The organism is Variovorax sp. Soil_C_19 (assembly GCF_057657255.1).
The window spans coordinates 111,232-223,347 of sequence record NZ_JBDGIV010000008.1 but is presented as its reverse complement, the minus strand read 5'-3'; the positions used below and the strand labels follow the sequence as shown (position 1 = coordinate 223,347).

Sequence of the window (112,116 nt, the reverse complement as noted above, 5' to 3'; positions counted from 1 at the left end):
TTGAACGTGGCGCAGACGGCCGGCGGCCAGTTCGGCGCGGGCCTGTACCGGCTCATCAACTACACCGGCACGCTGACTGACAACGGCCTGGACGTCGGCACGGCGCCGACCGACGCGAGCAACCTGCAGGTGCAGACCTCGGTGGCGCAGCAGGTCAACCTGGTCAACTCCGACGGCGTGGCGCTCAACCTCTGGGACGGCAACGACAGCGCGAACATCAACGACGGCAAGATCGCCGGCGGCGCAGGCACCTGGCGCGCGGGCAGCCCGGGCGACAACTGGACCGACGCGGCCGGCACGATGAACGGCACCTGGAAGCAGGACGGCTTCGCGATCTTCACGGGCACGGCCGGCACCGTCACGGTCGACAACAAGGGTGCGGGCGGCGCGGTGCGCATCGGCGGCGCGCAGTTCGCGGTCGACGGCTACAGCATCGTCGGCGACGCATTGACCATCAGCGCACCGGCGACGGTTGTGCGCGTGGGTGACGGCACAGCCGCGAGCGCGGGCATGACCGCGACCATCGGCGCGTCGATCGGCGGCACGGGTGGCCTCGTGAAGGAAGACGGCGGCACGCTGATGCTGAGCGGCGCGAACTCGTACACGGGCGGCACCACCGTCAACGGAGGCACGCTGCAGATTTCGGCGGACAACAACCTGGGCGCGGCCGGCACTGCACTGGCGCTCAATGGCAGCACGCTGCGCGTGGCCGCGGGTGCCTCGACGGTGGCCTCGGCGCGTGCCATCACGCTGGGCGCGGGCGGCGGCACCTTCGAGATGGCCAGTGGCGATTTCGAGTCGAACGGTTCCATCGGTGGTGCCGGCGGCCTCACCGTGCGCGGCGCGGGCGGCACCGTGTCGCTGAACGCCGCCAACACCCACGCCGGCGGCACGCTGCTGCAGGACGGCGGTGCGGTCGTCGCCAGCGTGGACGGCGCCTTCGGCAGCGGCGACGTGCGCCTTGAAACCACCGATACGCAGTTGGCGTTCACCGGTTCGGCCAGCGCCGGCAGCACCCGCTTCACGGTGGGGCGCGCCAGCAGCACCGACAGCCGCAACCTCATCGGGTTCGCGCAAACCGCCTCGGCCGGTGCAGCCCGCATCGACCTGCATGGCCAGGGCTTCACGAGCGGCAACTTCAACGGGGCCCTGTTCGGCGAAGCGAGCACGGCCGGCAACGCGACCATCGACAACCGGGGCGCGGTCGTCGCCTTCAGCGACGCGGCCAGCGCGGGCAATGCAAGCATCACCGTGGGTGCGGACAGCCTGTTGGCCTTCGCGTCCAAGGCCTCCGCAGGCACGGCCAAGGTCGCCAACCAGGCCGGCGGCCTGGTGTACTTCGCGGGCACCGCGTCCGCGGGCAGCGCGTCGATCACCAACGCCGCGGGCGGCACGCTCGACGTGTCGGGCATCACTGCACCGGCGGGCCTCGCGATCGGCTCGCTTGCGGGCGGCGGCGCGGTGGTGCTCGGTGCCACGCGGCTGACGCTCGGCGCCACCAACGCGAACGACGCGATCTCCGGCACCATCTCCGACAAGGGCAGCCTGTTCCCGCAGCCCGGCACCGGTACCGGCGGCGCCATCGTCAAGGTGGGCAGCGGCACGCTGACGCTCACGGGTGCCAACAGCTACACTGGCGGCACCACGGTGGCGGCCGGCACGCTGAGCGTGAACAACGCGAGCGGCAGTGCCACCGGCACGGGCGCCGTGCAGGTGCAAAGCGGCGCGACGCTGACCGGCAGCGGCACCATCACCGGTGCGGTCACGGTCGGCAAGGGCGGCATCCTGGCCGCGGGCAACAGCCCCGGCACGCTGACGCTCGGCGCGCTCTCGCTCGCCGGCGGGTCCACGCTGAACTATGAGCTTGGCCAGGCCGGCACCGTCGGCGGCACGCTGAACGACCTGGTCAACGTCAACGGCAACCTGCAGCTCGACGGCACGCTCAACGTCACGGAGTCGGCCGGCGGCAGCTTCGGGCCGGGGCTGTACCGCCTCATCGGCTACACCGGCACGCTGACCGACAACGGCCTGGACATCGGCACCGCGCCGAGCGCGCCGGGCGACCTGCAGGTGCAGACCTCGGTGGCGCAACAGGTCAACCTGGTGAACCGCGCGGGCCTGTCGCTCAACTTCTGGGATGGCGGCGACGCCAGCAAGTACAACGACGGCCAGGTGGCCGGCGGCAGCGGCACCTGGCGTGCCGGCAACCCGCAGCCTTCGCTCGACGGCTGGACCGACATGGACGGCAAGCTCAACGCGAACTGGGCACAGGACCAGTTCGCCGTCTTCGGCGGCGCGGCCGGCACGGTCACGGTGGATAACGGCGGCGGCGCGGTGCGCATCGCGGGCGCGCAGTTCGCGACCGGCGGCTACGTGGTGCAGGGCGATGCCGTCGAGCTGGGCAATGCGAGCACCGTGGTGCGCGTGGGCGACGGCACGGCCGCGGGCGCGACCATGACGGCGACCATCGGCGCCGCGCTCACCGGAACCGGCGGCCTCGCGAAGGAAGACGCGGGCACGCTGGTGCTCGGCGGCGCCAACAGCTACAGCGGCGGCACGCGCGTCAGCGGTGGCGTGCTGCAGATCGCCGCCGACGCGAACCTCGGCGCCGCAGCCGGCGCGCTCTCGCTCGACGGCGGCACGCTGCGCGTGACCGGCGACACCAGCAGCGCGCGCGCCGTCACGCTCGGCAAGGCGGGCGGCGCATTCGATGTCGATGCGGCCCGCACGGCGGCGCTGACCGGCGCACTCACCGGCACCGGCGCCCTGCGCAAGGCCGGCGCCGGCACCTTGCAGCTGAGCGGCGCCAACGGCTACACGGGCGGTACCGACGTGGCCGCAGGCTCGCTCGAAGCGCTGGCGAGCGGCGCGCTGGGCACCGGACCGGTGTCGGTGGCCGGCAAGGCATCGCTGGCGTTCGGCAACACGGCCGATGCGGGCAAGCTGACCATCACCGCCAACAGCGGTGCCGTGGTGGCGTTCCGCGATGCGTCGAGCGGCGGCAATGCCACCGTGGTGAACAAGGCGGGCGCACAGCTGCGCATCGATGGCCTCAGCGCCGCGGGCACGAGCATCGGCTCGCTCGAAGGCGCGGGCCAGGTGCTGCTCGGCGCCAAGGCACTCACGCTCGGCGGCCTCGGCGGCAACGCCACGCTGTCGGGCGCCATCAGCGGCACGGGCGGCTCGATCGTGAAGGTGGGCGCGGGCACGCTCACGCTCGCGGGTGCCAGCAGCTATACCGGCGGCACCACCGTCAGCGCCGGCACGCTGAGCGTGAACAACAAGAGCGGCAGCGCGACCGGCAGCGGCGCGGTGCGGGTGCAAGGCGGCGCGACGCTGGCCGGCAGCGGCACCATCGCCGGTGCGGTCACCGTCGCCAAGGGCGGCATCCTGGCCGCGGGCAACAGCCCCGGTACGCTGACGCTCGGCGCGCTCACGCTCGCTGCGGGCGCCACGCTCAACTACGAGCTCGGCCAGGCCGGCGTGCCCGGCGGCGCGCTCAACGACCTGATCAACGTAGGCGGCAACGTGCAGCTCGACGGCACGCTCAACATCGCGCAGTCGGCGGGCGGCACCTTCGGGCCCGGGCTCTATCGCCTGGTCAGTTACGGCGGCACGCTGACCGACAACGGCCTGGACATCGGCACCGCGCCGGCCGGCACCAAGGCGGCCGACCTGCAGGTGCAGACCTCGGTGGCCCAGCAGGTCAACCTGGTGAACCGCGCGGGCCTGTCGCTCAACTTCTGGGATGGCGGCGACGCCAGCAAGTACAACGACGGTCAGGTGGCCGGCGGCAGTGGCACCTGGCGTGCGGGCACCCCGACGCCATCGATGGACGGATGGACCGATGCCGATGGCAAGCTCAACGGCAACTGGGCGCAGAACCAGTTCGCGGTGTTCGGTGGCAAGGCCGGCACAGTGACGGTGGACGGCAGCGGCGGTGCGGTGCGCATCGCGGGCGCGCAGTTTGCGGTCGACGGCTACGAGGTGCAGGGCGACGGCATCCGCATGGACGGTGCCAACACCGTGCTGCGCGTGGGCGACGGCACAGCCGCGGGCGCGGACATGACCGCCACGCTGAACGTGGCGCTCTCGGGCACCGGGGGCCTGTCGAAGGAAGACGCAGGCCGGCTGATCCTGGGCGGCGCCAACACCTACAGCGGCGGCACCACCGTCAAGGGCGGCGTGCTGCAAGGCAGCGCCGCGAGCCTGCGCGGCAGCATCGTCAACAACGCCGAGGTCGCTTTCGACCAGGACAAGACCGCCGGCACCTATGCCGGAACGATGAGCGGCACCGGCAAGCTGCGCAAGATCGGCGCCAGCACGCTGACGCTCGCAGGCGCCAACAGCTACAGCGGCGGCACGCTGGTCGATGCGGGCACGCTCGCCACCGACACCAGCGGTGCGCTCGGCACGGGCGCGGTGGGCATCGCTTCGGGCGCGGTGCTGCAGTTCGGCGGCAAGGCCGACGCAGGCACGCTCGCGATTTCGAACGAGGGCACCCTGGCGCTGCAGGACAGCGCAATGGCCGCGGACGCGAGCGTGAGCAACGCGGCCGGCGGCCAGGTGCGCATCGACCTGGCGGCCACCGGGACGAGCATCGGCTCGCTCGGCGGCGCGGGCGACGTCGTGCTCGGCGCGAAAATGCTCACCACCGGCGCGCTCGGCGGCGACAACACGATCTCGGGCGCGATCAGCGGCGCGGGTGGCTCGCTCGTGAAGGTTGGCGCGGGCACGTTGACCTTGTCGGGCAGCGCGACCTACAGCGGCGAAACGCGCGTGGCCGCGGGCACGCTCGCGGCCGGCGCAGCCAATGCCTTCAGCGCCGCCTCGAGCGCGGTGGTGGCCAGCGGCGCGACGCTCGACCTCGCGGGCCACAGCCAGCAGATGGCGGGCCTTGCCAATGCCGGCACGGTCTCGCTGGTCGGCAGCGTACCGGGCACCACGCTCACACTCACCGGCCCTTACGTCGGCAACAACGGCGTGCTGCGCCTCGGCGCCAAGCTCGACAACCCGGGCATCGCCGACCGGCTGGTGCTCGACGGCGCCGCAGCCACCGCGAGCGGCCAAACGACCGTGGAGGTCACCAACCTGGGCGGCCTGGGCGCGCGCACCAGCGGCGCGGGAATCGAGGTGGTGAGTGCGCTCAATGGCGCCACCACCACGGCGCAGACCAGCAAGGACGCCTTCGCGCTCGCGGGTGGCCGCGTCGACGCGGGCGCGTTCGAGTACCGCCTCTACGCCGGCGACAACAGCGGTGGCGGCGAGAACTGGTACCTGCGCACCGAGGCCGAGCCGGGCGCCGGCCTGCCGACCTACCGCGCCGAGGCGTCGCTGTTCGGCGCGCTGCCGAGCCAGCTGCGCCAGAGCGATCTCGGCATGCTGGCCAACCTGCACCAGCGCATCGGTGACGACGACGTGCGCGGCAGCCCGGGCGCGTCATCCAGCGCGGCAAGCGGCCATCGCCGCGCCTGGGGACGCCTGATCTCCACCGACATGGACATCCGCCAGGGCGGCACCGTGTCGCCGCACAGCGAAGGCCGCGTCACCGGCCTGCAGGCGGGCACCGACCTGCTGGCTACGCCCGACTGGCGCGCCGGCATCTACGTCGGCCAGCTCGAAGGCGACACCCAGGTGCGCGGCTTTGCGAGCGGGCTGCTCAACACGGCCGCCGGACGCAACGACCTGCGCAGCCAGTACCTCGGCCTCTACGGCACCTATGCCGGTGAAAGCGGCTTCTATGCCGACGTGGTGCTGCAGGCCGGCCGCCACCGCTACACGGTGCAGCCGCTGGCGGGCGCGGGCGCATCGGGCAAGGGCAACAGCCTGCTGGCCTCGATCGAGGTGGGCAAGGCATTTGCGCTCGGCGCGAGCGGTTGGTCGATCGAGCCGCAGCTGCAGCTGATCCATGGGCGCCAGCGGCTGGACGACGTGTCGATCGCGGGCGCGGTCGTGCAGCAGGATGCCGACAGCGGCTGGACCGGCCGCGCAGGCGTGCGGGTCAAGGGCAGCTTCGCCACCGGCGCTGGCACCTTGCAACCCTACGGCCGCTTGAACGTGTACCGCAGCGCCAAGGGCAACGACGTTGCGCGCTTCGTGAACCCTGCGGCGATCACGCCGGTCGGTGCGCCCATCGGCGGCACCAGCACCGAGCTGGCCGCGGGCTTCACCCTGGCGGTGAGCCAGCGCACCAGCCTCTACGGCGAGCTCGGCAAGCTCTGGGCCTCGGGTGGGTCGGCGCGCGTGGGCAGCTCGGTCAATGCGGCTGCGGGGGTGCGCGTGAAGTGGTGAGCGTGGGCGTTCACGGCGAGCGCATCGCGCTCAGGACTCCGCCGTGAAGCCGATCTCCTTGGTCAGCGTGCGCCATTCCTTCGTGTCGGCCTCCAGCATCGACGCCAGCACCTGCGGCGTGGAATGGGCGACGTCCACGCCCGACTGCTGGAGAAACGCCGCCAGCGCGGGGTCGGACAGCGCGGCGTGCACCTGGGCCTGCGCACGGCGCTGGGTCTCGGCGCTTGCCCTGGCCGGCAGGTAGACGCCATACCATTCGCGCGCCGTCATGGCGACGCCCTGCTCGCGGAACGTCGCCACGCCGGGCGCGAAGCTCGAACGCGATTCGCCTGACACGGCGATGAGGCGCAGCTTCCCGGCCTGCACCTGGGGCAGGTAGTTGCCGACGGGCCCGGCGGCGGAGGCGATCTGCCCGGCGACCACGTCGTTGATGGCGGCGGCGGTGCCCTTGTAGGGGACCGGCTTCAGGTCGAGGCCGGTCTGCTGGTTGACCACCGCCACGACGAGGTGCGGCATGGAGCCCAGGCCCGGTGTGCCCGTGTTCGCCTTGTCGGGATTCGCCTTGACCCAGGCCACGAAGTCCTTGAGGCTCGTGACGCTCGCAGGGACGAGCGGGCCCACGGCGAGCGCGTGGTTCGTGTGGCAGACCAGGGACACCGGCATCAGGTCCTTCGCCGGGTCGTAGGGCAGCTTCTTGAACGTGAAGGGATACATCGCCAGCGCCGACGAGTGCGTCAGCAGCAGCACGCTCCCATCGGCCGGCGAGTCCTTGACCTGCGTGATGGCGATCTGGCCGGACGCGCCGGGCCTGTTCTCCACCAGCATGGCCGGCGCGTAGCCGCCGCGCATCTTGTCGGCGAGCCGCCGGGCCATGACATCGGTGAGGCCGCCGGGCGTGAATCCCACGAAGATGCGCGCGGTCTCGGGCTGCTGCCCGAAGGCGGGAAGGATGGGCGCCGTAGCGAGGGCCGCGGCCACGAAGTCTCTTCTGTTCAACATGTCGGTGTCTCCAAAATGGTCAGTTCACGCGCACCCGGATCTCGCCCAGCCCGTCGATGCGGCCGGTCATGAGATCCCCCTTCGCCACCGCGCCGACCCCCTCGGGGGTGCCCGAGAAGATCAGATCGCCGGGCTGCAGTTCGAACAGGCGCGACAGCGCCGCCACGATCTCGTCCACGCTCCAGATCAGCTGGGCCAGGTCGGCCTGCTGTCGCGGCTCGCCGTTGACTTCGAGCGCGATCGCGCCGGTGGTCAGCACGCCTGTCGCATCGATCGGATGGATCGGTCCCATCGGCGCAGAGGCGTCGAAGGCCTTGCCCGTTTCCCAGGGCTGCCCCGCGCGCGCGGCCGCCTGCTGCAGGTCGCGCCGGGTCATGTCGAGGCCGACGGCGTAGCCGAAGATATGGCCGGCCGCCCTTTCCTTGGGGATGTCGCGGCCGGCCTTGCCGATCGCGACCACGAGTTCGATCTCGTGGTGGCAGTTGGCGGTCTCGCTCGGGTAGGCGAAGGACGCCTCGCTGTCCGCAACGGCCTCGACGACCGCGTCGGCCGGCTTGCAGAAGAAGATGGGCGGCGAGCGCGACGGGTCGTGGCCCATCTCGCGCACGTGGGCCTCGTAGTTGCGTCCGATGCAATAGACGCGGCGGACCGGGAAACGCGCGGCGCTCCCCGCGATGGCGACGGAGACGACGGGTGGGGGCTCGAAGGCGAATAAGGGTTTCTGCACGGGCTCACTCCACGGAGATGTTGCGTTCCTTGACCAGGCGCGCCCACTTGTCGCGTTCCTCGCTGATCAGCGTGCGCATCTGTTGCGGGGTGCTCGTCGTGATCGCGGCGCCGCGCCCGCGCATCACCTTGGCCACCTCCTCGGATTGCACGGCCTTGACCAGCTCCGCATGCAGCCGCTCGGCCACCGCCGGTGGCACGCCGGCGGGAGCGATGAAGCCGAACCAGATGTTGTCTTCGAATCCCGGGATCGTCCTGGCGATCGGCGGGATCTCGGGCGCCTGCGCCGAAGGCTTGCCGCTGGTGACGCCGATGGCGCGCAGTTTGCCGGACTGGATGAAGGGCAGTGCGACCGGCAGGTTCTCGAACGCCATCTGGATGTTCCCTGCCATCAGGTCCTGCATCGCGGGGCCACTGCCGCGGTAGGGCACGTGCGTGATCTCCAGCTTCTCGGCGCGCGCCAGCAACTCGCCGTTGAGGTGGGCGCTCGAACCGGTGCCCATCGAGCCATACGACACCTTGCCGCCTTGCTGCTTCATGTAGGCGACGAGTTCCGCCATGTTCTTCGCGGGCACGGATGGATTGACCACCAGGACGTTCGGCAGCGTGATCGCGAGCGTCAGCGGCACCACATCCTTCAAGGTGTCGACCTTCATGTCCTTGTAGAGCGCCGGATTCACGGTCATCACGCTCGCGGGAACCATGCCGATCACGCTGCCGTCGGGCTTGGCGTTCGCAATCTGCTGCAGGCCGAGCACCCCGTTGGCGCCGGGCTTGTTCTCGACGATGACTGTCGTGCCCATGTTCTGCGCAAGCACCTTGCCCGTGAGCCGAGCCAGGGTGTCGGACAGGCCGCCCGGCGGATAGGGCACGACGATGGTGACCTGCGACGGTTGTGCCAGGGCGGGCATCAGTGCGGACAGGCCAGCGTAGGCGAGCGCGGCGAGCGCCGCGCGGAGGAACGATCTCATGGGTGTCTCCTGTTGTGATGTACGAAAAGTGGGTCGGCTTCAGGCCGTGCCGGCGCGCTCGGCGATCGCGGCTTGCACGGCAGGCCGGAAGAGCTCGCGCTCTGAAATCATCAAGCTGCGCTCCCAGGGCCAGCGCGTGATGGCCGGTTGCGGCGTGCGGTCGACCGCCTGGCCGCCGAGGAAGATCGCCGCGAAGCGGGCGTTGTCCTGCAGGATGCGGATGTCGGCCAGCGGGTCGCCGTCGACGACGAGCAGGTCGGCAAACTTGCCCGGCGCCAGCGTGCCGACGTTCTCGGCATCGATGGTCACCGCTGCGTTCTTCGTGGCGCAGGTGATCGCCTCGAGCGGGCTCATGCCCAGCAGCGTCACGAACAGCTCGAGCTCGCGCGCGTGCCACTCGCCATAGGGCGTGACGGCGAAACCGGTGTCGGTGCCAGTCATCATCGTCACGCCGTTCTTCCACGCATAGCCGAGGTTGACCACCGCCTTGTCGAGATCGCGCCTGAAGCGGTCGATGCGCGACTGCGAGCAGCCGGCGAGGTGGCCCCAATCGGCCACGTTGGCGGTGAAGGTGAGCGCGGGGCAGCACGGGATGCCGCTGGCCGCAAGCCGGTCGGCCTGCGAGCGGTCCATGAAGTCGGCGTGCATGATCCAGTCGATCCTGGCCTCGATGCAGTCCATCACCGATTCGCCGCTGCGCGCATGGGCCGTCACCCGCTTATTCAGGCGATGCGCCTCCTCGACGATGACCTTGAGCTCATCGGCGCGGAATGCGGGCACGCTGCCGCCGCCGGGCGTGAGCAGCGCAGACTCGCCGCTCGCGGCAATCTTGATGAAGTCGACGCCGTTCTTGGCCTGGTCGCGCACCTCGTTGACCATCTGGCTGGCGCCTTCGGTGAGCGCGCCCACACCAGAGCGCGGCGATCCCACCCACGACGGAAAGTAGTCCGTGAGCGCCGCATGGGTCGACAGGTAGCGCGCTGCCGCCGTGATGCGCGGCCCGGGGAAGAGGCCGCCCTTGATGGCGTCTCGCACTGCAACGGCCACATACCAGCTGCCACCGGGGTCGCTGAACGAGGTGACGCCCGCTTGCAGCACCGTTTTGGCGTGGAACGCGGCGCGGATCGCGCGGTATTCGGCCGAGCCGAACAGGTCCTGCTCCTCGATGCCGCGCGCCACGCCGTAGCTGATGTGGCAATGCGCGTCGATCATCCCCGGCATCACGGTCTTGCCGGTGGCGTCCCAGGCGATCTCCGCGCCATGGGGCAGGGGCCTGGCGGGACCCTCGCCCTTGGCGATCTCGCCCACGCGGTCGCCGTCGATCTCCAGCCAATGCAGCGGCTCGGGCTTGTCGCCCGTCCCGTCGATGAGGGTGCCTCCGACGATGTAGCGCTTCATCGGCTCAGCTCCAGGCAACGCCGTCGGCCTTGGAGGCTCCGGGCCTGCCTTCCATGAAATCCACGAGGGCCTGGTTGAACTCGTCGGCGCGCTCGTAGTAGGCCGTGTGCGCCGCGCGTGCGAATCGCACCAGGCGGCTGCGCGGCACCAGTTGGCGCACCTTCTCACCCACCGAAGGCGTCACTGTCTTGTCTTCGTCGCCCCACGCGAGCAGCACCGGGAAGCTCGCCGCGGCCAAGGCCTCGCCGACCACTTCGTCGTCGAGGTCCGATTCGATGTAGGAGCCCAGCGCCTCGAACGACGCCTTGGCGCCCGGGGAGTTGTTGATGCGCCATTCCTCTTCGAGCATTTCCGGCGTGACGAGCGCGGGATCGAAGATCACGCGCTGCATCTTCCCGGCAACGCCTTCGCGCGTCTGGTTGTTGGCGCCTGCCTTGATGCGCCCGCGCGCCTCGTCACCGATGGGCACGAGGCCCATGCTACCGACCAGGGCGATGCCGTCGACGCGGGTCGGGTTCTCGCACGCATAGGAGGCCACGACATGGCCGCCGAGCGAGGTTCCCACGATGGTGGATTTCTGGATGCCCATCGCGTCGAGAAACGCCCCGAGCGCTTCGCGGTAGGCGGGCACCGAGCATGCGACCCCGGCCCCCTTCGACGCAAAGCCGTGGCCCGGCAGATCGATCGCGTAGACGTGGTAGCCCCGCTGCGCGAGCGCGTCGATGTTGCGCGACCAGCGCTCGGCGCGCCCGCCCGTGCCGTGCACCAGGACCACGGTCCTGTCGCCCGAACCGGCTTCGAGGACACGGGTGGTTGCCGCACCTGCGGGGAATGGATAAGCGATCATCGAAACTCCTGATTCATTGAGTGAATAAGCTATTCATCAATGGTAGGAGCTGCGTTCTACCTCCGCACTAGGAGCTTCACGGACGCGCTGTGAATAGGCGCTATTCAGCCGCTTCGGAGCCGTTCTGCAACCGGGCGAAGTTGCGCCGCGATCGCGGCCACGGCCTCACCCGCCTCGGCCCGGACGGCAGCAACCTTGAACACTGCCGACGCCGAGGTGATGTTCAGCGCATAGGGAGACACCTGCTCCGCAGTGCCCAGCGGAACCGACACGGTGCTCATTCCGGGCACGAACACATCGATGTTGGTGACGAAGCCGTCCTTGCCGTAGTCGGCCAGTGCCGCGAGCGCCTGCTTCTCGTGCTTCTTGAAGAGCGCGGGATGCGCCTCCTTGCATTCCGCCAGCGCCGCCTTGCGGTCCTCGCGCCCCAGCCCCGCCAGGTAGGCCCAGCCCGTGCCGCTCGAGATGATGGGGACTTCGGAGCCCACGCGCAGGTTCACGCTGAGGAACGAGTGCGGTGCCTCGCAGCGCTGCAGGTAGAGCATGTTCGCGCCCTCGCGCGTGGACAGGCTCGCCGCCCCCTCGAACCGCGACGCCACGTCGATGAGCAGCGGCCGCGCGAGCTCGGCTAGTTCGAGCGTGTCCAGGGCCGAATAGCCGAGGGTCAGGATGGACAGCCCCGGTCGGAAGCGGGCGCCGTCGGAATCGGCGACGAGGTAGCCGCCGTGCTCGAGTGTCTTGCACAGGCGCCAGACCGTGGGCTGTGGAAGGCCCGTCATGCGTGCGAGTTCGCTGCTGCCCAGCCGCTCGCGGCCATGGTCGAAGCATCGCAGGACTGCGAGCCCGCGCAGCAAGCCCTCCACGAGTGGCTGGCCTGTGGGCTTGGCGGATGACTTCTTGGCTGTTGGCATGGCGCGACCTTCCTCTCGAATCGGAAACACCGCATAATATCACATAAATGAATAGATAATTCACTATATGAATAACAAAAGCGAGACGATGAAGGCTTGGACCGTGGGCACCCCCACACCGGAACTGCGCGAAATCCCACGGCCCGTTGCCCTGGCGAACCAGATCCTCGTGCGCGTCAGTCATGCAGCGATCAACAGGGCGGATCTCCATGTGGCGGCGGGCCATGTCCACGGCAGGAGCGGTGGCGTGGGCTCGACCATCGGCATCGAATGGGCGGGCGAGATCGTGGAGATCGGCCCCGGCGTTCCACCTGGCTTCGCACCCGGCCAATTGGTGATGTGTTCGGGGGTCGGCGGCTACGCAGAGTACGCGGTGACGGATTGGGGCCGCGTCTATCCGCTGCCGCTGGGCATCGATGCGGCTTCGGCTGCGGCGCTTCCGATCGCGCTGCAAACCGCCCACGAGGCGCTGACGGCCAGCGGCAGGTTCACGCGCGGCGAGACGGTTCTCGTCCATGGCGCGAGCAGCGGCGTGGGGCTCATGGCGATGCAGATTGCACGCAGGCTCGACGCTTCGGCGGTTGTCGCCACATCCACGACGCCCTCGCGGCAAGCAAGGCTGCGCGAGTTTGGCGCCACCCACGTGGTCGACGGACGTGCGACCGACTGGGCCGACGAGGTGCTGGCGGCCACGGGAGGCGAGGGTGCCCATCTCGTTGTCGACTTCATCGCCGGGCCAGGCATCAACGAGACCCTGCGGGCCACGCGCATCCTCGGGCGCATCGTGAACGTCGGACGCATGGGCGGGTTCAGCGGGACGTTCGACTTCGACCTGCATTCGCTGCGCCGGATCAGCTACGTGGGAGCGACCTTTCGAACCCGCAGCCCGGAAGAGGTGCGGGAGATCGCGGGCCGCATGCGTGCCGACCTCTGGGACGCGCTGTCCCGAGGCGACCTGCGGTTGCCGGTCGCCGCCCGTTATCCCTTCGAAGAGGCACGCGCCGCGCTCGACTTCGTCGCGGCGAACGCCCATTTCGGCAAGGTCGTCCTCGACCTCTGACGCCCCAGGATCAACCTAGGAGACATGAAGATGCCATCGCTCAACGCCTCGGCCGCCCTGAAGCGGTTCCGAATCCTCGACCTGTCGCGCGTTCGCGCGGGCCCCACCTGCGCGCGCATGCTCGCGGACTTCGGCGCGGACGTCATCCGCATCGAGCCGCCGCCGGGGGTCGACCCCAACGACGCGATGTTCGCGGCCAAGCGCAAGGGCGGCGACTTCCAGAACCTCAACCGCAACAAGCGCGGCCTCGCGCTGAACCTGAAGAAGCCCGAGGGCGTCGACGTGCTGCACCGGCTCGTCAAGGATGCCGACGTGGTGCTGGAGAATTGGCGCCCCGACGTCAAGGCCCGCCTCGGCCTCGACTACGAAACCCTGCGGCGGATCAACCCGCGGGTCATCCTGGCAAGCATCTCGGGCTATGGCCAGGACGGCCCCTACGCCTGGCGGCCGGGCTTCGACCAGGTCATCCAGGGCATGGGCGGCCTGATGTCGGTCACCGGCTTCAAGGAGAGCGGTCCGGTGCGCGCCGGCATCGCCGTTTCGGACTCCGCGACCGGCCTGTACACCGCGATCGGCATCATGGTGGCGCTGCTCGAGCGTGAGCAGTCGGGCGAGGGCCAGTGGGTCCATGCGTCGCTTCTGCATTCGCAGATCGCCATGATGGACTTCCAGGCCGCTCGCTATCTCGTGGACGGCGACGTGCCGGCCCAAGAAGGCAACGACCATCCGACGTCTGCGCCCATGGGCATGTTCGAGGCCGCTGACGGTGCACTGAACATCGGGGTTTCGGGCGAAGGCCAGTGGAAGGCCTTCTGCAAGGCGATCGAGCGCCTCGACTGGCTGGACCATCCCGAATTCAGGCTCAACGCCGATCGCGTGCGCAATCGGCGCGAGATCAATGCCACGGTGCAAAGCCTCTTCCAGACGAAGCCCGTGGCGCACTGGGTGCAGGCGCTCAATGCCGCCGGTATCCCGGCCGGCCCCGTGTACACGGTGCCCCAAATGTTCGACGACGAACAGGTGCACCACCTGAAAGTCGTCGGCGAAATCCCGACGGAGTCGGGCGCGCCGCTGCGCATGATCACGCAGCCGATCGTGCTCGAGCGGACACCGGCGGCGCTGGCGTCGCCGGCGCCATCGGTGGGCGAGCACAGTGACGAGGTGCTGCGCGAGGCGGGCTATGGCGACGCCGAGATCGCCTCGCTGCGCGAGAAGGCGGTGATCTGATGGCCGAGGGAAGAATCATCACGGTGCGCCGCGGCGCCATCGGCGAGTTGCGCATCGACAACCCCGGCAAGTTCAACGCCATGTCGCTCGGCATGTGGCATGAGCTGGCGGCGCGCACGAGGGAGTTCGCCGAAGAGGGCGACATCCGGGTGGTCCTGCTGCGAGGCGAAGGGGAGCGGGCCTTCGTCTCGGGCGCCGACATCACGGAGTTCGACACGAAGCGAAGCGCCGCATCGGGCAGCGGCGACTACGACGCGGCGGTGGAGGACGCCCAGCTTGCATTGATGGCATGCCCGCATCCCGTCGTGGCGAGCATCCGGGGGGTGTGCATGGGCGGCGGTCTTGGCCTTGCAATGGCCTGCGACCTGCGCTACGGCGCCCTGGACGCGCGCTTTCGCATGCCGGCAGCGAGGCTGGGCCTGGGCTATTCCTTTCGCGGCGTCGAGCACATGGTGCACGGGCTTGGCGCGCCACGCGTGGCGGAGCTGTTCTTCACTGCGCGCACCTTCGATGGCGCCGAGGCGCTGCGCATTGGCCTGCTGCAGGCTGCCTTCGGGCCGGACGAACTCGACGCGAGCATCGAGGAGGTCCTGTCGCAGATCGCGGCCAACGCGCCGCTGACGACCCGCCTGGCCAAGCGCTCCATCGCGCTGGCGCGGCGCCTCGCGCCCGAAGCCGACAACGCGGAGATCGAGCGCTTGCGCGCGGCGTGCGTTGCGAGCGAAGACTACGCCGAAGGGCGCCGGGCGTTCGCGCAGAAGCGCACGCCGCAGTTCACGGGACAGTGACGATGGAACAGGAAGCCATGCTCGCGCGCGCGCAAGTGGACGTCATCGCCGCCGACGCGGCGCGCTTTCCCAAGGACCTCATGGACGCGATCGGGTTCGACCGCGTCATCGCGCTCCACCCGGAAGGGCGCGCACGCGTGTGCTTCGAGGGGCCGGCGCGGCTCGCGCATTCGGGCGGGGAGGTGATCCAGGGCGGCATCCTCGGCGCCTGGCTCGATCACGCGATGGCATGGGCGGCGTGCGCGCGGGAAGAGGGCGCGGCGATCGCCACCCTCGAGATGAAGGTCAGCTACCTCGGTCGCGTGCAGCCCGGCCCGTGCGTGGCCGACGTGCGCGTGGTGCGCTGGGGTCGGCGGGTGGTGTTCCTCGAAGGGATCCTGGAGCAACCGGAAGGGACGGTCGTCGCGACCGCCTCTTCGACGGCGATGCGGCTGGGCGGCTGATCGGCGGATTGCTGGCCAGCCACTCAGTCCATGATCTTCGCGACAAGTGGGGTCCGCTCATCAAGGCTGCCGGCGTGAAGCTGGAGTGAGACTTCATCGCCGGGGGCCTTCGAGACACCCCTGAGCCTGTCTACCGCTTCCGCGAGCGAGAAGAGGCGGCAGGCGTCTTGGAGGGCAACCGGGAAAGGGCTGCGGCACGGCAGACATCCAGAATCTCGTCGGCGAGGGGCGAGTCGTCGGGACAGGCCCGCGACAGCACGATCGCACCGATCGCCTGCGCAATGACGTCGATCTGCCTGGCGCGCACGTCGCTTTGCCGACCGCCTGCCTCCGGCGCGTCGAACGGGTTGCCCAGAGTGGCCAGCAGGCCTTCCAGGCCGATCGCGAAAGCCGCCTTGACCGACTCCGGCTGGCGCGCGGCATCGCCGCACAGCGCGGCCATCGTGCAACCTTCGCCAGGGGCGTCGCGGTGCTCGCGCGACACATAGTGCGTGACGAATTCCCTCGCGTCGACGCCCTCGGCCCTGGTGGCCGTCTGCGCGAAACCACAGTTCGCCGCTTCCGCCATCAGCTCGGTCTTGGACCCGAAGTGCTTGTAGAACCCGCCGTGGGTGAAGCCTGCCGCCGCCATCAGGTCCGCGATGCCCACCCCGTCGTAGCCACGCTCGCGAAACAGCGTCGAGGCCGTCTCGACGATGTGCGCCCGGTTTGCTTGCGCCTGCGCTTTGGTGACCTTCATGTCCAGATCTCTTGAGGTATGTCGTGCGTGAAGTCAGAAATATACATTGATGTCACTCATCATCAAAGTTCTTGACTTCAAAGATGATGATCGACATCATTATGAAAAACGGCGATTCACCTTCTAACCAAGAGAAAGCACATGACCTCCCATTCCACCGTTCTCATCACCGGCGCCTCGACCGGCATCGGCACCATCTATGCCGAGCGCTTCGCACGCCGCGGCCACGACCTTGTGCTGGTTGCCCGCGACAAGGCGCGCCTCGAAGCGCTCGCCGCGCGCCTGCGCGACGAAGCCGGTGTGGCCGTCGACATCCTTTCGGCCGATCTGACCGAGCCCGGCGACCTGGCCGCGGTCGAGGCCCGTCTGCGCGAGGACGCCAGGATCGACACGCTGATCAACAACGCCGGGGCCGCGCTGTCCGGGCAGTTCATCGACCAATCGACAGACGATGTCGCCCGCCTGGTCGCGCTCAACACCACGGCACTGGTCAGGCTCGCGAGTGCCGTCGCCCCGCGCCTGGCGCGGGCCGGCCATGGCGCGATCGTCAACATCGGGTCGGTGGTTGGCCTGGCGCCCGAGTTCGGCATGTCGGTCTACGGTGCGACCAAGGCGTTCGTGCTGTTCCTGTCCCAGGGACTGAGCCTGGAGCTCTCGCCCAAGGGCGTCTATGTGCAGGCGGTGCTGCCTGCCGGCACCCGTACCGAGATTTGGGATCGTGCCGGCATCGATGCCAGTGCGATGCCTGACCTGATGGAAGTGAATGAACTCGTGGATGCCGCGCTGGTCGGCTTCGACCGCCGCGAACCCGTGACCATTCCGCCACTGCACGATGGCGCACGGTTCGAGGCGCTGAACGCGGCACGCCAGGCCCTGATCGCGGACATCCGGCAGGCGCAGGTGGCAGAGCGCTATCGAAGCGCCGCCTGAACGGCAACGCGCCGGAACGCACGAGCGACACGCTGATGAACAGTCCCCAATGAAAGCGCTTCGATCGGTATGGAAAGAAGGAACCCGAGGTGCGGGACGATGATGATCTGGTCCGCATCCACGCGGCGAGCGTCAATGCCCTTGACACGAAGATCAAGCGAGGCGAGTTCAAGCTGATTCTTCCCACCGCCTTCCCCTTGTTCCGGGGAACGACGTGGCCGGCACGGTCGTTCGGATGGGTGTTCGCGTTCGCGGCTTGACGCGAAATGTCGGGACGTCGAGCCGGCCGTTCGATACCGACGCGAAATTCACGCTGGCTCGGTGGTCAGGCCGGAAGCGGCGCAACCGATCACACATTGAATTTGTAAACCTTCTTGTTCATCGGTGGCCTTGGACCGATACTGTACATCCATACAGTCATTGGAGTCCTTTTTGGCCATTTCCCTGTCATGGGCCGATGGCGATGAACCGTCGTTGGCCCCTGCAAGTCCACCGCCCTCAGTGCAGCCGCGGCGCGCGCGCGTCGTGCTACCGCACGCGATCGAATCCGCCGTCTGGCGCGGCGACGCGCTCGGCTCGCCGGTCACCTCGACCGTGCGCACAGGCTTCGACGGCCTCGACGCCGAGCTGCCCGGCGGCGGCTGGCCCTGCGGCTCGCTGACCGAAGTGCTGCAAGTGCAGCCCTCGGTGCTCGAGTGGCGGCTGCTCGCGCCCGCCATGCGCACGCTGGTGGCCGAGGGCCGGCAGATCGTCGTCATCGGCCCACCGAAGGCCCCGCATTTGCCGGGCCTGCACCACCTCGGCCTGGACGAGCGCCACCTGGTCTGGATCGCGGCGGACAAGCCGGTCGAGCGCCTCTGGGCGACCGAGCAGCTCATCAAGGCCAATGCCGCGGGCATGCTCGTCAGCTGGCTGCCGCAGGCCCGCCAGGAGCAGATCCGGCGACTGCAGGTCTGTGCCCAGGGCTGCGACAGTCCCGTCGTGCTGTGCCGGCCGGCCGCGGCCGAGCACGAGGCCTCGGCCGCGCCGCTGCGGCTGCAGGCGCGCTTCGGCATCGACTGGGAGCTGCGCATCCATCTGCTCAAGCGCAAGGGCCCGCCGCACGAGGGCGAGTTGCGGCTTCCCTCGGTGCCCGGCGGTCTCGAGGCGATCCTGACGCCACGCCTTCGCCACCCGAGCCGCCTCGTCGCGGCCCGCCAATCGCGGGAGCTTTCCCATGCTGTGGGCAGCCCTTCTTCCCGACAACCTGCCGGACGGCCCGCAACCGCGCACTGAAGCGCTCGATGGGCTTGCGACGTGGTGCCTGCAGTTCACCCCGCGCGTTGCGGTCCTCGAAGCGCTTCTGACATGCCCGGCGGTCGTCATGGAAGTCGAACAGAGCCTGCGCCTCTTCGGCGGCAAGCGCCGGCTGGTCGAACGCGTGCGCGAGGAAGCGCCCGACCTCGGCGTGCGGCAGCTGGGCTGGGCGCCCACGGGCCTGGCCGCGCTCGCGCTGGCGCGGGCCGGGCTGTCGAACGGTTTCGCGAAGCCGCTCGCAACGCTGCTCGATGCGCTGCCGCTCGAGACCCTGACCGCCGTCGCGGCCCACCACGCGACGCTGGCCCGGCTCGGATGCCGCACGCTCGGCCAGGTCCGCGCCTTGCCGCGCGGCGGTCTCTCGCGTCGCTTCGATGCGCAGCTGCTCACCGCGCTCGACCAGGCCTACGGGCTGCGCCCGGAGATCTATCCCTGGGCGCAGCTGCCCGAAAGCTTCCATGCCCGGCTCGAACTGATGGCCCGCGTCGAGCATGCGCCCGCGATGCTGTTCGGCGCGCGCCGCCTGATGCTGCAGATGGCCGGCTGGCTCATGGCGCGGCGATCCGGCGTGACCGCATTCACCCTGCGCTGGTGCCACGACGCGATGCGCGCCAGGAGCGCCGGCGACGGCGGCGAGCTCACCGTGCGCACGGCCCAGGCCACGCGCGACCCCGACCACCTGATGCGGCTGCTGGCCGAGCACCTGGGCAAGGTCGAGCTGCTTGCGCCCGTGGGCGACCTCGAGTTGCTGGCCACGGAAGTGCTGTCGCTCGAGGAGAAGAGCCTGTCGATGCTGCCCGAGGCGCGGCAGTCGGGCGAGAGCCTGGCGCTGGTGCTCGAGCGCATCGCGGCGCGGCTCGGCCCCGACCGCGTGCTGCGCCCCGTCGTCCTCGAAGACCACCGCCTGGAATGGATGTGCCGCTGGCGGCCCGCGCCCGAGCCCGCGCCGCGCGCCAGATGCCGCAGCGTCGACGTGCCGCAGCCGACCTTCGTCCTGCCGAAGCCGCTGCGCCTCGCGACGCGCGACAGCCGGCCGGTCTACCAGGGCGTGCTGCAACTGCTCGCGGGGCCGCACCGTGTCGAGGGCGGATGGTGGGACCGCACCACGGTGGCTTGCGATGCCGATGCCGATGGCGGTGCGCAGGAGACCACGCGGCATGCCGCGCGGGACTACTGGGTGGCCGTGAGCGAGCATGCCGGCGTGCTTTGGATCTTCCAAATGCGTCTCGCGCAGGACGAGACCGCGTGGTTCCTGCACGGCACCTTCGCCTGATCGGCTCGCGATGAAACTGCCCGACTACGCCGAGCTGCGGTGCGTGAGCAATTTCAGCTTCTTGCGCGGCGCGAGCCAGCCCCACGAACTGGTCGAGCGCGCGAAGCAACTGGGCTACACCGCGCTCGCCATCACCGACGAGTGCAGCCTGGCGGGCGTCGTGCGCGCGCATGTGGCCGCGAAGGACCACGGCCTCAAGCTGTTGATCGGCAGCCAGTTCCTTGTCGAGCCTGACGAGCAGGGCGACCCGGAGGCCGCGCCGTTCACGCTCACCGTGCTGGCCTGCCATCTCGAGGGCTACGGCAACCTGTCGGCGTTCATCACCAAGCTGCGCCGCAGCTCGGAGAAGGGCTGCTACCGGCTGACGCGCGCGCAGCTTCGCGGCGACGAACTCGCCGGCTGCCTGGTGCTCGCTTCGCCCCGGCGCATGGCCACGACGGCGCAGCTTGGCAGGCTCGCGCGCTGGCTGCAGCGGGAATTCCCCGGGCGCTGCTGGTTCGCGGTGGAGAAACTGCGCCTGCTCGACGACGAGATGTGGCTGCATCGCCTGGGCGAGATCAGCGCGGCCACGCAGATTCCGCTGGTGGCCGCGGGCGACGTGCATTTCCATGTGCGCTCGCGCAAACCGCTGCAGGACGTGATGACCGCCACGCGCCTGGGCAAGCCGCTCACCGAGTGCGGGCTCGAACTGCAGCCCAATGCCGAGCGGCATCTGCGCACGCGGCTGCGGCTTGCGCAGACCTATGCGCCCGAGCTGCTCGCCGAGACGCTCGAGGTGGCCGCGCGCTGCAGCTTCAGCCTCGACGAACTGCGCTACCAGTACCCCGACGAGGTGGTGCCCGCGGGCGAGACGCCGGCGGGCTACCTGCGCCGCATCACCTACGAAGGGGCGGGGCGCCGCTGGCCGGACGGCATTCCGGCCAAGGTCCAGACGCAGATCGAGTACGAACTCGCGCTCATTGCCGAGCTGAAGTACGAGCACTACTTCCTCACCGTGGCGGACATCGTGATGTTCGCGCGCTCGCAGCACATCCTCTGCCAGGGCCGCGGCAGCGCCGCCAACAGCGTGGTCTGCTACTGCACGGGCGTGACCGAGGTCGACCCCGGCCGCATGAGCGTGTTGTTCGAGCGCTTCATCTCGAAGGAGCGCAACGAGCCGCCCGACATCGACATCGACTTCGAGCACGAGCGGCGCGAGGAGGTGCTGCAGTACCTTTATGCCAAGTACGGCCGCGAGCGCGCCGCGATCACCGGCGTGGTGATCAGCTACCGGCCGAAGAGCGCGATCCGCGACGTGGGCAAGGCGCTCGGCATGCCGCTGGAGACGGTGGATGCGATCGCCAAGGGGCACCAGTGGTGGGACGGCGGTGCGGTGCGGCCCGAGCGGCTGCAGGAGGTGGGCCTGTCGGTCGATTCGCTCCAGGTGCAGCAACTGCTGCAGCTGACCGGGCAATTGATCGGCTCTCCGCGCCACCTGAGCCAGCACACGGGCGGCTTCGTGCTGACCAAGGGGCCGCTGTGCCGCATGGTGCCGATCGAGAACGCCTCGATGCCCGAGCGCACCGTGATCGAATGGGACAAGGACGACCTCGACGCGCTCGGCCTGCTCAAGGTCGACTGCCTCGGGCTCGGCATGCTGACCGCGATGCGCAAGGCGCTCGACTTCATCGGGCTGCGCAAGGGCTGCGTGTTCGGCATGCAGGACATTCCCGCGGAGGACAGCGCGACCTACGACATGATCTGCAAGGCCGACACCGTCGGCGTGTTCCAGATCGAGAGCCGCGCGCAGATGAGCATGCTGCCGCGGCTCAAGCCCCGCTGCTTCTACGACCTGGTGATCGAGGTCGCGATCGTGCGGCCCGGGCCGATCCAGGGCGGCATGGTGCACCCGTACCTCAACCGGCGACAGGGCAGGGAGCCGGTGGTCTACCCGAGCGAGGCCTTGAAGGAGGCCCTCGGCCGCACGCTGGGCGTGCCGGTGTTCCAGGAGCAGGTGATGCAGATCTCGATCCTGGCCGCGGGCTTCACGCCGGGCGAGGCCGACGGGTTGCGGCGCGCGATGGCCGCCTGGAAGCGCAAGGGCGGCCTCCAGCACTACCACGCGAAGATCGTCGACGGCATGACCGCGCGCGGCTACGACGAGGGCTTTGCCCGGGCCATCTTCGAGCAGATCAAGGGCTTCAGCGAGTACGGGTTTCCGGAAAGCCATGCCGCCTCGTTCGCGCTGCTGGTCTATGCGAGCTGCTGGATCAAGTGCCATCACCCGGCGGAGTTCCTCGCGGCCATGTTGAACTCGCAGCCGCTCGGCTTCTATTCGCCCTCGCAGCTCGTTCAGGATGCACGGCGCCATGGTGTCGACGTGCGGCCCGTCGACGTGATGTACAGCGGCGTCGACTGCACGCTCGAAGACCTGGCGCACACGCCGGCCGTGCGGCTCGGGCTGCGCATGGTCGGCGGGCTCGCGTCGGCCTCGGCCGCGCGCATTGCCCGGGCCCGCGCGCAGCAGGTGTTCGACAGCGCGGAAGACCTGGCGCTGCGCGCGCGGCTAGAGCTGCACGAGATGAAGCTGCTGGCCGCCGCCGATGCGCTCGCGAGCCTGTCGGGCCACCGACGCCAGCAGGTCTGGGATGCGGCGGGGCTGCGCGCCGCGCCGGCGCTGCTGCGCGAGGCGCCGGTCGACGAGGATTTTCTTGAACTCGACGCCGCGCCCGAGGGCGAGGAGATCGTGTTCGACTACGCCTCGACCGGCCTGACGCTGCGCCGGCATCCGCTCGCCTTGCTGCGCGAACGCCTCGCGCGGCGCGGGCTGATGACCGCGCGGGAGCTCGACGCGATGGAGAACGGCGAGCAGGTGAGCCACTGCGGCATCGTCACCTTGCGCCAGCAGCCCGAGACCGCGAAGGGCACGATCTTCGTGTCGCTCGAAGACGAGACCGGCGTGGTCCAGGCGATCGTCTGGAAGAGCCTGCGCGACGCGCAGCGCCAGGAACTGCTGGGCGCGCGGCTGCTCGCGGTGCACGGCACCTGGCAGCGCGAGGGCGCGGTGAAGAACCTGGTCGCGTCGCGGCTGGAAGACCTCACGCCCTTGCTCGGGCGTCTGGCAGGGGCGACGGTGAGCCGGGATTTTCGGTAGGGCGCTGCCCGACGGATTCGCATCTGCCAGAGCTGCTTACGCCTGGTCGCAGCGGATCGTGCGGGCCAGACTTTCGGAAGGGCGGCCGATGCCGCGCCCGCCGGGGCATCGGCAAGCGCAGCGGGGGCAGTGGCGAGCAGGCTCCAGCCCGCCAGTTCACGCTATCCTCGCTTGGTATTTCACAAGAATTCCAACGATATATGCATAAAGATCTGCACTTCACGCCTGAACCCACCCTGGTCGAAAAAGCGCGCAGGGAGTTGGAAACGCGGTTCGTCACGCTCATTCTGCCTCCGGGCTCCGTCTGGACCGAGGGTTCCCTCAGCGAACTGCTCGACATCGGCCGCACTCCGGTTCGCGAGGCGGTCGTGAGCATGGCCATCGACGGTCTCGTAACCGTGATCCGGCGCGCGGGGATCGTGGTGAGCGAAATCTCTGTCGAGGACCAAATGGCGGTGCTGGACGCGCGCCGGGTGTTGGAGAAACTGGTGTCGATTCGTGCGGCAGTTCGATGCACCGACGACGAGCGCAGACAACTGCTCGAAATGGCAGACGGCATACAGCGCGCTGGAGAGTCGCAGCAGGCCGAGGCGTACCTTCAGTTTCACTTCCAAATCAAGCGGTTCGTTGCGCAGTGCGCGCGAAACAAATTTGCAGCTCGCGCTCTCCGCCCGCTCCACACGCTGTCGCAGCGGTTCTATTTTGCGCACCATCGTGCTTTCAACAACCTTCCTGTGGTGGGTCCAGCACATGCCGAACTCACGCGTGCCATTGTCGCCGGTGACGAATCAAAAGTAGCCCAGCACTGCGACAACGTCAGTGACATCGCCGAGCAGTTCACCAGGAATTTGCTCGGGAGCAGCCACGGCATCAGAGGCTAGCGTAAACCCTATAGTTTTTTTTTGCCCTCCTTAATATATTACTAACACTAGTTCAGATATACCAGCCTTTGACCGGCTTCCATGCCCAACCAGGAGACAACAATGACCAACTTTCATCGACGCCGGGTTCTGCAGGCGGTTGCCGCGTCGTCAACAGCACTGATTGCCGGGATGCCCGCCATCGTCTTCGGACAGAAGCCGACCAAGTGGCGGGTTCAGACCCTCTGGAGCGCGGGCGAAGACACTTTCAAGTACTTCGAGGAATTCGCCGAGAAGGTGAAGGTCAATACGGGCGGCCGGCTCGAGATCCAGACCTTTGCGGCCGGCGCTGTGGTGGGCGCCTTCGAAACCCTGGATGCAGTCAGCCAGAACGTACTGCAGGGCCAGTCGACGTACCCTGGCTATTGGGCGGGCAAGGAGCCGGCGTTGGCCGTCATCGGCGACTTCGCCTTCGGATACCGCTCGCCGGAGCAGCAGAACCGCTGGCTGTACGAGAAGGGCGGCATCGAGATGCTGCGCAAGGCCTACCAGCGCTTCAACGCTTACACCGTGGGCGCGACCTGGTGGGGCGTCGAGTCCCTCACGTCGAAGAAGCCCATCCGGCGTCCCGAGGATTTCAAGGGTATCAAGCACCGTGGCGCCCAGGGCATTGCTGCGGAAACCATCGCCAAGATGGGCGCGTCCATCGTCGTCCTGCCCGGCGGTGAGGCCTACTCCGCCATCGAGAAAGGCATTGTCGACAGCGTCGACTGGTCCACGATCTCGGTCAATGCCAAGGTCGGGTTCTTCGAGGTCGCCAAGTACGCGACTTTCCCCGGCTTCCACTCGATGCCCATCCAGGATTTCACAGTCAATGCCAGTGCCTGGAAAAGCCTGCCCGACGATGTCAAACAGATCCTGGAGCGTACCTGGCGCGAGTTCTCGACCACCCAGGTGAGCCGCATTGCCGAGAACGACAAACGCGTCGCGGCCGAAGTGCAGAAAAAGGGTGTCGAACTGGTGGTGTGGTCGGATGCCGACATCGCTCGTGCGCGCCAGGTCGCCCAAGGCGTGGTTGATGAATGGGCCGCGAAGGGGCCGCTCGCCAAACAGGCGGCGGAATCCCAGCGCGCCTTTCTGCGTGAACTGAAGCTGCTGGCCTGACGCGCATGAACCACTACGTCCGATTCGTGGGACATGTGAACGAGTGGGTCGGCCGGATTGCCGGCCTGCTCATCGTGGCAGTCGTCCTGATCATCCTTAAGGAAGTCATCGGCCGGGGCGTGTTCAATGCACCATCCCTGTGGGCCGACGAATCCATGACCTACCTCGCCGGCATGGCCTATGCGCTAGGCGGTGGCTTCACGCTGCTGCATCGCAAGCATGTGATCGTCGATCTGGTGTACCAGCCCATCGCGGACCGTGGCGGCCGTTTGAAAAAGTACGTCGACGTCATCGCGTTCGGCCTGTTCTCGATCTACTGCCTGACGCTGATCTATTTCGGCGCGGAACTGGCCTTGGCGTCGATCCGCGAGCACGAGGGAAGCGGCACGCTTTGGAATCCGGCGCTGTGGCCCGTGAAGCTCGCCATTCCGATCGCCGGCGTCCTGCTGCTGCTGCAAGGCTTCGCCAATTTGCTGGTCGATCTCGGCCTTGCCCCCAATCCCGCTGCAAGAGACATTCATGGCCGTTGATACCTTGACCCTTCTCCTGCTTCTGGCGCTCGTTTCGGCGCTGGTGGTCGGTGTGCCCATCGCATTCGCAACCGGCGCCGTCGCTGTGGTGTTCGGCGTCTGGTTGTTCGACGTGAACACGTTGAATCTGATCGTCAGCCGCGTCTTCACACTCATGGGGAACCAGATCCTGGTCTCCGTGCCGCTCTTCATCCTGATGGCGATGGTGCTCGAAAAAGCCGGCATCGCAGAAGACATCTTCAAGGCCGCGTACGTGTGGTCCGGGCGCATCCGTGGAGGCCTTGCCGTCGCTGTGATCATTTCGTGTGCGCTGATGGCGGCGATGGTCGGCGTGATCGGTGCAGAGATCGTGACGATGGGTGTCGTGGCGCTGCCGGCCATGCTCAAGCGCGGGTACGGAAAGTCGCTCGCGCTGGGCTCCATCTGCGCCGGCGGTGGACTTGCCACGCTGATTCCTCCCAGCGTGGTCCTGATCATGTATGCATTGACGACCGGCACTTCCATCGGACAGCTCTACATGGCGGGCATCCTGCCCGGCCTCATGCTGGCAGGGCTCTACATCATCTATGTGGTCACGATCTCTTATCTGAAACCCGAGATCGCACCCGCTGCGCCGCCAGAGGAAATCAACATTCCCCTGTCGGAGAAAATCGGCTATCTCAAGAAGCTGATCCTGCCGGGCGCCGTAGCTTTCGGGGTTCTTGGTTCCCTGTACATGGGCGTTGCCACGCCGACCGAAGCGGCAGGCATCGGTGTCGCCGGCGCGGTGGTGGCAGCCGCAGTGAATCGGCGCCTGAGCTGGGCCGGCATGTCCAGCGCCGTGGTGGAGACCACCAAGGTCACCTGCATGCTGTACTGGTTGTTCTTCGGTGCTTCCGCGCTGATCGGCATCTACACCATTGCCGGCGGCACCCAGTACCTCAAGGACCTGATTGCCGGGCTGCCCATTGGCAAGTGGGGCATCCTGCTGGTCGTCAACCTGGTGTGGGTCGTCCTCGGCTGCATCATCGACTGGATCGGCATCCTGCTGTTGACCGCGCCGATCTTCGTGCCTGTGCTGGTCGCTCTCGGCTTCGATCCAATCTGGATCGGTGTGTTGTTCTGCATGAACATGCAGATCTCCTACATCTCTCCGCCATTCGGACCCGCGGCCTTCTACCTCAAGGGCGCCGCGCCGCCCGGCATCACGATGGGCGACATCTTCCGCTCCGTCTGGCCCTTCATCGGCATCCAGGTGTTGGCCGTCCTGATGCTGGTTGCCTTCCCGGAAATCGCGCTGTGGCTGCCGCGCACCATGCTCGACAACTGAAGGAGTTGCTCATGACGAGTCAATCGCGATTGCTGGACAGCCGTCCGGTAGAGATGGTCACGACCGATGTGCTGGTGGTAGGCGGCGGCGCGGCCGGCTTGGCAGCGGCTTGCACGGCGGCGCGGCAAGGGCTGAAAGTGACGCTGCTCGAACGCTACGGCTTCTGCGGTGGCGCGGCAGTGGCCGGCCTGTCGGGCACCATCTGCGGTCTGTACCTCGCACGCCCCGACGCTGCGGGCAAGCCGGAAAAGATCGTCTTCGGCTTCGTCGACGAATTCATCACCGCCATGAACGGCAGAGGCGGACTGACTGGGCCAGTGCGTTACGGCGACACCTATACGCTGGTGCACGAGCCATTGGCGTGGCGGGAAACCGGCGATGAACTGCTGCAGCGCCATGGTGTTCAGGTGATCTATCACGCAACCGTGATCGGCGTGCACATGGAGGGGGGTGAGCGCGTGGAAGGCGTAAGAGCCTTCACCAAACAGGGCGCCATCGACATCCGTGCACAGGTCACCATCGATGCCAGTGGCGACGCCGACATATTTGCAATGGCTGGCTTGCCGACGAATGTGGGCGCGAACGGAAAAGTACAGAACCCCACCATGATCTTCCGGATGGGAAACGTGGACGTGGAGCGCTTCCTGGCAACCTACGGCAGCGACGCGATCATGCCCGAGGCCGTGTCCAAGGCGATTCTGGCGGCAAACGCCGCGGGCACCTACGAACTGCCTCGCACCAAGGCCTTCCTGTTCCCGACGCCGCGCGAGAACGAACTGCTTTGCAACTGCACGCGCGTCATCGGCCGCGACGGACGTGAACTCAACCCGTTGGTGGCGGCCGACCTCACCGAAGCCGAAGTCGAGGGCCGCCGGCAGGCACGCCAGTACTGGGCGTTCTTCCGGGCGAACCTGGCCGGCTGCGAAAGCGCCACGCTCAACGACACCGGCGTGCAGGTCGGCGTGCGCCAGACCCGCCAGATCGCGGGCATCGACACCCTGCAGAACCAGGACGTGGAAACCGGACGCAAGCGATCCGACGCCATTGCCCGTTCAGCCTGGCCGATCGAATTGCACAGCGGGAGCAAGCCACGGCTTTCGTGGCTGTACGAGGACCACTACGACATTCCGCTGGGCTGCTTCATTCCGCGCCAGGGCGAATCCCTGCTGGCGACGGGCCGCTGCCTCAGCGCACAACACGAAGCCATGGCGTCCGCGCGCGTGACTGCGCAATGTTTCAGCTACGGACACGCAATGGGCCATGCCGCAGCCCTCAGCGTTAAGGAAAAAGTTTCGGTGCGCAGCCTGCGCGCCTCCGATGTCAGAACACTCTTAAACAAGGATGGAGCCCAACTCGATGCATGACGAAGAACTCAACCTGGATGTGCGCGGCCGCGTTGCCGTGCTGACGATCGCTCGCCCCGCGCGGCGCAATGCGCTGGGCGATGCGCTGGTGGCGCGCCTGCGCGAATCGATGACCCAGCTCGATGGCAGGGAGGACGTGGGCGCCATCGTTCTGACGGGCGGAGCGCCTGGCTTCTGCGCCGGCAGCGACCTCAAGGAACTCGGCGCCATGTCGTTGGACGACATGTGTGCCCACGAAGCCCGCACCGCGCTCTTCTGCCGCGAGATCGCCATGCTGCGCAAACCCGTCGTTGCCGCCGTGGAGGGCTTCGCACTGGGCGGCGGCTTTGTGCTGGCGGCTAGTTGCGACGTGGTGGTCACGGCGCGCTCCACCCGCTGGAATCTCCCGGAGGTCGAGATCGGATGGATCCCGCCATGGGGCCTCGAATCGGTGATCAGTCGCGTCGGCCGCACGCGGGCCCGGCAACTGGTCTGGGGCGGCACACCGTTCCACGGCGACGAGGCGATGCGCCTCGGGCTGGCCGATCACCTCACCGAAGACGGCGCGGCCCTGGACCGTGCGATCGAGGTCGCTGCCTCCTATGCCCGCCTTCCGCAAGAAGCCGTTGCCGCCACGAAGCTGTACTTCGCCTCGCACGGCGCCCCCGATGGTGAAGGCGGCGATCTGCTCGCGTCGCACTTCTTCAAGGACAACTGCCGCCATGCCACTGCGCAGGCGACCCTCAGGAAATTCGGAGTGAAAGTATGAGCAAGATCTGCTCGGTGGAAGAAGCCGTTGCGGTCGTCAAAAGCGGCGATGCGGTGGCCAGCGTGGGTGTGATCGGATGGATCACGCCGGATGCGCTGCTCAAGGGCCTGGCGGACCGTTTCAAGGCATCGGCCGAACCGCGCGATGTGACCTTCTATTTTCCCTGCGGCACCGGCGATGCGATGGCCATCCGAGGCATGGACCATGTGGCGATCGAAGGCCTCATGAAGCGCATCGTGTCCGGCTCCTACGTCAACCCGGTCGATCCCGTGACCGGCAAGCGCCCCGAGCTGATGCGCTTGATCCGGGAAAACCGCATCGAAGCCTACAGCTGGCCCATAGGCGCCAGCATGCACTGGCTGCGCGAAGTCGCGCGGCGCAGTCCGGGCTACCTCACGAAGATCGGCCTCGACACCTATGCCGATCCGCGCCAGACCGGCGGCAAATTCACCACGCTCGCCGAAGACGACCTGATCAAACGCGTTGAATTCGAGGGCGAGGACTACCTGTTCTACCCGAGCTGGCCGCTCGATGTGGGCTTCATCAGGGCTTCGACGGCCGACGAATTCGGCAACCTGTCATTCGAGGACGAACCCATTCATTCCGCAGCGCTTCAGATCGCACTGGCGGTCAAGGCATGCGGCGGCACCGTCATCGCTCAGGTCCGCCGGATCGTGGAGCGAGGCAGCCGCCCTGCGACCATGGTCAAGATCCCCGGCGTGCTGGTCGACAAGGTGGTGGTGGACGAGCATCAGATGATGACCACTCAGGTGCCGTATGAAGAAAGCTATTTGGGCGGTGTGCCCTGGGATGGCCAGACGGATGACCGTCTGCCTCTCGGCACGGACAAGATCATTGCGCGGCGCGCGGCGCTCGAAGTGCGGCCAGGCGTGACCTCCATCTTTGGTTTCGGTGCTTCGTCCGACGTGCCCACCGTCCTGCTGGAAGACGGCCATTTCAAGGAAGGCGGGTACCGCGACTACCAATTCACAACAGAACATGGCCCGTTCGGCGGCTTGGTGATGAGTGGCTGGCAGTTCTCGGCCAACAAATACCCCGAGGCGTTGCTGGACGGTGTCAGCCAGTTCGATTTCATCGATGGCGGCGGATGCCCATTCGCGGCCCTGGCCTTTGCCCAGTTCGACGAGGCGGGCAACGTGAATGTCTCGCGCTTCGGCGTCGCCAATCCGGGCGCCGGCGGCTTCATCGACATTGCCTATAACGCGCGGGAGCTGCTGTTCACCGGCACGTTCACCACGGGCGGCCTCGAGGTCGAGTTCAAGGATGGCAAGCTGGTCATCCTCAAGGAAGGCAAGGTCAGGAAGTTCGTGAAGGCCGCAGACCACATCACCTACCCCGTGCGGCGCAACGTGGCCGAGCGCGGCCAACAGGCCAAGATCATCACCGAGCGCGCGGTCTTCGAAGTCCACCCCGACGCGCTGGTGCTGACGGAAATCGCACCCGGGATCGATCTGCAGACCCAAGTGCTCGACATGTTGGACGGAGTGACGGTGCGCCTTGCGGCCGACCTGCGCGAAATGGACGCAGCGCTCTTCCGCTGAACCCGCTCCCGCACCGACCCGTGCTGCCAGAGGCATCTTGATCTTGAGGTGCGTTTCGCGCCATTAATCAAATCCTAATCTACACAAAAAGTTATTAACCGGCGGTGTTCAGCATCGAGTCCTGCCAGCAAAGACATGTCGTCCGAGCTCGCATCGAACTGGAGTCACCGTGCCGAACCGCCACATCGAAACTTACGTGCCTTGCACCGCGCCGCGATCCGCGCATGAGTTGCAGGGTCGCCACCGCTGCGGCAAGACGCCGGCGTGAGAGCCTCTGCGATCTTCGCGGGGGGGCCGAGAGCCATGGCGGGGGCGGCCATCGTTGCAGGCGTCCTGGTCGCGGGCGGCTGCACGACGCAGCCGGACTACCGGCCTCCGGCGTTTTCTGCGCCGACAGCATGGTCGGCAGCGGTGCCTCTTCCCGATGCGGCGGCTGCATTCCCCGGTAATCGTTGGTGGACGCTCCTCAACGACAGCGCCATCAACGAACTGGCTGACCATGCAATGGCCGACAGCCCGTCGGTGGCGCAGGCCGTGGCGCGTGTCGATGAGGCGCGTGCAAGTCTCGGCAGCGACGCGGCGCAGCGCCTGCCAGCGATCTCGCTGAACGGCACGGCGACGCGGGCTCGCAGCCTCGGCACAAGCGGAGACACCTCGGCCACCTCGCTCGAGACCACCGCCTCTGCAGGACTCGGCTTGAGCTGGGAGATCGATCTCTTTGGCCGGGTCCGAAAGTCGGTCGAGGCGGCAAAGCATCGGCTGGATGCCCGTACGGCTGACGCGGAGGCCGCGCGGCTGAGCCTTGCGGCGCAGATCGCCAACTCGGTGCTGGCACTGCGCGCCTGCGACTTCTCGCGCGCCGTTGTGCGCGAGGACATCCGTTCGCGCGAATCGGTCCTTGCGCTGACGCTTCGACGACTGGCGACAGGTTTTGTCGCGCCCGTCGACGTGGCTCGCGCGCAAAGCGGTCTCGCCGCTGTGCGGACCAGCCTGGCGCTTCGCAATGAATCGTGTGCGCGCATCGTCAATGGTCTGTCGGCACTCACCGGTCGCGATGCTGCGCAGGTTCGCAGCGCGGTCCCGTCCGCCGGCACGGCCGCGGTGATGCCGAAGGCGCCGCCCGTTGCGCTGGCCCTGCCCGCGACGGTGCTCGCCGCGCATCCTGCCGTCGTTGCGGCCGAACGTGAAGTGGCTGCGAGCTGGGAGCAGATCGCGGTCGCGCGGGCAGAACGACTGCCGCGAATCGACCTTGCGGCGGCGATCAGCGGGCAGTGGCTTCGCGCGGGTGGCAGCACGCTCGACTTCACGACCTGGGCACTGACGCCGGCGTTGTCGGCGCCTGTCTTCGACGGAGGTGCCGGCGCCGCGCAGGTCGAAGGTGCACAGGCAAGGCATCGGGCCGCGGCAGCCACGCTGCGTGCGGTGTTGCGCACGACGAGCCAGGAGGTGGAGAACGCCTTGGCCGCCGTCGCGTCCTCCCGCGAACGCATCGCCAGCACGCGTGAATCGACCGATGCTGCAAGGCGCACGCTGGCCGCCACCGAAGCGCAATGGCGCGCGGGCGCCGTGAGCCTGTTCGAACTCGAAGACGCGCGGCGGCAGGAATCCGCTGCGCAGGACAGCGCCATCGCGGCGGCGCATGACGCCGCCCAGGCCTGGGTCGCGCTGGTGCGCGCGGCCGGGCCCACTGCCATCACCACCGAAAGCAACGCCTATGTTCTACCCCGTCTATCAGCACGCTGAGCCCCTCGCAGGGATGTTGCCTTCGTTGGCGCGTTGGCGATCGCTGCGCGTGCCGTTGCTGGTCGCCGCAGCCGTCGTTGCCACCGGCGCCGTGCTCGTCGCGGCACTGCCCCGGGCCGCGGCGACCACGCCGCCGCCCGGGGTGCCGCCTGCGTTGACGGTCACCGTTGCGGCGGCACGGCAGGTCACCTGGCCTGCCGTGCTCGATGCCACGGGCACGATCGTGCCCTGGCAGGAAGCGATCGTCGGATCGCAGGCGGCAGGCTTGCGCCTGACCGAGGTCAACGTGAACGTCGGCGATCCGGTCAAGCGCGGCCAGGTGCTGGCGCGGTACGACGACACCGGCCTGCGCGCCGAGGTCGCCCAGTTGCGCGCCGCGACCGTGCAAGCGCGTGCCACGGCGGCCCAGGCCAACGCCAATGAGCAACGCGCCCTCGCGCTGCGCGGCAGTGGGGGAATCAGCGACCAGGAGGTCCAGCAGTACGTCACCCAGGCCGAAACTGCGCGCGCGCAGGTCGAGATTGCGCAGGCCCAGCTGGAAGCGAAACAGGTCCAGTTGCGCCATGCCAATGTTGTCGCGCCCGACGACGGTGTGATCAGCGCGCGCAGTGCCTCGCTGGGGGCGGTGGGAGCAAGCAGCCAGGAGTTGTTTCGCCTGATCCGCCAGCAGCGGCTGGAATGGCGCGGCGAAGTCACTGCCATGCAGCTGCTGGACATCGTGGAAGGCCAGCGCGTCGAACTCAGCCTGCCCGACGGCGGCAGCGCAACGGGGCGTGTTCGCCAGACCGCGCCCGCACTCGACGAGCGTTCGCGCATGGGGATGGTGTATGCGGACATCACGCGCCCGGGAAGTACGCGTGCCGGCATGTATGCCGCCGGCCGCATCGTGCTCGCGCAGCGGCCTGCCATGGTCGTGCCCGCAGCCAGTGTGGTGATTCGCGATGGCCGCAGCTACGTCTTCAAGGTCCAGGAAGAGCGCGGTGCTGCGCACGTGGCCGCGCAGGCCGTTACCGTCGGCCGGCGCCAGGGCGGCGAGGTCGAGATCATGGAAGCGCTGCGCGAGGGTGAGCGCGTGGTGGCCCAGGGCGCCGGGCTCCTGAACGATGGCGACGTGGTTCGCATCGCACGGCCGGCGGCCAGCGCACCGCTGGTCTCTGCCGACCTTCCGGCGCGAGGATGAGCATGAACTTCGCCACCTGGTCGCTTCGCAATCCTATTCCTGCGATCCTGATGTTCGTGCTGTTGTCGCTGGCGGGCCTGCGCGGGTTCGAGCAGCTGTCGATCCAGGCGCTGCCGGACATGGAGTTGCCCGCAGTGAGCATCGTCCTGGCGCAACCCGGCGCGGCCCCGGCCCAGCTTGAGGTCGAGGTCGCGCGCAAGGTCGAGAACTCGCTGGCCGCTGTCGGCCTGCTCAAGCACACACGCACCTCGATCACCGAGGGCCAGGTCGAGATCCGCGCCGAGTTCGCGCTCGAGAAGCGCCTGTCGGACGCGCTCCTCGACACGAAAGATGCCGTCGACCGGATCCGATCGGATCTGCCTGTCGATCTGCTGCAGCCGGCCGTCAGCGCGGTGACCGTCGGCGGCGGTCCGATCCTCACCTACGCCATCGCCTCGACGCGCATGACCGACGAAGCGCTCTCATGGTTCGTCGACGATACGGTCAGCAAGGCCTTGCTGGCGGTGCCCGGCGTGGGCCGGGTCGACCGGCAGGGCGGCGTGCAGCGCGAGGTGCGCGTCGAAGTCGATCCGGTCCGGCTTGCCGCCCACGGCGTGACGGCCGTCGATGTCTCGCGCGGGCTTCGCAGTACGCAGATGGACGCGTCCGGAGGGCGTACCCAGCTGGGCCTTGCCGAACAGTCGGTGCGCACGGTCGCAACGGTCAAGCAAGCGGGAGAGCTGGCCGCGCTGCCGCTCACCCTGGCCGACGGCCGCGAGCTGCGCCTCGACCAGGTGGCCACTGTCCACGACGCCTCCGCGCAGCGGACGCAGGGCGCATTGCTGAACGGCCAGCCGGTGGTCGGCTTCAGCGTCTACCGGGCCAAGGGCTTCGACGAGACCCGCATCGCCGACGGCGTCGCCAAGGCGATCGCGAAGCTGGAGGCGAACGATCCGAAGCTGCGCGTAACACCCGTGTCGGGCTCGGTCGACTACACCCGCGAGCAGTACCGCGGCTCGATGCAGATGCTGTACGAGGGCGCGATCCTGGCCGTGCTGGTCGTCTGGTGGTTCCTGCGCGACTGGCGCGCGACGCTGGTGGCGGCAGCGGCACTGCCGCTGTCGATCCTGCCGGCCTTTGCAGCCATGGCGTGGCTCGGCTATTCCCTCAACATGCTGACGCTGCTTGCGCTGGCGGTCGTCGTGGGCATTCTGGTGGACGACGCGATCGTCGAAATCGAGAACATCGAACGCCATCGCCGGATGGGCAAGCCGGTGCAGTTGGCGACCGTCGACGCGGTCAACGAGATCGCCCTGGCCGTGATCGCGACCACGATGACCTTGGTGGTCGTGTTCGTGCCGACAGCGCTGATGAGCGGCATACCGGGGCTCTTGTTCAGGCAGTTCGGCTGGACGGTGGTGATCGCGGTGCTGTCGTCGCTGCTGGTGGCGCGGCTGCTCACACCGATGATGGCGGCCTGGCTGCTCAAGGACCGGCCGCATGAAGCCGAATCCGGGAAGGACGGCGCACTGATGCGCGGCTATCTTGCCGCCGTGCGCTGGTGCCTGGCCCATCGCAAGACGACGCTGGGGGCAGCCACTGCTTTTTTCCTGGGCGCGCTTGCACTGGTGCCACTGATTCCGAGCGGCCTGATCCCGCCATCGGACCGGGGCTTCATCTCGGTCAACCTCGAGCTTGCGCCCGGCAGCTCGCTGGCGGAGACGCTCGCCGCGTCGGAGCGAGCCCGTCTCGCACTCGTTCAGATCCCGGGCGTACGCGGCGTGTTCACGGCCGCGGGCGTCGCGCCTCCGGGCGGCGACGCGCCGGCCTCCGACGTGCGAAGGAGCACGCTGACCCTGGTGCTGGCGCCGCGCGACGAGCGGCCCGGCCAGATGGAGGTCGAGAAAAAGGTGCGTCAGGCGCTGGCGGGCGTTCCGGGTGCGCGGTTCGCCGTTGCCGGCGAAGGCCCCGGGGAGAAGCTGTCGCTGATCCTGGCAAGCGACAACGCGGAGGCGCTCAAGTCCAGCGCGCAGGCATTCGAACGTGAGCTTCGCGGTTTGAGCGGCCTCACGGGCATTGCATCGACCGCCAGCTTGGAGCGCCCGGAGATCGTCGTGCGCCCCGACCTGCAGCGCGCCGCCGAGCTCGGCGTGAGCACCACGGTGATCGGGGAGACGGTCCGCATCGCCACCAGCGGCGATTTCGACGCCCAGCTGGCCAAGCTCAACCTCGACCAGCGGCAGGTCGGCATCCGGGTAAGCGTTGCGGATGCGGCGCGCCAGGATCTTGCGGTGCTGTCGAACCTGCGCGTGCCGGCGCGAACCGGCCTTGTGCCGCTCGGCAGCGTTGCCACGCTCTCGCTGGAAAGCGGTCCGGCGCAGATCGATCGATTCGACCGCCAACGGTATGTCACGGTCAGTGCAGATCTGGGCGGCATGCCGATGGGGCCCGCGCTGGCCGCGGCACGCGCGCTGCCGGCAGCGCTGGAGATGCCTTCCGGCGTGGCGATGATCGAGACCGGCGATGCCGAGCTTGCGTCGGAGCTCGCCTCGGGCTTCGGCATGGCGATCCTCGTCGGCGTGCTTTGCATGTTCTGCGTGTTGGTGCTGCTCTTCAAGGACTTCTTGCAGCCAGTGACCATCCTCTCGGCCATACCGCTGTCGTTGGGCGGTGCCTTCATCACTCTGGTGCTTGCGCGCAGCGAGTTCAACGTGCCGTCGATGATCGGCCTCGTGATGCTCATGGGCATCGTGGCGAAGAACTCGATCCTGCTCGTCGAGTACGCGGTGGTCGGCATTCGCGACCGCGGCCTGTCGATGTTCGATGCACTGGTCGATGCCTGCCACAAGCGGGCACGCCCGATCATCATGACGACCTTCGCGATGATCGCGGGCATGCTGCCGATCGCGCTCGGGCTTGGTCCTGACGCGAGCTTCCGCCAGCCCATGGCGATCTCCGTGATCGGCGGCCTCGTCACATCCACCTTGCTGAGCCTGTTGGTGGTGCCGGTGGTCTTCACCTATGCGGAGGGTGTCGAGCAGGCGTTCAAACGCCGCTTCGCCCGCCAGTCGCCCGTGCCCGCATCCGTTCCTGCATCGCAGGCCGCGCCATGACCCGCCGCATCGCTGCAATTGCCGCACTTCTCTCCGGGCTGCTCCTGGTCGGCTGTGCCGTCCCCCAGCGGCCCGATCCCATGGAGGCGATGAACCGTCGGGTCTTCGCCTTCAACGATGCGCTGGACGAGGCGGTGCTTGCGCCGGTGGCGCGCGGCTATGCCAGGGTCGTGCCCGCACCGGTTCGCCACAGCGTGGGCAATGTCTTCGCCAATCCGCTGGACGTGGGTTCCGCCATCAACCTGTTCCTGCAGGGCCGCCCGATCGACGGGTTGTCGGACCTGGCCCGCTTCGGAGTCAACACCACCGTCGGCGTGTTCGGCATCTTCGATCCCGCAACACCTTGGGGCATGCCGCGCCACGGTGAGGACTTCGGCCAGACGCTCGGCAGGTGGGGCGTGGGTCCGGGCGCCTACGTGGTCTGGCCACTGCTCGGGCCTTCGGTGCTGCGCGATTCGCTGGCCATGCCGGTGGACTACGTCACCTCGCCGAGGTTCGAGCTCGCGGCCATGCCATTGCAGATCACCCAGGCGCGGTCGTCGCTGCTGTCGGCGTCCTCGATGCTCGACGCGGTCGCGCTCGACCGCTACCTCTTCGTGCGTGATTTCTACCTGCAACGCCGCCAGAGCCTTGTGCACGACGGCAATCCGCCGGCTTCCACATCGACGGATGCCGATGCCGGCTCCTTTTTTTCTTCCAACCCTCAGGTACCCACAGATGAATGAATTCCATCCTCGACTCGACGCCGGCGCCCGCGCCTTGCTGATGGCCGCGCTCGCACTGGGCGGGCTCGCTGCGCCCGCCGCGTGGGCTGAAGAGCCCACCGGAAACCGGGAGGGCACCTCTCAATGGGGCCTGGGCATCGGCCTCGGCTTCGAGCGCAGCCCCTACCGCGAGTTCGACGACAAGGCGCGCGTGTTACCGCTGATCCTGTATGAGAACAGGTACGTCAGCATCCAGGGCCCCAGCCTGGACGTGAAACTGCCGTCGGCAGGTCCGGTGGCGTTCCGGCTGCGTGCCCGCTATGCCGGCGATGGTTACGAAGCCGAAGACTCGCCCTATCTCACCGGCATGGACGAGCGCAAGGCCGGCGTCTGGCTCGGCGGCGCCGCAGCCTGGCGCAGCGACGCTGCCGACCTGTCGGCCGAACTCCTGGCGGATGGATCGGGTCACAGCAACGGTACGAAGTTCAAGCTGCAGCTGGAGCGCCGTTTTGCATCCGGTGCATTCGGCCTCACGCCGCGTGTCTCGGCGCAGTGGCTCGACAAGAAGTACGTCGGCTACTACTACGGCGTGCGTGCGTCCGAGGCTCGGGTCGACCGCGTGCGCTACGACGGCCGCTCGACCGTGAATCTCGAACTGGGCTTGCGCCTCGACTACGCGATCGCGCCGAAGCAGAACCTGTTTGTCGACTTCAGCGCAACGCGTCTCGGCAGTGGCATCAAGGAGAGTCCGCTGGTCGAACGCTCGAGCTCGACCGCGGTGCGGATCGGCTACGCCTATCGGTTTTGACGATCCGGCGGACCCGCCACCAAGCTAGGCGGGTTCTGCGGCGGGAAAGAGGATCCGGATGCCTAAGCCGCGTCCCTCCAGGCCTTCCGAGGTCCGGATCCTCGCGTGGTGAAGCTGGGCGATGCCCGCTACCAGCGACATGCCGATGCCGCTGCCGCGCGCATCGGCGCCGGCAGCCCGGTAGAAGCGGCGGAAGATGGCCTCGCGCTCGGCCTCCGGCACGCCGGGGCCATCGTCCGCGACCTCGAGATAGACGAACGGTCCGCCGGGGCTGGCGTCATGTCCGCAACTGATCCTGATGCGCGCATCCGCGGGCGTGTGGCGCAGCGCGTTGTCCACCAGGTTGCGCAGCAGGATGCCGATCTCGTCGACATTGCATTGGATGGGGGCGGCTTCGATGGCAAGGGTGATGGAGCGCGACTGCTTCTGTGCGTACACCTCGAACTCGCGCATGATGTGAAGGATCAGTTCGCTGAGGTCGGCGTTCGTGTGTTCCGGCGCGTTTGCACCGGCATTGAGCCGGGCGAGATCAAGCAATTGCTCCGACAGCCGGACGGTGCGCTCCACGACGACGACGAGCTTCGCCAAGGCGGCGTCCTTCTCGGCGGTCGTCTGCGCATGCATGGCGACCTGCGCCTGGGCCTGGAGCGCGGAAAGCGGTGTGCGCAGTTCGTGCGCCGCGTCGGCGATGAAACGGCGCTCGCCTTCCACCGCCCCGCTCAGTTGCGCGAGCACATGGTTGAACGACGCGACCAGAGGCTGGAGTTCGGACGGCAGCGCCTGTCCCGACAGCGGCGTGAGATCGAAGCTTCGCCGGCCGCGCAGCGCTGCCCCCACGGCCTCCACCGGCCTGAGGGAGCGGTGCACCGCGAACCACATCAGCCCGCCGACCAGCATCAGCAGGAGCGTGTTGAGTGCCAGCGCGACGAGTGCCCTTTTCTGCATCTCGCCGGCGACCAGGCTGTGCACGTTGCCCACCTGGACGTAGACGCGTCCGGTGCTGTCGGAGACGGAATACACGCGCCAGTGCACACCATCGATCACGCTGGTCGCAGGCCCTTCGGCGAAGTCCGGCCGCAGCGCCGTGGCCGGCGAGCCGGGCGTGCTTGCCACCATGCGGCTGCGGTCCAACCAGACCTGGAACACCAGTTGTGCGCTGTCGGGCGAGGCAGCGTGGCGAAGCTTCAGGCTCTCGCCGCTTGCCTGCAGCTCCTTGCCCGCGGGAAGCGACAGCAGGAAGCGCGTGGCGATGGACTCCAACTTGTCGTCCCAGACGCTGTTCTGGCTGTGCGTGAAATACAGCACCAGCGCCGCGAGCGCGATCGTCCAGCAGAGCACCACGGTCGCCAGGACGGTCAGCATCCGGGACCGCAGCGATCTCATGCTTGTGGCTGTCCGATCACGTACCCGTGGCCATGCACCGTGCGGATGACATCGTCCCCGAGCTTCCTGCGCAGCTGGTGGATGAAGACGGCGATGGTGTTGCTCTCGATGGTGCTGCTTGTCCCGTAGACCACATCCTGCAACTGGTTGCGCGTGACCACGTGGCCCGGGCGCGCAAGCAGGGCCAGAAGGGTGCGGTATTCATGCGCGCTCAGCGGTACCTCGGTGCCGCCGCGTGTCACCACGCGCTTGCTGCGGTCGATCGTCACGTCCCCATGCGTGACCACCGGGACCACCCGGCCCTCGCTGCGGCGGATGACGGCTCTCACCCGCGCCCAGAGCTCATCGAACTGGAACGGCTTGACCAGATAGTCGTCGGCCCCTGCATCCAGCCCCTGGATGCGCTCACTGAGCTGGCCCCGGGCGGTCAGCATGAGCACCGGTGTCGGATCGTAGCGGCTTCGAAGCGCGCGCAACACCGTCAGTCCGGAGTCACCCGGCAGGCCGATGTCGAGCAGGATGGCCGAGTAGTTGTGGTCCACGAGAGCCAGGCGCGCACCCGAGGCATCTCCGACGTGATCGATGCTCCAAGCGATCTGGCTCGCGCCTTCGCATACCGCCTCTGCGAGCATTCGGTCGTCTTCGACGAGAAGGAGGTGCATGGTGGTGACATTCGGTGGATCGCGCCGAAACGGATCATGACACCACCCGATTAAATTCTCGTTAAGCGGAAAAGCAGGGCAGAAGCCAGAATTTCGGGTCCATGCCTTGGCGACATCACAAGCGGTGCGCGGTTGCGCCTTGCCAGCCGCATCACTGCAGGACGATGTTCATCTTCCTTGCCATGTCATTGAAGGCGCGCACATCGGCATCCGAGCGTTGCTCGAATTCCTTCGCGGTCTGGAAGTGCGGCACCAATCCCAGTGCAGCGATGCGCTTTTGCGTGCCCTTGTCGCCGATGACCTTCGCCAGATCCGCCTGGAGCTTCGCGACCACATGTTCCGGCGTTGCGCGCGGAACGATCACGCCGTAGTAGGGGCTGACCGCCAGGCCAGGCAGCGATTCGTTCAGCGTCGGATGCTGTTCCCATCCTTCGAACCGGTTCTCGCCGAGCATGGCCAGCACCTTCATCTTGCCGGCGTTGATGTGCTGCGCCAGGCCGACCAGCGGGTCGACCAGCACATCCAGGCGTCCACCGAGCAGCTCGGACTGGGCTGTCCCGTTGCTGTTGAAGCCCACCTTGAGCATGGAGAAACCGCCGCGGCGCATCAGGATCTCCATGCCCATATAGGTCGCGCCGAGACCGGCGATGCCGTAGTTCACCGTGTTCGGATTGGCCTTGGCGTAGGCGACCAGTTCCTTGACGTTGTTGAACGGGGCATCGGGGCGCGCGACCAATGCCATCTGCACTTCCACCAGATTGGCGACGCCGCGCCAGTCCTCGCGCTTGTACGGCGTCTTGTAGAAGATCGGGTTGACGGCCAGGTTCGCACCGGCCATGCCGAGCGTGTAGCCGTCGGGCTTGGACTTGGTCACGAAGTCGGTACCGACCACCGTGGCGGCACCGGGTTTGTAGTCGATGAGCACAGGCTGGCTCCAGAGGTCCTGGAGCCGCTCCGCCACGATGCGGTAGAGCGCGTCCGCGCCTCCCGGGCCGAACGGCATGACGATCTTGACGGGCTGGCTGGGATAGGCGTCGGCTGCGGCCGACGCGAAGGCAGCGCCAAACGCGGTCGAGGCCATCCACTGGAGGGCGGTACGCCGGCTGAAAGAGTGGGGCATTCGGAAACTCCGGGTTGGGTCAGGCCGTGCCGCGTGCGAGGACGTGCTGGCGGTCGAGATTGGCTTGAAATTCTTCTTGCGGAAGGCCGGTCCCGGGCGCCGTCGCGCGCAGGCGGTAGTAGTCGTGGTACGGACGGTAGGCATCATGGAGGCGCCGCAGTTCGTCCACCGCCGCCGGGTGGAAATCCACCCGGAGGTCGAGCTCGGGATAGTCCTCCCGGTCGACCACGACGATGGCAGCCGATCGTTCCGGCAGACGTCCGCTCCGGCCGGCCTGACCTCCGGCATCCCGTGCGGCCTCGATCGCTGCGAGCAGACGGTCCTCGAGGGCATCGTCCGTTCGCCGGGTGAATGCTTCGCACATGGCGTCCAGCACGCGCTGGTCGGCCAGCACGTTGCCGAAGGCCGCGAAGTCCTCGCCGATGAAGTGGCCGGCCCAGCCGCGGGCCTGTGTGCCCGTGAACACGGCCGGGCGACCGCTGCGGCCCATCACGCATGTCTGGCGGTATTCGGCGTGCGGATCGTCGGCCTGCAGGATCTGCAGCACATGGGCCGCCGAGAACCCCGCACCGAGCAGGCGCAATGCGGTGGACTGATTGGCCTGGCGCGGGAACGCCTGTGTGATGGCGATGCCGACGTTGGCCTGCATGCCGCGGCAAAGCTGCCCCGCGACGAGCGAGTAAGTGGCGATGGCCATGCCCAGCTTCCCGCTGGTCGGGCATCTGGCGGCAATGGTGTAGGTCATGAGGTCGGAGTCCTTGGTTGGGGGCTGGGCCCGGTTGGAGCGGCAAGTCTCCTGCGACGGGCACAGCGACACAATTTGCAAGTTTGGGTGGCTGCCTTCGCTGCCGAACAAGGCTCCTGAACGGTGCGTATATTGCGTCGGTCATCACCCTGGATTGACCCGCCATGCAGTTTGATTTCTCGGATCTCCTCTTGTTCGTGCGCGTCGTGGAAGCCGGCAGCATCACCCATGGCGCTGCAAGAGCGCATCGGTCGCTGGCCGCGGCCAGCGTGCAGATCAAGGAGATGGAGCGCGTCATCGGTTCGCCGCTGCTGGTGCGTGACCGCCTCGGGGTCACGCCCACCGACGCAGGGCGTGCACTGCTGCAGCACAGCTACCGCCTGCTCGATGGCATGCAGCAGCTCAAGGACGAGATGGCCGCGTACGCGGAGCGCACCAGTGGCTACGTCAAGGTCTATTCCAACTCCGCGTCGCTGCTGGAATTCCTGGGCCGGCCGCTCGCCCGTTTCCTGGTGCAGAACCCGGCTGTGGACGTGAACATCGAGGAAGTCGCCAATCACCTGATCCCGGACGCGGTGCGGGAAGGCAAGGCCGACTTCGGCATCGTGGCGCAGTCCGTCGACATGAAGTCGCTGGAGTCCGTTCCCTACCGCAGCGACCGCTACGTGGTCGTTGGGCCGGTGCAGGGAGCGCTTGCGGATGGAACGGAGGTGGACTTCGTCGACCTGCTTGATTTTGATTTTGTCGGGCTGGGTCGCGGAACGGCGATCCAGGTCATGCTCGAAGACGTGGCGCATCGACAGGGCAGGAAGTTCAGGCACCGTGCGCAGCTGCGCGGCTTTGACATGGCATGCCATCTCGCAGCGCAGGGCGCCGGCATCGCACTGATCCCGGAAACGACGGCACGGTCGATGCGGGGGATTGCCGACTTCAACGTCGTCCGGTTGCGCGACGAATGGGCGCAACTGGACATGGTGATCTGCAAGCCGCCCGACGCCGACTTGTCCGTGCATGCACGCGCCCTGATCCGGTTCCTGCGGGACTGGAACGAACAGGAAAGCGCCTAGATCTCTGCTCGGCACGCGAAGCAGGCTGCCGCGTCTTGCGATGCGGCAGGGGAAGGTTGCCGTCGATGGAGAAAAAAGCGAAATTCCCGTATATTCGTAAATCCGTTCCAAATACCAGCGACTACTCGTGAGGTCCGACCGAAATTCCTGATATGAGAGAAAGTGGCAATCCATGTCCAGCCTGAGCAAGATGCTGGAAGTGCTGCGGCTGATCACGCCGTCGAGCCCCACCGTCGACGCGGCGCGGGTTTGCGTGGTGCTGGACTGTGGTCCGTCGACCGCCTACCGGTACATCCGCGAACTCACCGAGGCAGGTTTGCTCGTCAGGTTGCCCGGCGGCTACGCTCTCGGCGCGAGGATCATCCAGCTCGATCTCCAGATGAGGCAGACCGATCCGTTGCTTCACCACGGCCGTGAACTGCTGGAGGCGCTCGCGGCAGAGACCGGCCTGAGCGCGCTGCTCAGCGAGCTCTATGACGACACGGTGATCACGCTGCACGAGGAGGCCGGCAGCGGCATGGCGGCACTCCAGTTCGGACGCGGCCGTGCGATGCCGCTGCACCGGGGGGCAACAGGGCGAATCATCCTCGCCCATCTGCAGCCCAGGTCAATGCGACGGGTCTTCGATCGACTCCAGGCGGCGGACAGCGCGCTGCCGGAGTGGCGCCAGCTGTCCAAGGAGATGCTCGCGTTGCGCAAGAAGGGCTACTGCGTCACCCGTGGAGAGATGGAAGTCGGCCGCGTGGGTCTCTCCGCGCCCATCTTCGACGAGAACCAGAGGGTGCTCGGCAGCATCAGCGTCGTGGGCGATGTCCGGCAGTTCGAGATGTTCAACGAGGAATTCCTGGCCTCGCGCGTCATAGAGGCCGCTGCGGCCCTGACGGAGTGCATCAGCCGTCCAACGAAAGCTACAGCAGCGGATCCCGCACCCGTTGAGCGAGCGAAACCGTCGCCCGCCAGGCGCAAGCGATCGTGAGCTTTCAAGTGCCGACGAAAGCGCTTCTTCGCGACTGACTGCCGCTGCAAGTTTGTATGTATACGTTCCAAATGAATTGAAAAAAACTACATGTCCTTAGGGAAAATAGTTACTTGACGCTGAGTGCCGGCTTCATTAATGTATGTACAAATACAAAATAGCTCGACGCTTCTTCTCTGAAACTCACAACTCGACGCAACCACTGTGAATCGCAAACCTCGTATTTCCATCATCGGCGCAGGACTCGGGGGATTGGTCGCCGCCATCGCAGCGCAGCGCGCCGGCTTCGAGGTGCGCGGGTTCGAGCAGGCTCGCGCCTTCGGTGAGGTCGGCGCCGGAATCCAGCTGGGCCCCAATGCCGTCAACGTTTTGACGGCCCTCGGCCTCGGTGAAGGGCTGGCGCGTTTCGGTGCGCAACCCAGGAACCACGTGGCCCGAAACTGGCGCACCGGCCGTGAGCTGTTCAGGTCGCCCACGCGCGAAGCTTGCATCGAGCAGTTCGGCTCCCCCTTCTTCCAGGTCCAGCGCTCCGATCTTCACGAGCATCTGCGAACCGTGCTGGCTGAGGACACGTTCCAGCTGAACAAGCGTCTGGTTGGACTCCAGCAGAACGAGCATTCGGTGATCGCGCGCTTCGCGGACAACACCGAAGAGGAGAGCGATGTACTGATCGGTGCCGATGGCATCCATTCGAGCGTCCGCGCGGAATTGCTTGGCGAGGATGCGCCCCGGTTCACGGGGGTGATCTGCTGGCGTGGCCAGGTGGATGCTTCGAGGCTGCCCGCAGGGCTCATTCCGCCGGACTCCCTGAACTGGATGGGGCCGAAAGGATGCATCGTTCATTACTACGTGCGCCCGAATCGCCTCGTCAACTGGATCGCGCATCGCAAGGTGGATGTGTGGGCAGAGGAGTCCTGGTCGGTGCCTGGTGACAAGCAGGAACTGATGGACGCCTTCAAGGGCTGGCATCCATCGCTGCTCACGCTTCTCGGCGCGACCGACAAATGCTTCAAGTGGGGGCTGTTCGATAGGGACCCTCTGCCGAAGTGGTCGGAGGGCCGGGTCAGCTTGCTGGGTGACAGCGCGCATCCGATGCTGCCTTTCTTCGCGCAAGGGGGGGCCATCGCGATGGAGGACGGACTGGTGCTTGCGCGTGTACTGGCTGCGCATACGGATCCCATCGAAGCGCTTCGTGTGTACGAGTCCGTCCGCAAGGGCAGAACGTCGCGCGTCCAACTCAGCTCCAGAGATCGGGCGGATGTGTGCCAGACGCAGTCGGCTTGGTCTCAGATTCGCCGCGACGTGGGATACAAGCTGGATCAATGGCTCCGCCCCGGGGGAGCCATTCGCCGTGCCGACTGGATCTACGGCTACGACGCCGCTCAGGTGCCGGTGTGATGCCTTCGGGCGGCACCGACATGTTCTGCTCCAAGTGAGCTCACTAGGACTCACACGTTCAGGAGGCCTTCGCCATGTCGATCCATCGCCGCCATCTGGTCTGCCTTGCAATGCTCATGCCCTGGCTCGGCATCCACCAAGCATCCGCGCAGTCGTACCCCGCGCGCACCGTCACGATCATCGTCCCCTATGCGCCCGGCGGAGCCGTCGATGTCATGGGGCGGCTTCTGGCGACGAAGCTGTCCGACCGGATGCAGGTTCCGGTGATCGTCAAGAACGTACCCGGTGCGAGTGGAACGATCGGAATCGGCGAGGTCGCGAGATCGGCTGGAGACGGCTACACGTTGCTTTACGCACCAAGCACGATCGCGATCTTTCCGGCCTTGTTCCAGAAGCTTCGTTTCGATCCAGTCAAGGACCTGCGCCCAGTCACCCAGTTCATCGCAAGCTCGATGTTGATCGCCGCTCACCCGCAGATGGAGGTTCAGTCAGTCCAGGAATTGATCGCTCTGGCCAAGGCCAAGCCTGGGAAGCTGTTCTTTGGCTCGGCCGGCGTCGCCGACACCCTTCAACTGGGCATGGAGATGTTCAAGGTGGAGACAGGCACGGACCTGGTTGCAGTTCCCTACAAAGGCCAGGGGCCGATGTATGCCGCCATGCTGGGTGGCGAGGTGACTGTCGGCCTTCTCTCGATTCAGCTTGCACTGCCTGCGATCCGAAGTGGAAAGCTGAAGGCCTTGGCTGTCACTGGTCCGAAGCGCTCTGCGGCACTTCCTGAAGTTCCGACGGTGGGGGAGACGGTGCCCGGCTATGAATTGACGAGCTGGCACGGCGTGTTCGCGCCGTCGACCGCGCCTCGCGAGGTCATCGACCGGATCCAGCGCGAGATATCGGAGATCAGCAAGGATCCTTCGGTTCGCAAGACCGTCGAAGATGCCGGCAACGAGGTTGTCGCCAGCACTCCCGAGGCATTCCAGGCCAAGTTCCTCGGCGACGTGTCGAAGTTCAACACGGTCGTCCGTGAGGCCAGGCTTCCACCGCAGGATTGATCTCGCCTTCAAGAAGGAGCTCAGGAAATGTCTCAATACACAAAGGGTCCGTCGCGCGTGATTGGTACGGATCAAGGCGATTCGTACTGGCAGCCGGTTCCGCATCGGGGCTACATGACTGTGAAGGTCGGACCCGGTGTCGAAGGCGATCCGGATCCAGGGTTCGCTTTCGGCATCCAGGTGATGCCGCCTGGATGCCACGTCCGAGAGCACGGGCACGCCCGAAACACCGAGGTCCTGTTTGTCTACGAAGGCACGGGCTATGCGGAGATCGACGGTGTACGCAGCCAGATCGGTCCGGGGACCACGATCTTGCTTGGCAAGTACTGCGGCCACTCGATCGTCAACGAAGGCGACTGCGACATGAAGTTCGCCTGGTTCTTCACGCCCCCTGGCCTGGACGAGGTGGTGCGGGCCATGGGGGCGCCGCGCAAGCTGGGGGATGAGCCGCCGACGACCTTCCAGCGTCCAGCGAACATTTCCGAGATCCTGCAGTCGGCAGGGTGGGCGACGCCGGAACAGATCGCCGCCGCGAGCCGCGCATGACCGACGCGAAGCTGCATCGGGGGTTCACCCAGAACGAATTGGACGCGGCCTACAACAACATCGCAGCGGTTGCCGATTTCCCTGGGACGGTGGCCGGATGGCGTGAACGGTCAGCGGTCACGGCGCGGGCGTTGGGGGCCAAGCTGGACCTCGTGTACGGCGCCCAGCCGCGGGAGTGTTTTGACTACTATCCTGCGAAGCGATCGGCCGCGCCGCTGTTGCTTTTCATACATGGTGGGTATTGGCAAGGGGGGGAGAAGCGCTCCGTCGGCTTCCTCGCAGAGGGGCCGGTCGCACGCGGTTTTGCTGTGGCCAACCTGGAGTACACGGTCGCGCCGGAAGCAACGCTGGCGCAAATGGTCGATGGCGTACGCCGTGCGCTGGCCTGCATTCGTGGAAGAGCAGGGGAGTTGGAATTCGATGCCAACCGCATTGTCTTGGCAGGTCACTCGGCAGGAGCCCATTTGATGTGTGTCGGGGCTCTCGGCACCGAAGGAGTCGTCGGAGGCATCGCGATCAGCGGGCTCTACGACCTCGAGCCCATCCGGCTGAGCTACTTGAACGCCAAGCTTGGACTCACGGCCGAAGATGTGGAGCGGCTCAGCCCGATGAAGCATCTTCCGGCCGCTTCGACGGCGCTCACCATCACGGTGGGTGCCAGGGAGCTTCCTGAGCTCATTCGGCAATCCCGTGAATTCGCCGACGCCAGTGGAATGAACTACCTGCCGCTCGAGCCTCACGATCATTTTTCGATCCTCGACGAACTGGCCAACGAGGACGGCACGCTATGCAGCTTGCTTCAGGAGTTCGCTTGAGCTGGTCTGTCCATCAGGCGGACTCGAGTTTTACTTTGAGCGTTGATTGATCTAGAGTCTGCCGGCTCATTCCACTCAACCCTTCCTTTTTTTGAGGGTGCAATGCTTCGAAATCTGATTCAAACAATGGCCTGCGTGGTCAGTCTGGTGCTGCCGCTGTCAGCGGTGGCGCAGGGGGGCGGTGGGAACTATCCCAGCAAGCCCATTCGCCTGCTGATTCCGTATGCGCCCGGCGGACTGACCGACTCCCTTGGGCGGGCGATTGCCGAGCACATGACGCAGGCGCTCAAGCAGACCGTCGTCGTGGAGAACCGGCCCGGCGCTGGCACGCTGGTCGGAGCCCGAGCTGCTTCTTTGGCTGTACCCGATGGATACACCTTGTTGATGGCGACCAGCACGACGCTGGCGGCGGCGCCGGCCATGTACAAGGATCACATCGATCCGCTCACCGGACTCACGCCGATCACGCTCGTTGCGACGAACCCGTTCTTCCTTGTCTCCAGTGGGACCAGCGGCTACAAGTCGGTGCAAGACGTGGTTCAGGACGCGAAGAAGCAGGGCGGCAAAGGGCTTTCCTATGGGTCGGCCGGTCCAGGCACGCCGCATCACCTCATCATGGAGATGTTCCGGGAGGAAGCCCGGATCGATCTGGTGCACGTGCCGTATTCCGGCAGCGGGACGGCCATCAATGGCCTGTTCGACGGCAGTTTCAACATCATGGTCACGGACCTCGCTCCGGCACGAGGCTTCCTCCAGTCGGGCAGGTTGACGGCCCTCGCCGTGGCGGATCCCACGCGCAGCAGCTTCCTGCCCGATGTGCCGACCTTCGCGGAAGCGGGCCTGCCCGATGTGAGCCTGACAGCGTGGCAGGCGATCGTGGGGCCGCCGAACCTGCCACCGGCGATCGTGGCGCGCATCAGCGATGCGGTGCTCGCGCTGGTGGATTCACCGTCGTTCGCCGCGCGGTGCGCCGCTCTGGGGTGCGTTCCCCAGAGGTCGAAGTCGCCCGCCGAATTTCGAGAATTCGTCGTCGCCGAGCGGCAGAAGTGGAAGCGGGTTCTCTCGACCGCCAACATCGTCCAGCGGTAGGCCGCGGCGCACTTGCAGAGTTCGAAGGAGATGCCTTGAACCAAGGTCACAGCTACAGCCATACGATCGGCGGCGCGCCGGTCACGAGCAGGAATGTCTTCGAGGTCGTCAATCCGGCGCATGCGGAAGCATTCGCGATTGCGCCGGCCGGCGGCGCCCTGGAGGTGGATGCCGCCGTCCGGGCGGCGCTGGCGGCGTTTCCGGCCTGGACATCGACACCGCACGACCTGCGTGTCCACAAGCTCCTCGCGTTCGCCGACAGGATCGATGCCGAGAAGGACATGCTGGCGCGCCTGCTCACCATGGAGCAGGGCAAGCCGCTCGCGCGCGCCGAGGACGAGATCGGCAACGCGACGAAGTACCTGCGCAAACTCGTGCAACTGCCGATGGGACCCGACAGGCTCACGGCATCCGACGGCAGGCAGGTCGAGATCCACCACCGATCCCTGGGCGTGATCGCTGCGATCACGCCGTGGAATGTGCCGGTCCTGCTCGCCATCTGGAAGATCGGGCATGCCTTGGTGACTGGCAACACGATGGTGCTCAAGCCCGCCCCGACGACACCGCTGACGTCCCTGTGCTTGGGCGAGATCGGGCGCGAAACCCTGCCCCCAGGCGTGCTCAATGTCGTGGCCGGCGGCAACGAGGTCGGCGAGGCCATGGTCACCCATCCGGACGTGGCGAAGATATCGTTCACCGGATCGGTCGCCGTGGGCAGGAAGATCGGCGCGGCCGCCGCTTCGGCGCTGAAGCGCGTCACGCTCGAACTCGGCGGCAACGACGCGGCGATCGTTCTCGACGACGCCGATGTCGATACCGTCGCGCCCGCTGTGTTCGCCGCCGCCTTCACCAACGCCGGCCAGGCCTGCATGGCGATCAAGCGCCTGTACGTGCACGAATCCCGGTTCGACAGCTTCGTCCGAAGCCTGCGGTCGAGCTGCGACCAGTTGGTGGTCGGCAACGGATTGGACGAGGGCGTGCAGATGGGGCCGATACAGAACAGGCGGCAGTATGAAAGCGTGCAGTCGGTGCTGCAGGAGGCCGAGGGCGGCCCGGTCGAGTTCTACGCCGGGAAGCGGCCCGTTCCCGGCCGCGGCTACTTCCTCGCGCCGCACATCGCCATCAACCCACCTGCCGGTATGCGGGTTGTCCAGGAAGAGACCTTCGGGCCCGTGCTGCCCGTGATCTCCTACAAGACCGTCGAAGAGGCCGTGGCAGCTGCGAACGGCACCTCGTTTGGCCTGAGCGGCTCGGTCTGGACCAGCGATTGGTCCCGCGGCAAGCAGGTCGTGGCGCAGCTGGAGGTCGGCTCGGCCTGGGTCAACAAGCACGTGGACTACGACGCGCATGTGCCCTTCGGCGGAATGAAGATGTCCGGCATCGGCCGCGAGAACTCGATCTTCGGCCTGCGGCACTACACCGAAATGCAGGCGATCTACTGCTAGGCCATGGCGCGCATGCCGATACTTTCTGGAGCGGCTTTCCGTTTTGCGGATGGCTCGACCCGCTGCCGGAGGAGCAAATCTTGATCGGACGTCGATTGCTGCTGAAGGGCGCTGCGGCCGCGGGCGTCGCGGGTGCCGCTGCCCGTACGCTGCGGGCCCAAGCCTTTCCCGCGCGGCCGCTGCGGCTGGTCGTGGGATTCGCGCCCGGCGGGGCGAACGACCTGCTGGCGCGCGTGTACGCGGCAAGGGTGCAGGGCGTGCTCGGCCAGCCAGTGGTCGTGGAGAACCGTCCGGGCGCCAATTCGATCATCGCCGCGGAGCTGGTGGCGAAGGCGCCGGCAGATGGCTACACGTTGCTGGTCGCGTCCAACGGTGCCTTGGCTGTCAACCCGGCCATCTACTCCAAGCTCGGCTACGAGCCCGCCACCGACTTTGAAATACTCGGGGTGCTGGCGTTCTATCCCAGCGTGCTGATCGTCGGCGAGTCGTCGGGCCTGACCAGCCTGGCTTCGATGCGGGCTCTGTCGGTGCAGCGAGAACTCAATCACGGGGTGGGCTCCTCGTTGTTTCATCTCGCCGGCGAGTACTTCGCTCGGCAAGCGGGGCTGCGGACTGTTCACGTCAACTACAAGGGCAATGCGCCCACGGTCACTGCGGTGGCGGCGGGCGAGGTCGACTACGCGATCGTCGACCTGGCTTCTTCACTCCCGCTGCTCAAAGGCGGGAAGCTCCGCGCACTGGGTGTGACATCACGCAGAAGGAGTGCATCGCTTCCCGATACGCCGACGATCGCTGAGATGGGCTTGCCCAAGTTCGAGATGATGGGTTGGACGAGCATCGTCGCGCCCTCGGGGCTGCCCGCAGCCGTCTCGACGCAGCTGCGTGCTGCCATCGACACTTCGGCCGGGCACCCGGGCACCCTGACACAGCTCCAGCGGATGGGCATGGAGCGTGGCGCGCCGGCGGGTGCCGCGTTCGCACGTCGGGTGGCCACCGAACGTGCGCAGTGGACGGAAATAGCAAGGGCCGCAGGTATCAAGGCGGACTAGCGGAGACAACGGAACATGATTGAAAGCGTGCATGACGGTGTTGCAGCGGCGCTCACGAAGCTGGGCGTGCGCCACGCGTTCGGCGTCGTCGGAAGCGGGAATTTCCACTTCACGAACGCGCTGGTGGCGCATGGTGTGAAGTTCACAGCGGCGCGCCACGAAGGCGGTGCCGCCACCATGGCCGACGCCTACGCCCGGATGAGCGGCGAAGTCGCAGTCGTCTCCCTGCACCAGGGTTGCGGCCTCACCAATGCGATCACGGGTATCGGGGAGGCTGCCAAGAGCCGCACGCCGCTGCTGGTGGTCTCGGGCGAAGCAACCGACCCGGCATCGAACTTCCACATCGACCAGGATGCGTTGGCCCGGTCCGTCGGTGCCTCCTCGCTCCGGCTGCGGTCGGCGGCGAGCGCTATGACGGACACGCATGCCGCCTATTCGCTCGCGCTGCGAGAGCGCCGCACCGTCCTGCTGAATCTGCCCGTGGACATGCAGCTCGAGAGCATGGATGGGTCCTGGCTTGACACGATGGCCCCGATCGAAGCGCCTCCGATTTCCTTGCCGGCCTCGTCCGACGCCAGGACGCTGGCGGACATGCTGCTGTCCGCGAGGCGACCGGTGTTCATCGCCGGGCGCGGCGCACGCGGTCTTCGTGCGCGAGAGGCCGTGGCGGCGCTGGCCGATGCCGCCGGAGCGCTCCTGGCGGAAGGCGCAGTCGCCAAAGGGCTCTTCGCGGGGCACCCTTGGGCGATCGGTGTCTCGGGCGGGTTCTCCTCGCCCTTGACGGCGCGGCTGATCGCCGATGCGGACCTGATCGTCGGCTGGGGAACCACGCTGAACATGTGGACTACCGCCCATGGCCATCTGCTCGGAAAGAACGTGAAGCTGGTGCAAGTCGACCTGGCGCAGGAGGCTCTTGGAAAGAACCAGCCCATCGACCTTGGCGTGCTGGGCGATGTCGCTGCGACCGCCCGGATGGTTGCCGAACTGCTCGCAGCAACGCGGGCCGAGCGTCCAGGCTATCGCTCGCCGCAGCTCGCACGGCGCCTGCAGTCGGAACTGCAGTGGCGAGACGTTCCGTTCGCCAATGCCAGCACCGCGGAGGCCATCGACCCGCGCACCCTGACAATCGCCCTGGACGACCTTCTCCCCGAGAACCGGATCCTCAGTGTCGATTCAGGGAACTTCATGGGCTATCCAAGCATGTACTTGAAGGTTCCGGACGAGAACGGCTTCTGCTTCACGCAGGCCTTCCAGTCGATCGGCCTCGGCCTCGCGACGGGGATCGGCGCAGCGCTTGCGCGCCCGGACCGGTTTCCCGTCGTGGCGTGTGGCGATGGCGGATTCCTTATGGGCATCGCCGAGCTCGAGACGGCCGTTCGATTGAAGCTCGGGATGCTGATCGTGGTCTACAACGACCAGGGCTACGGTGCGGAGATCTATCAGTTCAAGCCTCAAGGCCATTCGACCGAGATCGTCGAATTCCCGGACACCGATATCGCTGCCGTTGCGCGGGGTTTCGGCGCGGATGGGGTCACTGTCCGCTGCGAGGCCGATGTCGCCGAAGTGGCCGGCAGATTGAAGAGCGGCCTTCGTGGACCGCTCGTCGTGGATGCGAAGGTGGTGGGCATGCGTGCGTGGTGGGTAGGCAAGCGTTCCGTCCTCGCTCCCGATTTCAGACACTGAAGACCGGCTGGTCGAGGGACGTCAAGGCTTCCTTGGCCCAGTCTTCCGCTTTCACGCCGCGGTCCAGCAGGACCGACGCGGCCCGCACGCGCTGGGAAGCGGCATCGGTCGCCGGCGGTGCAGTCCCTTGTTCGAGCTCGCGCGCCGAACGCGCGAGCATCCTCCTTGCCATCACGATGGGCCGATCGGTGGCGACCAGGTGTTCCTTCGCGTAGTCCTGGATCGGTCCCATGCTCTCCTGAAGGGAGGCGTCCTGGATCGAGAAGCCTTCCACCCCGCTGAAGCTCTGCTTGTCCTTCTGCGCCTGCCTGTCGACGAGCCAATCGTTGCCGGGGTTGGCCAACGGGACGAAGCTGCCGGGGATGTACTTCACGTGAATGCCTTTTCCCTCGCGCATGGCTTGCAACTCTTCGGCGGGCAGCGGGCGGTCGGGCAGGAAATTGATGCTCCACGCCCAGCAACTCTCGTCATCGATCGGGATCCACATGTGGGCACCCAGCGCGTGCGGGCCGAACGGCGGGATCAGCGTGAACCACGGGAAGATCCACTGCGTGATGCGCCAGTAATGGGAGTCCTCTTCTCCGTTGCGGCGGCCGAAGATCGTCAGGCCGTGCGCCGCTTCCTCGATGTCGAAGACTGCATTCCTGTCGGCCTTGATGTACTTGTTGGCCTCCGCATGCATATGCATCGGGTCCTGTTCGAGTTCGAACCGGTGAACCCACGACGCATGGGTCGTGTCGATGCCGCCTTCCATCGCCTGGAGCCAACCGCTGGCCTGGTACCGTTTGCTGACGAAACGGTGGCTGGCAGGCAGCATGCACCACTCGAGTTCGGGCAGCTGCGGCATGTTCTCTTTCGGACCCATGTACGCCCAGAGAATGTCGCCGCGCTCGACGACCGGGTACGACTTGATCTTCATCCTGTCGGCGAGCTGCGGCACGGACGGCAATTCCATGCACTTGCCAGTCACATCGAACTTCCAGCCGTGATAGGAGCAGCGGATGCCTCCTTCTTCATTGCGGCCCAGGAAGAGGGAGACGCCCCGGTGAGGGCAGAACTCGTCGACCAGTCCCGCCCTGCCATCGGTATCGCGAAATGCCAGCAGCTTCTCGCCGAGGATCTTGACTCTCACCGGCGCGCAATCCGGCTCTCCAATCTCCGAAGCAAGCATCACGGGGACCCAGTAGCGGCGCATGAGCTGGCCCATCGGCGTGTCCGGGCCGGTGCGCACCAGCAGTTCCGCAGTGACTCTGTCCATGAGGTCCTCTTGAGTAAGTGGTTGCGTCCAGCAAGAAGGCTGAATCGATAGAATGTATGTCTGCATACAATATACCTTTGAATCTCTGCGGCATCAAGTCTGATTGAGCCGACAAGATTGTCGTCGTCCTCGACAATAAATGTATGCATGCAGACGAGATGATTGCAAAAGGCGATGAGGGCGCACGGCCTTTGAGAGCGTGCGCAGGCACACCAATCATCATCCGGAGAGCGACGGCGCGATGGCGCCACCATGGCTGACGCGGTGCTCGCTCGCCGGGTGCAGCAGGACCGCCGACCCGGTGAGTCGTTGCGCTAGACCGGGCGGAACCGCTGGTCGCGTTCGCGGAGTCGCGCCTACGCAGGCACTGCGCCGGTGCCTTTGAGCTAGCTGTTCGCCGACGGCCCGCGAAAACCCAAGGCACGCGACAGATGTGACGCCTCATTGAGCAGCAAGCTCGCAGTGGCCTTGACCTTCTTGGTGTCCAGCCGAACGCTTGGACCGTAGACCGCCAGCGATCCCGCCACTCCGCCGCTCGCATCGAAGAATGGAGCGCTGACACTCGTCGCGCCATGAATCTGCTCATCCTGGCTGACGGCATAGCCAGCGAGACGGACGCGTTCCAATTCCTTCATGTACTCGCCCGCGTCAATCTTCAAGCCTTGCAGCAATTGACGCAGTTGGCGGACATCAAGGGAGGAGTTGGCCAATATGACCTTGCCACTGGCTCCCAGCGCCAGTCGCTCCTGAAAGCCAATGCCGCGTCGAAAGCTCAAGGGGTGGGGACTGGGGATCTCCGCGACGCACATCCGGTTGTCGCCCTCTCGGACGAAGAGGCCGACAGTCTCGCTGCTCACCTCCCAGATCCTGCGCATCAGCGGACCAGCGGCTGCGGCGGGGTCGTTGCTCGCCACCCAGACATGGGCCAGCCGCGCCACTTCCGGACCGAGCCGGAACTTCTGAGGATCACCTGAGGACACCAGGAAGCCGTTGACCTCCAGGGTGTGAAGCAGGCGGTACATCGTCGGGCGACTCAGATCCACGCGCTTGAGCAGTTCCGCCGGGGAAAGCTCGAAATCAGCTGGCGTGAACGAAGAAAGGATCTCCAGGGCTCGCCCAACCGCCCTGACGCCTTCGCTGCCCTTCTCGGCCTCGGTCATGAAAAGCCTCTCTGCATGAAGTTCGGAAGTCTAACGTAGACGATTTGACACCCGCCTGGCATCTGCTCTAAACTTGAGATTACAGTCCATACAATGGACATGGAGCAACTTCGATGAGCGAGAAGGTCCCGGTCCAGTTCGTTTTCTCCGACGGAAGAAGCAGTTCGATCCAGGTCGAGCGTGGCGCGAGCGTCCTCGCGGCGTGCAAGGAGGCGGGGATCTCGCTGCTGGTGGATTGCGAAGAGGGGGTCTGCGGTACGTGCCAGGCCCGTGCGTCCTGTGGTTCGCTGGACATGGAGCCCTTCACCGAGGGGCTGCTCTCCGCCTCCGAGATCAACGACGGATTCGTTCTCGTGTGCCGGACCAGGGCTACTGGCCCGGTGGTGATCGAACTGCCGTACTCGAGCCGCGATGCGCAGGTCGAAGGGGATGAAGCGCCCACGGCCGCGACCGTGGTGAATGTGCAGGAAGCGTCCCGGGAGACGATGACCCTCATTCTGGAAACAGAGAGGCCGTTTGCGTTCCTGCCGGGACAGTACGTCAACATCTCCCCGCAGCCAGGCCTCGAGCGATCGTTCTCCATGGCGAATGCGCCGGATGCCACGACGCTCATCTTCCACATTGCGCTCAGGTCCGATGGAAAGTTCTGCAACTGGCTGCGTGCTGCGCCGCCCGGCGCGACCGTCCAGCTCAGCCCCGCGCGCGGGACCTTCTTCCTGCGCGACGACTTGCGGCCCAAGGTGATGGTTGCCGGAGGTACGGGGCTGGCGCCGTTCCTGGCCATGCTCCGCAGGCTCGCTGCTGGCAGCGAGCTGCAGCGAAGCGCCCCGGTCACCCTGCTGGTCGGGGCTCGCAGCGAGCGGCACCTCTTCGAGAAGGCGGCCCTGGACGCGCTGCGCTTGGAGCTTCCTGGTCTCGACGTTCGGTACGCGTGCGATGAGGTCGACGAAGGGTCGCCCACACGCCAAGGGCGCGTGACCGACATGCTGGGCGAGATCGAGCTCGATCGCGCTGCAACTGTCTATGTCTGCGGGCCGCCGCCCATGGTGGAGGCCGCGCGGCAGGCCTTGAAGAGCCGCCAGTTCCCCTTGAAGCAGTTCCTGGCCGAGAAGTTCACCGGCTGACCAGATCCAGAAGGAAGACGAACATGAAATGCGAAAGCGTAAAAATCCATCGCGTTGAGGCGGCCCCGGCAGAGCCGGGCCGATACCGCAACTGTGTGGACCGCGATGCCGGCGTCATCAGCCGGGAAATCTTCTCGGATACCTCGATCTTCCAGGCCGAACTGGAGCGGATCTACACCCGGGCCTGGCTCTTCGTTGGCCATGAGAGCCAAATCAAGAATCCTGGCGATTTCTTCACGTCGCGCATGGGCAATGAATCGGTCATCCTGTGCCGCGACCAAAAAGAAGGGATTCACGTTTTCCTGAACACTTGCCGCCACCGCGGCATGAAGGTGTGCCAATACGATGAAGGCAACACGCGCCAGTTCACCTGCCCATACCATGCCTGGAGCTACACGACCGAAGGCAAGCTCCATGGCGTGCCGATGTACGGCACGTTGTATGAAGAGCATCTGGACAAGGACCAATGGTCCTTGATCGAGGTGGCGCAACTCCACAACTACAAGGGCACCATCTGGGCCACCTGGGACAAGGACGCGCCTCCGTTCCTCGAGTACATCGGCGATGCGAAAGAGCACCTGGACCTGGCCCTCGACGGCTTGGATGGAGCGCCTGGCGAAACCGAAGTGTTCGTCGGCGTCCAGAAGTGGATCATCCCGGCGAACTGGAAGGTGGGCGCGGAGAACTTTCTGGGCGACACGTACCACAACCCGAGCCATCGCTCGGTCGACGACATCGGTATTGGCCCCAGCGCGCAGGCCGGCCGCAAGGGTCGCCGTGACGACGAGCTCTCTGGCGCGCAGCACGTCTGGGTCAACTTCCCGGCAGGCCATGGCGCGCACAGCGCGATCCAGCCGAAGATGCTGCCGTACGCCGAAGCCTATCAAGACAATCCGCAGGTCGAGCAGTACTTCCGCCGCTGCTATGAGCAGCGGCAGGAGCGCCAGGGCGAGAAGTCCCGGCTGTTGCCCTTCGTCTGCACGATTTTTCCCAACACCAGCTTCAACGGCCGCCAGCCGCGGTCGATCACGGTGTTCCATCCGCATGGGCCGATGCACACCGAAATGTGGCGCTGGTACTTGATCGACAAGGGGGCACCGCCCGAAGTCCGGGATCTCATGCGCCATTTCTACATGCGCTACCAAGGGCCTGCCGGGATGACCGAGCAGGACGACATCGAGAACTGGCAGATGGCCACCGAGTCCAGTGCCGGCCCGATCGCCAGAAGATACCCGTACAACTACCAGCAGTCGCTGGGTCGGGCTGGCAAGCACGAAACGCTGGCGGGCAACGTATCGACGCAGATATCCGAGGAAAACCCCCGCACCTTCTATACCCGCTGGGCGGACTACCTGGAGGGAGACGACTGGGATCGACTGATGGGTCGAGATGACCCGATCTTCAAGAACCTCGCAGGAGCCGACGATGAATGAAGCCGCGCGCGTTTCGCAGGAAACAGACCTGCGCGTGCTGACCTGGGAGGCGGAGCGCTTTCTGTACCGCGAGGCCGACCTCCTGGACACCCGGCGCTACGAGGACTGGCTTGCGACGCTGCACGAGGGGATCGTCTATTTCATGCCGATGCAACGCAACACGCGCCACAACGAGCTTCAGCGGGAGTCCACGCGCGAGGGTGTCGACATCAGCTGGTTCGAGGAGGGAAAGTGGACCTTGGCCAAGCGCATCGAGCAGATCCGCACTGGCGTCCATTTCGCCGAGGAGCCCGTCTCACGGACCACGCATCATGTCTCGAACGTGTACGTGACCGCCGTGGCTGACACGTGCGCCGAGCTCTCCGTCTCCAGTCGCGTCTTCGTCCGGCAGAACCGGAATCAGCACGAATCGATGATGCTCTCGGCAAGGCGCAACGACGTACTCCAGAAGGTGGGCGGCGATTGGCAATTGCGGAGGCGGGAGATCTTGCTCACCGAGAACGTGTTGACCGTGAAGATGCTCACCACCTTTTTGTAGAAGTCGAGAGCATGCAGATCAACCATCTCATCGCCGGCGAGAGCGTCGCGGCAACTTTCTACGTCGAGGCCGTCAACCCCGCCACCGTCGATCGGGAGGGCTGATCATGGGAAAACTTGGGCTAGCGGCCAAGATCACGCATGTTCCGTCGCTGTACCTTTCTGAACTTCCAGGGCCGAACTTCGGCTGCCGTGAGGCGGCCATCAATGGCCACAAGGAAATCGATCGCCGGTGCCGCGAACTGGGGGTCGACACCATGGTGGTGTTCGACGTGCACTGGCAGGTGAACAGCGAATATCACATCAACTGCGGCCCTTGGTTCGAGGGCATCTACACAAGCAACGAGCTCCCGCATTTCATCAAGAACATGCCTTACGCCTATCCAGGCAACCCGTCGCTGGGGCACTTGATCGCGGACGTCGCCAACGAGATGGGCGTCAAGAGCCGTGCCCATTCCGACACCACCCTGGAGTTGGCGTACGGGACGCTGGTGCCGATGCGCTACATGAACAGTGACCGGCACTACAAGGTGATCAGCATCAGCGGCTGGTGTGATTGGCACGACCTGCAGGAGTCCGCGCGCTTCGGCCTGGCCGTCCGCCGTGCAATCGAAGACAGGTACGAGGGCACAGTGGCGGTGCTTGCCAGCGGCTCCTTGTCGCACCATTTCGCAGACAACGGGCGCGCACCCGAGTTCATGCACAGGATCTACGATCCATTCCTGGAGCAGGTCGATCACAGAGTCGTCGAACTCTGGAGGGCCGGTGAATGGAAGACCTTCATCGGCATGTTGCCGATGTATGCCGAAAAGTGCTGGGGCGAGGGCGACATGCACGACACGGCCATGCTCCTCGGCGCGATGGGCTGGGACAAGTACGAAGGGCGGGCGGAGATCGTCACACCCTACTTTGCCAGCTCCGGCACTGGCCAGATCAATGCCATCTTTCCCGTATCGCCTCTGGCTTGTCGTTGACGAAAAGTGGAGTCGACGAGGCTGCGAGACCGAAGAACTACAACGATGGAGATCACTCATGAAGAAGCACTTGCCACTCCTGTGTGAACTGGCCGCTGCCAGTGCGTTGTTCGCGATCATGGCCTTGACGTTCTTCGATGTCTTGGGACGCAAGCTCTTCGACCGTTCGATCACCGGATCGCTGGAACTGACAGAGCTGTTGATGGTGTTGGTCATCTTCGCCGGGCTTCCGCTCGTTTCGGCACGTGGCGAGCATGTCGAGTTCGACTCGCTCGACGCATTGCTTCCGCCTCGTGTGCGCAAGGTCCAAGCTGCCTGCGTGCACCTGTTCTGCGCAGTTCTGCTGCTTGGGCTCGGCTGGTTGATGTTGAAGACCGGCGGGGCATTCCACGACACGGGTGAGACCACGGCGCAGCTCGGCATCTTCAAGGCGCCTTTCATCTATGGAATGGCGCTCCTGAGCGCGCTCACCGGTACCGTGCATCTTCTGCGGGCTTGGAAATCCGATGAAGCGCGAGATAGTGGGCAAGGGACGGCGCTGTGACCGCTGCCCTGCTGGGGTTCCTGGCCATCTTCGTGCTGGCGCTGGCCCGCGTTCCGCTGGCCTTCGCCATGGGCACAGTAGGCCTGGTGGCCACCGGTCTCACGCGCGGCTGGACACCAGCCCTCGCCAGCGCAGCCCAGGTGGTCTACGAGACAGGTTTCGCCTACACGCTCTCGGTGATCCCGCTGTTCATCCTGATGGGCAACTTCGTGGCGCGGGCCGGCCTGGCACATGAGCTGTTCCACGCCGCTTACGCCTTTATGGGGCACATGCGTGGGGGGCTGGCGCACGCCACCGTTGTGGCCTGTGCCGGCTTCGGCGCGATCTGCGGCTCTTCGATCGCCACGGCAGCGACCATGAGCAAGGTGGCCTACCCGTCCATGCGCAAGCTGGGCTACAGCGAATCGCTGTCCACTGGCGTCATGGCCGCTGGCGGTACCTTGGGCATCATGATCCCTCCATCCACCGTCATGGTGATCTACGGGATCATCACCGAGACGCACATCGGCAAGCTCTTTGCTGCGGGCGTGCTTCCCGGGCTGCTCAGCGCGGCGATGCTGATGGCGGGCATCGTTGCGATCACGTCTCTCACCCCCGGGCACGCACCGCCCGCCGTGCGTGCCAGCTGGGCCGAACGCTGGAGTGCCCTGCGCGGCATCTGGGGCGTGGCGCTGCTGGTCGTGGTGGTTCTGGGCGGCATCTACGGCGGGCTGTTCACCGCCACCGAGGGCGCCGGGATCGGCGCCTCGGGAGCCTTCCTCTTCGCCCTTTGCCGTGGGCGGTTGACCTGGCGCATTCTGTACAAGGTGCTGGTGGAATCGGCGCGCACTACCGCCATGCTCTTCACGCTGCTGATTGCGGCAACCATCTTCGCCAACTTCGTGAACTTCACCTCGATGCCGAACGATCTCAAGGAGTGGATCACGCATCTGGGTTTGTCGCCCATCATGATCATCGTGGCCATGATGGCCATCTACGTGGTGCTGGGAACCGTGATGGAGGAACTCACCATGGTGCTGCTGACAATCCCGCTGTTCTTCCCCATCGTGACCAGCCTGGGATTCGACCCTGTCTGGTTCGGTGTCCTGATCGTGATGATCGTGCAGATCGGATTGATTTCGCCCCCAGTCGGAATGAACCTGTTCGTCATCAATGCGCTACTGCCTGGCGTTGGACTGCGGCAGATCTTTCGCGGATGCTGGCCCTTCGTGCTGATCATGGTGATCGTGCTCGTGTTGCTGATCGCCTTTCCGCAGATCAGCTTGTGGCTGCCGTCGACGATGTACTAGCGGGCGCTGCATGCGATGTCCATGTAGTGGACTGATGTTTCTTTTTTTCATGTGTTGTCCTATAGTGGGTCATCGTGCACGAGCGCGATGCGAACGCGCCGAACGCGCACCCGGTGAAAAACGCAGGTCGATCTCCAGGAGAAAGTCATGATGAAAGCTTCCATCCTCGTGCTGGGTCTGCTCGCTGCCGGCAGCGTGGCCCATGCTCAGACTGTGCTGGCGGTCTCCAACTGGACCGGGCCCGGCCAGACCCAGGCGGTCAAGGCGTGGTGCGACCTGCTCGACAGCAAATCCGCCGGCAAGCTGAAATGCAACATCCTGCCGCGACCGGTGAGCTCGCCGCCCGGCAGCTTCGATGCGGTTGCCAACGGTGTCGTCGACGTCTCGCTCACAGTCCACGGCTACACGCCGAACCGGTTCGTTCTCACCCAGATGGCTGAATTCCCTTTCAACGGAGACAGCGCGGAGGCCATGTCGGTCGCCTACGACAGGGTGGCCTCCAGGCATCCCGAGTTCGCCCGGGAACACAAGGGCGTGCATGTGCTCGGCTACTTCACGCACGGGCCGGGCATGGTGTTCAACTCGAAGCGGCCGATCGCGAAGATCGAGGACCTCGAGGGGCTGAAGTTCCGTGTGGGCGGGGGGATGGTGAACGAGATCGCCAGGTCGTTGGGCATGAATGTCACGCTGAAGCCCGCGTCCGACGCCTATGAGCTTTTGTCCGGCGGTGTCATGGACGGGGCGCTTTTCCCGGCCGAATCCATTGAGGCCTACAAGCTCGACAAGGTCATCCGCCACGCGACGTATTTCCCTGGCGGCCTCTACAATCTCAGCTGGGTGTTCATGATGAATCCCGCGCGGTATGACAAGCTCTCCGCGGATGAGAAGAGAGCAGTGGATTCGGTCTCGGGCGAAGTGCTCGCACGGATCTTCGGCCGCCAGTGGGACATCCTCGATCGCAGCGGACGCGCCCACATGCAGGCGTCGAAGATCCAGGTCACGATGGCCGACCCGGGCTTCGTGGCCGCGGTCAAGGCCAGGACCTCGGCGCTGGAGCAGAAGTGGGTGCAGGACGCCTCGGCGCGCGGGACGAAGCAACCCGAGAAGATCCTCGCGGAGTTCCGCAAGGAGGTCGCGGCCCTTCACGCAAGGTGAGCGGCGAACGAGTGCTCGACGGCCTTGGGGTCGCGCTGCAGAGCTTCGCGCAACGCTTGTGCTGCAGCCGGATAGATGTCTTCCTCGTCACGCTGCATGGCGTCGATCAGCAGCTTTGCGAAGGCGCCTGGCGCCAGTTTCGTCTGCTTGAGGTGCGCGGTCATTGGGGTGTCGACCGCCGGCGCCAGCACCGCACGGACGCGAACGCCGGAGGCCGCAAGCTCCGCGCGCATCGCCTGCGTCACCGAGAAGGCGGCGGCCTTGCTTGCGCAGTAGGTCGCCATCATGGGATGGTTCACATGAGCGAGGGCGCTCAGCATGTTGACGATGGCGCCATGTCCGCGCGCTTTCATCGCCGGGGCGAACGCGCAGAAGATGTTGATGAGGCCGAAGTAGTTGGTTTCCATCTCCGCTCGGGCGGCCGCTTCGTCGTAATGCGCCAGCCGGTGGTTCGAATTGATCCCATTGGCGCAGATGACCCAATCCACGCGGGACCCGTGGATTCTCGCGGCCTCCATCACGCTGTCATGCCGAGTCACATCCATGTGGATCGGCTTCACCCGAGGATGCGGCGCTGCAGATGGCTTACGGCTCGCAGCGATCACTTCATGCGCATCTGCTTCGAGGAGTGCATCGACGAGTGCGGTCCCGATTCCGCCACTGGCCCCGACGACAAGCACAACCCGGCCGGAAACGCTGGCGTGTTCGGGCATCGCGTTCATCGCGTCACGCCCGCGCGGGGAAGCGATTCGATGAATTCGCGCACCACGGTGTTGAACTCTTGGGGCTTCTGCCAGTTGACGTAACGGCCCGCACCGGGCACCGCCGGCGCCTCATGGAAGTTCTTCATTCCTTGCAGCATCTCCGGCTGGTCAGGATAGGGATCCTCTGCGCCGCAGATGCCCATGACCGGAATGTCGAGCCGGCTGAAGAGCGGCGCCAGGTTCGGCACGGAGTTGCCGAGCTCGAGCATGCCTCGGCGGTACTGCTCGAGCGGATGACTGGCCATCATCTGGATCACGCGCTCGCGGAATGCGCCGTCCTCCCGGGGAATGACGCGGTAGATGTTGGTGCCGCCCTCCCGGCGCAGCAGTTCGATCAGTGCCTGCCGGCCCTCGAACTCGAGGACCGGGACCACGCGTTTGCTCGCCGCCGTCCACACATCCATGTACATCGGCGCTTCATGAAGTTCACTCCAGGCGCCAATCACCATGCCAGCGACGCCGTCCGGGTGCGACAGCGCGTACTGCGCAGCGATCGTCGTGCCGAAGGCCAGCGCGATGACGATGGGCCGTTCGATCTCCAGCGCATCGATGAGGCCGGCCAGGTCCCGCGCCTGGTTGACGAGCGAGAAGCCGTAGTGGGTCCACTCCGTGCCCGCGTGGCCGCGCCGGTTGTAGATCAGGCAGCGATGGTCGCGCGAGAACTCCGCCACCTGCGCCTCCCAGTACCGCATGCCATGGATTTCGCCATGGACGAAGACGATGTCGCGCCCCTTGCCGGTGAGTTCGTACTGAAAGTCGCAATGGTTGATGCGGATGATCGCCATTCCTCAGGCTCCCCATGTCCATTGCGGCATGAGCTCGTTGGAAGGAAGGCTCGGATCAAGTACCTTGCGTGCCTGTTCGCGCCCAACGACGGGCAGGGCAGCCGGATCGAGCAAGCCGATCTGCACGAGCACGCTGGCTTGATCCCAGTAGATGTGCTCGTGATAGAGCTTGTCGCCCCGAAATGTGATGATCCCGACGAGCGCGACTTCGACGTAGCACCCCGTCGGTGCGATGCCCGGAAGCATCCACGGAATCTCGGTGTCGTGTGTGAAGCAGAGGATCCCTTCATTCACCACGCGGTCGACACCGATCGTCCGCGAGATCGGGATCGTGCGCATGTCGGCCGGGTTGCGCGGTATGAAGTGGTCACTATAAAACCGATGCAGGTCCGTCTGTCCGTATCCGCCCGTCATTGTCGGAACGTGATTGACGTAGGGCTGGGGAACCATGGTGGCCATGGTGGCCGCGGCATCGCGCGAGACGAACTCGCACGCGCGATGCGCTTCCCAGAGCGCGTTGAGGTCATACCACGGGCCGAGGACCGCGCGGAGCACGGCCAGGCTGCGGCTGTAGGCCATGCCCGCTGAGGGCGCACAGTAGGCAGGGCGTCCCTTGGCAGCGAAGCCGTGTTTCACGCCGGGGTAGACGTGCACCGATGCCTCCTTGCTGCGGGCAAGCGCAGCGACGACAGTGCTGACTGCAACGGGGGGCGTCAATGGGTCCTCGGCGCCGAAATGGATCACCACCGGGACCTTGATGGTCGCAAGCCTTTCGAGGTGCTGCTCGAGCGCGACCGGGTAGTACGCCACCGCGCAGCTGACAAGGCCCGCGGCAGCCGCGAGCATCGCGACGCGGCCACCGAGGCAGAACCCGTACGCGGCGATCCGGCCCACGACCGCCGGGTGCTGCTCGAGGGCTTGCACGGTATCCCGCATGTCCTCCAGAAGCAGCTGCTGATCGAGCTGCTGGCTCAATGCCATTGCTCGGGCGACGTCTTGTTCGGAGTAGCTGAGTTCGACACGCGGCTGCAGGCGCCAGAACAGGTCCGGCACAAGGACCACGTAGCCCTCCTGCGCAAGGTCGTCGGCCACGGCCCTCAGGGAGGCGGTCACGCCGAAGATCTCCTGGCACAGGACGATGCCCGGGCCGCGGCCGTTCGGCGGCAGTGCGAGGTAAGCGCCCATGGCGGGCGCATCCGTCGTGCCAGGAACTTCGATCCATGCAGTCGTCACCCCGAGCTCCTTTTTATGTCCGTTAGATGGACACGAAAATCAATTCTATCTCTTGAGCACGATCCAGGCAATGCATGCGATCGGCGCAGGCCGACTCGGGAGAGCGGACGCTAAACTGGAACGCAGCAAACTTTCGCTCGGGTTCCATGACTCAACCGCTGGACGACCTCCACGATCTCACGCACCGACCTGGTTTTCTTCTGCGCAAGGCGCACCAGGTGGCGGTTGCCATCTTCTCGGAAGAAATCGGGAAGCTGAACCTGACACCGCCTCAGCACAACGTGTTGTCCGCACTGATGGCCAATCCCGGTTGCCACCAGACCGAGATCGGGCGAATCGTGGGCTACGACCGCGCGACGGTGGGGGCGGTGCTGGCCGGGTTGGAGTCGCGGGGGCTGGTGGAGCGACAAGGCTCGGATCTCGACAGGCGCCTGAAGGTGCTGACCCTGACCCGCAAAGGGCAGTCGCTGCTGAATACCTCCAACGCGGCCATGGATCGGATCAACCAACGAATCCTGGAGCCCCTGGCGGTGCACGAGAGGCCGATGTTCGTTGCGCTGCTCGCACGCCTGGCGTTTTCCGCGGCCGTGGCCGCGCCCGCGCGGCCAGAAGCCGATGGCGCCTTGGCGAGCAGCTCAAGAAATTCCAGCGTGCGCACCGGCCGCGCCAGATTGTCCTAGTGCGCCGGCCAGGTCACCTGGATACGGGCACCGGAGCCTCTTTCTTACCGGGATGCGCGTCGTTGATATAGGGCAGCGGCACGAAGCGGTAGCCGTCGGTCACTTTGCGCAGATGGCCGACGCCGGGGAAGGAATAGTGGGCCGGCGCAACCAGATAACCCTTCGCGGCCGCATCCGCGAACGCGCGCCGTCGCGCCGCGGCCGCCTCTTGGGGGTTGACGTCGTACTGGATCGTGACGCCCGGCGCCGGCAGCTGCACTTCGGCGACGTGCAGCACATCGCCCCAGAACATGATCTTCTCGCCCTCGCTCTCGAGTGAATAGAAGGTGTGGCCGGGCGTGTGGCCCGGCGCCGGCACGGAGCGGATGCCCGGAAACAGCTCGACGGCACCGTCGAACGGCTTGACTTGGCCGGCGTCGACATAAGGACCTATCTTCGCCTTGGCTTGCTCGAAGTACTGCTTCTGCGATTCGGGCGCCTGCGCGAGCGCTTGCGCACTCAGCCAGTAGTCGACCTCCTTGCGCTCGACGTGGATCACGGCGTTCGGGAAGACCCGAGTCGTGCCGTCCATCAACCCGCCGCTGTGGTCCGTGTGGACGTGCGTGAGGAGAATGTCGGTGATCTGCGCGGGCTCCAGGCCGATGGCTCTCAGGCTGGCCGGCAACTTGTTGAGCGTGGGCCCGTAGAGCTCACCGGTACCGGCGTCGACGAGGATGAGCCGGCCGGCGGTTTCGATCAGGAACGCATTGATCGAGGCGTCGATCGTCGTTCCGACATAGCCGTCCTTCAGCAGCTTGGCGACGGGATGGCCTTTCGTGTTCGTCAGGATCTTCGTGTCCAGCGGAATCGTGCCGTCCGACAGGGCAGTCACGGCGACGCCCCCGATCTTCAGGCGATAGAAGCCCGCCTGGCTCTTGTCGAGTTTGGAGGGGGGCGCGGCCGCGTTATGCGCATGCGCCGACGAGATAAACCCCGAACCGCCTGCGATCAGCAGGGCGGCGAGCAGCGGGGTGAGAAATTGACGAGCAGTCATCGAGACATTCCTGAGTGTTTAAGGGACGACCGCCAGTTTCTTATTCTCTAAAGAGTTTATAAAGCATCAAATGACGGATAATCTATATCCATTCCGTTGAGAGTAAACGCATGATTGACGATGTTCTGGACCTCAGGGTCTTCGTTCGCGTGGTCGCGACTGGAAGCATGTCGGCCGCAGCCCGCGAGATGGACCTGTCACTGGCCGTGGTCAGCAAGCGGATCGGGGCATTGGAGCGAAAACTGGGCGTGCGCCTGATGCTGCGCACCACGCGAAGCCAGTCGCTGACGCCGGAGGGCGTGGCCTTTCATGAGCGCTGCGCCCGCATCCTGCAGGAGATCCAGGGCGCGGAGCACCTGATGGCGGGCAGTCGCGACACCGTCAGCGGCATGCTGACGCTGACCGCGCCGCGCACGTTTGCGCGGCAGTACCTCGCGCCCATCGTTGCTGCTTTCCAGGCCAAGCATCCCGCGCTGTCGGTCAACTTGAGGTTGAGCGACGACGTGCTGGACCTGGTTGAGGGCGGCATTGACGTTGCCTTTCGCTTCGGCACGCTGCACGACTCGTCGCTCAGTGCGCGCCAGGTTGCGCCGAACCACCGGGTGTTGTGTGCGGCGCCGTCCTATGTGGCACGCCATGGCGCGCCGACGACACCGGACGAACTGTCCCGCCATGCGTGCATCGCGTACGGCCCGCGTCCCGCGGGTCATTGGCTGTTCCACGTGAACGGGCAGCCGCTCGCCATCAGGATCCAGGGGACCTTTCTTGTGAACGACGGCGACGTGGCGCAGTCGCTGGCACTGGAAGGCGCCGGCATCTTCTTCAAGTCGATCTGGGATGTCGGCGTCCACATCGACGCGGGGCGCCTCCTGCGCGTGATGCCGGACTTCGCGGCGCCGACCGAGCCCTTGCATGTGGTCTTCCCGAACGGCCGCCAGCTTGCGCCGCGTGTGCGGCAATTCGTCGACTTCGCTGTCGAGCGGTTGCAGGACACCTGGGCGCGCATCGTGCCTGCAGGCCTGCATCACTCGACTACAGTCAATCGGCTTGCAGATGGCGAGGTAGCCATACCGAGATGACGGCCGGCTTGCCCGCGCGCACTTGCTCGAGGCCCCGAAGGAGTGCCGGACGCAATTGCGCGGGGTCCTTCACGTTCTCGCCATACGCGCCGCAGGCCTGGGCTTCCAGGGCGAAGTCCATCGGCGGATCGAAGTAACCGCCCTCCAGGCCGGACCTTTGCGCGAAGCCGTCTGGATACGTCTTCGCAGTTCGCAGCGTGCCGGTCGCCCAGCTCCGGTTCTGGTAGACGACGGTGAGGTAGGGCGCGCCATAGTGGACGGCGGACCACAGCGCGGCAGCCGGGGTCGCGAACATGTAGAAACCGTCGCCGGTCACGGCGATGACGTCCCGCCCCGGCAGCGCGAGCTTGGCTCCGAACGCCGCACCGGGCGCCCATCCGCCACTGGTGCCCGGCGTAAAGAAATAGGAGCCGGGCCGGCTGCAGCGCAGGAACTCGAAGACCCGGTTGTGCGGCAGCGTGTCGTCGAAGACCACGGCATCGTCGTCGACGATGTCCGCGAGCGCCTGCGTCACCTGCAGCGGCTGGATGATCGGGGAGCCTTCGAGACGTGCCACCTCGGCAGCGAGCCCCGCGCGATACGCCCCCGACGCGCGGGCCGCCTCTTTCGCGCGTGCGTGGGCGCGATCGGCATGGTCAGGCGTCATCAGGTCGCGCGCTTCACGGCGTAGCGCGCGGATGGCCTGCAATGGATCGCCCGCAAGGCGCAGGTTCGCGGTGAACTCGTACGTCGGGATCTTGCTCTTTACCGGGTCGTGCCCCAGGACGGCCACCCAGGAATCGCGCTTTGGCGCACGCGGGCCCGGCAACCACGGCACTTCCGCCTCGAGCACGACCACGACATCGGCGTCCGACAGGTCCGCGTCGAGCTGCAGCAGCGGATGTGCCATCGGAAAGCTCATGTAGTTGCGCGTACTCGCATGCGCAACCGGAAGGCCGAGCAGCTCGCAGAGCGCCACGAGCTCAGGGACCGTCCGCGGATCGCGCCCGGAGCCCGATACCACCAAGCGGGGCGCGCGCGCCGAGAGCAGGCGCTCGGCCACTTCACGGATGCCGTCCGGATCGGGCGCCGCGGCAACAACGCGCCCGAGCCCGTGCACGGTCGGGAAACTGTGCGCAGGCATTGCCGCCATCGAGACCTCCGGCGCCATCGCGAGATAGACCGGCCCTGCCGGCTCGGCCGTGGCCATCTGCAGTGCTCGGCTGGTCAGGAGGCCGGGGCTGTCGTGGGCAGTAAGCCGGTGATCCCACTTGACGTACTGGCGGACCACGGAGTGCTGGTCGTAGGTTTGCTGCAGCCAGAGATGGCCGCCTTGGTTTCGCGCGGCGATGGAGGTGCCCGTGGCGCTTGTCGGTGGGAAGCCCGCTGTCATCACGATGGGCAGGTTGGCCCGCATCGCGGTGTGGATTGCCGCGCCGTGGTGCAAGGTGCCCGCGTCCACGTGCACTGCGGTGGCGGAAACCTTCCCCGTGACAGCCGAATAGCCGAGCGCCGCGTTCAGGCTCGCATGCTCATGGGTGACGACGATCATCCGCGGCGCGGGCTTGCCGGTGGCGCCAGCCTTCGCGATGGACTCCTGGAAGAACGCGATTTCCGATCCGGAGGTGAAGAAAAGGCAGTCGACGCCGCCGGCCGCGAGGGCAGCGACCACGGAGTCGCCCGCCTCTCCGGCCGGCATTTCACAATGGGACGGCGCGCCAGTTGGCATTGGAGGCTTCGATGGTGGATTCATGCTGGTATGGATGAGTTTGCTAGGGATGAGTCGCCGTCGCTCGCGGCGTCGACGGCGGTGCTATGGAGCCCGGTTCCCGAGGGATGGGCGACGACACCAGTTGCTCGATTCTCTTGACCACATGCTGGGCATCGGCCAAGTACGTCGAGATGGCCTTCTTGACCGAAACGACGGAGCTCATCATCACGATGGTCCAGTAAATAGTGCATTGCTCGCCCGCGCAGATCGGCAGGGAAATGGAGCACGTGCGCGGGACCAGCCCGCCTTCACGGAAGCCGCAACCCAGCAGTCCGGCGTCGCGGATGAGGCTGTTCAGTTCGTTCGACGGCCAGCGCTCGGCGTTGGGGCTGCAGCCCATGTCCAGGGAAGCGCGGATCCAGCACTGCCGCTCCTCCATCGGCATGGAGGCGAGATAGGCTCGCCCTGGGGAACTCGATGCCAGCGGGTGGCGCTTGCCAATCCTGGGATAGCCCAGCGCCCTTGGCGAGCGGAAGATGGCGCGAGTCACCATGGCACCGTCGTCGCGGACGTGGAGGAATGACGGCCAGCAGATGTGATCGCTGAACTCCTTGATCAGCGGCTTGGCAACCTCGAGGATATGAGCGCTCGGCGCGAAGCCGCTGGACAGATCCGTCACCTGGGCCGTCAGGCTGTAGACGTCGGTGACTTCGTCGCGAACGACATAGCCGGCCTGCATCAAGGTTTCGAGCACCCGGTAGACCGTCGGCCGCGGCAAGGACGCGGCCCGGCTCAGTTCGAGCGCGGTGACGTAGTTCCTGATGTTCAGTGCCTTGAGTACTTCCAGGCCGCGCAGGAAGCTTCGGATCGTTGCATCACTCATTCCATGCCTCCGTGGGCAAAGTGTTTCTTTCGTGTCCGGACGATTTTGATTCAAACTGAGACGAGTGTCTATCAGGCGGGCACTTATGACAAACCCTGCATCCCTTGCCGCCGTGCGGGCCGGGCTGTCCGTGAGGCGGACAGTTCAAACGCCCCCGGTCGATGCCGATACATCCCTCCTAGCATGTATCGACGACCAACTCTGCACCGCAGCACACCATGACATCTGCCATCACGAAAAAAAAACTTGGGGTCGGCCTGTTCAAGGCCGCGACTGCGTTGCTGATGGCGTGGTCCACGGCGGCCGTGGCGTTGGAGGCCAACGCACCTGTCCGGCTTGTCGTCGGCTTCGGCGGCAGCGCCGAGGGGATCGTGCGACTGCTCGCCCCCCGGATCAGCGAGGCGCTGGGCGGCCAACCGGTCGTGGTGGAGCCGATGACGGCCGCGGCAGGGATGGTCGCGGCCAGGACCGTCGCGCGCTCGGCGCCGAACGGCCACACGATCCTGGTGGTCGGCAGCAATGCAATGATGTTCCGGCCGCTCACGATGCGCAGTCCGCCCTACGATCCGGTCAAGGACTTCACGCCGATCTCGCGGCTGACGGTGAGCGCGTTCAGTATCGCGGTCAATCCAAGGCTCGGGATCAGGAACTTCGCCGACTTCGTTGCGTTCGCCAAGCGCAGTCCGGTGCCCGTCACGCTGGGCATGTCGGGCTCGCCGTCGATCAACGATCTGAACCGGATCTTGATCGAGCAGGCCATTCCGGGCGTCAAGCTTGTCAGCGTTGCGTACAAGGAAGAGGGGCAGGCCGTCGTGGACGCCATCGCGGGTCACATCAACGGAGCCATCATCTCCACCAGCAACCTGGCGGGTGCCGCAAAGGAAGGGAAGCTGACGCCGATCGCGATCCTGGCGGACGAGCGCCGCTACCCCTTCGAGGACATTCCCGCGATCGGTGAAGTCGTGCCGGGCATGCGGCCCTTCAGTCTGCTGACTGGGTTCTGGGGACCCGCCGGCATGCCCGAGCCTGTACTCGCACGGCTCAACCAGGCCATCGTCCAGGCGCTCGGCGACAAGGACACGAACGAGCGCATCCGGACCATGTGGGGTTCGTTGGTGCGCCCGACCACGCCCGAGCAGTTGCAGTCCATCGTCACGGGAGAGATCGATCGTGTGCGCGAATCCTTGCGCACGCTCGACTTCAAGCCGGAGTAGGGGCTTCAGCCAACCAGGCTGCGCCCCGCCCAGTACGGATCCCGCAGTTCCTTCTTCATGAGCTTGCCCATCGGCGTCCTCGGGAGCTTGTCCACGAATTCGACCGACCGGGGCACCATGTACCGGGCCAAGCGGCTCTTGCAATGCCCGATCAGGTCCTCCGCCAGCGCCGCAGAGGGCGCATGCCCTTTGGAGAGCTCGACGATGGCCTTGACTTCCTCGCCCATCTCGTCGCTCGGAACACCGATCACGGCAGCGTCCACCACCGACGGGTGCTCGATGAGCACGTCTTCGATCGCCTGGGGATAGATGTTGACTCCTCCCGAGATGATCGTGAACGCCTTCCGGTCGGTGAGGTAGAGATAGCCATCGGCATCGACGACGCCGACATCGCCGCCCGTCACCCAGTTCATGTGGTCGGGGTGCCGTGCCGCCTGGGTCTTCTCGGGATCGTTGAGGTACTCGGGAAGCATGCCGGGCCGTCCGACGAAATACACCAGCCCGACCTGTCCTGCGGCGGCCGGCGATCCGTCTTCCCGGCACACCTTCACGCGCGCGGGGTCCGCCAGTCCCACGGAGCCAGGGTGCAGGAGCCACTCCTCGCAGCTGATCGAAGTGATGCCTGCGCTGTCCGTGCCGCCGTAGTACTCGTGGACGATGGGGCCCCACCAGTCGATCATCCGTCGCTTCACGTCGATCGGACAAGGCGCCGCGGCGTGCACCGCCACCCGATGGGAGGAAAGGTCGAACCCGCTGCGGATCTCCGGGTCCAGTTTCAGCATCCTGACGAACATCGTCGGCACCCACTGCGAGTGCGTCACCCGGTAGCGTTCGATCAAGGCGAGGGCGCCTTGCGCATCGAACTTGTCCATCATGACGATTGTTCCGCCCGCCATGTGCACCGCACGGCAGAAACGCAGCGGCGCACCGTGATACAGAGGCGCTGGCGAGAGGTAGACAGTGTTGTGGTCGAAGCCGTAGAGCGCGCCGGTCTCGCCCCAGCCCGGCCATGTGTCGGAGGCCGGCATGTCGGGTGCCGGCCGCAGCACGCCCCTGGGTTTGCCGGTCGTGCCGGACGTGTAGGACATGACGGTGCCCATCCGCTCCTCGTTCAGCGGCGAGGCGCTGAACGCCGCGATGGCCGCCTCATACCCGTCCCAACCCGGCAGCGATCCGCCTGCGACGAGCCGGATCGCGCAGCCCGGGATCCGATCGCCCAGCGCCTGCGCGGCATCCGCCTGCTGGACCGTGGTGAAGACCGCCTTGGCGCCGCAGTCATTGATCACGTAGGCCAGTTCCTCGGCAGTGAAGTAGCGGTTCACCGGCACGGCACAAAACCCCGACCGCAGCGCCGCCCAGATCAGGGCCATGTAGGAGAGATGGTTCTCCATATAGATGGCGATGCGGTCGCCCCGGCGCAGCCCGCGTGCGTGCAGCAGGCGCGCCACCCGGATGGACTCCGCGTCCAGCTGCCCGTACGTCATGCTGACGCCAGTCCGCGCATGAATGATTGCCGGCTTGTCTGCCGCTGCCTTGGCTTGGGTTCCGATGTACACGGCTATTCTCGTGTTGGTTGGCTGCCCAGGACGATGGTCCCGGCCGTTGCGAACATGCCCCCGACGCCGTGGCACATGGAGACGTTCACAACCCCTTGCTGCGCGGGGGCGGTGCCTCGCACCTGCCGGACGCTCTCCTGCAGCGCGAACATGCCGTACATGCCCGAATGCGTATAGCAGAGGCCGCCGCCATTGGTGTTGACGGGCAGCCTGCCTCCCGGCGACGTGTGTCCTTGCGCGATGAATGCAGCAGCCTCGCCGGGTGCGCAGAAACCGAGGTCCTCGAGGCCGTACAGCGGAAGGTGGGCAAAGGCGTCGTAGATCATCAGGTGATCAACGTCCTTGTGGGCGATGCCGGCGCTCTCTAGGGCGGCCCTGCCGGAATCGCGGAAGGCGCGGGAGCTCGTGAGGTCCGCCATCTGGCTGACCATCGGGGATTCGGCGCTTTCGCCGGTGCCGCACACATAGACCGGCTTGCCCGAAAAGTCGGCCGCCCGATGCGCCGCCACCAGCACCAGGGCGCCCCCGCCGTCGGTGAGCGGGCAACACATCGGCAGCGTGAACGGATACGCGATGACCTTCGCGGCAAGGACCTCGTCGACGCTCATGGGCTCCTTGAGCAGCGCACGTGGGTTGAGGGCCGCCCATTTGCGCTGTGCGACGACGACCTGCGCGAGCGCCGCGGTCGTGAGGCCGTGCTGTTTCAGGTACCGCAGGACCGGCACGGTGAACATGGTCGACGATGAGATCGCGCCGAAGGGCGCTTCGAACTGGCCTGCCAGCGAACCGGGCGGGGGAGGCCAGGGCAATGGGCTGCCCGCCACCTTGGATTTGCCGCTTTCCGCATGGACGATGAGCACCGTCTTGCACAGCCCCGCGGAGATCGCGGCCGCCGCGTGGCGCACGTGGAGCATGAAGGAACAGCCGCCGACCGCAGTGCCGTCAAGCCAGGCCGGACGTACGCCCAGGTAGTGGGCAAGCAGGACCGGGGACTCTCCTGCGGTCGCGATGCCGTCCACGTCGCGGGCCGTCATGCCGGCGTCGGCCAGCGCCCGCAGCGCCGCGTCGGCGGCCAGTCCGATCTGGGACTGGTCGGGGATGTGGCCCAGGCGCTCCGTCTCGGAGGCGCCGATGATTGCCGTTCCCCGTGTCATTCTTCGCCCGCAGGTTCGAACAGCGGCAGCGTGATGTCGGCCGTCTGGCGGACGAACACCACGCGAAGCGGCATGTCCAGCTTCAGGTGCTCCGGCGTCTGCGGGCAGTTGATCACATTGCACATCAGCGTGGGGCCTTCCTCGAGCCGCACGATCGCGACCGAGTAGGGCGCCTCGATGCCGGGTGCAGGCCTTGCGCTGATCACATAGCTGAGGAGCGTCGCCGCGCCGCTTGCCCGATGCACGCTCACGTTTCGCGAGTTGCAGGCCGGACAGAACGCGCGCGGAGGGAAGTAGACGTCGCCGCAGTCGGCGCAGCGCTGCAGCAGCAACTGCCCCTGGGCCGTCCCATGCCAGAAGTGCGCCGTCTCGGGCGTGGGGCGCGGCAGCAGTCGTTCGTTGGCATCCGTCATTGCGGCTCCAGCAAGGCAAGCTCGCCGGCATCGAGCACCGTCACGTTGCGGTCTTCAGCGATACAGCGGAAGCGGTACTCCCGGTGTCCAGCCCGGTAGAACTGGGTCCGCAGCCGCTCACCCGGGTAGATGGGGCTTGCGTAGCGAGCCCGGACGCGAGCGATCCGATCGGCATCGCCATCGCACACGGTGCGGATCGCTGCCGCGCCCGCGTAGCCCAATGTGCAGAGTCCATGCAGGATCGGCTTCGGGAAGCCTGCGCGATGTGCCACCTCCGGATCGACATGCAGCGTGTTCCGGTCCCCGTTGAGCCGGTAGAGCTGGGCTGCGTTGACAGGCACCTGGACCGTCTCTTCGGCATCCGCGATGCCGTCGGGAATCCATGCCGCCTTGCCTGGCCGATCGGGACCGGCCGCGGCTTCGACCCCCGCGCTTGGAAAGACGAAGCATCCCCCCACGGTAGCCATGTGATGGCCGCCGTCCGACCGCAGGATGCGCTGCTCGAAGTAGATGGACACACTCTTGCCCGGACCGCGATCGACGACCTGCGTGATGCGGCCGTGCACGACGACGGCGCAGGCCGCAGGCAGCGGATGGTGGACCTCGAGGCTGCTCTCGCCATGCAGCATCCGGCGAACGTCGATGCCGTTCTCCGGATCGCGAAGCCAGGGCAACTGGTGTGCAAGCACCATGGCGAACATCGGCGTGCACTTCAACTTCTCATCGAACACGTACTCGAGTTCTGCGTCGGACGGCGCCCCCATGCCGATGCTCAGCGCATAGAGCGCGACGTCCTTCCGGTCATACGCAACGGGAACCTGCAACGGCGGCAGGGCCCGGATTCGTTCCAGGTTCAGCATCGCCGTGCGTCAGATCGGGTCCCAGCAGACCACATCGCGATGCGATTGAACCGGCAGGAAGTCGTTGCGGAATGAAGGCAGCATCGTGGCCGCGATGCTTTGCGGATCCCATCCGTCCGCCTTGTGGACCGATCGGACGATCCGGGGCTGGCTGAAAAGATAGATCTCGTTGCCTCGCGCACCGAAGACCTGGCCGGACACGTCCTTGGCCAGGTCGCTTGCCAGGAACACCGACAAGGGGGCGATCTGCTCGGCCTTCATCGTCTCCTTCTGCTTGCGCATGCGCTCGCCGTGCTCGGCGTCGCGGATCGGAACCGACTCCAGCAGCTGACTCCAGGCCCACGGCGCGATGACGTTGGACCGCACGCCGAAGCGCGCCATGTCCAGTGCGATCCCGGTCGACAGGCCCACCACACCCATCTTGGCGGCTGCATAGTTCACCTGCCCCACGTTGCCGATGAGCGCCGATGACGAACTGAAGTGGACGTAGCAGCCGGCGTTCTGCTGCTTGAAGAAGGGGGCCGCCGCACGCGAAACGTTGTAGTAGCCGTAGAGGTGCACCTTGACTACCGCATCCCATTCGGCGTCGCTCATGTTGAAGAACATCCGGTCTCGCAGGATGCCGGCATTGTTGACGACGCAGTCGATGCGTCCATAGGTGTCCATCGCCCGAGCGATGATGCGGCTAGCCGCGGCGGGGTCGGAGATGTCCTCGCAGGATGCGACGGCTTTCCCGCCGCCGGCGACGATGTCCTCGACGACACGGTCGGCAAGCGAGGCCATGCTCCCATCGTCGCCGTTGGCCTTCGCGATATCCGCAACCACCACACAAGCGCCGGCGGCAGCGGCTTGGGTCGCAATCGCGCGGCCGATCCCCTGGCCGGCACCGGTGACCACGACGACTTTGTTATCCAGGGTCTTGTTCATACGATCTAGTTCGGGTTCCGTGGAGATGAAGGATTTGAAGCGTAGGCCCCATCTGCGTTGGGTGCGATGCGCGTCGCGCACGTGTTCGGTCCGCGGACAGATCGCCACCCTGGCGGGGGCGGAATGCCCCGCCTGCTACTCGACCTTGATGTTCGCCTTGGCGATCACCTCACGGAAGTGCTGCTGCTCGAGGCGAAGGAACTGGGCGAACTGTTCGGAAGTCTTGCCGCCTACTTCGCTGCCGTCCCGGGTATAGAACGCCACGTAGTCCGGGCGCCTCGCGGCGTCGGCGAAGGTGCGGTTCAGAAGCCCCATCACGTCTGGCGGGATCCCGGATGGCGCGAAGAGGCCGGTCCAGGCCGTGGCGACGATGCTGCCCAGGCCTGCTTCGGAGAAGGTCGGCAACTCGGGTGCGATCGGGATGCGCTTACCTGCCGCCACGGCGAGCGCGCGGAGCTTGCCGGACTTGACGTGCTGTTCGCATGCGCCCCACACAGTCAAGCCGACCTGGATGTGCCCGGCGATGAGATCGATGATGTCCGCTCCCGGGGAGCGATACGGGACTTCGTTCATCACAAGCCCGGTTTCGATCTTCAAGCGCTCGCCGGTGATCTGGAGAAAGCTTGCCGGGCCGCCGGAACCGTAGCTCAGCGCGTTGGGGCTGGCCTTGCCGTACGCGACGAGTTCGCGGCCATTCCGGGCCGGTACCGACGGGTTGACCAGGAGCACCAGCGGGCCCTGTGAGAGATCAGTGAGCGGCAGCAGGTTCTGGAAGATGCGGGCGCCTTCCGAAGGCCGCACGGCGTCGTTCACTGTCAGGCTGACCGTGGCATTCAGCAGGGTGTGTCCGTCGTGCGGCGCCCGCATGACTTCCTGTGCAGCGATCACGCCATTGGCGCCTGGCCGGTTGTCCACGATCACGGCGTACTTGAGCAGCTCCGAGACCGTGGGCGCGATCCGGCGCAACGCCACATCGGCCGGCCCGCCGGGAACGGATGACGTGACCACGCGGATCGGCTTCGACGGGAAGGCCGCGGACTGCGCCCATGCTCCGCAGGCGAGAGTTGAAGATGTGGCCAGAAGCCAGTCGCGCCGGTTCACCATGTCGGACCTCCTAATGAATGTTGCAGTTGGAAAGAGATCGCCTAGATGGCCAGCACCGTGCGGATGCCGTCGCCATTGCGCAGGTCGCGCAGTGCGTCGTTTACTTCGTGCAAGGGCCGTTCCTTCGTGACGAGCTTGCCGAGGTTCAGAGCGCCTTCGCAGCACAAGCGGAAATACCGGGGCAGATCACGCTGCGCGTGGCTGTTGCCGAGGTAGGACCCCTTGACCTGCAATTGCCGCAGCACCATGTCGAGGGCGCCGACCGACACCGGCTCGGAGGGCTTCGCGACGCCGATCATCACGATGGTTCCACCCTTGCGGACCACCGCCGCGGACAGGGCCAGGGTCTCGGGGCTACAGACGCCGTCGAACACGAAGTCGAACCCGATGCCGCCGGTCAGGTCCAGGCAGCGCCGGCGGCATGGATCGCCCGCGCTGTCCAGGATGTGGTGCGCGCCGAAGTCCGTCGCATGCAGGCGGCGGCCCTCATGCCGGTCCATGCCGACGGCAAGCCGCGCGCCTGCCACGCGAAGTGCCTGGATCGTCGAAAGGCCGACGGCGCCGAGGCCGATCACGGCTGCCGTCGCGTCCTGCGGAACCGCTGCCACGTTGGCGACCGACCCCATGCCCGTTTGCACCGCGCAGCCCATCGTCGCGGCATGGGCGAGCGGGATCGCGTCGGGCACCGGGACCACGCCGGTGCGCTCCACCAGGACGTACTCGGCAAAGGCGCCCAGCCGGAGGCCCCGCGTGAGCGGAACGCCATGCAGCCACAGCCGTGCGTCGCTGCCCGCCGGGCCCGATGTGCGCGAGCTCTCCGCCGCGGCGCACAGGACGGGTTGGTTGCGCAGGCAGAAGTAGCAGGTGCCGCACGCGGGCTTCATCGAGACGACGACCCGCTGCCCCAGCGCCAGATCATCGACGCCGGCGCCGAGCTGCGCGATGGTGCCGGAGGCCTCGTGGCCGAGCACGGCGGGAATCGGGTACGCCACCTTGCCGTCCGCAAGCGCCAGGTCCGTGCTGCAGACGCCGCAGTGCCTGATCCGCACCAGCACTTCACCCGCGCGGGGATCGTCGATCTCCACCTCGTCGACCATCCGCAGGGGTTGGCCCGGCTGCTCGAGGATGGCCGCCTTCATCGTTCTCATGCGACAGCCCCCACCGGCCGGTGCAGCAGCTTGCGCACCAGGAATTCATCGCAGCCCCATTCCCCGAACTCGTAGCCGAGACCGCTGTCCTTCATGCCGCCGAAGGGGATCGATGGCTCCGGCGGCGTCGCATGCTGGTTCACGAACAGGTTCACCGCGTCGAGCCGGCCGACCACCGCAGCCGCCCGTTCGACGTCCGAGGACCAGACCGAGCCCCCGAGCCCGAACTCGGAATGGTTGGCCATGGCGACGGCTTCGTCCTCGTCGTCGAACGGCAGGATCGGCAGCGCGGGGCCGAACTGTTCTTCGCGGACGAGCCGGCTGCTGTGCGGCATATCGACCACGATGGCCGGCCGAATGAAATGTCCCGGCCACTCCAGCGGCGACGTGCCGCCTGCGACGATTCGACCACCCGCGGCGACTGCGTCGTAGAGCAGCGCCTTCACATGATCGAATTGCCGGCGGTTGTTCAACGGCCCCATCTGCACATCGGCCAGCAGGCCCGGGCCGAGCCGCCAGCCATTGGCCAGCGCGGCCATCTTCTCCACCAGCGGTTCATGGAGGCGCCGATGCACGTAGAGCCGCTTCACGGCGCAGCACACCTGCCCGGCATTCATGAAGGCGCGCTCGAACAAGGGTGCGGCGCATGCGTCGATGTCGGCGTCCTCCAGCACGATCGCCGCGTCGTTGCCGCCCAGTTCGAGCGTGAGTCGCTTCAGCGTCGCTGCCGCGCTCGCCATGATCGTCCTTCCGGTGGGGGTCGAACCGGTGAAGGAGATCTTCGCAACGCCCGGGTGGCTGACGATCGCTGCACCGACCTCGGCGCCACCGCTGACGGTGTTCATCACGCCCGCCGGCAGGCAACCGGCGAAGAGCTTCGCGATCGCAAGCGTGGTAAGGGGCGTCGTCGGCGCGGGCTTGACGACGACCGTGTTGCCCGCCCAGAGCGCCGGCCCCAGCTTCATGGTCAGCAGCACGATCGGGAAGTTCCACGGGACCACGAGTCCGACGACACCCACGGGCGCACTCACGGCCAGCACGGTCCGGCCGGCCTCGCGCAGGATCACTTCGCTTGCCCGGGGCGCCTTCGCAGCGAAGTACGCCAAGTGCGCTTGCGCGGACTGCAGCTCGCGCCTCGCGGCCGGCAGCGGCTTGCCCTGTTCCCGGCTGAGCAGGATGGCCAAAGCTTCCAGGTCGGCGCCCAGCACATCGGAGCAGCGTTGGAGCGCGTTGGCACGCGCGACAGGATCGCGCGCCCAGGCGGCCAATGCGGACGCAGCCGAGACGACGGCATCGTCGACGTCGGCTTTCGTGCTGCCGGGCGCGTGGGCGATGGGGGTCAGGTACGCAGGATCCTCGACCACGTACCAGTCTCCACTGGCGGCATCGTGTCCGCCGCAGATGTTGAAGCGGCGCTCCATCTCAGATTTTGACCTGCGGGCGGCTGCCGAGGCGCACCGGCAGCGACCGCGTTCCCCGGATCACTGTGCCCAGCCAGGGAATGTCTTCCGGGCTGCAGCCGAGTTCGACCTCGGGGAACGCCTGGAGGAAACGTCCGACCGCGGTTTGCGCTTCCAGTCGTGCCAGATGCGAGCCGACGCAGAAATGTATTCCGCTTCCGAAAGCCATGTGCTGCTTGATCTTGCGGCGGATGTCGAACTTGTCCGGTTCCTCGAACCTCAGGGGATCGCGGTTGAGGGCCGCCAGGACCACCTGAACGATGCTGTTCTCCGGGATCACCGAGTTCCCGATCATCACGTCGGCCGTGGTGACGCGGAAGGTGGTGTAGGGCACGGGACCGTCGTACCGCAGCGTTTCCTCCAATGCATTCCTCAGCAATGAACGGTCCTGCACGAGCAGTTGCTTCTGCTCAGGATTCAGCATCAGGTGCAAAAGCGCATTGCCGATCAGCCCGACCGTCGTCTCGTGGCCCGCGATCAGGAGCAGGTACGCCATGCTCTTGGCTTCTTGGAGCGTGAGCGCATTCGACGCATGGCGCGCAGCCATCATGGCGCTGAGCAAGTCCGGCTGCTCGTCGGGCTGGGAGCCTTCGGCCACCGCATCGCTCTTCGACTGGATGAGGTTCGCAAGGTACGCCTGCAGCAGCCCGATGGAGCCCGTCTGTTCGGCGTGGCCGGGCGTCATGGCCCACTCAGCCCATTGCCTGAAGTTCGTGCGGTCGCCCTCTGGAACGCCGAGGATCGTGCAGATGGTGGTGATGCCGATCGGGTAGGCGAAATCGCCGATGAGATCCACCTCGGAACGACCGCTCATCTGCGCGATCAGTCGATCAACCAGCTGCTCCACGCTGTCCCTGACCTGCTCGAGCCGCCGCGGCGTGAATGCAAGCATGACCAGCGAGCGCAGGCGCGTGTGGTCGGGCGGATCGGAATTCAGCAGATTGCCCGGCACCGTGCCACCGATGGGCGAGCCCGCGCCCGGCCCGCTGCGCCCCTGCGCGGTGATGGCCCTGTGCAGATGCTCCGAACCCTTTGCCACGTCGGGATGGGTCATTGTTTGGAGCGCTTCCGCCCACCGCGTGACCAGGTAGACCTCGGTGCCCACAGGGGTCTTGACCCGCACCACGGGACCTCGGTCCGCAAGCTTGGCGTACTCGGGAAACGGATTGAGCGTCGATGGAAGGGGCGGCAGTTCGACGATCTCGCCCTTGGAATCTCGTGCTATGTGCATGGTGGGCCTGCGTGGTTGGCGTTGAAATGGAGCGGACCGGAAAGCGATGCAGATCTGGTGCTCTCTCGATGCTAGAGGCGCATCCTCGCGCGCAAGGCGCAACGCAGGATTTGTCCGCGCCGTGGACAGCCGTTAGGCTCTGGTGGCTGCACAGCTATCGTTTGGGCTGCCCCATCTCATCGACGTCTGTCGTCACGCTGGGGCCGATCCCGATGATCTGCAGTTCCACTTCCTCATCCTTGGCGCCATCGAAGTGGATCTTGTTCCCATGGCGAACCACGAGACTTCCTGCGGGAACTGGAAAGGTCGCGTCCTTGCTGCCCGACGGACCGGCGCCAACCCACCAGGTGCCTTTGAGCACAAGGATGTATCGGGTCTCCCTATGGAAGTGAGGGGGGCTCATGAAGCCAGGAGGGAACTTCACACGGGCGACGTAGGACTCCGGTTGTGTCGGATCGCCGGCCAGCAATGCGATGGGGAAGTTCGGGCCGAAACGGCTGGGAACGTATTTGATATCCGCAGCACGGACAATCTGCATGACGTCTGCGGGCGGATCCGCCAGAGCGTTGCCAGCAGAGAACCAACCGAGGGCGATCATCGCGTAGCGGAAGTTCACGGCTTCTCCTCGGGTCTGAATCAGGCGGTATTCGGCGGCCAATGTGAGCGCATTGGCAGGACAAGAAGTACTGAGTCAGCGTACGCCGCGGGGCCTCGCACGGGCTCAAGATTCCCGCGCATGTTCGGTGTGCGGACACATCTGGCGTCTTCCGGAGCAAGGCATCAGTTCAGCCACGCGGGCGCGTACATGCGCGCCCCTGCAGCGACGAAGTCACCGCGGGTTGAACCCGTGAAGTTTCATAGATAATATATGCTTTTAACTGGGCAGCCTATGAACACCGAACATGCTCCTGTCATCCTCGATGGAAAAGGCCTGACTCCCGCGTCGCTGATCGCCGTCGCACGAGAGCACCAACGGCTCGAGTTGGACAAAGAGTGCAGGAGAGCGCTTGCCCAGGCGCGCGAGTACATAGAGACAAACTGGCTGACTGACGCGGCGCCCCTCATGTATGCCTTCAATACCGGCGTTGGCTCGCTCAAGAGCCTGCGGATCGGGGCGAAGGATGTTGTCGCTTTCCAGACGAACCTGATTCGGTCGCACTCGGCTTCCACAGGTGAGTTGATGCCCAAGGAGGTCGTTCGGGCGATGATGGTCTTGCGAGTGAATGCCTTTGCAAGCAATCACTCCGGCGTTCGACTTGCGATGGTCGACCGCTTGGTCGACATGCTCAACCACGGCATCACGCCGATCGTCGCATCGAAAGGCAGCGTCGGTGCGAGTGGTGATCTTGCACCGCTGGCGCTGATGGCGGGGGCGATGATGGGAATGCCCGAGAGCAAGGTCGAATACGAGGGCGAGGTGCTCTCAGCGGCCGCTGCGTTCGAGCGAGCGGGCCTTGCGCCGACCCTGGACGTGCAGGCCAAGGACGCGACGGCGCTGATCAACGGGGCAACTGCTTCCCTGGCCTACGCGGTGCTTGCAGCGCATGACGCCCGCGCTCTGCTTTCAACTGCAACGGTCTCGCTTGCTCTTTCGCTCGAGGCTTTGCGCGCGGATGTCGCGTGCTTCCAGGATCGCGTCATGCTGGCGCGGCCCCACAAAGGCCAACGGCGTGTGGCCGCGTCCATCCGCAAGCTCATCGAGAGTTCGGCGCGCTGTACGGAACCGGCGCGGCAGATCGTTCTATGGGGAACGCCGAATGCCGAGAAGTCGGCAGTCGGTCTGCCGCAGAAGCCGCCTCTGTCGCCGAGGATTCAGGACGCGTACTCCCTGCGCTGTGCGCCGCAAGTTCATGGGCCCGTTCTGGACGCTCTCGACTACATCGACGGCATTCTCCAGACGGAGATGAACAGCGCGACCGACAACCCTCTTATCTTTCCGGAAGAAGATGCTTACGAGATCATCTCCGCGGGTCATTTCCACGGCCAGTACATCGCACAGGCCATGGACTTGCTCGCTCTGGTCGTTACTGATCTCGGTGCCATCTGCGATCGCCGCAGCGCGCGCTTGATTGATCCGGCTTGCAACTTCGGATTGCCTGCCAATTTGATTGCGGAGCGTCCTGGCGTGAATTCCGGATTCCCGACTGTGCAAAGCATGGGAACCGGTCTGGTTCTTGAGAACATGGGCCTGTGCAGTCCTGCCAGCGCGACCAGCTTGCCTGCAAAAGGCAACACCGAGGATCACATCAGCAACTCGTGCTTCGCTGCCCGGCGAAGCCGCACGGTGGTCGAGAATGCGCAAGCGGTCGTCACGGTCGAACTGCTTCTGGCTGCGCAAGCCCTCGATCTGAGCGAGCGCAACCTGAAGCAATTTTCGCTGGGGATCGGTAGCCAGGCCGCGCTCAAGGCCATACGAGCGGTCGTACCGGCAACGCTGGGCGAGGACCGCTGGGTCCATGATGACCTGGACTCGCTCAAGAAGGCCGTCGTCGACGGTTCGATACTCGCCGCGGTCGAGGCCAGAGTGGGCTCGCTGGGTCTGTAGCCGGCAATACGAAAGCAATTCATCCCCATGTCGAACGATCTATCGAATTTGCCGTGGTCCGAGAAGATCGCGCGCATCCTGAAGGAGCGGATCGTCAATGGCACGCTCAAGGCAGGCGAGAAAGTCCTTCAGGACGCGATCGCCAAGGAGTTCGGCACCAGCCACATCCCGGTGCGGGAAGCATTCCGGCAGCTTCAGTCCGAGGGGCTGCTGGTTGCAATCGCCAGGAAGGGTGTGCGGGTTGCACCTTTGGATCTCGCGTCTGTCGTCGAAATCACGTTGATGCGTCAAGCTTTGGAACCACTAGCGCTGTCCGAGGCGATGAAGAAGATGACCAACGCCAGCCTTGCGCTGGCGAAAGCGGCCATCGCCGCGAGCGAAAAAGCCAAGAACATGCGAGATTGGGAAGAGGCGAACCGGCGCTTTCATATGGCCTTGTACGAGCCCTGCGGCATGCCGATCTTGCTCGATTCGATCAGGGAACTCCACGTCGCGAGAACACGCTACATGATTGGTGCCACCCAAGCCGAAGACTGGGATCCGACCTCGAGTGCCGATCATGTGGAAATTCTTCTTGCCGTCAGGTTTGGCGAGGTTGCACGCGCTGGCGAGTTGCTGAAAAAGCACATCGGTGAGTCGAGGTCTGTTCTAGTCAACGCAATCATCGAGCAGTAGCAGGCTGTGTGGCCCGCGCGAGGTTCCTGTGGCGTGCAGGCGGGCCATGGCCCCTTGCCTGCGCTGCTTCGCCCGGCCACTCATGCGCCGAAAGCCCGGTTGTGCGTTGGGCTGATCAGGATCTCGTTGACGCAGACCCGCGCCGGCATGCCGGCGACGAAGGCGATGGTCCGGCCCAGTTCGTCCTCCTGCAGCATGCGGGCGCGCTCCTGCGCCGGCACGGGCACCGGCCGCTGGTCGAGGATCGGCGTGTCCGTCTCGCCGGGCATGAGCACACAGGCGCGCAAGCCGTTGCGCCCTTCCTCCATGTTGAAGCTGTGCGTCAGCGCGACCACCGCATGCTTGGTCGCGTTGTACCCCGGCCCGACGATCGGCGATGCATGTCGGCCTGCCCACGACGCGACGTTGACGACGAGGCCCTCGCGCCGGGCCCGCATCGAGGGCAGCACGGCGTGCATGCACTGGAAGGTGCCGGTCAGGTTCACGTCCACGATCCGGCGCCAGTCGGCGATGCCGACCTCGGCCCAGGACCGCGCCGTGACGTTGATGCCGGCGCTGTTCACCAGCACGTCGACGGGTCCGACGTCGCGTTCGATGGCCACGAAGGTGGAGGCGACGGCCTCGCTGTCCGTCACGTCCAGCACGAAGCTGTGCGCCGTGCCGCCCTGCACGGCCACCAGTCGGGCCACGGCCTGCAGTGCGTCGGCCCGGCGGCCGCACAGGACGACGACGTGGCCGGCCTGCGCCAGGGCCAGCGCGGCGGCGCGTCCGATCCCGGAGCCCGCGCCGGTGATCCAGGCGATCCGCTGGGTTCTGTCTTCTTCTTGTGTCATGGTTGCAGGATCACCTTGCCGAATTGCTGGCGCGACTTCATCCACGCATGGGCCTGGGCCACGTCGTCCAGCGCGAACATCTTGTCGATCGGCATGCTGAAGCGCCCGGCCTGCAGCAGCGGGGCCACGTCGGCGAGCATGCGCGCGATGAGCGCGGCCACATCGTCGGCGGTGCGCGTGCGAAAGGTCACGCCCACCAGCGACAGCCGCTTGAGCGAAAGCAGGTCGAGGTCGACCGGCCCGGCCGTGCCGCCCATGCGTCCCACGCTCACGATGCGCGCGCCGAGCGCTGCGCAGGCCATGTTCTCGGCGAGCGCGGGAGCGCCCAGGTGGTCGACCACCACGTCCACGCCATGGCCGTTCGTCGCTTCCCGCACGGCGGCCTCGAGCGCGGGGCCGCTGTGCGCGGCCAGGGTCACGCCCAGCGCGCGCAGGCGCTCCCATTTGTCGGTCGAGGTGCTGGTGCCGATCACCTGCCCGGCGCCGAGCAGCCGTGCCAGTTGCACCGCGGCGATGCCGACCACCGAACTCGCGGCCTGCACGAGCACATGGTCGCCGCGCGCCAGGCGCCCGTTGCTGACGAGCGCGTCATGCGCCGTCATCAGCGCGGCCGGCCAGGCGGCCGCCTGTATTGCCTCCACGCCGGCGGGCACGCGCATGAGCAGGCGTTCGTCCACGCAGACCCGCTCCGCGTGCGCGCCACTGCACATCGCCATGACCTTGTCGCCGAGGCCGAAGGCCCGCACCTCCGCGCCGTAGCCCACGACCTCGCCGGCCATCTCGAGCCCGGCCACGCCGGCCGGCCCGCTGCCCGTCATGGCACGGAAGTGGCCGGTCTTCAGCGACAGGTCGGCCCGGTTCATGCCGGCCGCGAGCACCCTGACCAGCACTTCGCGCGGACCGGGCACGGCTTCCGGCACCTCCTGCAGCCGAGGCTGCGGCGCGCCGCTGTCGTCGCGCGCGATGAGCACGGCCCTCATGCGCCCACCCCGCTCGGGAGAACGTCCGGCTCGCGCACGAACTTCAACTCGTTGCAGGCCGGGCGGCCGTTGATCGACAGCGGCGCGGAGCGCAGCGCGAGCCGCGGTCGGTCGCCGGCGTCCTCGAACTGCCAGAACCGCTCCAGCGTGCGGCCTTCCCAATCCGGAAGGTGGCAGCCGATGACGCGGTGCGTCAGCTTGCGTTGGGCCGGATCGGTCTCGAAGCGGCAGAAGTACGAGAAATAGCCGTTGAAGGCGGCAACGATCTCGTCGGCCGAGCCGATGCCGCGCTCGGCCACCGAGGCGCGCACCGCCGAAAACTTCGGCCGGCCACGCTGCATCAGCGCGCCGGTCATGAAGCCGGCGTGCGTGTAGACGATCAGGCCTTCGGCATCGGCACCCATCGGAAACTCCACGCCGCCGTCGTCGTAGAGGATGCGGAACGACAGCAGGCGCCAGGTGCCGATCAGGGCCTGCACTTCGGTCACTGGTGCCCCCTTGGCGCTGCTCATTGCACATGCTCCGGCAGCAGGCCCAGCGCGCGCGCCCAGGCCAGCGAGTCGCTGGTAGTGCGGCGCGGCGTGTACTCCAGCCCGACCCAGCCGCTCCAGCCGCGCCGCTCCAGCAGCCCGAGGAAGGCCTGCAGGTCCAGTTCACCCTCGCCTGGCTCGTGGCGCCCGGGTGCGTTGCCGATCTGCACGTGCCCGACGTGCGGCCAGGCGATGTCGAGATCCTCCGCCAGCGCGTTCCCCTCCATCGCCACGTGATAGGTGTCAAAGCACAGCTTCAGGTTGCTGCGCGCCACCGATTCGATCAGGGCCACCGCATCCCTGTTGGCATGGAGCAGGTAGTCGGCGATTCGTGCGCTGCAGCAAGCCTCGATCAGGACCGTGAGCCCGTGCGCGCCAGCCACGTCGGCAGCCCAGCGCAGGTTCTCGCGCGCCACGGCGATGCAGTCGGCCCGCTTGGCACCGGCGGGCACGTTGCCCAGCGGCGCGTGGACCAATGGCCGGCCGCATTCGACGGCGTAGGCGACGGCGGCCCGGATCGTGGCGCGGAAGTCGTCCTCCCGGCCGGGCAGGCACGTCAGTCCGCGCTCACCCGCGTCCCAGTCGGTCGGCGAAAGGATCTGCACGAGCGCCAGGCCCGACGCCTCGAGGCCAGCGCGGTAGTCGCGCGCCGCGATCGCGTACGGAAACGCCACTTCGACGCCCCGGAATCCATCGGCCGCCGCGGCAGCGGCACGCTCGGCCATGGGGAGTTCGGTGTACAGCCAGCGCAGATTGGGATCGAGCCGGATCATGCTCAAGCCTCCTGCCGGATGCGGGCGACCTTGACCACCTCGGCCCAGCGCGCCCGGTCGTCCGCCTGGTACGCAGCGAGCGCCTGCGGCGAGCTCGCCATCGGTCGCACGTGGATGGTGGCCAGGCGTTGGCGTACATCCGGGCGCTCCAGCGCCGCCCGCACGGCGGCGTTGAAGGTGGTCGCCAGCGCCGGGTCCAACTTGCGCGGGGCGTAGAGCGCTCCCCACGACACCGCCACAACAGCCCGGTGACCCGCCTCGGCCGTGGACGGCACGTGCGGCAGGAACGGCGACCGCTCGCGGCTGGCCACGGCCAGCGCCCGCATCTTTCCGGCCTGGATGTGCGGCATGGACGAAGCCAGGGTGACGAAGGCGCACTGCAGTTCGCCGGTCATCAGCGCCACGTCCTGGTCCGTCGCGGTCTTGTAGGGAACGTGCAGCATGTCGATGCCGGCCGACATCTTGAAGAGCTCGCCTGCGAGATGGGTGATGCTGCCGACGCCGAAGGAGCCGTAGGCCAGTTTCCCGGGGCGTGCCTTGCCATCCGCGACGAGATCGCCGACGGACCGCACCGGCATCGAGGGCGTGACCACCAGCGCGTTCTCGACCTCCGCCACCATCGAGATCGGCGTGAAATCGGCCACCGGATCGAACGGCAGCGAGGTCCGCACGTTCGGCAGCACGGACTGCGTCGACGATGCGCCGAAGAACAGCGTCGATCCGTCGCCGGGCGCTCGCGCGGCGGCGGACGCGGCAATGGCGCCCGACGCGCCGGGGCGGTTGTCCATGACGATCGGCAGGCCGAGTTCCTCGGCCATGCCCGCACCCAGCGCACGCGCGATCACATCCGCCGATCCGCCGGGGCCGAATGGAAGAATCATGGTCACCTTGCGCATGGGCAGCGCAACGCGGGCGTGCGCAATCGTCGCTGCCAGCCCGAGGCCGGCGGCAAGGACCGTCCGGCGTCTGACCGGGCGCGGCCCACGGTTGCCGATGTCGAGGGTGTTCATGCGTGTCTCCTTCGTTTCAGTTGCAGCTGCAATCGGCCAACTCACACCATGAGCTCGATCAGGAACGGACCGCGCCGGGCAAAGCTGGCGCGCATGAGGTCGGCGCATTGCTCGAGGGTGGTGGCCCTGGCGGCCTCCACGCCCATGCCGTGGGCCAGGCTGACCCAGTTCAGCGGCGGATTGCCCAGGTCCAGCATGGACATCGCAGTGGTGCCCGGCGTGGCCCCGGCGCCGACTTTGCGGTATTCGCCGATGAGGATGTTGTATTTGCCGTTGTTGATGATGATGGTCGTCACCGGAAGCTGCTCGCGGGCCTGGGTCCACAGCGACTGCACCGTGTACATGCCCGAGCCGTCGGCCTGCAGGCTGATCACGCGACGCTGACGGCCTGCCGCCAGTGCGGCACCCGTGGCCACGGGCATGCCGTCGCCGATGGCACCACCGGTAAGGTGCAGCCAATCATGCGCGGGTGCACTGTGGGTGAAGCGGTAGAAGTGGCGGCCGTAGGTGGCGCTTTCCTCGGAGACGATGGCGTCCTCGGGCATCAGCGCGGCCAGCGTCTGCGCCAGGCCTTCGGGCGACGGTGCGCCGCGTGCGGGTTCAGGCCGCTGTCCGGCATCGGGCATTTCGGCATCCGGCACGTCCAACGCCTGGGCCAGCGCGCGCAGGGCTTCCTCCGCATCCTGGTCGGGCCGCGACAGCACATGGAACCGGGTGCCCGGCGCGTACTGCAGCGACGACACGCCGGGGTACCCGAAGAAGGCGACTGGCGGGCGCGCGTTCACCAGCACGATCTGCCGGTAACGCCCGAGCGCCGCCAGCGCCTCATCACGCGCGTACGGCACTCGATCGATCGGCAGGCGGCCGCGCCCACGCTCGAGGCGTGCGTTCACGAAGTCGGCCATCAACATGGCGCCGGTCGCCTTTGCGATACGCCAGGCCAGGCGCTGCGCTTCGCCCAGTACGGCGCCGCCGGCCAGCAGCAGCAGCACGTCGTCCCGCCCGCGCAGCATGCGGGCCGCGCCTTCGATGGCCGAGGGATCGATCGGCGGCGACACGGGTGCCGCCTTCGGCGCGCCGACCTTGCCGCCTTCCTCCCACGACACATCGGCGGGCAGGATCAGTGTGGCGATCTGGCCGCCTGAAGCGCGTGCGGCGCCGATCGCCTCGACGGCATCGCGGCCGAGCTCTGCCGCATGCGTGCTGGTGCGCACCCAGGCCGAGACGGTCTGCGCCATGCCCGCCGTATCGGAAGTCAGCGGCGCGTCGAAGGGACGGTGGAAGGTCGCCTGGTCGCCCACGATGTTGACGATGCCGCTGCGCGCCCGGCGGGCGTTGTGCAGGTTGGCCATGCCGTTGGCGAAGCCCGGGCCGCAGTGCAGCAGTGTGCAGGCCGGCTTGCGCGCAATGCGGAAATAGCCGTCGGCCATGCCCGTCACGACGTTCTCTTGCAAACCGAGCACGGATTGCATCCCGGGCACGGTGTCCAGCGCCGCGACGAAGTGCATTTCGCTCGTGCCGGGGTTGGCGAAGCAGGTGTCGACGCCCGAGGCCAGCAGCGTCTTCACCAGGCTCGTGGCGCCGTTCATCGGGCTCGCCCCGTCTTCACTCCGCAGGCAGATGTGATATCGAACATGGTTGGTCTCCTGCCGACGATTAGAAAAGCCGGCCCGGGTCGCGTCCAATACTGTTGCTCGCCCGATCGATAAGTAAATCCGATCGATAGTCCAGGGCAGGGCAGGGCAGGGCGGAGCGGGGCGGGGCGGGGCCCGTCGCGGTCAGGCGGGGGGCTGCGAGACGAACCGATGCGCGACGTCGACCAGCGCGGCCAGTGCGGTGTTGAGATTGCCCGCCAGCCAAACCAGCGCCAATCCCGCGCGCGGCTCCGGCGCCGCGAACCGGCGTATGGCGACGCCCTGGACCTGGATGGCCCTTGCACGTGACTCGGTGAGGATCGTGAGACCGGTTCCCGCGGCCACGGCGCGCAGCATGTGCTCCTCGTCGGGCTCGTGGAGGACGATCCGCGGAGAGCCTTCGCCCCAGATCTGGCCGAACATCATGCGATAGAAGCCCGGGGCGCGCTCGGCGGATCCGGTCACGATCGGTTCGTCGGCGAGGTCCGCGACACGGATGCGTTGGCGCCGCGTCAGGCGATGGGATCGCGGCAAGCCGACCACGAGCGCCTCGCTGCCGATCGGCAGCACCTGCAACTGACCGACTGCCGGGTCTGCCAGCTCCAGCGGCGAGCGCACGAAAGCCGCGTCGAGCTTGCCGTCGAGCAGATCCTCGATGCTCTTGGCCGTGTACTGGGAATTGATCTGCAATTGCAGCGCGGGCGCCTCGCTGCGCAGCATCTCCACGATCGCGCTCGAGGCACCGCCGGCCGCCGACCGGGCGAAGTTCAAGCGCAGGGTGCCTTCGCGGCCGAGCACGAAAGCATGCATGCGGTGGCCGACCTGATCCGCCAGCTCGAGCAGGCGCTGCGCCTCGGCGAACAGCACCGCGCCGGCCTCGGTGAGCTCGACGCGGCGGCTCGACCTGGCCAGCAACGCGACGTTGAACTCGGCCTCGAGCGCCTGGACGTTCTGCGTGAGCGCGGGTTGGGCTACATGCAGGCGCTGCGCGGCGCGCCCGAAGTGCAGCTCCTCTGCCAGCACGACGAAATAGCGAAGGCGGCGCAGGTTCATGTAGGTGAAGGTTTGCTCGTCAATCCTCGCCGACTTTAAGCCCGTTGGGGGCAACGGCCATCGGGGGCGTCCGGGCGGGCTGCGCCGCTCGATGCCCGCTGCGATCGAGTTCGAGGTTGGGGAGCGCCCCAGGCGGGGCGTAGCTCAGCTTTCCAGCTTGATGCCGGCGGCCTGGACCACGCGGCGCCAGCGCGCATGGTCGCGCTTCTGGTAGTCGGCCAGTTCTTCCGGCGTGCTTGCAAGCACGCGCGTGACGATCGCGTTGAAGCGCGCCTTCAACTCGGGTCGCTCCAGCGAGCTCTGGGCTGCCGCATTCAGCCGCGCGACCTCGGCGGCGTCCAGCTTCGCGGGCCCGTACAGGGCCGCCCAGGACACCGCGACGATCCCCGGAAATCCGGCTTCGGCCGTGGTGGGCAGCGCCGGCAGAAAGTCCGAGCGCTGCGTGCTGGCCAGCGCGAGCGCATGCATGCGGCCAGCCCGGATGTGCGGGATGGCCGTCGCGAGCGTGGCGAAGGCGAACTGGAGCTGCCCGCTCAGCAAGGCCACGTCGACTTCGGAGTTCGCCTTGTAGGGCACATGGATCGCGTCCACGCCTGCGGCCATCCTGAACAGCTCGCCGGCCAGGTGCGTGATGCCGCCCGCGCCCGAGGAACCGAAAGCCAGCTGCCCGGGCCGCGCCTTGCAATAGGCCACCAGCTCGGCCATGCTCTTGACGGGCAGCGTTGGGCTGACGACCAGCGCGTTCTCCACCTCGGCGACCATCGAGATCGGGGTGAAGTCGGCCACCGCGTCGTAGGGCAGTCTGGGCGATGCCGCCGGCAGCACCGCATGTGTGCTGGACCCGCCGAGGAGGAGCGTGCGGCCGTCGGGCGCGGCACGCGCGGCCGCTGCCACGCCGATCGTGCCCGAGGCGCCGGTGCGGTTGTCCACGATCACCGGCACGCCGAGGTCACGGCTCATGCCTTCAGCCAGGGAGCGCCCGATGGTGTCGAGCGAGCCTCCCGCGCTGTAGGGCACGATCAACCTGATCGGCTTGTCCGCGGCGGCGAACTGCGCGCGCGCGCCGGCGGCCCATGCGAGGCCCAGCGACAGCAGCGAGCGGCGGTGCATACAAGTCAAAGTTGCGTCTCCTCTTGCCATCCTGGAGTGGCGCGGATGCCATAACGATCTGCCCAACGCAGGCTCGCTCGCGAGCTGCCGGTGGGCCGGTACTCGCAACTGAATGCGCCACGATAACCGAGGCGTTGCGCTTCGACGATGATGGCGTGCACGTCGTGTCCCGATTCGTCGGGGCCCCGGCGATCCGGCGCAAAGGCAATCTGCACGTAAGACAGCAACGGCATTGCGCGGCGCAGTTCGGCATGCACTTGCGCCATGTCGTGCCCGTGCTCCCACTGCACGTGATGGAAGTCCAGCACGATGCCGAGATTGGCCGCACCGATGCGCTCGGCCAGATCGATCACCTGGTGCACGGTGTTGACCGGGTACCTCGGGAAGTCACGTCGGCACACCGGCTCCAGCACGACGCGCAGGCCGTGCTCGGAGGCCCGCATGCAGGCCCAGCGCAGGTTGTCGAGCAGCAAATGCGCGCATTCGGCCGGGTCGGCACCCTCGGGCACGTTGCCGGCCGGGGGGTGAATCAGCGGGCGGCCGAGTTCCAGTGCATAACGTATCGCCTCGTGCATGCCGGCCTGAAATTCTTCCTGCCGCCCGGGCACGGCGGCCAGACCGCGATCGCCGGCGCCCCAATCGCCCGGTGCGGCCAGCAGGTAGAGGAAGCGCAGGTCATGGCGCAGCAGCGACGCGCGCAGTTCTGCCAGCGGTAGCTCGTAGGGCAGGCTCAGGTCCACCGCGCGGAAGCCGCAGGCGGCCGCCGCGCGGAAGCGTTCGGCCAGCGGCCATTCGGTGAACAGCCATCTCAGGCTGGCGGCGATCAGCGGTGTCTCCATGGTTGCGCATTGGAATCGGTACCCCACGACGCGTCCAATACTGTGATTGCGCGGATCGATAAGATTGCGTTATCGATGGACCCGAAAGTTGTAGGGCGCCACCTACTGCCCGGTCGCTGCGGATCGCGCGGGCCAGACGTAGGTCGGTTCTTCTTTCCGCACGAAAGCCTGCGCCGCAATCCGGTGCGCCTCGCTGGCCAGGGCAATGGCCTGCGCGCTCGCCTCCATGGCGAGCATCGTCGGCAGGTCGCTCTGCAGCGATGCGTCCAGTGCCTGCTTGGTCAGCGAGAGCGCGGTGGGCGAACCCTTGGCGATCGCGGCGGCCAGTTCGTTCGCGCGTGCATGCAGCGATCGCCAAGGCAGCACTTCGAGGGCCAGGCCCATGGCTTGCGCCTCGGCCGCGTCGATCTCGCGCGCCGACAGCGCGAGCGCCTTGGCCTGCTGCAGCCCGACCAGGCGAGGCAGGGTGTAGAGCGCCGCGCAGTCGGGCATCAGGCCCATGCGCTGGAACACCATGCAGAGCCTGGCGCGATCGCTGAGCAGCACGATGTCGGCCAGCAGCGCGAGGCTCATGCCCGCGCCGAAGGCCACGCCGTCGACGGCGGCGATCACCGGCCGCGGGAAGCCATGCAGCGCGAGCACGAGCCGGCGGTACCGGGCCATGCCTTCGAGCGCTTCGGTCGCCTGCCGTGCGCCGTGGCCGGCCATGTCGCGCACGTCGCCACCCGCGCAGAAGGCATCGCCTGCGCCGCGCAGGACCAGCACGCGCAGCTGGGGCTCGGCGGCAAGGCGCGTGAGTGCGTCGGTCAGTTCATCGGCCATCTGCCGGCTCAGGGCGTTCAGCGACGCGGGACGGTTGAGGGTGAGCGTGGCGACGCCTGCGCCCGACATGTCGCACAGGAGGGTCCCGAAACCACGCGTCATAGATGCGTCCTCAGACGATGCGCCGCGCATGCAGGGCTGCGATCTCGGCCGGGTCCATGTCGAGCACGTCGCGCAGAATGCGGTCGGTGTGCTCGCCGATGGTCGGCGGCGCGGTGGGCGGCGGCGGTTGGGTCCCCGTGAAGCGGATCGGGTTGACGCACAGCGTCACTTCGCCGGCCGTGGGGTGCGGTACGCGCTGCGTCACGCCGCGGTGCACCACCTGCGGATCGGCGAACACTTCGGCATAGCGATTGATCGGGCCGCTGGGGATGCCCGTTTGCTCCAGCGCCGCCAGCAGCTCGCCGGCGCGCCATTGCCGGGTGAGGGCGTTGAACACCTCGGCCAGTTCCCGCCGGTGCGCCAGGCGCTCGGAATTGGTGACGAAGCGAGGGTCGTCGGCCAGCGCCGGGTGGCCCAGCACGTGGCAGAACGATCGGTACTGCGCTTCGCTGCCGCAGATGACGATGATGCCGCCGTCGGCGCATTCGAAGGCTTGCGAAGGCAGACCACCGTTGCCTTCGGTGCCGCGGCGCGGCGGCACCACCCCGGCCGCGAGATACGTCATGACCGAATGCGTCTGGGCGGCGATGGTGCAGTCGAGCAACGCGATGTCGATGTGCCGGCCCATGCCCGTGCCATTGGGACCGTCGCGCTCGTAGAGCGCGGCCAGCACCCCCGAGGCCGCGTACTGCCCGGCAATGAAATCGGCCAGGCTCGGGCCGGTCTTCATCGGGCCGCCACCGGGCACGCCGTCCGGCAAGCCGGTCACGCTCATCATGCCGCTCATGGCCTGGAACACGGTGTCGTATCCCGGCAGGTGGCTCTTCGGGCCTGTCTGGCCGAAGCCGGTGACCGAGCAGTAGATGAGCCGCGGATTCAGCGTTCGCAGCGATGCATGGTCCAGCCCGTAGCGCGCCAGGTCGCCGACCTTGAAGTTCTCGATCAGCACGTCGGAGCGCGCGACCAGGCGGCGCACCAGGTCTTGCCCTTCGGCACTTGCGATGTCGATGGTGATCGACTGCTTGTTGCGGTTGGCCGACAGGTACATGGGCGACTCGCGCGTGTCGTTGCCGTCGCGGTCCTTCAGGAACGGCGGCCCCCAGCGGCGCGCCTCGTCGCCGTTGCCGGGGCGCTCGACCTTGATGACTTCCGCACCGAGGTCCGCCAGCGCCTGTGCGGCCAGTGGCCCCGCCAGGATGCGGCTCAGGTCGAGGACCTTGACGCCGGTGAGCGGCATGCGGGTGCGCGTGTCGTTTTTCATGCTGCTTCCTCCAGATTCCAGGCTGCGGCCGCGAGTGCCAGCTGCTGCGCCTCGGCGCCGCCCAGGTCCGAGCGCAACATCTTGGCGCGCGTGGTCCATCGGTGCAGCGGATGTTCGAGCGTCAGGCCCATGGCCCCCATGAACTGGTGCAGGTCGTAGGTGATGGCGGGCGTGCATCCTTGTGCGTGCGCCAGCGCGCAGGCGGCATCGGTGGCGCTCCCGCTGTGTGCCGCCTGCAGCGCAAGCCAGCGCGCAGCCTCCACCTGCACTGCCGCGGCGGCCAGCCGATGCTGGACAGCCTGGAACGCGCCCAGGGGGCGTCCAAACTGGCGGCGGTCGCGCACATGGGCGGTCACGGCGTGCAGGCCCGCTTCGAGGCAGCCGCTCAGCTCGGCCGCAACGCCCACCCGCCAGAGCCGGCGCAATTCGGCGCCGTCCAGGTCGAGCGTCCGCCACGAGAGCATGTCCGGTGCGACCAGGCGCCCGACTGGATAGCCGAAGGGACTGTCCAGCGCTGCGGCGTCGGCGTCCGTGAGCGCCGCGCACTCGACCGTGTTGCCGCGGATGCAGAGCACCGTGCGCGCGCCGGGCAGCCAGCGCGCGGGCCGGTCGCGGCGATCCCAGACGAGGGCGCATGGGCCGGGCAGGGCGGATGCGAGCAGGGGCAGCACCAGCGCAGCTGCGACAAGCTCCAGGCACTGCGGCAGCTTGGCCAGGCGGTGGACCATCGCCGCTGCGGCCACGGGGCCGAGCTCCTCCACGGCCGCGGCGTCGAAGAGGCCGGCGGAGGTCAGGTCGGCCTGCAGCGATGCGGAAAACTCGAAGTGGTTCACGCCAAGCACCGGGCGCGCCTCGTGGTCCGCCGCGATGCGCTCGACGGCATCGAGCAGGGCCACCTGGTCGGGGTTGAATTCAAGGTTCATGCGCTTGCCGGACGAGGTTCGCGCGGCAGCTGCAGCCACTCGTGCGCGATGAGGTTGAGCTGGATTTCCGCCGCACCCGATGCGATGCCTGCGGCGATGGCGCGTTCGTGGTGTGCCAGCACGAGCGGCCAGCCGTCGCCGCACAGCGCGTCGCTGAAATGCGCCAGCGTGAAATCCGACACGGCATGGTCGGCCTTCACCACGGCCACGCGCGCCAGGTTGGCGACTGCGCTCGGCGGCAGGTCGCGCGCGCGCTCGTCCACCACGCGGTAGACCAGCAGGCGCGCCGCCTCGCATGCGGCCAGCGCCTGTGCCGCTTGAGATCGGACGGCAGTATCGGCGAATCGGCCCTGTGCCTTCAATTCAGAGACCATCCGGTCCAGCACGCGGCGCGAGAACGCATAGCGTGCCAGGCCCACCCGCTCCAGCGACAGCGCGTAGCCGATGATGGCCCAGGCCTGGCCCTCCTCGCCGAGGCGTGCCGTCGCGGGCACCACCACGTCGTCGAAGAAGACCTCGTGGATGTCGCCATGGCCGATCAACGATGGGATTGGACGCACGGTGATGCCGGGCGTGTCCATGGGCACCAGGAAGATCGCGATGCCGCCCTTGCCCGCGCCGGTGCGCGCCAGCAGGAAGCAGGTCTGCGCCATGCCCGCGTAGGAGGTCCACACCTTGCTGCCGTTAATCATGTATTCGTCGCCGTGCAGCGTTGCACGCGTGGCCAGCGACGCCAGGTCGGAGCCTGCCGAGGGTTCCGAGAAGCCCTGGCACCACAGCGCGCGGCCCGCGGCCATGTCCGGCAGGTAGCGGGCTTGCTGCTGCGGCGTTCCGTACTTCATCAGCGTGGCGCCGATGAAGTTGGCGTTCATGTACTGCGGGCCGCGCGGCTCGCCCGCGGCGAACAGCTCTTCGCCGACGATGAAGTGCTCCCACGCCGGTGCACCGCGCCCGCCATGCGCCACCGGCCAATGCGGCACCAGCAGGCCCTCGGCGGCCAGCTTGGGGCAGAACACCAGAGAGAACGCCGTTTGCGCCGGGGAGCCCGGGCCGTGACGGCTGATGTGTTCCCAGTCGGGCGGCAGCTCGCGCGCCAGCAGCGCGCGCACCCGCTCCCGCAGGGCCCGCTGTTCGTCGGTCCATTCGAAATTCACGCGTTGTTCACCTTGTGGAGGTAGCTCAAATAGCCCATGGGGACAGGGCTGCCGCCGTTGACTGCGATCAAGGCACCGGTGGTCCATGACGCCTCGTCCGACAGCAGGTAGGCGCAGAGCGGGCCGATGTCATCGGGTGTTCCCAGGCGCTGCAATGGCACTGTCTCCACCTGCCGACGGATGCGAGCTTCGGTGTCGAAGACCTTCGCCAGTTCCTCGGTCATCACCACCCCGGGCGCGACGGCATTGACGCGGATGCCCCGATGGCCCCATTCGGCGGCCATGGTGAGCGTGAGGTTCTCGACCGCGGCCTTGGCCGCGCCGTAGTGGCCGGTGTTCGGGTTGGGATGCGAGGCGCTGCGCGACGTGATGTTCACGATGGAGCCGCCGTGCTGCATGGCGCGCGCGGCCGCCTGCGCCGCGAAGAAGGTCCACTTCAGGTTCAGGTCGACCACACGGTCCCACTGGTCTTCGCGCACCTCCAGCAGCGGGCCGGTGTCGCCGCGCGCTGCGCTGCCGGCGTTGTTGACCCAGCCGTCGATGGCGCCGAACCGGTGCTCCGCTTCGGCGACGATGCGCGCGATGTCTTCGGCGCGCGTGATGTCGGCGGCCACGGCGTGCACCTGAACGCCCAGCTTTTCCAGTTCGGCTTGCGTCTCGTCCAACGCCTCTTTCGATCGGCCGCTGACCACCACGTTGGCACCGCAGCGCGCGGCCGCCAGCGAGATTCCCCGGCCGATGCCGCGCCCGCCGCCGGTGACGACGACCGTCTTGCCTGACAAGGAGAACATGCGCCTACTCCGGCTTGTAGCCGATCGCCGCAGCCGCCTGCGCCCACATCTGCTGCTCGGCCGCCACCTGGCGGGAATGGACCTCCGGCGCACCACCGACCGGTATCACGCCGGCCTGCGCGAGGTGGGCGCGGATGTCGGGGTCTTTCAGCACCTCGTTGAATGCGGCGTTGAGTCGATCGACGACGGGCTTGGGCGTGGCGGCCGGTGCCCAGAAGCCGAACGAGAAGGCAAAGGTGAGGTCGGGCACGCCGACTTCCGCCAGCGTGGGCACGTCGGGCAGGGAAGGGGAGCGCTCGGCGGCACCATGCGCCAGTGCCTTGATGCGGCCTTCCTTGATCAGGCCCACGTAGAACAGCGGCACGTCGATGCCCATCTGGATCTCTCCGGCGACCAGGGCGGTGGCGACCTGCGTCGATCCCTTGTAGGGGATCGGCGTGGCCTCGAAGCCCGCACGCGATTTCAGCATTTCGCCCGCCAGCAGGATGCTGCCCGCGGTGTAGCTGAAATTGACCTTGTCGGGGTTCTTCTTGGCGTAGTCGACGAACTCGCGGAAGTTGTTCACCGGCAGCGTGCCCGGCACCATCAGCGTCATGCCGCCGCGCGCCACGCAGACGACGGGCCGCATCGATCGCAGCAGGTTGAACTTCAGGTCCTTGACCAGCACAGGCGTCAGGCTGCCGCCGCCCAGGAACAGGATGGTGTGGCCATCGGCCGGCTGTGCGGCCGCGTATTCCGTGCCGATGAGGGCCGCCGCACCGGGCTTGTTTTCCACGATCACGGGTTGCTTGAGCTGCGCGCCGAGCTTCTCGCCAAGCGCACGAGCAAGGGAGTCGGATCCGCCAGCGCCGAACGGTACGACGATGCGCACCGGCTTGTCGGGGAAGGTGCCTTGCGCCGAGGCGGGCCACGAAGCGATGCCGCCCAGTGCGGCGGCGGCCGTGGCTGCCAGCAGCAGGCTGCGCCGGCGACCGGAAGGCGGAATGGAAAAGATGGGGCCCATGTCGTTCGTGCTCCTCTGCGGCTTGGGTGAAGTTGGTATCAACCACATGGTGGGATACTCGGGCATTGAATTCTGCGCATCTGCACGAAGGTATCCAGCACCTTGATCCATCGGCAAGGGAAATCACGGCCGCAACTGTTCCACATCATGGGCACTTCTTCTCGTCCTGAACCAGCCGCACCCGACGGGACGCAGGCGATCAGGCGCGCCGCGGCCGTGCTGCGCGCGCTGGGCAAGGCCGGCGCCGAGGGCGCCACGCTGGCAGAGGTGGCGCGCGACTGCGTGCTGGCGCGCTCCACCGCGCACCGCATCCTGCGCTGCCTGATAGAGGAGCGGCTTGCCAGCGCGCCCGAGCAGGACAAGCGCTACCGCTTGGGCGAGCTGGTCCACGAGCTGAGCCTCGCGCCGTCCGCCAGCATGCTCGAAGTGGCGCACTGGCGGCCCGTGCTCACGGCGATCTCACACCGAACCGGCGCCACCGCGTACCTGATGCGACGCAGCGGTGTCGAAGCCGTCTGTCTCGCCAAGGCGGACAGCCAGGCGCTCATGCGCTTCGTGCCCGTCGAAGTCGGCCAGCGGCGCCTGCTCGGCGTGGGGGCGGGCGCCACTGCGTTGCTGGCGGCGCTGGACAAGGAGCATGGCGAACAGATCATCGAACTGATCGCGCCGGGGCTGAAGCCGTACCCCCGCCTCAACCCTCAGAGCGTGCGCGGTGCGGTGCGCATGGCGCGAAAGACCGGCTTCGCCTTGAGCCAGGGAACGGTGGTGACGGACGGCTTCGGCATGGGCACCGCGGTGCCCAGCGCCAGCGGCGCGCCGCACCTGGCACTCAGCATCGCTGCCCACGCGTCGCTCGTCACCGAGTCGATCATCGAGGAGTGGAAGCGTGTGTTTGCGCAAGAGATGAACGTACGGCTGAAGTAGGCGAGCGGGCGGGCATCGGATCGACTGCGGGAGGTCGGCCATGGGCCGGATCGCGTTGCGAGCACTGCCTATCGCGAAATGCCTGGCTTGTGTTTAACATAACACACATTGTGTAATTCGATTCAAAAGCTCACCCAGCCCGGTAGCTGTCTGGACCGTCGAAAAAATCTGGTGTGCGGCTGCGCCAGCGGAAGCCAGGGCCGCGCCAGTCGCTAGCGAAGCCTTTCCCAAGGCTTTCATCAGCATGTCTCCCTTCGACGTGCCCGCGTGCTTCTCGACTACCGCGCGTGCAAGCTCTGCGATCGGATCCAGGCCTGCTACGGCCGCAAGCAAGGCTCTGTTTTCCGGGGAGCAGGAGGCCCGTTCGTGTCGCCAGTTGCTCACGTTCTGCGGCATGCAGCCAATCATCTTGGCGAGCTTGTAATCGCTTCCGGCTATCGCGGAAGCCTTGTCGATCAGGAAATTTAGTTCTTCAACTTGATTCATAACGTAACTCCGACAGATATTATCCCGCCCGGATAGTAGTAACTCTGGCGGATATGAAGTTCGCCAGTTATTAATCGTGAGGGCGATTATGGCGCTAGAGGGACGCGAGGAGAACTGCCAGCTTGGAGTTGGCCCCGAGGTGTGCTCATGAGCACGCAGGCTCGCCATTTCCTGCGCCTCTGGTTCTTCGTGCTCGCTCGCCTCGAACGTTGCGAGCGCAATCCGCGAGTCGATCGCGAGATCTTCGAGGATGAGCATCGTGTGCGTCTCCTCGCCGCCGAGCTGATCGGCTACGGCGTCAGCCCGGCAAACGAGCCCGATTGCGGCGGGCCGAAGGCCGACGCTTCGGGCCGTTTTCCGGTGACCCCGCTCCCGAATTTTTGTCAGGCGGGCGTGGTAGCACCGCCTGACAGTCCCGGATTCGGGAAACTGCTCGCTGAGCGTGCGCGGTGGGAGTCTGTGCACTACGCCGAGCGCTATGAAGAGTCCCAATTGATGAGCGGAGATCGCTGAGCCGTGGCCTACGACACGATCAAGCTCCGTTCGCCGTTCATGGATCTGTCCGTCATGCGGCGCATCGAGCAGCAATGCATCCTGCGCTCGGGCATGCACCTCGGCACCGGTGAGGTGCTCTACGAGCTGCACGCCGGCGAGCTGCTCGGCAGCTGGGATGCTCGGATTGGGATCAAGCCGATGCACGAGGAGCACGTAGCCGACAAGAACGGCCGCGTCCGACTGCAGCCCTGTGAGCCTTACTTACTCGTCGAGGCCAGCGTGCACAAAGTGCTGCTCGGCCACAACGTCTATGGCGGTCCGACGAACTTCCTTGAGTCCGCGCGCTATCTCGTCGCGCTGATCGAGAAGCTGCTCGACACAGATCTGCCGCCAGCCGACAACTGGACTGTGCATCGCGTGGACGTGGCGAATGTGTTCGTGCTCTCCCCTGCCGGCATCAAACAGTTCTTCGACAGCATGCAGCTCATGAGCTTTCCGCGCCGCGGCGCGAAGGCAATGAAGTGTGCACAGAGCATCTACTTCCCGGGCAAGACCACGACCGTGAAGTTCTATCACAAGGGCTCGGAATTCAAGGTTCACGACTACGCCAGGCTGCGCCGCTTCTTCCGCACCCTCTTCGACCATCTGCACGGGACTGACGAGAAGAACCCCGAGCGCGTAGAGCGGAAGCTGAAAGCGCTTCAACGTCTCGCCGATCGGCGCTTGCGCGTCGAGGTCGAGATTCACTCCGACAAGCTGCAGTACGACTTCGGCCGCAATCCCACGGCGGCCGAGCTCAGCGACGAATACCTGCAGCGCATTCACGACAGCGAGATCGAGCGAATCCTTCGCGAAGGAAAACAAGGCATGGACACCGTACGAACCGAAGAGGCCGTGTGGCAGCGCCTCGAGAAGCTCTATGAGCCGAAGCGCGCCCACTTTCTGCACGCCTTCTGGCAAACGATGGCCACACGTGGCGACGAGAAGGCCCGCGAGCGCTACAGCAAGACCGCGTTCTATCGCAGCCGCAAGCTCCTCGAGGAAGCGGGCGTGAGCTGGCGCGGCAGCGACATCGTCCTGGTGGCGAACGATTCCTTGATCCATGACTTCACGCCCATGAGGGGCGACAGGCGGTTCTGCAATCAACCGGCTCGGAACCGCCCCGAGTACCACGTCAGCCGGGATTTGATGCGCCTAGCGGCGTAGGAGTAATGAGATGAACGCAGTTGTGCAACCGATGGCCTCCCCTTCCCCACTTTCGCATGCGAAAACGGCAGTTGTTCCGATGGAGGTCCTGGTCAAGGGTCGCATCGACGCTCGCCGCCGCCACGATGGCACGCACTACACGCGGCTGCTCACGCCGGCGCCCGATGCGTACAGCCGCCCGCAGGTCGTCGAGATCCGCAGCAAGGCTTCGCTCGGTTCTGTTGGCGACGAGATCGAGCAGCGTTGCAAGGTTGGCGGGTACACGCGCAAGGCGTTCCGCACGACGGACAAGGACACCGGTGAGACCACTATGGTCACTCCGGTGGACATGACCCTTGACGCTGTGGAGTGATGCACCTGCTGCTCTAGCTCGACTGCATCGGAACATCGAACGATTACTGAGGAGCATCGATGCGAATCGCCCTTTTCACCCTCTCCGCGTTCGCCGGCTACGGCCTGTTGAACGCCCTCGCCTACGTGTTCGTATGACGTTGTCTAACGAACAGTTCCACCTGATTTTCGAGGTGGTCGGCATGTGGGCCGCGATCTGTGCTTTCTTCGCGGTCGTCGGCGGCTGGTTGTGCACAAAGGCGCTCGATTTCGCTGGCGAGGTCGTGCGCAAGCGTGGTGCTCGCGTCTCGTTCACTAAGCGTGCGCAGGAATGGGAGCGTCGGGCTGAGCGTTGGGCGGAACTGGCCTACCGGCTCGAAGAGAGAAATCGCCGCGAAGCCGCCAGGAGATTGTCGTGCGGTGGCTGATCCAAACCTTCGGCCGCAGCTTCGTTTGGAAGCTCGGCGCGCTCGCCGCAATTGCCGTAGTCGGCTGGCTGTTTAAGTGATTTCAACGGATAGCCCTCCAACGTCGCGAGACGCCGAGGGCCTTCCGGTGCAATCCCGATTTCCGGGACCACCAGTTCAACACTGGAGTTTCCAATGAACAAGTTCGCTCGCTTCGTCCGCCCCGCCGCCATCGGTTCGTCCCTCGTCGCCCTCGGTGGCTCGGCCATGGCCGCAGTGCCCGAGAACGTCAGCACCGCGCTGACGGCTCTGCAAGCCGACGCCCTCACCGTCGCCGGCATCGTGCTCGCGGCCATCGTGGCCGTCTACGCCTTCAAGTTCATCCGCAAGGGCCTGTGATGCCCGCCGCTCTCCGGGAAGCTCTCCAGGGCGGCCTGGAGGGCGCGCTGTGGGTCGCTGGCGCCGTCCTTGCGGCGTACGTCAGCGTTTTCGCGTTGAAGCACCTGGCGAAAGCCATCACCATGCCGAGGTAAACCGATGGCCTTCCAAGTGGGCTCAACGTGCTATGCGACCGCCACCGAGGCGGCGCAGGCTCAAGCGTCAACCATGGTCGGCGTCATCGTCGGCCAAGCCGGGACCGCTCACACCGTGAGCGCTTCCACGATCGATGAAAACTCGATCACCTACATCCTGTCGCCGGTCGGCGGCGGTACAGCGATCACGCACGTTGCGCCGTTCACGGCGCAGCCCTGCAACATGCTCCAGGCCGAGGACGCGATGAGTCTCGGTTGGATGATCGCCGCCGCCTGGATCGGCGTCTTTTGCATCCAATTCATCACCCGCGCGCTGCGCGGAGAAACGGGCTCCGACTATGGCAACGCCTGAGTTCTGGGCAACGCTCGTTGCCATCTTGGGGGCCGCATGGCTGCTCGTGCAAAACTGGTAGGGCTGGCCCTGATGTTCGCTGCGGCTGCTGCCTCCGCTGCGTTCATCTCGCCATCGTCGCCGCCCGGCATGGGCGGTGGAACCTACACCCCTGGTGGCTCAACGCCGCTCGAGGGGCTTCTCGAAAAGAAGCCGTACACGCGGGTGCCTGGGCCGGTGCTCCCTGGTGCGCCTGCCACATCGGCGGCCTTGCGTTTCGGTCCCGGCACAGCGCGCGCGCTTGCTGGCGCAGCGGCGCGTGGTGCTATTCCCGGTGTTGGGCTTCCTCTTGCTGTGGCATGGCTTGCGTCGAACTGCTTCGAGAAGCAGGGCGGGTCGTGGGCTCGCACGTGCTTTGTCGATGAAAACGGTCAGCCGTACACGCCGACGCTGTCGGACGGATATCGGTATCTTGCTTCTGCCAGTGGCAACGGGGTGAACAATCAACCTGCTTTGACTCGGGAGCAAACCTGTCGGACCGCTATGCCGATCCTCAGCCACGCGATTTCGCCGTCCCACTATGAGTACCACTCGGTGTCGTCAACTGGCGGCCCTGCTGGTTACGGCTGGTGTTTTGCCACGCCTGTCCAATCGAATGGGACGCGGGAGCCTGCTGTAGGGGTTGCGGCGCTGCATCGTGTCGATGCGTCGAACTGCCCGGCCGGCTGGTACGTGGTGCCCACTGGCTGTGTGTCGTCGCTTGGTCCAACGCCTGTGACGCAGCAGCAGTTGGAAGACGAAATGGCGAACAAGCCGCTGCCTCCGGTGTTGCCGCAGGGCGTGCCCTACCCGCTCGATCCGTTGATCCCGTACGTGTTCAACCCGGACAATTCGAAGCCGCCGAATGCGCAGCCGTTGCGCGCTCCGCAGGGATTGCCGCAGCCGGTGCCGAACACGAACCCGCAGCAGTATCGTCAGCCGGTCACGAGGTTTGTTCCTGCGCCAGCGCCCGGCGACCCCACTCGGCTTGACGCACAGCCCGAGACGATCACGAGCACGGACCCTGCCGGGATCACCGATCCTCAAACGGTCGGCTCTGGTGCGCCGCCTGGCGAGAAGCCCGAGCAATTCGACCTCTGCAAAGAGCACCCCGACATCATCGCGTGTCAGGTGTTCAAGCCTGATGAGCTTGAGCCGCTGCCGGTGCCGAACAAGGAAATTCCGCTGGCGATCAACGTCGAAGGCGGCTTCCCTGTCGGCGGCGTCTGTCCCCAGGCCAAGACTCTGCAACTGGTGGGCCAAAACTTCTCGTTCTCGATGCAGCCTCTGTGCGATTTCGCACTCGGCATTAAACCGCTGTTGATCGGGTTCGCGTGGCTGAGCGCCGCGCTCGTGTTCCTGGGCGTCGCCCGAAGGGAGAATTGAAATGGACGGCATCGCTGCATGGCTCGCGCGCATCACGTGGCCGCTCGTTACCCGCGTCTTCTCAGCGCTCGGGCTCGGCACCGCGACCTATGTCGGCGCCGATAGCGCGCTGTCTGGTGCGCTCAATGCCGTCAAGGCATCGTTCACCGGCATGACCGCTGATCTGCTCAACCTGTTGTTGCTGTCGGGCTTCTTCGAGGCCATGTCGATCATGTCCGGTGGCCTCACCTCTGCGCTCGCGTGGATGGTGCTCAAGCGCTTCGCGTTGCAGACCACGGGCCAAAGCTCATGATCACGCTCATCACTGGCGCGCCGGGCACCGGCAAAAGCAATGCGCTCGTGTCGATGCTCGAAGCCATCGGCAAGGAACGCGCGGTCTATGTCTTCGGCATTCCTGAGCTGAAGATTCCGCACGTCGAGCTTGCCGACCCGACCACGTGGCCCGACACCGTGCCCGATGGCTCTGCTGTCGTGCTCGATGAAGTGCAGAACGTCTGGCGCCCGCGTGGTCCGGGCCAGAAGGTGCCTGAGCACGTCGCCAAGCTCGAAACGCATCGGCATCGCGGCCTCGATTTCTACATCATCACGCAAGGCCCGAATCTGGTCGACGCCAACGTGCGCGCCCTGGTCGGCCGTCACGTGCATCTGCGCGATCTCGGCATCCTCGGCCGCTGGTGGTACGAATGGCCTGAGTGCGCCGACAACTGCCGCACCGCCTGGAAGAACGCACCGATCAAGAAGCGGTACCGCCTCGACAAGGCCGCCCAGGCGAAATACAAGTCCGCGTCGGTGCACGTTAAGCCCGTGCGCTCGGTGCCCTGGATGCTCGCCGTCATGGTCCTGGCGCTCTGCATCGTCGCCTTCATGAGCTGGCGCGCCTACGGGATGATTTCCGCCAAGGTCAACCCGCAGAAGCCGATAGCGACAGCCGCCGCCTCCGGCCAGGCCGGCACCTCGTCCGCTCCGCAGCAGCAACAGGCAGCACCAGAACCGAAGTTCATTGATGACCGCATCGCATGGCTGCCGCGCATCAGCCACAAGCCCGAGAGTGCCCCCGCCTTCGATGAACTGCGTAAGGTCGCAGTGATGCCCGTGGTCGCGGGCGCTATCTGCAACAGCAAGGGGTGCCGGTGCGTCACGCAGCAAGGCACGAATTCCGGCCTGACCGACACCGAGTGCCGCGCATGGCTGGAGAACCCGCCGTTTGACCCGTACAGTGCGATTCAGCCGGCACAAGCACCCTCGCCCCTCGCTGGCCGAGAAAACACGCCGCAGAGCCATCCTGGCCCTGCTCTGACGGTGATTGACGCTCCGGGATGGCGTGACCCGCAAGGTGCTCGAGCATCGCTGCGTTGATCCTTTTCCTGGCGGATTTCGCCGCGCTGCTGTAGCGGCAAAAGAAAAAGCCGCCCTCGGGCGGCTTCGTCTTTTCGCATGCGAAAGTCACGGATTGACGATGGCCTTCCACTCCACCGCCAGGTCGCGCAGCGTGAGATCGATGGCCGACGCACCCAGGGTGAACGCGGCGATGTGCTCGGCGTCGTGGTATCCGTATTGCTGCTCGAGGTGTTGGCCGAGGGCGCGCAGGGCCTCGAGCTTCGAGCTGGTCGCTGCCAGGGAGCCTGCCGTCCAGCTCTTGCGAACCAGCTCGCACATCTGTTCGGCCTGGTCGTCGGTCCAAAGTGCGATCAGCGCATCGAGATCGAAGTTCTCCGTTGCTGTCAGGCCGTTGTGCAGGTCGCTCATGCCCTCGTGGGGGCTCCATTGCGGCTCTGGCTTTGGTGCCGGCTTGCCCGTCTTCTTCGCGTGCTTCGCAGCCAGCTTGTGCGCTGCCTTCTCGACCGCGATCTCTTCCTTGAGTGTTGCGAGTAGCTCGCGTGCCTCTGCCCTCCCCGCCTGGCCCTCTTCGATCTTGTCGACCAGCTGGTCGCCGCGCGGGTAGAACTTGCCGCCCAGGCCCTCGATCTGCGACACGACCAGGATTAGCTCGAGGTCATCTGTCTTGCCGCCGTCGAGCAGCACGCGGGCGCGGAAGTTGAGTTTCGTCGCGAGTGCCAGGTGCTTGGACACCCAGGGGAGCGATTTGCCGGTCAGCTCGGCGATCGGCGCGAGTTTCTGGTGCTTCTCGTAGAGTGCCAGGACCGCCGCGGCCGTGTCGGTGAGGCTCAGCTCCTCGCGCTGGATGTTCTCCACCAGCTGCATTTCTGCGGCCGTGTTCTCGCCGATGTCGCCGACCAGGGCCGGCACCGCGGCCAGGCCGGCGATGTGCGCTGCGCGCACTCGGCGCTCGCCCGCGATGATGATGAATGAGCCGATCGCGTCCGGATCTGGGCGCAGCAGGACGGGCTGCAGCATGCCCTGCTGCTTGATGCTGGCTGCCAGCTCGTGCAGGGGCTCTTCTTCGAATGTCGTGCGCACCTGGGCGCGCGCGCTGATCTTGTCCAGATCGATGAACTGGAGTGCGGGTGCTTGGGTCGGCGCCGGCGCTGCCGGCGTCCTGCGGTTCTTGGTGGCCATGTTGCGAGTCCTTGCGTTGGTAGAAGGGAAATACCTTCAGCAATGCTTCCTCGCTCCCCTCGCAGGGCGAGGGGCGGGGGGGAGTGGGTTGCTCGTGCAACAAGAAAAATCCGGCCTGAGCCGGATCACCGCATAAAAAACACCCCCGTTACGCCCCTCACAAAGTGTGGGGTTAACGGGGGTGTTTGCGGTGATCCGGCTCAGGTCGGATTTTTCACAATGGAGCTATGGCCGGAAGCGGACGGCGTGCCACAGCGCAGCGGCAAGGCGAAGCCGACTGGCGCGACTTTCGCTTGGCCATGCGGCTAGTTCCCGAGGCGATCGTGCTCGACGCCGGCGTAGCCGGCCTCAGATGCCGAGAAGGCGTAGGGCAAGCATCGCAAGCACGGCGATGCAGAGCCAGACGAGCAGCTGCAGGCTCCAGTGCCAATCTGCGCCCCATAGCTTCGGAGGGTGCTGGCCAGCGCGCAGCGTCGGCTTTCCTGGTCGACGTACTCGAGCAGTCGCTCGAGCGGCGCCCTGCTCTTCTTCGAGCTGACGTCTTCGCATGTCGTCGCGGTACCAGTCCCTGTCCTGAATCCCCATGAAAAAGGCCTCCGATTGGAGGCCAGATTTTGTCTGAAAGTCTTACGACGGATTACATTTTTCCGGCGCTAGTGGCTTGACATCTGCGTCTCAGCCCGCGCGTCCGGGTTCCAGTTCATGCTCGGGGGAGCACAATCGTGCCTTCTGGAGGAGATCATGACGTTGAACGACATGGGCGTAAATGAGTGGCTAATCATCTGCGCTGCGTTGATTGGCCCGGTCTTAGCAGTGCAAGCTCAAAAGTGGGTCGAGCGCTTCCGTTCAGAAGCAAACCGGCGCTCGTGGATTTTTGAAACCCTAATGGCTACGCGCGGGGCCGGCTTGGTTCCTCCCGATCACGTTCGGGCGTTGAACGCCATCGACTTGGCGTTTTACGGTACTCGCGTTCTTGGAAGTGTGCGAAGGCCTAAAGAGTTCCAAGCCGTAATTGATGCTTGGCGCATCTACCACGCACACCTGAGCCTGCCGGACCCGCAGCGAGTAAGGAGTGACATCGAAAGTGCGGCATGGGGGAGCAAAGGACAAGAGCTCTTCGTAAATCTCTTGGCTGCGCTTGCGACGGCGAATCACTTTAAATTCGACCGCGCGCAGCTCCAAAGCGGAGGGTATATGCCGCAGGGGTATTCGAATGCTGAGCAGGAGCAGCAGTTTGTTCGAATAGGTCTGATGCGAGTTCTCTCTGGTGCGCATCCGCTGTTGGTGGAAGTGAGGCCACCTGGCCACGTTGCAACACAGGGTGTGCCGCAGTCATCCCCGCCTGCGGATTCGAATGACAACAAAAAGGCTCCCGAAGGAGCCTGATTTGCTGCTATTGTTTCGTTCAAATACAGTTTTTCAAGCCGAAGCTGCTTGACATAAGCCATATTGTGTTTGTCGAATTCGACGTACCACACATTGTGTTCCTCGAGCGTATATGTCCCCAATGTCAATGTCGCGCGAATGGCGCTCACCAGGGCATGCGAGGCGCGGTCATCGCAACGGAGTCGAGCCCGCGCAAAATCCCGCCGCCGTGAACGAGACCAATTGGTCGAGCACCGCTTCGACGGAGGGGCTCTCCTGGCCCTTGCCGAGCAGATAGCTCACTCTCCCGTTGTCGGCACGCAAGTACATCATGCTGCCGAACATGCATTCGAGTCGCAGGTGGAACTCCGTCTCTGTGAGAGCGGGCAACGCGCGTCGCAGCAACGAGGTGAAGCGTCGCGCGACTTCATCGTAGGCGGCGAAGACGATCTTGCGCACCCCCGGGTCAGGATCGACCGAGCAGAGCGCCGAGACTCGGTTGAAGTCGGCCCCGTCGGCTGAACGCGCGAAGCGCATCGCAGGCGCGAAGAACGCACGCAGTACCGCTTCCAGATCGGGTATTTCGTTTGGAGCCGTTGGTTCGCACCCATCCAGCAAGACATGGCGCTGTGCATTCATCTCGGCCAGCCTCATGGACAACAACGCCTCGAGCAGGCTTTGTTTGGTGCGGAAGTGGTAATGAATCGATCCGGTGTCGACGCCGGCCTCGCTCATGATGGAACGCAGCGACGTGCCTGCGTAGCCGTTGCGGGCGAACAGCCGCTCGGACGCCAGCAGGATTCGCTCGCGCGTGGGAATTCCCTTGTCGAGTTTGCTTGTCATCGAAGGCGATCATAGACGCTGGATTCAGTCGATCGATTGATTCAGTCGACTGACTGAACTATGATGCGCCGCGACGTTCCTGTCATGCCTCCGGAGACTCCAATACATGAAGAAGATCCTGCTTGCGGCCACTGTCGTCGCGCTACAGGGAACCGCCTGGGCCCAGGACGGATTCCCTGCCCGCCCGCTGACCATCATCAATCCCTGGGCGGCCGGCAGTTCCACCGATCTGATGGCTCGCACACTGGCCGATCAGCTCCAGAAGCAGTTGGGTCAAGGCGTTGTGGTTACCTCGCGCGAGGGCGGTTCTGGCGTGATCGGCATGACCGCACTGTCGCAGGCACCCGCCGATGGACTGACGCTTGCGTTCACGCCGATGACCCCCGTCACGGTGCAGCCGCACTACGTCAAGAATCTCAAGCTTCGGCCAGACACTGTTCAACCTTTGTGCGGCGTGACCGAGAACATCCTTGGCGTTTCGGTGCGCAGTGACAGTCCCTTCAAGACGATCGGGGATCTGGTCGCAGCCGCGAAAACGCAAACGCTCAACTATGGGTCGCCGGGCCCCAACTCGGCACCCTTTCTCGCGATCGATCAACTCACGCGGGACCAGAAGCTCCAGATGGTCCACGTTCCCTTCAAGGGCGATGCCGCTTCGATCCAGGAGCTTCTGGCCGGCCGGCTCGACTTCGTGAGCAGCATCGCCGCTTCAGCGGCGCCGCAGATCCAGGCCGGCAAGCTGCGCCTGCTGGCCGTGAGCGCGGCCCGCAGGCATCCCGGCTTCCCGGATGTGCCCACTTTCAAGGAACTCGGGATGCAGGTGCTCGAGGAGTCGTTCGCAGGTCTTTTCGTGCCGCGCGGCGTGCCCGAACCGGTGCTCCAGACGCTCGACAAGGCGTGTGCGAAGGCAACTGCCTCCGATGCGGTCCGCGAGGCGGCAGCCCGCAGCAATCAGGTGGTCGCCTACCAGACGCGGGCCCAATGGGAACGCACGGTGAACGAACAGTTTCGCAAGCAGGGCGAGGCATTCCGTCGCACCGGAGCGGTGGCGCAATGATGGGCGACGCATTCCTCCCGATTCGCCGTGTGGTCACCGGCGACGACGCCAATGGTCGTTCGCGCATCGTTGAGGATGGGCCCTCCCCCGCCGTGCGGACCGTCGCCGAACGGCCGGGCTATCGGGTGACCAACCTGTGGTGCACCGCGGCGGCTCCCTCTCCCATCGCGGAAGCTGACGCGATCGCGGCGCATCGGGGCGTGTCGCCGCCGACGAACGGCACCGTCCTGCGCATCATCGACATACCACCCGAGCCCGAAGATCCTCAGGAATTGCAACGCGCGCTGGAGGCCACCTTCTCGAACATGTACAACGATGCGCACCGTGCGGTGAAACCTGGAGAGCATC

At 66.3% G+C, this 112,116-nt stretch carries 103 protein-coding genes (1 of these 103 only partly in view); 56 read left to right on the top strand and 47 right to left on the bottom strand.

Annotated features, from left to right (window positions below; genetic code table 11):
* The first annotated feature begins 6 nt into the window (after window positions 1-6).
* Window positions 7-6,291, top strand: a complete 6,285-nt coding sequence (locus AC3A6R_RS17730; protein ID WP_487865065.1) for an autotransporter-associated beta strand repeat-containing protein — start codon at window positions 7-9, stop codon at window positions 6,289-6,291.
* A gap of 30 nt (window positions 6,292-6,321) precedes the next feature.
* Here AC3A6R_RS17730 and AC3A6R_RS17725 read toward each other — a convergent pair whose 3' ends face one another.
* The 6 genes from AC3A6R_RS17725 to AC3A6R_RS17700 all read right to left on the bottom strand — a co-directional run bounded on the left by AC3A6R_RS17725 (window position 6,322) and on the right by AC3A6R_RS17700 (window position 12,143).
* Window positions 6,322-7,290: a tripartite tricarboxylate transporter substrate-binding protein gene (locus tag AC3A6R_RS17725; RefSeq protein ID WP_487862111.1), complete on the bottom strand. Its 969-nt coding sequence runs from the start codon at window positions 7,288-7,290 to the stop codon at window positions 6,322-6,324.
* A 19-nt stretch (window positions 7,291-7,309) separates the two neighbouring features.
* Window positions 7,310-8,017: a fumarylacetoacetate hydrolase family protein gene (locus AC3A6R_RS17720; RefSeq protein WP_487862110.1), complete on the bottom strand. Its 708-nt coding sequence runs from the start codon at window positions 8,015-8,017 to the stop codon at window positions 7,310-7,312.
* A gap of 4 nt (window positions 8,018-8,021) precedes the next feature.
* The gene (locus AC3A6R_RS17715) at window positions 8,022-8,987 is read right to left on the bottom strand and encodes a Bug family tripartite tricarboxylate transporter substrate binding protein (protein ID WP_487862109.1); all 966 of its coding nucleotides are present in this window, start codon (window positions 8,985-8,987) and stop codon (window positions 8,022-8,024) included.
* A gap of 39 nt (window positions 8,988-9,026) precedes the next feature.
* Window positions 9,027-10,385, bottom strand: coding sequence for a metal-dependent hydrolase family protein (locus AC3A6R_RS17710; protein WP_487862108.1), 1,359 nt, complete (start codon window positions 10,383-10,385; stop codon window positions 9,027-9,029).
* 4 nt (window positions 10,386-10,389) lie between these two features.
* Complete coding sequence (locus tag AC3A6R_RS17705) at window positions 10,390-11,232, bottom strand: alpha/beta fold hydrolase (RefSeq protein ID WP_487862107.1); 843 nt, start codon at window positions 11,230-11,232, stop codon at window positions 10,390-10,392.
* A 104-nt stretch (window positions 11,233-11,336) separates the two neighbouring features.
* Window positions 11,337-12,143 carry an IclR family transcriptional regulator gene (locus AC3A6R_RS17700; protein ID WP_487862106.1) on the bottom strand — a complete coding sequence of 269 codons (807 nt, stop codon included), beginning with the start codon at window positions 12,141-12,143 and terminating at the stop codon, window positions 11,337-11,339.
* A gap of 88 nt (window positions 12,144-12,231) precedes the next feature.
* On the opposite strand from AC3A6R_RS17700, the gene AC3A6R_RS17695 reads away from it, so the two are divergent.
* Genes AC3A6R_RS17695 through AC3A6R_RS17680 form a run of 4 tightly spaced genes read left to right on the top strand, consistent with a single transcriptional unit; the run spans window position 12,232 to window position 15,661 of the window.
* The gene (locus AC3A6R_RS17695; protein WP_487865064.1) at window positions 12,232-13,203 is read left to right on the top strand and encodes a zinc-binding dehydrogenase; all 972 of its coding nucleotides are present in this window, start codon (window positions 12,232-12,234) and stop codon (window positions 13,201-13,203) included.
* A gap of 30 nt (window positions 13,204-13,233) precedes the next feature.
* A complete protein-coding gene (locus tag AC3A6R_RS17690) occupies window positions 13,234-14,430 on the top strand; it encodes a CaiB/BaiF CoA transferase family protein (protein ID WP_487862104.1) in 1,197 nt (398 codons plus the stop codon).
* Window positions 14,430-15,218 carry an enoyl-CoA hydratase gene (locus AC3A6R_RS17685; RefSeq protein ID WP_487862103.1) on the top strand — a complete coding sequence of 263 codons (789 nt, stop codon included), beginning with the start codon at window positions 14,430-14,432 and terminating at the stop codon, window positions 15,216-15,218. The genes AC3A6R_RS17690 and AC3A6R_RS17685 overlap by 1 nt, the downstream gene beginning before the upstream one ends.
* A 2-nt stretch (window positions 15,219-15,220) precedes the next feature.
* Window positions 15,221-15,661 (top strand): PaaI family thioesterase, encoded by a 441-nt coding sequence (locus AC3A6R_RS17680; protein ID WP_487862102.1) that lies wholly within the window; start codon window positions 15,221-15,223, stop codon window positions 15,659-15,661.
* 130 nt (window positions 15,662-15,791) lie between these two features.
* On the opposite strand, the gene AC3A6R_RS17675 is transcribed toward AC3A6R_RS17680, so the two are convergent.
* On the bottom strand, window positions 15,792-16,400 hold the full coding sequence (locus AC3A6R_RS17675; protein WP_487862101.1) for a TetR/AcrR family transcriptional regulator: 609 nt from the start codon (window positions 16,398-16,400) through the stop codon (window positions 15,792-15,794).
* 141 nt (window positions 16,401-16,541) lie between these two features.
* Between AC3A6R_RS17675 and AC3A6R_RS17670 the strand changes: the two genes are divergently transcribed.
* The 16 genes from AC3A6R_RS17670 to AC3A6R_RS17595 all read left to right on the top strand — a co-directional run bounded on the left by AC3A6R_RS17670 (window position 16,542) and on the right by AC3A6R_RS17595 (window position 38,096).
* On the top strand, window positions 16,542-17,330 hold the full coding sequence (locus AC3A6R_RS17670; RefSeq protein ID WP_487862100.1) for an SDR family NAD(P)-dependent oxidoreductase: 789 nt from the start codon (window positions 16,542-16,544) through the stop codon (window positions 17,328-17,330).
* A gap of 501 nt (window positions 17,331-17,831) precedes the next feature.
* On the top strand, window positions 17,832-18,605 hold the full coding sequence (imuA, locus tag AC3A6R_RS17665; RefSeq protein WP_487865063.1) for a translesion DNA synthesis-associated protein ImuA: 774 nt from the start codon (window positions 17,832-17,834) through the stop codon (window positions 18,603-18,605).
* The gene (locus AC3A6R_RS17660) at window positions 18,547-19,899 is read left to right on the top strand and encodes a Y-family DNA polymerase (protein ID WP_487865062.1); all 1,353 of its coding nucleotides are present in this window, start codon (window positions 18,547-18,549) and stop codon (window positions 19,897-19,899) included. The genes imuA and AC3A6R_RS17660 overlap by 59 nt, the downstream gene beginning before the upstream one ends.
* 10 nt (window positions 19,900-19,909) lie before the next feature.
* Entirely contained in the window at window positions 19,910-23,032 is a 3,123-nt protein-coding gene (locus AC3A6R_RS17655) for an error-prone DNA polymerase (protein ID WP_487862097.1), read from the top strand.
* Between the two features lie 200 nt (window positions 23,033-23,232).
* On the top strand, window positions 23,233-23,913 hold the full coding sequence (locus AC3A6R_RS17650; RefSeq protein ID WP_487862096.1) for a GntR family transcriptional regulator: 681 nt from the start codon (window positions 23,233-23,235) through the stop codon (window positions 23,911-23,913).
* A 102-nt stretch (window positions 23,914-24,015) separates the two neighbouring features.
* Complete coding sequence (locus AC3A6R_RS17645; RefSeq protein ID WP_487862095.1) at window positions 24,016-25,056, top strand: TRAP transporter substrate-binding protein; 1,041 nt, start codon at window positions 24,016-24,018, stop codon at window positions 25,054-25,056.
* 5 nt (window positions 25,057-25,061) lie between these two features.
* Window positions 25,062-25,586: a TRAP transporter small permease subunit gene (locus AC3A6R_RS17640; protein WP_487862094.1), complete on the top strand. Its 525-nt coding sequence runs from the start codon at window positions 25,062-25,064 to the stop codon at window positions 25,584-25,586.
* Entirely contained in the window at window positions 25,576-26,895 is a 1,320-nt protein-coding gene (locus AC3A6R_RS17635) for a TRAP transporter large permease (protein ID WP_487862093.1), read from the top strand. The genes AC3A6R_RS17640 and AC3A6R_RS17635 overlap by 11 nt, the downstream gene beginning before the upstream one ends.
* Window positions 26,896-26,906: 11 nt before the next feature.
* Window positions 26,907-28,259: an FAD-dependent oxidoreductase gene (locus AC3A6R_RS17630; protein WP_487862092.1), complete on the top strand. Its 1,353-nt coding sequence runs from the start codon at window positions 26,907-26,909 to the stop codon at window positions 28,257-28,259.
* A complete protein-coding gene (locus AC3A6R_RS17625; protein WP_487865061.1) occupies window positions 28,252-29,007 on the top strand; it encodes an enoyl-CoA hydratase/isomerase family protein in 756 nt (251 codons plus the stop codon). Before AC3A6R_RS17630 ends, AC3A6R_RS17625 begins: the two co-directional genes overlap by 8 nt.
* A complete protein-coding gene (locus AC3A6R_RS17620; protein WP_487862090.1) occupies window positions 29,004-30,569 on the top strand; it encodes an acyl CoA:acetate/3-ketoacid CoA transferase in 1,566 nt (521 codons plus the stop codon). The genes AC3A6R_RS17625 and AC3A6R_RS17620 overlap by 4 nt, the downstream gene beginning before the upstream one ends.
* Window positions 30,570-30,872: 303 nt before the next feature.
* Complete coding sequence (locus AC3A6R_RS17615; RefSeq protein ID WP_487862089.1) at window positions 30,873-32,312, top strand: efflux transporter outer membrane subunit; 1,440 nt, start codon at window positions 30,873-30,875, stop codon at window positions 32,310-32,312.
* Window positions 32,284-33,492 carry an efflux RND transporter periplasmic adaptor subunit gene (locus AC3A6R_RS17610; RefSeq protein WP_487862088.1) on the top strand — a complete coding sequence of 403 codons (1,209 nt, stop codon included), beginning with the start codon at window positions 32,284-32,286 and terminating at the stop codon, window positions 33,490-33,492. The genes AC3A6R_RS17615 and AC3A6R_RS17610 overlap by 29 nt, the downstream gene beginning before the upstream one ends.
* A gap of 2 nt (window positions 33,493-33,494) precedes the next feature.
* A complete protein-coding gene (locus AC3A6R_RS17605; protein ID WP_487862087.1) occupies window positions 33,495-36,584 on the top strand; it encodes an efflux RND transporter permease subunit in 3,090 nt (1,029 codons plus the stop codon).
* Window positions 36,581-37,309 carry an MlaA family lipoprotein gene (locus AC3A6R_RS17600; RefSeq protein ID WP_487862086.1) on the top strand — a complete coding sequence of 243 codons (729 nt, stop codon included), beginning with the start codon at window positions 36,581-36,583 and terminating at the stop codon, window positions 37,307-37,309. Before AC3A6R_RS17605 ends, AC3A6R_RS17600 begins: the two co-directional genes overlap by 4 nt.
* Window positions 37,302-38,096 carry a MipA/OmpV family protein gene (locus tag AC3A6R_RS17595; RefSeq protein WP_487862085.1) on the top strand — a complete coding sequence of 265 codons (795 nt, stop codon included), beginning with the start codon at window positions 37,302-37,304 and terminating at the stop codon, window positions 38,094-38,096. The genes AC3A6R_RS17600 and AC3A6R_RS17595 overlap by 8 nt, the downstream gene beginning before the upstream one ends.
* Before the next feature lie 24 nt (window positions 38,097-38,120).
* Here the strand turns inward: AC3A6R_RS17595 and AC3A6R_RS17590 are convergent, their stop codons facing one another.
* The 4 genes from AC3A6R_RS17590 to AC3A6R_RS17575 all read right to left on the bottom strand — a co-directional run bounded on the left by AC3A6R_RS17590 (window position 38,121) and on the right by AC3A6R_RS17575 (window position 42,006).
* Entirely contained in the window at window positions 38,121-39,458 is a 1,338-nt protein-coding gene (locus AC3A6R_RS17590; RefSeq protein ID WP_487862084.1) for an ATP-binding protein, read from the bottom strand.
* 17 nt (window positions 39,459-39,475) lie between these two features.
* Window positions 39,476-40,141 (bottom strand): response regulator transcription factor, encoded by a 666-nt coding sequence (locus AC3A6R_RS17585; RefSeq protein ID WP_487862083.1) that lies wholly within the window; start codon window positions 40,139-40,141, stop codon window positions 39,476-39,478.
* 151 nt (window positions 40,142-40,292) lie between these two features.
* Complete coding sequence (locus AC3A6R_RS17580; RefSeq protein ID WP_487862082.1) at window positions 40,293-41,261, bottom strand: Bug family tripartite tricarboxylate transporter substrate binding protein; 969 nt, start codon at window positions 41,259-41,261, stop codon at window positions 40,293-40,295.
* A 19-nt stretch (window positions 41,262-41,280) separates the two neighbouring features.
* Window positions 41,281-42,006, bottom strand: coding sequence for a DUF1028 domain-containing protein (locus tag AC3A6R_RS17575; RefSeq protein ID WP_487865060.1), 726 nt, complete (start codon window positions 42,004-42,006; stop codon window positions 41,281-41,283).
* A gap of 164 nt (window positions 42,007-42,170) precedes the next feature.
* On the opposite strand from AC3A6R_RS17575, the gene AC3A6R_RS17570 reads away from it, so the two are divergent.
* From AC3A6R_RS17570 to AC3A6R_RS17525, 10 genes are all read left to right on the top strand, one after another.
* The gene (locus tag AC3A6R_RS17570; RefSeq protein ID WP_487865059.1) at window positions 42,171-43,073 is read left to right on the top strand and encodes a LysR substrate-binding domain-containing protein; all 903 of its coding nucleotides are present in this window, start codon (window positions 42,171-42,173) and stop codon (window positions 43,071-43,073) included.
* A gap of 172 nt (window positions 43,074-43,245) precedes the next feature.
* A complete protein-coding gene (locus tag AC3A6R_RS17565) occupies window positions 43,246-44,049 on the top strand; it encodes an IclR family transcriptional regulator (protein WP_487865058.1) in 804 nt (267 codons plus the stop codon).
* A gap of 204 nt (window positions 44,050-44,253) precedes the next feature.
* On the top strand, window positions 44,254-45,447 hold the full coding sequence (locus tag AC3A6R_RS17560; protein ID WP_487865057.1) for an FAD-dependent monooxygenase: 1,194 nt from the start codon (window positions 44,254-44,256) through the stop codon (window positions 45,445-45,447).
* A gap of 74 nt (window positions 45,448-45,521) precedes the next feature.
* Complete coding sequence (locus AC3A6R_RS17555; protein WP_487865056.1) at window positions 45,522-46,496, top strand: Bug family tripartite tricarboxylate transporter substrate binding protein; 975 nt, start codon at window positions 45,522-45,524, stop codon at window positions 46,494-46,496.
* A gap of 27 nt (window positions 46,497-46,523) precedes the next feature.
* Window positions 46,524-47,042, top strand: coding sequence for a cupin domain-containing protein (locus tag AC3A6R_RS17550; RefSeq protein ID WP_487862076.1), 519 nt, complete (start codon window positions 46,524-46,526; stop codon window positions 47,040-47,042).
* Complete coding sequence (locus tag AC3A6R_RS17545) at window positions 47,039-47,857, top strand: alpha/beta hydrolase (protein WP_487865055.1); 819 nt, start codon at window positions 47,039-47,041, stop codon at window positions 47,855-47,857. The genes AC3A6R_RS17550 and AC3A6R_RS17545 overlap by 4 nt, the downstream gene beginning before the upstream one ends.
* Before the next feature lie 102 nt (window positions 47,858-47,959).
* Window positions 47,960-48,946, top strand: coding sequence for a Bug family tripartite tricarboxylate transporter substrate binding protein (locus AC3A6R_RS17540; RefSeq protein WP_487862074.1), 987 nt, complete (start codon window positions 47,960-47,962; stop codon window positions 48,944-48,946).
* A 35-nt stretch (window positions 48,947-48,981) separates the two neighbouring features.
* Window positions 48,982-50,391, top strand: a complete 1,410-nt coding sequence (locus tag AC3A6R_RS17535; protein ID WP_487862073.1) for an aldehyde dehydrogenase family protein — start codon at window positions 48,982-48,984, stop codon at window positions 50,389-50,391.
* Window positions 50,392-50,471: 80 nt separating this feature from the next.
* A complete protein-coding gene (locus AC3A6R_RS17530; RefSeq protein WP_487862072.1) occupies window positions 50,472-51,440 on the top strand; it encodes a Bug family tripartite tricarboxylate transporter substrate binding protein in 969 nt (322 codons plus the stop codon).
* Window positions 51,441-51,455: 15 nt separating this feature from the next.
* Complete coding sequence (locus tag AC3A6R_RS17525) at window positions 51,456-53,123, top strand: thiamine pyrophosphate-binding protein (RefSeq protein ID WP_487862071.1); 1,668 nt, start codon at window positions 51,456-51,458, stop codon at window positions 53,121-53,123.
* Here the strand turns inward: AC3A6R_RS17525 and AC3A6R_RS17520 are convergent.
* Both AC3A6R_RS17520 and AC3A6R_RS17515 read right to left on the bottom strand, forming a co-directional pair.
* The gene (locus AC3A6R_RS17520; protein ID WP_487862070.1) at window positions 53,113-54,381 is read right to left on the bottom strand and encodes a Rieske 2Fe-2S domain-containing protein; all 1,269 of its coding nucleotides are present in this window, start codon (window positions 54,379-54,381) and stop codon (window positions 53,113-53,115) included. The two genes, AC3A6R_RS17525 and AC3A6R_RS17520, sit on opposite strands and share 11 nt — an antisense overlap.
* A 386-nt stretch (window positions 54,382-54,767) precedes the next feature.
* Window positions 54,768-55,541 carry an IclR family transcriptional regulator gene (locus AC3A6R_RS17515; RefSeq protein ID WP_487862069.1) on the bottom strand — a complete coding sequence of 258 codons (774 nt, stop codon included), beginning with the start codon at window positions 55,539-55,541 and terminating at the stop codon, window positions 54,768-54,770.
* 113 nt (window positions 55,542-55,654) lie between these two features.
* Between AC3A6R_RS17515 and AC3A6R_RS17510 the strand changes: the two genes are divergently transcribed.
* The 7 genes from AC3A6R_RS17510 (at window position 55,655) to AC3A6R_RS17480 (ending at window position 62,597) form a co-directional block, all read left to right on the top strand.
* Window positions 55,655-56,665, top strand: a complete 1,011-nt coding sequence (locus AC3A6R_RS17510; protein ID WP_487865054.1) for a 2Fe-2S iron-sulfur cluster-binding protein — start codon at window positions 55,655-55,657, stop codon at window positions 56,663-56,665.
* 23 nt (window positions 56,666-56,688) lie between these two features.
* Window positions 56,689-58,098, top strand: a complete 1,410-nt coding sequence (locus AC3A6R_RS17505; protein WP_487862067.1) for an aromatic ring-hydroxylating oxygenase subunit alpha — start codon at window positions 56,689-56,691, stop codon at window positions 58,096-58,098.
* Window positions 58,091-58,636 carry a 3-phenylpropionate/cinnamic acid dioxygenase subunit beta gene (locus tag AC3A6R_RS17500; protein WP_487862066.1) on the top strand — a complete coding sequence of 182 codons (546 nt, stop codon included), beginning with the start codon at window positions 58,091-58,093 and terminating at the stop codon, window positions 58,634-58,636. The genes AC3A6R_RS17505 and AC3A6R_RS17500 overlap by 8 nt, the downstream gene beginning before the upstream one ends.
* Before the next feature lie 106 nt (window positions 58,637-58,742).
* Complete coding sequence (hpaD, locus tag AC3A6R_RS17495) at window positions 58,743-59,609, top strand: 3,4-dihydroxyphenylacetate 2,3-dioxygenase (protein ID WP_487865053.1); 867 nt, start codon at window positions 58,743-58,745, stop codon at window positions 59,607-59,609.
* Between the two features lie 58 nt (window positions 59,610-59,667).
* Window positions 59,668-60,153: a TRAP transporter small permease gene (locus AC3A6R_RS17490; RefSeq protein ID WP_487862064.1), complete on the top strand. Its 486-nt coding sequence runs from the start codon at window positions 59,668-59,670 to the stop codon at window positions 60,151-60,153.
* Complete coding sequence (locus AC3A6R_RS17485; protein WP_487862063.1) at window positions 60,150-61,442, top strand: TRAP transporter large permease; 1,293 nt, start codon at window positions 60,150-60,152, stop codon at window positions 61,440-61,442. Before AC3A6R_RS17490 ends, AC3A6R_RS17485 begins: the two co-directional genes overlap by 4 nt.
* Window positions 61,443-61,589: 147 nt before the next feature.
* Complete coding sequence (locus tag AC3A6R_RS17480; RefSeq protein ID WP_487862062.1) at window positions 61,590-62,597, top strand: TRAP transporter substrate-binding protein; 1,008 nt, start codon at window positions 61,590-61,592, stop codon at window positions 62,595-62,597.
* On the opposite strand, the gene AC3A6R_RS17475 is transcribed toward AC3A6R_RS17480, so the two are convergent.
* From AC3A6R_RS17475 to AC3A6R_RS17465, 3 genes are read right to left on the bottom strand one after another with little or no spacing between them, the layout of a single operon-like run.
* The gene (locus tag AC3A6R_RS17475; RefSeq protein ID WP_487862061.1) at window positions 62,585-63,319 is read right to left on the bottom strand and encodes an SDR family NAD(P)-dependent oxidoreductase; all 735 of its coding nucleotides are present in this window, start codon (window positions 63,317-63,319) and stop codon (window positions 62,585-62,587) included. The two genes, AC3A6R_RS17480 and AC3A6R_RS17475, sit on opposite strands and share 13 nt — an antisense overlap.
* Window positions 63,316-64,146, bottom strand: coding sequence for an alpha/beta fold hydrolase (locus tag AC3A6R_RS17470; RefSeq protein WP_487862060.1), 831 nt, complete (start codon window positions 64,144-64,146; stop codon window positions 63,316-63,318). The genes AC3A6R_RS17475 and AC3A6R_RS17470 overlap by 4 nt, the downstream gene beginning before the upstream one ends.
* Before the next feature lie 3 nt (window positions 64,147-64,149).
* The gene (locus tag AC3A6R_RS17465; RefSeq protein ID WP_487865052.1) at window positions 64,150-65,331 is read right to left on the bottom strand and encodes a dienelactone hydrolase family protein; all 1,182 of its coding nucleotides are present in this window, start codon (window positions 65,329-65,331) and stop codon (window positions 64,150-64,152) included.
* A 194-nt stretch (window positions 65,332-65,525) separates the two neighbouring features.
* Here AC3A6R_RS17465 and AC3A6R_RS17460 point away from each other — a divergent pair, with 194 nt between their 5' ends.
* The gene (locus tag AC3A6R_RS17460) at window positions 65,526-66,059 is read left to right on the top strand and encodes a MarR family winged helix-turn-helix transcriptional regulator (protein WP_487862058.1); all 534 of its coding nucleotides are present in this window, start codon (window positions 65,526-65,528) and stop codon (window positions 66,057-66,059) included.
* 13 nt (window positions 66,060-66,072) lie between these two features.
* Here the strand turns inward: AC3A6R_RS17460 and AC3A6R_RS17455 are convergent, their stop codons facing one another.
* Window positions 66,073-67,092, bottom strand: coding sequence for an MBL fold metallo-hydrolase (locus AC3A6R_RS17455; protein ID WP_487862057.1), 1,020 nt, complete (start codon window positions 67,090-67,092; stop codon window positions 66,073-66,075).
* 110 nt (window positions 67,093-67,202) lie between these two features.
* Here AC3A6R_RS17455 and AC3A6R_RS17450 point away from each other — a divergent pair, with 110 nt between their 5' ends.
* Window positions 67,203-68,171 carry a LysR family transcriptional regulator gene (locus tag AC3A6R_RS17450; protein ID WP_487862056.1) on the top strand — a complete coding sequence of 323 codons (969 nt, stop codon included), beginning with the start codon at window positions 67,203-67,205 and terminating at the stop codon, window positions 68,169-68,171.
* Here AC3A6R_RS17450 and AC3A6R_RS17445 read toward each other — a convergent pair.
* Window positions 68,131-69,822, bottom strand: coding sequence for a thiamine pyrophosphate-requiring protein (locus AC3A6R_RS17445; protein WP_487862055.1), 1,692 nt, complete (start codon window positions 69,820-69,822; stop codon window positions 68,131-68,133). The two genes, AC3A6R_RS17450 and AC3A6R_RS17445, sit on opposite strands and share 41 nt — an antisense overlap.
* A 100-nt stretch (window positions 69,823-69,922) precedes the next feature.
* A complete protein-coding gene (locus AC3A6R_RS17440) occupies window positions 69,923-70,744 on the bottom strand; it encodes a helix-turn-helix domain-containing protein (protein ID WP_487862054.1) in 822 nt (273 codons plus the stop codon).
* Window positions 70,745-70,962: 218 nt separating this feature from the next.
* On the opposite strand from AC3A6R_RS17440, the gene AC3A6R_RS17435 reads away from it, so the two are divergent.
* Window positions 70,963-71,958 (top strand): Bug family tripartite tricarboxylate transporter substrate binding protein, encoded by a 996-nt coding sequence (locus tag AC3A6R_RS17435; protein WP_487862053.1) that lies wholly within the window; start codon window positions 70,963-70,965, stop codon window positions 71,956-71,958.
* A gap of 5 nt (window positions 71,959-71,963) precedes the next feature.
* On the opposite strand, the gene AC3A6R_RS17430 is transcribed toward AC3A6R_RS17435, so the two are convergent.
* The 10 genes from AC3A6R_RS17430 to AC3A6R_RS17385 form a co-directional block, all read right to left on the bottom strand.
* Complete coding sequence (locus AC3A6R_RS17430; protein WP_487862052.1) at window positions 71,964-73,514, bottom strand: acyl-CoA synthetase; 1,551 nt, start codon at window positions 73,512-73,514, stop codon at window positions 71,964-71,966.
* Window positions 73,515-73,516: 2 nt separating this feature from the next.
* Entirely contained in the window at window positions 73,517-74,668 is a 1,152-nt protein-coding gene (locus tag AC3A6R_RS17425) for a thiolase C-terminal domain-containing protein (protein ID WP_487862051.1), read from the bottom strand.
* The gene (locus AC3A6R_RS17420; protein WP_487862050.1) at window positions 74,665-75,081 is read right to left on the bottom strand and encodes a Zn-ribbon domain-containing OB-fold protein; all 417 of its coding nucleotides are present in this window, start codon (window positions 75,079-75,081) and stop codon (window positions 74,665-74,667) included. The genes AC3A6R_RS17425 and AC3A6R_RS17420 overlap by 4 nt, the downstream gene beginning before the upstream one ends.
* Window positions 75,078-75,941 (bottom strand): MaoC/PaaZ C-terminal domain-containing protein, encoded by an 864-nt coding sequence (locus AC3A6R_RS17415; protein WP_487862049.1) that lies wholly within the window; start codon window positions 75,939-75,941, stop codon window positions 75,078-75,080. Before AC3A6R_RS17415 ends, AC3A6R_RS17420 begins: the two co-directional genes overlap by 4 nt.
* A 9-nt stretch (window positions 75,942-75,950) precedes the next feature.
* On the bottom strand, window positions 75,951-76,868 hold the full coding sequence (locus AC3A6R_RS17410) for an SDR family NAD(P)-dependent oxidoreductase (protein ID WP_487862048.1): 918 nt from the start codon (window positions 76,866-76,868) through the stop codon (window positions 75,951-75,953).
* A gap of 135 nt (window positions 76,869-77,003) precedes the next feature.
* Window positions 77,004-77,972, bottom strand: coding sequence for a Bug family tripartite tricarboxylate transporter substrate binding protein (locus tag AC3A6R_RS17405; RefSeq protein WP_487862047.1), 969 nt, complete (start codon window positions 77,970-77,972; stop codon window positions 77,004-77,006).
* Window positions 77,973-78,013: 41 nt separating this feature from the next.
* A complete protein-coding gene (locus AC3A6R_RS17400; protein ID WP_487862046.1) occupies window positions 78,014-79,111 on the bottom strand; it encodes an alcohol dehydrogenase catalytic domain-containing protein in 1,098 nt (365 codons plus the stop codon).
* Between the two features lie 5 nt (window positions 79,112-79,116).
* On the bottom strand, window positions 79,117-80,541 hold the full coding sequence (locus AC3A6R_RS17395) for an aldehyde dehydrogenase family protein (protein ID WP_487862045.1): 1,425 nt from the start codon (window positions 80,539-80,541) through the stop codon (window positions 79,117-79,119).
* A gap of 1 nt (window position 80,542) precedes the next feature.
* Window positions 80,543-81,811 carry a cytochrome P450 family protein gene (locus tag AC3A6R_RS17390; protein ID WP_487862044.1) on the bottom strand — a complete coding sequence of 423 codons (1,269 nt, stop codon included), beginning with the start codon at window positions 81,809-81,811 and terminating at the stop codon, window positions 80,543-80,545.
* A 154-nt stretch (window positions 81,812-81,965) separates the two neighbouring features.
* The gene (locus AC3A6R_RS17385) at window positions 81,966-82,427 is read right to left on the bottom strand and encodes a cupin domain-containing protein (protein ID WP_487862043.1); all 462 of its coding nucleotides are present in this window, start codon (window positions 82,425-82,427) and stop codon (window positions 81,966-81,968) included.
* A gap of 273 nt (window positions 82,428-82,700) precedes the next feature.
* Between AC3A6R_RS17385 and AC3A6R_RS17380 the strand changes: the two genes are divergently transcribed.
* Window positions 82,701-84,356, top strand: a complete 1,656-nt coding sequence (locus AC3A6R_RS17380) for an HAL/PAL/TAL family ammonia-lyase (RefSeq protein ID WP_487865051.1) — start codon at window positions 82,701-82,703, stop codon at window positions 84,354-84,356.
* 27 nt (window positions 84,357-84,383) lie between these two features.
* Window positions 84,384-85,031, top strand: coding sequence for a GntR family transcriptional regulator (locus AC3A6R_RS17375; protein WP_487862041.1), 648 nt, complete (start codon window positions 84,384-84,386; stop codon window positions 85,029-85,031).
* Between the two features lie 80 nt (window positions 85,032-85,111).
* Here AC3A6R_RS17375 and AC3A6R_RS17370 read toward each other — a convergent pair whose 3' ends face one another.
* From AC3A6R_RS17370 to AC3A6R_RS17300, 15 genes are all read right to left on the bottom strand, one after another.
* Window positions 85,112-85,864 (bottom strand): SDR family oxidoreductase, encoded by a 753-nt coding sequence (locus AC3A6R_RS17370; protein WP_487862040.1) that lies wholly within the window; start codon window positions 85,862-85,864, stop codon window positions 85,112-85,114.
* On the bottom strand, window positions 85,861-86,844 hold the full coding sequence (locus AC3A6R_RS17365) for a zinc-binding dehydrogenase (RefSeq protein ID WP_487862039.1): 984 nt from the start codon (window positions 86,842-86,844) through the stop codon (window positions 85,861-85,863). Before AC3A6R_RS17365 ends, AC3A6R_RS17370 begins: the two co-directional genes overlap by 4 nt.
* Window positions 86,841-87,356, bottom strand: a complete 516-nt coding sequence (locus tag AC3A6R_RS17360) for a lipocalin-like domain-containing protein (RefSeq protein WP_487862038.1) — start codon at window positions 87,354-87,356, stop codon at window positions 86,841-86,843. Before AC3A6R_RS17360 ends, AC3A6R_RS17365 begins: the two co-directional genes overlap by 4 nt.
* The gene (locus tag AC3A6R_RS17355) at window positions 87,353-88,147 is read right to left on the bottom strand and encodes a hydroxypyruvate isomerase family protein (protein WP_487862037.1); all 795 of its coding nucleotides are present in this window, start codon (window positions 88,145-88,147) and stop codon (window positions 87,353-87,355) included. The genes AC3A6R_RS17360 and AC3A6R_RS17355 overlap by 4 nt, the downstream gene beginning before the upstream one ends.
* A gap of 2 nt (window positions 88,148-88,149) precedes the next feature.
* Complete coding sequence (locus AC3A6R_RS17350; RefSeq protein ID WP_487862036.1) at window positions 88,150-89,157, bottom strand: Bug family tripartite tricarboxylate transporter substrate binding protein; 1,008 nt, start codon at window positions 89,155-89,157, stop codon at window positions 88,150-88,152.
* A 41-nt stretch (window positions 89,158-89,198) separates the two neighbouring features.
* Window positions 89,199-90,746 (bottom strand): acetolactate synthase large subunit, encoded by a 1,548-nt coding sequence (locus tag AC3A6R_RS17345; RefSeq protein WP_487862035.1) that lies wholly within the window; start codon window positions 90,744-90,746, stop codon window positions 89,199-89,201.
* 189 nt (window positions 90,747-90,935) lie between these two features.
* Window positions 90,936-91,844: a LysR family transcriptional regulator gene (locus AC3A6R_RS17340; protein ID WP_487862034.1), complete on the bottom strand. Its 909-nt coding sequence runs from the start codon at window positions 91,842-91,844 to the stop codon at window positions 90,936-90,938.
* 144 nt (window positions 91,845-91,988) lie between these two features.
* Window positions 91,989-92,954 (bottom strand): Bug family tripartite tricarboxylate transporter substrate binding protein, encoded by a 966-nt coding sequence (locus tag AC3A6R_RS17335; RefSeq protein WP_487862033.1) that lies wholly within the window; start codon window positions 92,952-92,954, stop codon window positions 91,989-91,991.
* A 5-nt stretch (window positions 92,955-92,959) separates the two neighbouring features.
* Window positions 92,960-93,793 carry a hydroxypyruvate isomerase family protein gene (locus AC3A6R_RS17330; protein ID WP_487862032.1) on the bottom strand — a complete coding sequence of 278 codons (834 nt, stop codon included), beginning with the start codon at window positions 93,791-93,793 and terminating at the stop codon, window positions 92,960-92,962.
* Between the two features lie 102 nt (window positions 93,794-93,895).
* Entirely contained in the window at window positions 93,896-94,717 is an 822-nt protein-coding gene (locus tag AC3A6R_RS17325; protein WP_487862031.1) for an enoyl-CoA hydratase/isomerase family protein, read from the bottom strand.
* A 10-nt stretch (window positions 94,718-94,727) separates the two neighbouring features.
* Complete coding sequence (locus AC3A6R_RS17320) at window positions 94,728-95,978, bottom strand: CaiB/BaiF CoA transferase family protein (RefSeq protein ID WP_487862030.1); 1,251 nt, start codon at window positions 95,976-95,978, stop codon at window positions 94,728-94,730.
* Window positions 95,975-96,901 (bottom strand): acyl-CoA dehydrogenase family protein, encoded by a 927-nt coding sequence (locus tag AC3A6R_RS17315; RefSeq protein WP_487862029.1) that lies wholly within the window; start codon window positions 96,899-96,901, stop codon window positions 95,975-95,977. The genes AC3A6R_RS17320 and AC3A6R_RS17315 overlap by 4 nt, the downstream gene beginning before the upstream one ends.
* The gene (locus tag AC3A6R_RS17310; protein ID WP_487862028.1) at window positions 96,898-98,055 is read right to left on the bottom strand and encodes an acyl-CoA dehydrogenase family protein; all 1,158 of its coding nucleotides are present in this window, start codon (window positions 98,053-98,055) and stop codon (window positions 96,898-96,900) included. Before AC3A6R_RS17310 ends, AC3A6R_RS17315 begins: the two co-directional genes overlap by 4 nt.
* Entirely contained in the window at window positions 98,052-98,846 is a 795-nt protein-coding gene (locus tag AC3A6R_RS17305) for an SDR family NAD(P)-dependent oxidoreductase (protein WP_487862027.1), read from the bottom strand. Before AC3A6R_RS17305 ends, AC3A6R_RS17310 begins: the two co-directional genes overlap by 4 nt.
* 4 nt (window positions 98,847-98,850) lie before the next feature.
* Window positions 98,851-99,849, bottom strand: a complete 999-nt coding sequence (locus tag AC3A6R_RS17300; protein WP_487862026.1) for a Bug family tripartite tricarboxylate transporter substrate binding protein — start codon at window positions 99,847-99,849, stop codon at window positions 98,851-98,853.
* A 147-nt stretch (window positions 99,850-99,996) separates the two neighbouring features.
* Between AC3A6R_RS17300 and AC3A6R_RS17295 the strand changes: the two genes are divergently transcribed.
* A complete protein-coding gene (locus tag AC3A6R_RS17295; protein ID WP_487862025.1) occupies window positions 99,997-100,773 on the top strand; it encodes an IclR family transcriptional regulator in 777 nt (258 codons plus the stop codon).
* 93 nt (window positions 100,774-100,866) lie between these two features.
* Here the strand turns inward: AC3A6R_RS17295 and AC3A6R_RS17290 are convergent, their stop codons facing one another.
* Complete coding sequence (locus tag AC3A6R_RS17290; protein WP_487865050.1) at window positions 100,867-101,259, bottom strand: hypothetical protein; 393 nt, start codon at window positions 101,257-101,259, stop codon at window positions 100,867-100,869.
* 147 nt (window positions 101,260-101,406) lie between these two features.
* Here AC3A6R_RS17290 and AC3A6R_RS17285 point away from each other — a divergent pair, with 147 nt between their 5' ends.
* The 9 genes from AC3A6R_RS17285 to AC3A6R_RS17245 all read left to right on the top strand — a co-directional run bounded on the left by AC3A6R_RS17285 (window position 101,407) and on the right by AC3A6R_RS17245 (window position 107,342).
* A complete protein-coding gene (locus AC3A6R_RS17285; RefSeq protein WP_487865049.1) occupies window positions 101,407-101,772 on the top strand; it encodes a hypothetical protein in 366 nt (121 codons plus the stop codon).
* Window positions 101,773-101,775: 3 nt separating this feature from the next.
* Entirely contained in the window at window positions 101,776-102,960 is a 1,185-nt protein-coding gene (locus AC3A6R_RS17280; RefSeq protein ID WP_487865048.1) for a phage/plasmid replication protein, II/X family, read from the top strand.
* 10 nt (window positions 102,961-102,970) lie between these two features.
* Window positions 102,971-103,312 (top strand): single-stranded DNA-binding protein, encoded by a 342-nt coding sequence (locus tag AC3A6R_RS17275; protein ID WP_487865047.1) that lies wholly within the window; start codon window positions 102,971-102,973, stop codon window positions 103,310-103,312.
* Between the two features lie 133 nt (window positions 103,313-103,445).
* Complete coding sequence (locus AC3A6R_RS17270) at window positions 103,446-103,718, top strand: hypothetical protein (protein ID WP_487865046.1); 273 nt, start codon at window positions 103,446-103,448, stop codon at window positions 103,716-103,718.
* A gap of 174 nt (window positions 103,719-103,892) precedes the next feature.
* The gene (locus tag AC3A6R_RS17265; protein ID WP_487865045.1) at window positions 103,893-104,096 is read left to right on the top strand and encodes a major capsid protein; all 204 of its coding nucleotides are present in this window, start codon (window positions 103,893-103,895) and stop codon (window positions 104,094-104,096) included.
* Between the two features lie 138 nt (window positions 104,097-104,234).
* The gene (locus tag AC3A6R_RS17260; RefSeq protein ID WP_487865044.1) at window positions 104,235-104,582 is read left to right on the top strand and encodes a hypothetical protein; all 348 of its coding nucleotides are present in this window, start codon (window positions 104,235-104,237) and stop codon (window positions 104,580-104,582) included.
* 72 nt (window positions 104,583-104,654) lie between these two features.
* A complete protein-coding gene (locus tag AC3A6R_RS17255) occupies window positions 104,655-105,986 on the top strand; it encodes a virulence factor TspB C-terminal domain-related protein (RefSeq protein WP_487865043.1) in 1,332 nt (443 codons plus the stop codon).
* Window position 105,987: 1 nt separating this feature from the next.
* Window positions 105,988-106,278 (top strand): DUF2523 domain-containing protein, encoded by a 291-nt coding sequence (locus AC3A6R_RS17250; RefSeq protein ID WP_487865042.1) that lies wholly within the window; start codon window positions 105,988-105,990, stop codon window positions 106,276-106,278.
* The gene (locus AC3A6R_RS17245) at window positions 106,275-107,342 is read left to right on the top strand and encodes a zonular occludens toxin family protein (RefSeq protein WP_487865041.1); all 1,068 of its coding nucleotides are present in this window, start codon (window positions 106,275-106,277) and stop codon (window positions 107,340-107,342) included. The genes AC3A6R_RS17250 and AC3A6R_RS17245 overlap by 4 nt, the downstream gene beginning before the upstream one ends.
* Before the next feature lie 87 nt (window positions 107,343-107,429).
* Here AC3A6R_RS17245 and AC3A6R_RS17240 read toward each other — a convergent pair whose 3' ends face one another.
* Window positions 107,430-108,503: a ParB/RepB/Spo0J family partition protein gene (locus AC3A6R_RS17240; RefSeq protein ID WP_487865040.1), complete on the bottom strand. Its 1,074-nt coding sequence runs from the start codon at window positions 108,501-108,503 to the stop codon at window positions 107,430-107,432.
* 741 nt (window positions 108,504-109,244) lie between these two features.
* Between AC3A6R_RS17240 and AC3A6R_RS17235 the strand changes: the two genes are divergently transcribed.
* Window positions 109,245-109,889 (top strand): DUF6680 family protein, encoded by a 645-nt coding sequence (locus tag AC3A6R_RS17235; RefSeq protein WP_487865039.1) that lies wholly within the window; start codon window positions 109,245-109,247, stop codon window positions 109,887-109,889.
* A 168-nt stretch (window positions 109,890-110,057) separates the two neighbouring features.
* Here the strand turns inward: AC3A6R_RS17235 and AC3A6R_RS17230 are convergent, their stop codons facing one another.
* Complete coding sequence (locus AC3A6R_RS17230) at window positions 110,058-110,711, bottom strand: TetR/AcrR family transcriptional regulator (protein ID WP_487865038.1); 654 nt, start codon at window positions 110,709-110,711, stop codon at window positions 110,058-110,060.
* Between the two features lie 106 nt (window positions 110,712-110,817).
* On the opposite strand from AC3A6R_RS17230, the gene AC3A6R_RS17225 reads away from it, so the two are divergent.
* Together AC3A6R_RS17225 and AC3A6R_RS17220 are read left to right on the top strand one after the other, a co-directional pair.
* Window positions 110,818-111,768: a tripartite tricarboxylate transporter substrate binding protein gene (locus tag AC3A6R_RS17225; RefSeq protein WP_487865037.1), complete on the top strand. Its 951-nt coding sequence runs from the start codon at window positions 110,818-110,820 to the stop codon at window positions 111,766-111,768.
* Window positions 111,765-112,116, top strand: partial view of a cupin domain-containing protein gene (locus AC3A6R_RS17220; RefSeq protein WP_487865036.1) — the 5' portion only. The gene runs 191 nt beyond the window's last position; only the first 352 of its 543 coding nucleotides appear in the window; its start codon is at window positions 111,765-111,767; the stop codon falls past the right edge of the window. Before AC3A6R_RS17225 ends, AC3A6R_RS17220 begins: the two co-directional genes overlap by 4 nt.

Coding starts and splice junctions, on each gene's coding strand:
- AC3A6R_RS17725 (WP_487862111.1), bottom strand. CDS start 7,290: ATGTTGAACAGAAGAGACTTCGTGGCCGCGGCCCTCGCTACGGCGCCC.
- AC3A6R_RS17715 (WP_487862109.1), bottom strand. CDS start 8,987: ATGAGATCGTTCCTCCGCGCGGCGCTCGCCGCGCTCGCCTACGCTGGC.
- AC3A6R_RS17710 (WP_487862108.1), bottom strand. CDS start 10,385: ATGAAGCGCTACATCGTCGGAGGCACCCTCATCGACGGGACGGGCGAC.
- AC3A6R_RS17705 (WP_487862107.1), bottom strand. CDS start 11,232: ATGATCGCTTATCCATTCCCCGCAGGTGCGGCAACCACCCGTGTCCTC.
- AC3A6R_RS17700 (WP_487862106.1), bottom strand. CDS start 12,143: ATGCCAACAGCCAAGAAGTCATCCGCCAAGCCCACAGGCCAGCCACTC.
- AC3A6R_RS17695 (WP_487865064.1), top strand. CDS start 12,232: ATGAAGGCTTGGACCGTGGGCACCCCCACACCGGAACTGCGCGAAATC.
- AC3A6R_RS17690 (WP_487862104.1), top strand. CDS start 13,234: ATGCCATCGCTCAACGCCTCGGCCGCCCTGAAGCGGTTCCGAATCCTC.
- AC3A6R_RS17685 (WP_487862103.1), top strand. CDS start 14,430: ATGGCCGAGGGAAGAATCATCACGGTGCGCCGCGGCGCCATCGGCGAG.
- AC3A6R_RS17680 (WP_487862102.1), top strand. CDS start 15,221: ATGGAACAGGAAGCCATGCTCGCGCGCGCGCAAGTGGACGTCATCGCC.
- AC3A6R_RS17675 (WP_487862101.1), bottom strand. CDS start 16,400: ATGAAGGTCACCAAAGCGCAGGCGCAAGCAAACCGGGCGCACATCGTC.
- AC3A6R_RS17670 (WP_487862100.1), top strand. CDS start 16,542: ATGACCTCCCATTCCACCGTTCTCATCACCGGCGCCTCGACCGGCATC.
- AC3A6R_RS17660 (WP_487865062.1), top strand. CDS start 18,547: ATGCTGTGGGCAGCCCTTCTTCCCGACAACCTGCCGGACGGCCCGCAA.
- AC3A6R_RS17655 (WP_487862097.1), top strand. CDS start 19,910: ATGAAACTGCCCGACTACGCCGAGCTGCGGTGCGTGAGCAATTTCAGC.
- AC3A6R_RS17650 (WP_487862096.1), top strand. CDS start 23,233: ATGCATAAAGATCTGCACTTCACGCCTGAACCCACCCTGGTCGAAAAA.
- AC3A6R_RS17645 (WP_487862095.1), top strand. CDS start 24,016: ATGACCAACTTTCATCGACGCCGGGTTCTGCAGGCGGTTGCCGCGTCG.
- AC3A6R_RS17640 (WP_487862094.1), top strand. CDS start 25,062: ATGAACCACTACGTCCGATTCGTGGGACATGTGAACGAGTGGGTCGGC.
- AC3A6R_RS17635 (WP_487862093.1), top strand. CDS start 25,576: ATGGCCGTTGATACCTTGACCCTTCTCCTGCTTCTGGCGCTCGTTTCG.
- AC3A6R_RS17630 (WP_487862092.1), top strand. CDS start 26,907: ATGACGAGTCAATCGCGATTGCTGGACAGCCGTCCGGTAGAGATGGTC.
- AC3A6R_RS17625 (WP_487865061.1), top strand. CDS start 28,252: ATGCATGACGAAGAACTCAACCTGGATGTGCGCGGCCGCGTTGCCGTG.
- AC3A6R_RS17620 (WP_487862090.1), top strand. CDS start 29,004: ATGAGCAAGATCTGCTCGGTGGAAGAAGCCGTTGCGGTCGTCAAAAGC.
- AC3A6R_RS17615 (WP_487862089.1), top strand. CDS start 30,873: ATGGCGGGGGCGGCCATCGTTGCAGGCGTCCTGGTCGCGGGCGGCTGC.
- AC3A6R_RS17610 (WP_487862088.1), top strand. CDS start 32,284: ATGTTCTACCCCGTCTATCAGCACGCTGAGCCCCTCGCAGGGATGTTG.
- AC3A6R_RS17605 (WP_487862087.1), top strand. CDS start 33,495: ATGAACTTCGCCACCTGGTCGCTTCGCAATCCTATTCCTGCGATCCTG.
- AC3A6R_RS17600 (WP_487862086.1), top strand. CDS start 36,581: ATGACCCGCCGCATCGCTGCAATTGCCGCACTTCTCTCCGGGCTGCTC.
- AC3A6R_RS17595 (WP_487862085.1), top strand. CDS start 37,302: ATGAATGAATTCCATCCTCGACTCGACGCCGGCGCCCGCGCCTTGCTG.
- AC3A6R_RS17590 (WP_487862084.1), bottom strand. CDS start 39,458: ATGCTGACCGTCCTGGCGACCGTGGTGCTCTGCTGGACGATCGCGCTC.
- AC3A6R_RS17585 (WP_487862083.1), bottom strand. CDS start 40,141: ATGCACCTCCTTCTCGTCGAAGACGACCGAATGCTCGCAGAGGCGGTA.
- AC3A6R_RS17580 (WP_487862082.1), bottom strand. CDS start 41,261: ATGCCCCACTCTTTCAGCCGGCGTACCGCCCTCCAGTGGATGGCCTCG.
- AC3A6R_RS17575 (WP_487865060.1), bottom strand. CDS start 42,006: ATGACCTACACCATTGCCGCCAGATGCCCGACCAGCGGGAAGCTGGGC.
- AC3A6R_RS17570 (WP_487865059.1), top strand. CDS start 42,171: ATGCAGTTTGATTTCTCGGATCTCCTCTTGTTCGTGCGCGTCGTGGAA.
- AC3A6R_RS17565 (WP_487865058.1), top strand. CDS start 43,246: ATGTCCAGCCTGAGCAAGATGCTGGAAGTGCTGCGGCTGATCACGCCG.
- AC3A6R_RS17555 (WP_487865056.1), top strand. CDS start 45,522: ATGTCGATCCATCGCCGCCATCTGGTCTGCCTTGCAATGCTCATGCCC.
- AC3A6R_RS17550 (WP_487862076.1), top strand. CDS start 46,524: ATGTCTCAATACACAAAGGGTCCGTCGCGCGTGATTGGTACGGATCAA.
- AC3A6R_RS17545 (WP_487865055.1), top strand. CDS start 47,039: ATGACCGACGCGAAGCTGCATCGGGGGTTCACCCAGAACGAATTGGAC.
- AC3A6R_RS17540 (WP_487862074.1), top strand. CDS start 47,960: ATGCTTCGAAATCTGATTCAAACAATGGCCTGCGTGGTCAGTCTGGTG.
- AC3A6R_RS17525 (WP_487862071.1), top strand. CDS start 51,456: ATGATTGAAAGCGTGCATGACGGTGTTGCAGCGGCGCTCACGAAGCTG.
- AC3A6R_RS17520 (WP_487862070.1), bottom strand. CDS start 54,381: ATGGACAGAGTCACTGCGGAACTGCTGGTGCGCACCGGCCCGGACACG.
- AC3A6R_RS17515 (WP_487862069.1), bottom strand. CDS start 55,541: ATGACCGAGGCCGAGAAGGGCAGCGAAGGCGTCAGGGCGGTTGGGCGA.
- AC3A6R_RS17510 (WP_487865054.1), top strand. CDS start 55,655: ATGAGCGAGAAGGTCCCGGTCCAGTTCGTTTTCTCCGACGGAAGAAGC.
- AC3A6R_RS17505 (WP_487862067.1), top strand. CDS start 56,689: ATGAAATGCGAAAGCGTAAAAATCCATCGCGTTGAGGCGGCCCCGGCA.
- AC3A6R_RS17500 (WP_487862066.1), top strand. CDS start 58,091: ATGAATGAAGCCGCGCGCGTTTCGCAGGAAACAGACCTGCGCGTGCTG.
- hpaD (WP_487865053.1), top strand. CDS start 58,743: ATGGGAAAACTTGGGCTAGCGGCCAAGATCACGCATGTTCCGTCGCTG.
- AC3A6R_RS17490 (WP_487862064.1), top strand. CDS start 59,668: ATGAAGAAGCACTTGCCACTCCTGTGTGAACTGGCCGCTGCCAGTGCG.
- AC3A6R_RS17480 (WP_487862062.1), top strand. CDS start 61,590: ATGATGAAAGCTTCCATCCTCGTGCTGGGTCTGCTCGCTGCCGGCAGC.
- AC3A6R_RS17475 (WP_487862061.1), bottom strand. CDS start 63,319: ATGAACGCGATGCCCGAACACGCCAGCGTTTCCGGCCGGGTTGTGCTT.
- AC3A6R_RS17470 (WP_487862060.1), bottom strand. CDS start 64,146: ATGGCGATCATCCGCATCAACCATTGCGACTTTCAGTACGAACTCACC.
- AC3A6R_RS17465 (WP_487865052.1), bottom strand. CDS start 65,331: ATGGGCGCTTACCTCGCACTGCCGCCGAACGGCCGCGGCCCGGGCATC.
- AC3A6R_RS17460 (WP_487862058.1), top strand. CDS start 65,526: ATGACTCAACCGCTGGACGACCTCCACGATCTCACGCACCGACCTGGT.
- AC3A6R_RS17455 (WP_487862057.1), bottom strand. CDS start 67,092: ATGACTGCTCGTCAATTTCTCACCCCGCTGCTCGCCGCCCTGCTGATC.
- AC3A6R_RS17450 (WP_487862056.1), top strand. CDS start 67,203: ATGATTGACGATGTTCTGGACCTCAGGGTCTTCGTTCGCGTGGTCGCG.
- AC3A6R_RS17440 (WP_487862054.1), bottom strand. CDS start 70,744: ATGAGTGATGCAACGATCCGAAGCTTCCTGCGCGGCCTGGAAGTACTC.
- AC3A6R_RS17435 (WP_487862053.1), top strand. CDS start 70,963: ATGACATCTGCCATCACGAAAAAAAAACTTGGGGTCGGCCTGTTCAAG.
- AC3A6R_RS17425 (WP_487862051.1), bottom strand. CDS start 74,668: ATGACACGGGGAACGGCAATCATCGGCGCCTCCGAGACGGAGCGCCTG.
- AC3A6R_RS17420 (WP_487862050.1), bottom strand. CDS start 75,081: ATGACGGATGCCAACGAACGACTGCTGCCGCGCCCCACGCCCGAGACG.
- AC3A6R_RS17415 (WP_487862049.1), bottom strand. CDS start 75,941: ATGCTGAACCTGGAACGAATCCGGGCCCTGCCGCCGTTGCAGGTTCCC.
- AC3A6R_RS17410 (WP_487862048.1), bottom strand. CDS start 76,868: ATGAACAAGACCCTGGATAACAAAGTCGTCGTGGTCACCGGTGCCGGC.
- AC3A6R_RS17405 (WP_487862047.1), bottom strand. CDS start 77,972: ATGGTGAACCGGCGCGACTGGCTTCTGGCCACATCTTCAACTCTCGCC.
- AC3A6R_RS17400 (WP_487862046.1), bottom strand. CDS start 79,111: ATGAAGGCGGCCATCCTCGAGCAGCCGGGCCAACCCCTGCGGATGGTC.
- AC3A6R_RS17395 (WP_487862045.1), bottom strand. CDS start 80,541: ATGGAGCGCCGCTTCAACATCTGCGGCGGACACGATGCCGCCAGTGGA.
- AC3A6R_RS17390 (WP_487862044.1), bottom strand. CDS start 81,811: ATGCACATAGCACGAGATTCCAAGGGCGAGATCGTCGAACTGCCGCCC.
- AC3A6R_RS17380 (WP_487865051.1), top strand. CDS start 82,701: ATGAACACCGAACATGCTCCTGTCATCCTCGATGGAAAAGGCCTGACT.
- AC3A6R_RS17375 (WP_487862041.1), top strand. CDS start 84,384: ATGTCGAACGATCTATCGAATTTGCCGTGGTCCGAGAAGATCGCGCGC.
- AC3A6R_RS17370 (WP_487862040.1), bottom strand. CDS start 85,864: ATGACACAAGAAGAAGACAGAACCCAGCGGATCGCCTGGATCACCGGC.
- AC3A6R_RS17365 (WP_487862039.1), bottom strand. CDS start 86,844: ATGAGGGCCGTGCTCATCGCGCGCGACGACAGCGGCGCGCCGCAGCCT.
- AC3A6R_RS17360 (WP_487862038.1), bottom strand. CDS start 87,356: ATGAGCAGCGCCAAGGGGGCACCAGTGACCGAAGTGCAGGCCCTGATC.
- AC3A6R_RS17355 (WP_487862037.1), bottom strand. CDS start 88,147: ATGATCCGGCTCGATCCCAATCTGCGCTGGCTGTACACCGAACTCCCC.
- AC3A6R_RS17350 (WP_487862036.1), bottom strand. CDS start 89,157: ATGAACACCCTCGACATCGGCAACCGTGGGCCGCGCCCGGTCAGACGC.
- AC3A6R_RS17345 (WP_487862035.1), bottom strand. CDS start 90,746: ATGAACGGCGCCACGAGCCTGGTGAAGACGCTGCTGGCCTCGGGCGTC.
- AC3A6R_RS17340 (WP_487862034.1), bottom strand. CDS start 91,844: ATGAACCTGCGCCGCCTTCGCTATTTCGTCGTGCTGGCAGAGGAGCTG.
- AC3A6R_RS17335 (WP_487862033.1), bottom strand. CDS start 92,954: ATGCACCGCCGCTCGCTGCTGTCGCTGGGCCTCGCATGGGCCGCCGGC.
- AC3A6R_RS17330 (WP_487862032.1), bottom strand. CDS start 93,793: ATGGAGACACCGCTGATCGCCGCCAGCCTGAGATGGCTGTTCACCGAA.
- AC3A6R_RS17325 (WP_487862031.1), bottom strand. CDS start 94,717: ATGACGCGTGGTTTCGGGACCCTCCTGTGCGACATGTCGGGCGCAGGC.
- AC3A6R_RS17320 (WP_487862030.1), bottom strand. CDS start 95,978: ATGAAAAACGACACGCGCACCCGCATGCCGCTCACCGGCGTCAAGGTC.
- AC3A6R_RS17315 (WP_487862029.1), bottom strand. CDS start 96,901: ATGAACCTTGAATTCAACCCCGACCAGGTGGCCCTGCTCGATGCCGTC.
- AC3A6R_RS17305 (WP_487862027.1), bottom strand. CDS start 98,846: ATGTTCTCCTTGTCAGGCAAGACGGTCGTCGTCACCGGCGGCGGGCGC.
- AC3A6R_RS17300 (WP_487862026.1), bottom strand. CDS start 99,849: ATGGGCCCCATCTTTTCCATTCCGCCTTCCGGTCGCCGGCGCAGCCTG.
- AC3A6R_RS17295 (WP_487862025.1), top strand. CDS start 99,997: ATGGGCACTTCTTCTCGTCCTGAACCAGCCGCACCCGACGGGACGCAG.
- AC3A6R_RS17290 (WP_487865050.1), bottom strand. CDS start 101,259: ATGAATCAAGTTGAAGAACTAAATTTCCTGATCGACAAGGCTTCCGCG.
- AC3A6R_RS17285 (WP_487865049.1), top strand. CDS start 101,407: ATGAGCACGCAGGCTCGCCATTTCCTGCGCCTCTGGTTCTTCGTGCTC.
- AC3A6R_RS17275 (WP_487865047.1), top strand. CDS start 102,971: ATGAACGCAGTTGTGCAACCGATGGCCTCCCCTTCCCCACTTTCGCAT.
- AC3A6R_RS17270 (WP_487865046.1), top strand. CDS start 103,446: ATGACGTTGTCTAACGAACAGTTCCACCTGATTTTCGAGGTGGTCGGC.
- AC3A6R_RS17265 (WP_487865045.1), top strand. CDS start 103,893: ATGAACAAGTTCGCTCGCTTCGTCCGCCCCGCCGCCATCGGTTCGTCC.
- AC3A6R_RS17260 (WP_487865044.1), top strand. CDS start 104,235: ATGGCCTTCCAAGTGGGCTCAACGTGCTATGCGACCGCCACCGAGGCG.
- AC3A6R_RS17255 (WP_487865043.1), top strand. CDS start 104,655: ATGTTCGCTGCGGCTGCTGCCTCCGCTGCGTTCATCTCGCCATCGTCG.
- AC3A6R_RS17250 (WP_487865042.1), top strand. CDS start 105,988: ATGGACGGCATCGCTGCATGGCTCGCGCGCATCACGTGGCCGCTCGTT.
- AC3A6R_RS17245 (WP_487865041.1), top strand. CDS start 106,275: ATGATCACGCTCATCACTGGCGCGCCGGGCACCGGCAAAAGCAATGCG.
- AC3A6R_RS17240 (WP_487865040.1), bottom strand. CDS start 108,503: ATGGCCACCAAGAACCGCAGGACGCCGGCAGCGCCGGCGCCGACCCAA.
- AC3A6R_RS17235 (WP_487865039.1), top strand. CDS start 109,245: ATGACGTTGAACGACATGGGCGTAAATGAGTGGCTAATCATCTGCGCT.
- AC3A6R_RS17230 (WP_487865038.1), bottom strand. CDS start 110,711: ATGACAAGCAAACTCGACAAGGGAATTCCCACGCGCGAGCGAATCCTG.
- AC3A6R_RS17225 (WP_487865037.1), top strand. CDS start 110,818: ATGAAGAAGATCCTGCTTGCGGCCACTGTCGTCGCGCTACAGGGAACC.